Genomic DNA, 83,989 nt, shown 5'->3' on the forward strand with positions numbered 1-83,989 from the left:
ATAAACATTGCATAGTACTTATGCTGGATTCATCCCTCTATTATGCAACGCCTAAATTTAGAGGCTTTAAACCCGTTCCGCAGAGGTTAAAAATGTATTTTCTGCCTTCTATCTTTCTTCGCTCAATTCCAAATTATCAAAAATTACGAATTACGAATTACGAATTACAAATTAGTATGAAGCGGATTGTTTTTTGTGACTTTGATGGCACTATTACAGTTGATGAAACCTTTGTCGCGGTTCTCAAAAAGTTTGCACCAGTACTTTCTGCAAAACTACTGCCTGAAATGTATGCAAAAAGGCTGACACTGCGAGAAGGAGTCAAGGAAATTCTGCAATCAATTCCATCTGCAAGTTATCCAGAAATTCTGGAATTTACTAAACCTCAATTGATACGTCCTGGGTTTATAGAATTTTTGGATTTTCTGGAGTTTCAAGGAGTTTCATTAATAGTAATTTCTGGGGGACTACGGGGAATGGTAGAGGTTGTTTTGGATAGGATAGTGCATAGAATAGAGAAAGTTTATGCTGTAGATGTCGATATTAGCAGTGCTTATTTAAAAGTAAATTCTGAATACGAAGGAGATACGGAACTGATCGCTAAGGTGCAAGTTATGGATCGGTACCCAGCCGATGAAAAGATCGCGATTGGTGACTCCATTACCGACTTAAATATGGGATTGCAAGCTTCTGTTGTCTTTGCACGCTCTCCTTTAGCAGAATATTTAGATGAACACCAAAAACCCTATATTCCTTGGAATGATTTTTTCCAAATCCGCGATTATTTAGCAAAATCATGGAGTTAAACCCAACATTACCAGATCCTCGTTTGCAACTAATTGCCACTGCTCGGTATTTTTACCAACAAGGTTGGATGATAGGAACTGCCGGCAACCTCTCGGCTCGATTAGCTGATGGTAGTTTTTGGATTACAGCTAGTGGTAAATCTAAGGGTGAGTTATTACTCAACGATTTTGTTCTGATTGCTCCAGATGGCAAAATAGAAGCATCAGCCACCCAGGTGATACCTTCAGCTGAAACAGCTATTCATCAATTAGTTTACCGCCTGTTTCCAAAATCACTTGTTTGTTATCATATACATTCTATTGAGAGCAATTTGGTTTCTCGTTTGGTTGAAGGTGATAGTTTACTTTTACCACCCCTAGAAATGCTCAAAGGTTTGGGAGTTTGGCAAGAAAATTCCTGTTGTATAGTGCCAATTTTTGTTAATCATTTCCAAGTTGCCCAGATTGCTGATGATATTAAACAACGCTTTGTCGCCACTCCACCGCAAATATCCGCATTCATAATTCGGGATCATGGTTTGACAGTTTGGGCTTGTTCTCTTGAAGCTGCTCGTAATTATATTGAGTTGTTAGACTATATCTTTCGCTACATGGTTGCTGCCATTCGGTTAGGCATAAATATCTAAAATCCTACTTGATGGCAAAGTTAGACGGGTCTTGATCTCGTCGATGCTTAATGGGAATGGGGGCTGGCTGCCCATCACCCGCAAGGGCTGCGGTTTTTTCCAGGGATTCCCTCAATCGCTTGGCTGCGTAGATAGACATATCTCGTGGTACATTAATGCGATCGCGCAAATATCGCAGAGCAACATCAGATCCCGATGGAGGTACACAGTCTTCCCCTGTCATCATGTGTGTTAAAGCACAACGTAGCGCGCGATCGAACAATTTATCATCTAAGGGGTTGACTCGGATAATATTGATCCGGTGGTCGATTATTCGTTTAAGAGCTTCCATACGGGAGTTTTCCGGCTCTGGATAAGTAACATCTGGTAGTCCAAACCAGGGGCCGTTATCCACCCGCGCTTTATTGAGAAGCATCTGGGTTTCGCCGTTTTCCCAACAGCCTCCCATCTGGGGCGGTAAATCATGTGCATGGGTGTGAAAGTCGCTCTGGGTACCGCAGTAGGTCGGTCGGCTTTCCATTGCGGCAAACCATGCACTCAAACGAGGGTTTTCCTCCCGCAGTGAGTAGCCTTTGTAGTAGTAAAGGCTGGCATTCATCCGTTCGAGATATGGCGTAAAAATAACATCGACGATGCCGAAGCTATCTAGAAAGTAAGGGCTTGGGGTGCTACCCAGAGCCGACTCTACCCTAGCCACCACTCCGATAAATTGTTCTCGGTTGCGTTGTTCTTGTTGAGACGAACCTGCTTTAGAGCATAGCCAAACGCACCAGGCTCTAAATAAAAGTCGTTCTAATTGCCGTAGAGGAAGCACCCTATGGTCTTCCATCCCTTGGTTCAATGGAGCAAATACCTTTTCCAAAGCGATCAAAATGTCATCGCTTTCCTTAATAATCCGTCCATCTAGCTCGATCGCGGGGAGCATTCCTGATGGTACCTTACGTTTGTACCAACTTTCTTTCTCCCCATAGCAGAACATTGTCACTTTTTCGATGCGGTAGGGGATCTGTTTTTCCTCTAGCCATAACCAAACTTTTTGACAGTAAGGACACCAAGCGTGGTTATCGCGGTACAGCGTTACCCGCACATCAGATTCCGGCTGACCAAACAAGCGCAACCTGGCTCTAGCATTAGTGAGACCATTAACGGTATCTATTTGATAGTCCGTGAGGGTTTCTAGTTCTTCCCAGCTTAAGGGTGCGGTAGTCATAGGGGGAGTTGCGTAGGGCAATACTTAGGACAATTCTATACTCTACAATATTTTCAATTACACCAAGGCTGAATTTAACTGATAGGTTCGCCCATCAATTCTTTCCACTTCTTTAAGAAAAAGTTGAAGTGACGATACCACGCTCAAAGGTTTTGGCAATTTGGCATAACTTATCTCTGAATTGCCGTTTAAATGAGATATCAACAGAACACACGCAAATCGCCAGTTGTTGACCCAAGGCTGTAGACGAACTCAGCAGCCCCCCCACAGCGCTCGGTCATCGCTTCACTACAACTGGCTAGTAATGTACTAGAAAATACATAGTAAATGTGCAATGGCGATGCCTGCGATCGCAAACTACGCTCTTTTCCTAGTTAAATTTGGCTGAATTTTTGAGAATAAAGTCCATCAGACACTTTTTTGAGTTCTGGTTCAACTACTGTCAAATGTTGCTCCAAAATTGCCAAATTCCGAATGTTGGATTTATAGAAAGCATCGAACAAATCACCGACTAAAGGCACAGTACCAACGACTGTTTCCAAACCTACATTAAAAATCATTTTGGCTAAGTCTTGACGCGGGATGCCAAACCGAGTAGCTAAAAATATAATGTAAGCTGAAAACGCTGTACTGATTAAATCACCGGCACCTGGAACTAGACCAATGATTGGGTCTATGCCAATGCGAAAACCTGTTAAAGGGATACGTATTGATGTATCCATCAGACGGCTAAGTTTGCGGATGCGATTTAAAGTTGCAAGGCGTTTGGCAGCGTCCATAATTGACCATATTTACACTACTTTTAAATTGCACCATTTTTAGTTCTTTGTCTTGTACCGTTAGAAATAACAAGTATGAATAAAAATCCTGAATACTGCCTAAAAAAGCAGATAGATGGATGATATAGTTTGTTGCGATGCCTGCGGTGGGAAACTACGCTCTATTATTTCTTATGACCAAAACTCTTGTATCGTATAGTTGGGTGTGTCTTATTCCACTAGTTTTTTCTTTACTGCGCATGGATGCAAGTACGACAAAAGCGATCGCTCAAAAAATAAAGTTGAGCGATCGCACTGTCCGAAACTACTGGATTAGACTGCAAGATATTTTGGGTGTCTATATCGAACCTAATAATTCTTCAATTAATGATTGAATTTTCAAGGCACGTTGGGGATTGATTGCTAATCCATAATTCACCTCCATTATTGTTAAGCAGGAAATAAAAATATTACTGGGAGTAGTAGACTTTAATAGCTTGAGAGTATTTTCTTCTCCCTCTTTCCTTACTAGCTTTTGTTTCTTTGGTTTGAGAATTACTGAAAATGAGACAGACACTCTAGCCAGACTAATAAAATTGAGGATTGTGAATAATATGGCGCAAAATCGCAGATTCCGGTGCAGTATATTGTGTAACAGGACGAAGCTGCACCCGGTAGGGGTGGCAAAGTACCATACAAGGAGTAATTAATGAATACACTGTCGTCATGCGATGTGCGCTGGGATGTTCTTAAGGTTTTATACTCGCGCCTGCAAAGGCTCACCCCAGGAACTAAAGAGGCAGAGATTACTGAACACGCACTCTCCCTAGCTTTAAATTACAAACGCCAGTCAAAAAATGTTAAGTTCTTTCTCTACAAAGACGTTTTGAATAACGCAAAATATAGCATTCTGCGAACTCAGGCGCGACGTAGCGCTCTTTACCAGAAGCTAACTGCATACTCAGTGTATGGAGTAGGTAATTACGAAACACCAGAAGCCATCTGCATTGCATACGAGCTTGAATTCAGTATCCGGAAAGCTGTTAAGCAACTTGATCCAAAAATACTTCGCTGCCTAGATGGGATGCTTGTTGATGAAAGTATTGCCGAAACTGCCGTAGCATGTGGTATTTCGCGCCGGAGCGTAGAGCGGGCACGGCACAAGATACGCGAGATTTCGCAATCTATTCTTTTTGAACAGAAGGCAGGATGATGGCAGCGCATGTCACGTTTTTAACAACAAGCTTTGGGCGGTTTGCGTTCAGATTTGTTCCTGAAGTGGTGCATGCCATCATTCCTAGTGAGGTGATTGGAACCTATCTTCTCATCAGTAATGGAACACCTGTTTATATCGGGCGCTCAGATCATTGTGTCCAAAGTCGGCTCTCAAAACACCCTCTGCTGGGATGTGCGTCGCACTTTGTTTGGGAACCCTGTCGAAGTTCGCTTCGCGCGTTTTACCTTGAAGCTTTCTGGTTTCATCAGCTCAGAATTCATTTTATCTGCTGAATACCATTCACCCTGCTCGATTATTAGGTTTCGACCATCCCTGCCCCTTCTGCAATACCAAAGATATTGATACCTTGCGGTTTGCTCTGTATTAGGAAGGTCTTTTGGTGCTAACTAGATGAAGAATCAATTGATGACGTTCAATACTCTGGCGCATAGACAATGCACTACAGACTAGGAATATACAAAGAAAAAAGGAAAATCTCATGGTAATAAAAAAAACGAATACTCCTGACATCAAACAACGGATTCCAGTAGTTCTTACTGGTCATGCACTTAAGTCGCTTCGTGACTCTGGTTATAGCCTTGCAGCAGCATTAGGAGAGGTAATTGATAACAGTCTGGAAGCAAATGCAAACAATATCCTGCTACGCCTAGATGAAACAGAGAATAGGTATGGTAAAAAACATATCAACCGAATTGTTATAGTTGATGATGGATTCGGTATGGGTATAGACATTCTGCCCTACTACTTGCAAATCGGTTTCTCCACAAGGTATATGCAGAAGGACACCATTGGAAAGTATGGTGTCGGAGCGAAATTGGCGGCACTGAACTACGGATGTCGAATTGATGTGTGGAGTCGTACACAACAGGAAGAGCCTTGGCAGCATGTTTATTTCGATCTAGATGATGCTATTGAACAGGAAAAGAAAGGGGAAGTTGTAGGTATTGAGATGCCGGATCTAAAACCTCTTCCTGAAGATGTGGTCTCACTGCTGCCTCAAAGTTCTGGAACTGTGGTGATTTGGTCGAAGGTTGATCGTCTTGAAGAAGGGCGACGAGCACCAGATGCTCAAGCACTGCGAATCGAAGTTGAAAAAGAACTATCTCGGATGTTTCGTTATTTTCTTCACGGTGGGATTAAGATTTCTGTAAATGAAACAAAGCTCATTCCTTACGACCCCTTGTTTTTGATGGAAGGAAGTTGGGCAGATAAGGTACTAACAAAACATTACTCTCGTATCAGCAAGCCTAGTGAGCAAGACAATCAAGAAAATTTCCAATCGAGTCGCAAAACGCATTTCCCTGCCTTCATAGTTGTTAATCAAGAGCGGATTGAAATTGGAGGATCACTTGCAGAACTCACTGTAACGGTTTATCCCAAAGAGGTAGCGCGAGAACCCGGTAGTGGCGGAGACGAACTTGCTAAAAAGCTTAGGGTGCCAGAGAACGAAGGTTGTATCAGCTTTGTGCGCCTAGATCGTGAGATTAATTACACAAATGTAGCTAGAATATTTCCACGAGGTGTACAGCCAGAAGACCGCTTTCTCGGCATTGAGGTAGCCTTTAAGCCTGACCTTGATGATTACTTTGGTGTTCGGAATGTAAAGCGGGGTGTAGAACCGCATGATGAACTTCGAGCTAAAATTTTTACTCTTCTAAAAAAGTATGTTCGTGAGGCTCGAGCAATACTTGATGAAATACGGGGCGAGTTTGTCAGGGAGAATCAAACACACCAAGGTGAACATATTCCTATTGTTAAAGCTACAAAGAAAGCAAATCGTACTCTTCCCAAAAGCCGTGCTAAGGGGCCTGGAGATCAGATTGAGCAAGAGCGTATAAAACGTGATTTGGCAAAAGACGTAATTGGAGATGACAAGAAAGCCCAGGAAGAATACTTGGAGTCCATTAAGGATCTACCTTTTGTGATTGAGTCAGTAGACTTTCCTGGTAACACCTTCATCGATATCCAGCATCTAAACGGTCAAGTTGTTATCCGACTCAACACTCGACATCGCTTCTATCGAGAAATGTGGGAACCTATTCGCTCCATTGCTGAACGGTCACCAGGAGGTGTATCCAGTGATGAAGCTATTAGAACTGCAAAAAGGACGATTGAAGCTTTAACCCTTTTGATAATTGCATACGGTAAGGCTGAGTCGATGGATGAAAATCCGCGCGAACGCTATGGAGACCTGCGGATATACTGGGGTCAGTTCACAGAATCTTTGATGGGTAAGGTGAAAGACATCATTTAAACTTATTCACCTTACTCTTGAATCTCGAATGTTGCTGTTCTGGATTTAGAGTATCGAGTTTTGAAGGTAGGCGATCGCCTTTTACTCTCCATCATTCACCTTTGGATCTCGGACGTTGCTGTTCATAGCTTCAATTTTCGTGTTCCGATCTCAAACTTCCATGTTCTGAGGTTGAAACTTCGAGTTCGGAACTCGGAACGCCGAGCAATTTACTCCAACATCCGAGTTCTGAACCTCAACATTGCACCTCAGAAGTGCAATTGCCGAGCTATTTTCTACAATGCTGCGGCTTGAGGCTTGGATTTCCGAGATTTACGGGCGAACCTTTGCCCCATTTCCTCAACTACCCCATCTAAACCAGCGCCTTGTCCACTAGCTTTGGCATAGTTATATACCTGCAACGCGGCTGCATAAGCTTCACTACCCACTGCTATAGATGTATCGTCTAGCAACTCTTGTAATTGCGACAAAGACAGCAGTACTGGATACAAAGCTTCAAATAATTGTACGTCTTTCCGCATCTCATTAAGGTCAAACGATCGCGGTAAAAACTCTGGGTTCTGTGTCGCCACCTCCAATGCTTTACTGACAAAAGCGCGGCTTTTATCTCCCATTTTGGGTAAAGCTTTCCGCTCCTCGTTACTTAAATCAATCAAAAATGGTAATTTGTCTTTAATGGTGGCGTAGACGCGAAGCGGCTTGTCGTAGACATCGCTTGCAACACAGCATCTCTATCTGATTGCGCTAGTGTTGCACTAATTGGGGCTGTGGACATAGAAATTAGTCTCCAGTATGTTGCTTAATTTTAGAGTGCCCACATATACAAACTAAATTTCAATAACACCAATAAAAATTCCAAGGACAAAAGGTGAGCGTTGTCAAAGTGCGGGTTACGCCTAAGCTTTTCACTCACCATAATTTACCCTTGGATCTCGGCTGTTGCAGTTGTAAACATAAAGTTCCGAGTTTTGAGCATGAACTTCCAAATTCTAAAGGAGAAAACGGAAATTCTGAGCCTAAATGGAGAAAATAATAAGTCTCTTTTTCGTATTCTCCTTTCCTTACTTACTGCCTTGATAGCCGTTTGCAATTGACTTTAATACAGACCTTCTTAGAGGCACAGCAATACTGTCTTTTTACCCACTGACTTTACTCCAAACATATTTTTGGCAGGTTTCACAAGCAGCTTTTGCTTCCTCTGTTTGCGGATTGGTGAAGACGGGATGGTAACGTAACCTGTCACAACAGACTTGCAACCATGCACGCCAGTCACCGCGCCACAACCGCACAGTGCCATCTTCACCACCGCTAACAATCGTCTGCCCATCGGCGCTAATGGCGACAGAATAAATCCAACCCTCATGACCGCGTAAAGGTTCAGCCAAGGGAAGACCTTGCAAGTTCCACAACCGCACAGTGCCATCATCACCGCCACTAACAATCGTTTGCCCATCGGCGCTAATGGCAACAGAATAAACCCAACCTTTATGACCGCGCAAAGGTTCAGCCAAGGGAAGACCTTGCAGATTCCACAACCGCACAGCGCCATCAGTACCGCCACTAACAATCGTCTGTCCATCAGCGCTAATGGCAACAGAATTGACAAAACCCTGATGACCGTGCAAAGGTTCAGCTAAGGCAAGACCCTGACGATTCCACAACCGCACAGTGCCGTCATCACCGCCACTAACAATCGTCTGCCCATCGGCACTGATGGCGACAGAATTGACATAACCCTGATGACCATACAAAGGTTCAGCTAAGGCAAGACCTTGCAGGTTCCACAAACGCACTGTACCGTCACTACCACCGCTGACAATCGTCTGACCATCGGTACTGATAGCGACAGAATAGACCCAACCCTGATGACCGCGCAAAGGTTCAATTAAGGCAAGACCTTGGTGATTCCACAACTGCACCGTACCGTCAGTACCGCCACTGATAATTGTCTGACCATCGGTGCTAATGGCGACAGAATAAACCCAACCCTTATGACCGCGCAAAGGTTTCGCTGAGGGAAGACCTTGGTGGTTCCAAAACCGCACCGTGCCGTCAGTACTACCACTAACAATTATTTGACGATGAGTGCTGATAGCGACAGACCTAACATTGCCTTCATGGCCGCGCAAAGGTTCAGTAAAGGGAAGACCTTGGCGATTCCACAACCGCACAGTGCCGCCATCACTGCCACTGACAATCGTCTGCCCATCGGTGCTGATGGCCACAGACCTCACATTACCATCATGACCGTGCAAAGGTTCAGCTAAGGAAAGACCTTGGCGATTCCACAACCGCACCGTACCATCAGCACCGCCACTGACAATCGTCTGTCCATTGGCGCTAATGGCTACAGACCTGACATTACCCTCATGACCATACAAAGGTTCAGCCAAGAGAAGACCTTGGGAATTCCACAACCGCACCATACCGTCGGCACCACCACTAGCAATCGTCTGCCCATCGGCACTGATGGCGACAGAAGAGACATCATTTTTATCCCCACGCAATGGTTTAGCTAAGGGAAGACCTTGGCGGTTACACAACCGCACAGTACCGTCAGCACCGCCACTGACAATCGTCTGTCCATCGGCACTGATGGCAACAGAAGAGACATTACCCCGATGACCGCGCAAAGGTTCAGCTAAGAGAAGACCTTGGTAATTCCACAACCGCACAGTACCGTCAGCACCGCCACTGACAAGCGTCTGCCCATCGGCACTAATAGCCACAGAAGAGACATTACCCTGATGACCGCGCAAAGGTTCAGCTAAGGCAAGACCTTGGTAATTCCACAACCGCACAGTACCGTCAGCACCGCCACTGACAATCGTCTGCCCATCGGCACTAATAGCCACAGAAGAGACATTACCCTGATGACCGCGCAAAGGTTCAGCTAAGGCAAGACCTTGGTAATTCCACAACCGCACAGTACCGTCAGCACCGCCACTGACAATCGTCTGCCCATCGGCACTAATAGCCACAGAAGAGACATTACCCTGATGACCGCGCAAAGGTTCAGCTAAGGCAAGACCTTGGTAATTCCACAACCGCACCATACCGTCAGCACTGCCACTGACAATCGTCTGCCCATCGGCGCTAATAGCCACAGAAGAGACATTACCTTCATGACCACAGAAGGGAATCGAGACTCTTGCTTTATTCACTACCCGATTCAAACTGTTCTGAACTGATGCAAGAATCTGCTGGGGTAGTTTCTCTTGATTCTCCCCCATAGCTTGAATTGCCAAAACTAGACTATCCAGGGGTTGTAAGGGCAATAAATCGTCTACTCTAGCCGCTTTTTCTCGCAACTGGGATTCAGTAAGCGCCCTTTCCATCTCCGCAATCAGGTCTTTGTCATCGGCATTGCTACGCTGGTAAAAATCCTCATCTTGTTGGGGTGATTGCAAATCGGGCTGCAATTGTTGCCAGCTATCTCTCACTTGGGCCAGCAATCCCTTTTGGATAAAATATTTGTCATCCGGCGTTTCGTTCAACCATTCCCGTCGGGTATTTTCTAATGTCTCGTTCAACGGTCGCAAGTCTCGGTCTTGTTGTCGCCACTGGGCAAACTGCTGCCAACTTTCAATTAAAGCTTCATGGGCTAAATCAATCCAGACTTCTCCTTTTTCATCTTTTTCAGAAATTAATAAGCGTCCCTTAACCAATCCTGTTTCACCATCTAGCAACTCACTAAGTTGTTGCCATTGATTGGCATCATCACCTGCAATATTTAATAATGTGGCTTTTGGTTGGCGCTGTCGGGTATCCTTTTCTCCCTCTCCCGTTCCCACTAACCACAGAAAAATCTGCTTAATCCATTCCTTTTCTTGCTGACTGCGTTCTTGAGTTGGATATTCTTTCTGATAATCTTGGTAGTGATAAACATTTTCTGCATGGAGATTTAACACCGCAGTTAATCCTCCCAAGTTCTCATACTCTTCTTGGGTAAGTTGATATTTCTTTTGCTCGCGTTTCTCCCAGAGTTTAGTTAAGGCAAACTCTAACAATGGCAAACTCCCTGGTTCCTGTTGAGGATTTTGGAGAATTTTTAATGCTCCTGCTTCTTCAACACTATGAACCTGAAGCTGGGCAGGTTTGGCGATTGTCTCCTTGAAATCAACTCCAGTTAAAGGCGGTATCACAACTACTGGGGTTTGAATCAGGTGAGTTAGAGAAGGATTATCTAAACAGGATTGAAGAAAATCACCTCGCATAGTAATTACAACTGCTAACCGCGAATCATGAATTTCTACTACCCCAGTTAGTAGTTCAATAAATCTCTGCCGTTCTTCCTTATCTATACAAACTGTAAATACTTTCTCAAACTCATCTACCACCAGCAAAAATTTTTCTGTGTTAACCACAGCCTCTGCATCACCAATAGGTTTAGTCAGACTGCCGAAACTGTTGTCATTCTGAGCAATTTCAACCACAAGGGCGTATTGTGTCATCTTGTTTTGTTAAAACTATTGAGAAAATTACCTCTGTGCTTTAAAATACCCAAATTAACGAGCTATTTACCCACTAGAGTTAAAAACTCTAATTTAAAATTCAAGTAGCAGTTAAGTAACACGCTGTAAAAACACAATATTAAAGTCTTAGTGACTGGGATAAGCTCTATACCTTGTAGTTCAGTAGTAATTACGGGAGCGATGTCTAAGGGCGGGCTACGGCAGACCCTTGGATCTCAAACTTCCAAGTTCTGAGTATGAAGTTTTGAGTTCAAAGAGTAAGTGTTTGCTTTTTATTCACCATGATTCACACTTTAATCTTGGATATTGCTGTTCTGAGTTTGAAGTACCGAGTTCCCAAGGTAAGCGATCCTCCTTCACTTAACATAATTAAGGAAGTTATACCCTCGCCATTTGTAAAATTAAAACAATAATTGTTACAAAAATTGGAAATTTTCTAAGTAAAAACACTGTACTATTACAAACAGGATTTTTGAAAACAAGTATAATAAATAACTTAGAAGTCTGATGTAGTAATGCCACTTCTACTTTGCTAAGTATACTGATAACTAAAACTCTATCTGACAAACTTTCAATCAATTTGACTTTTCAAAAATCAAATAGGATTACTATAAAAAAATTAAGCACATCCTGAGATTTAGAAAGGTTACTTACATGGTAAAAGTGGAGTCGTTAAAGTTTAGCATTCAAGAAATTAGCCCAGATTCCGAGTATCTGGAAACTATAATGCGTTTAGGAGATGCCAATTCAAAAACTCTTGGAGCATTACCTTATGGAGCTTTCCGTAGACTTGCTGGCGAAGGTTTTGTTCTCGGCTGTATAGCTTCAGAAGTAGGTTGTGTTGGGTATCTCCTTTACGGAATTAGTCGTCGTTGTTCTAGAGTAAAACTCACACATCTTTGTGTAGCTCAAGAGTGGCGAGGTAAAGGAATTACAAAATTACTTATCCAAGATTTAAGGAAAAGAACTCAGCATCTATACGGTATTCTTGCATCCTGTCGTCGAGACTATCAGCTAGATAGAATGTGGGCGTATCTTGGCTTTGTTCCTCTCCATGAAAGGCCAGGAAAAAGTAAGTATGGCAGCATTCTCACTGAATGGTGGTTTGATTATGGTCATTCTGATTTATTAACTACTCTTGCTTATCAAAAAACTGAATCTAGAATTTGTGTGGCAATAGATGCAAATATTTTCTTTGATTTAGTAGATGATGAGAATTTTGATGAAGAAGGCAAAGAATCTAAAGTTTTAATTGCCGATTGGTTAAAATCAGAACTGGAATTATGCCTTACTAATGAAATTAATAATGAAATAAGTAGGAATGAAGATAGTAAAAAACGGAAAAAATTACGTGAATTAACCAGTAAATTTACTTTTCTTCCTTGTAGTCAAGAGGAATTTGATCAAGCCTGTAAGGCTATACGTAGATTTTTTCCAGAAAATATGAAAGATAGCGATCATTCAGACCTTCGGCAAATTGCAAGAGTTATAAGTTCCAGTATAAAAACTTCTTTTTTTGTAACACGTGATAAACGATTACTAGGAATTGAAACAGAGATATATAAAGAATTTAATTTATTAATTATTCATCCTATTGATTTAATTATTAGGCTCGATGAACTCCGTAGAGAAACCGAATATCAGCCTGAACGTTTAGTTGGAACTGATATAGAAGAAAAGCGTATACACAGTGGAGATATAGATTCTATAATTGACTTATTTTTAGACAATCCTCAAGGTGAGAAAAAATCTGATTTTAGAAAAAAGATTCGCCAATTACTTTCAAATACAGAACAATTTAAATGCTTTACAGTTGGTCGTAAATATGAAAAACCAATAGCTTTAATAGTTTACGATAGATCAGAAAATGGCGAGTTAAAAATTCCTGTTTTTCGCTTCAGAGATAGTAAGCTTACGCCTACTGTGTTACGTCGTTGTATCTTCAAGTGTTTTTCTACCGCTGCTAGTGAAGAAAGACAATTTACTAGAATAAATGAAACATACTTGGAAGATATAACTATTGCTGCACTTCAGGAAGATAGTTTTATAAAAACTGAAAAGGGATGGTTAAGGGCTAACTTAGCTATAATGCAGAATGCAGCAGATATTTCTTCATATATTTCTAATATATGTCAAGAATCAGGTAAAGGCTATGAAAAATATTTTCCATTTGTAAAAATTTTAGCAAATCAAGAATTACTTAGTAAAACAGAGCTTATGGCAGATATTGAGCGGATACTTTATCCTGCTAAAATTGCTGATGCTGAAATTCCCACCTTCATTATTCCCATTCAATCATGGTTCGCTAAAGATTTGTTTGATAAAGAATTGGCGAGTGAAGTTTTATGGGGATCTAAAGAAGAAATAGCTCTTAAACGCGAAGTAGTTTACTACTGTGCAAAACGTGCAATGCAAGCCCCAGGTAGAATTTTATGGTATGTAAGTAAATCTGGTACTGGAAAAAATAGTTCTTATACTCTAAAAGCTATTCGAGCTTGTTCACGACTTGACGAAATTGTAATTGGGAAACCTAAAGACTTATATAGACGCTTCAGAAGACTTGGAGTATTTAATTTCAAAGATATTTTACAAATAGCTGACAATGATCTAAATAAAGATATTATGGCTGTCAAGTTTAGTGATACGGAGTTATTTAAAAGCCCAATAATTTTGGAAGATATTAAAAAGATGTTAGGACGCAATATTTCAGTACAATCATCTTCCAAAATAACGGTAGAAAACTTTAAAATATTATATAATATAGGAACTTCAAATACTATAGAATAATGAGTTTAATGTCTCCAAATATACTTCTTTTATCTATCCACCACAAGTATGCAAGAATGATATTTGGTGGTGATAAGCAAGTTGAGTTTCGTCGTGTCAGACCTCGCTATTTAAATGAGGGTGATCTGATCCTCGTTTATGCGACATCTCCTGAACAGGCATTAGTTGGAGTGCTTGAAGTAGAAAAAGTTGTTGAAATGCCGCCGAAAAAACTTTGGGAAATTGTTAAAGATAAGGCTGGAATTAGCTATGAATGCTTTCAAAAATACTACGAAAACTCTCAAATAGGTTTTGCTATTTTCTTTAAAAAACCATTCAGTTTTGATTCACCGATTAAGCTTGAACAATTAAGAGAAGAATGGTCAGATTTTCGACCGCCACAATGTTATCATTACTTAAAAGACAAAGAAATAAATCTTGTTCAATCTATAGCAAAATGTGATATTTTGAGCCGTTCAGAAAAACTTAAAGTTTATCAAACTGAATTATTACCTCAAAGCTAAATACTTAAATATAATATTAATATTTTAATCACTAATTTGATTTGATGTTATGTATATTTTCTTCCTGGGCTGCTAGCTACAAACAACTTGAGAAAAATCTCACATCGCGCTAGTCTTCATTCACGTAACTGCACGCTGTAACATTAGGCGATGACAAATCAACTCTCTTTGAAAATTCCCTCTTGCACTTGGAGCCGTCCCATCGGCTTAGGCTGGGATAAACCTTATACAGTCCGCTATGCAAGTAATATTGATGATGGCCCTTGGCATGGTATGCCTTTAGGCGGCTTTGGTGCAGGTTGCATCGGTCGTTCTTCACGGGGAGATTTTAACTTGTGGCACATCGACGGCGGCGAGCATACCTTCAAAAACGTTCCCGCTTGTCAGTTCAGTGTGTTTGAATCCAATAGCACATCTTCCCAAGCCTACGCTTTATCTACCCAAGCGCCCGATGATGGTACTCTCAAAGGGTGGCAATGGTATCCGACAACTCCCAACACAGAGGGGACAGGCAATTATCACGCGCTATATCCACGTAGCTGGTTTGTATATGAAAATGTATTTCAAGCACAGTTGACTTGTGAGCAATTTTCCCCTGTCTGGGCAGGCAATTACCAAGAAACTAGCTACCCTGTGGCAACATTCCTCTGGAATGCCCACAACCCGACAGATACAGCGATTACTCTCAGCATTATGCTCACTTGGCAAAATGTGGTCGGCTGGTTTACAAATGCTCTAAAATCCCCCGAAGTGCGGGTGCGCGATGATGGTAGTCCGGTTTACGAATACCAGCCGCGCTGGGGCGAAAGTCAAGGAAATTACAACCAAATAGTTGAAAATACACAAAAGTTTGGCTGTGTTTTAGGTCGGGTTGGTAATAATGAACCTTTGCAAGAAGGTGACGGAACTTGGTGTATTGCGACGCTGAAACATCCCCAAGTGGAAGTATTTCATCATAGCCGCTGGAATCCTGAAGGTACGGGTGATGAGGTATGGCAAAGTTTTGCTAAAGATGGCTCTTTGCCCAATTATGTTGATACGACTCCAGCAACAGAGAATACACAATTAGGGTCTGCGATCGCAATCCGTTTCACTCTCCAACCAGGCGAAACTCTGGAAATTCCTTTTGTTGTCGCTTGGGATTTGCCAATCACAGAATTTGCGGCTGGAGTCAACTACTACCGCAGATATACAGATTTTTTTGGTAAAAATGGCAACAACGCTTGGGCGATCGCATCCACTGCATTACAAGAATACCAAACCTGGCGATCGCAAATTCAAAGTTGGCAAAAACCGATTCTCGATCGGGAAGATTTACCCAACTGGTTTAAAATGGCTCTATTTAATGAGCTTTACGACCTCACCAGCGGCGGTACTCTCTGGAGTGCTGCATCAGAACTTGACCCCATCGGTCAGTTTGCGGTGCTGGAGTGCTTAGATTACCGTTGGTATGAAAGTCTAGATGTACGGTTGTATGGCTCTTTTGCACTGCTGATGCTGTTTCCAGAATTAGAAAAGTCGGTAATTCGGGCATTTGCACGGGCGATTCCTCAAGGTGATGATACTCCCCGAATCATTGGCTATTACATGACAATTAAGGCCGAAAGCCCGATTGCAGTTCGCAAAGTTGCCGGTGCAACACCCCACGATTTAGGCGCACCGAACGAACACGTTTGGGAGAAAACCAACTACACCAGCTATCAAGACTGTAATTTATGGAAAGATTTAGGTAGTGATTTTGTTTTGCAAGTATACCGTGATTTTTTACTCACGGGTGCTGACGATGTAGAATTCTTAGCAGATTGCTGGAATGCGATCGTTCAAACCCTCGACTACCTGAAAACTTTTGACCTCGACGGCGATGGGATTCCGGAAAATTCTGGCGCACCCGACCAAACTTTTGATGATTGGCGATTACAAGGTGTTAGCGCCTATTGTGGTGGGTTGTGGTTGGCGGCGTTAGAAGCTGCGATCGCCATCAGCGATATTTTATTAACTTACCAGATAAGTAACACAACAGAGTTGGCAGCGCAAAAATCCACTTATGAAACTTGGTTACAACAATCTCTTCCTATTTACCAAGAAAAACTCTGGAATGGGGAATATTACCGACTAGATAGTAAAAGTGGTTCCGATGTGGTAATGGCAGATCAATTGTGCGGACAATTCTACGCCCGTCTGCTGGATTTACCTGATATTGTACCAAGCGATCGCGCCCTTTCTGCCCTGAAAACAGTTTATGACGCTTGCTTTTTGAAATTCTGTAATGGTGAATTTGGTGCTGCTAATGGTGTTCGTCGTGATGGTTCACCAGAAAATCCCCAAGCTACTCATCCCTTAGAAGTTTGGACGGGGATAAACTTTGGACTGGCGGCTTTTCTCGTGCAGATGAAAATGAAAGATGAAGCGTTGAGGTTGACGCAAGCTGTGGTGCAGCAAATTTATGAAAATGGTCTGCAATTTCGCACGCCAGAAGCTATCACCGCAACTGGTACTTTCCGCGCTAGCACTTACCTGCGGCCAATGGCGATTTGGGGGATTTACTTAGTGATTAATTGATTGACTATCAAAGCGGTTCTCGTTTTGATACAACACACGTAGATGTCATTGGTGTCAACTTAAGCTGAAATCTTCTGACTGTATAAGTTTTGTCCTAACCCTCAGCCCCTCGCTCATATTGGGAAAGCAAGGTGGTTTCATACAACGAGAGAAAAACTAAAAATGGGTTTCAAAGCCTCTCTCCGCTTGCCTAACGGCAGGCTGACGCCAACGGGGAGAGGTTTGGAGAGGGGTCAAAATCTATCGTTACACATGAAAAATCAAGACTTATATATTTTTCTTTTTTCGTATGAAACCACCCTGTTCGCTCATATTGGCAAAGAGAGGAGCGAATTCTCTACTTTCCCTTCTTCCAATATGGGAGAAGGGGTTTTTTTGCAAGAGGCGGGAAAAGGGACTGATGTTTTTTATTGTTCCTTTCCCCTTTTCCCCTTACCCTTTTCCCTACAAATGCCAAGAAGTCTAGGGGATGAGGGCATAAAACCCTTACTCTTATTAGATTTGCGATTTTATTTTCCGAGTGTTTCCGGAAGCGAAGGAAAATTTCAGTAATGGTAAGAGTTGAAGCATTGAGAATTATAAAACTAATGTTTCAAAAAATGCAAATATTACTAGCTTTAGCTATAAATGTTGCTGATAGTTCCTAGACTACGTTCACAATCAAAAGCTAGGTTATGACGTGCCTATTGCTTTACTCAACAGCAAAGTTCATCGGATTGTGGCACTTTGTGTTTGGCAATGATTAGCCAACACTGGTGCATACGCTTAAACCCCTACAGCTTGCGTAACTTAACGCCAGTAAATTTCACAGGTGCATTTCACCAGCCTTTAGTAGAAGCAGCCCAAACTTGGAGGATGTGAAGCGTTATCAGTGAGGACTAGTTTTAAGTAAGCTGGACTCATACTATAACCCCTAGATAGCTCATTGTCAAGTAATTCATTGTGTAGTTGTCTGGAGAGATAAAGGCGATCGCATATTGATTTTTGATCTTGTACGCCATTTAGCCCAATTTTTACTACATTTGTAATCTCAATTTTTTAAATCTGCTATAGGACTCGCATTTAATTTTTGCAAAAACTTCCCTGTTCCCTGTTCTCTGCCTACGCAAATAATTTCTCGGAATCAAAACGGATTTCTATAGATATTCAGACATTAGAGAAATCACTGCTAAATCAACTTCATAATATTCTTTCTTAATTAGCTTTATCTCTCTTATCCAATTCTCTAATATTGTACAAAATTAGACTACTGATATTTGAAAAAAAGTATTTGTTTGCGGATATTTTTATTAACTCCGCTAACGAACATTAGAACTATCTATATATATTATTAGTCAAAACTTATATTTGAAGTCTGGGCTATTTTAAGATGACTATCCAAGCACGATCAAATATCCAAGCTCAGTTTACGGCAATTTTCCTTATATCCGCTAAAGCTGTAGCTTTTACAAACCAATCAAGACCAGGTTAATAAGTATTATTGTCCAACTGAACTTATTGAAATAATAAGCTCAATTCTATGGCTGGCAATGGTTTTACAACCGATTTATTAATATTTTTATCGAGTTGTTTTACATTCTAGTTAATGGTACTATTTTCTAGTTACTCGATAATAATAAAGGTTTTAAAATGATATCGGGTGAGGGGTAACACCCCTCAAAAATTAGCCAAAGGGGACAAAACTAAAAGCTGCACAATCCACAAGTAAGTATCTGAATACATTCAGTAAATTTAACCTATAAATAGACTAAATTAGCAGATGACACGAACGACAAAAAATAGTATATATACGAATGGTGCTAGTACCGCTCAAAGATAAATATATTTTTTCTGTTAGTCTAAAAAAATATGCAAACTTCCCGGAAATTGCCTAATTCAACAGTAGTAAGAAATATAAGCGTGTGAACCAAGAAAATTCATTTACTGATGGATTTTTATCTTTTGTAAACATCTCACACCGCTCTATTGCTAATAATTTGCCACAAGCAATTCAACCTTTTCAAAAAGGCTAGTGCAGTCTGTACGCCTCAATTGAAACACCGACAATCGCAAAAAAAGAAAATAGTTTACTTCATCCAGGATAACTAGAACTATGATGAATCAAGACATTGCTGGTATTAGTAGTAACTTAGATAAGACAGTGAAAGCTCAACAATTTGACAAAGTAGTTGAAGCAATTCTTGCCGGAAAGTATTCCTGGGCATGTGTTTTAATGCTGCGATTTGGTGGTTATAATCCTCTCCATTACATTCCATATCGCACCTACAATCGATTGCTCAAAGAAAATTCTCAAGCCGATAGGACAAAACAACAGCAAACTGAAAATCTAAAAATGCTGAAACCCACTCATGATTCTCGGTTTGAGAATAATGTGTCATCAAGCTGCTTAAGCAAAATTAAAGACCTAGCTTATCTAGAAGTAGTTAGAAAGCAAAAAGCATGAATCAATTCAAAATTCACGCATTAAATACAGCCACCCACAATATGAGTGGGGTTTCCACCGACCGAGTGAGACAAGGATTTTTTCATCCACGAGGGCGAGCTTTTAAACCTAACTTTTTTTATAAATCCTTGGTGGGAGTTTAAGCCAGAGATTGACACAGCAAATTAACGAACATCAATCGAGCAAATCGCCATTAAAACCAGAAAATGTTCAAGACGTTTCCTTGAAATCCTGTGGATTCAATTAAAAAGTATTTGGAATCAATAGATTCTGCTCTAAAGTTGATTGATTATCTGAAAGCCTGCGATGCTAATTTAAATTTTATAGCATAGCAGGTTTTCTATCGCAGTCATTAATTTCATTAATTTAGCAAAAATCTGCCAAAATGGCAAATATATACTAATGATATTGGTAAACTAATAACAACTACAACTTCAACCAAAATAGAGGTGATTTGGCAAGCAAGTTAATTTAAAAAATAAAATCAACGATTAGTTCTAACTATGAAATAAATCAAACTGATTACAAAAGTAGTCAGCATTTCATGGAGTAAATAACTCCTAGACCAAGACCAATAATTCAACTGTTACTACTGGTGGTTCTTTTTCTGAGGAAGTCTGAGCAAAGAGAATTTGGGGAGGTGGATTCCCCCAAGCCAAATTTTACACAGCTTTCACTGACTGCAGACGGTGCGAGTAATGCCGATCAAACTTTCTATCCTGTGGTTGATGTTGCTTTAGTTAAATATTGCAAACGCTTAACATCAATTCCAGGAACGGAAATAGAAAAGTGACGGTGAAATTGTTGTCCTTGGCTGGTAGAACTAGTAGCTCATACGCTTCTCTTTCAACTATTGTAATCCTAGTCCTCCCAACCGGGATTATCTTTGGTTTCTAAACTTTCAATTTATATAACACTACTGGAAGCTCAAAACTTGAATAGCTTTCAGTTTTTTATCTGTATATAAAAAGAAATAAGGTAGGCAAATTGCCCACCTTATTTTTTGTGGATAATAGATATCTGGTGAAATTAATCTCAAACTCTTATAGAGACGTAGTACCGCTACGTCTCTACAATTCCTTTTCACTTCCATGTTTAATAATTGGTTAATTCAAAAAGGAATTAAACCTTAGCTAATTCGGGAGTAGGACTCTTGCTGTTGCGAATTGCTGTAATAGCCTCAGCATAATCTTTAGCATTAAACACAGCTGAACCGGCGACGATCGCATTGGCTCCCGCTTCTAAAACTTGCCAGGTATTATTTGCCTTCAGTCCTCCATCCACTTCAATCCAGGGGTCAAGACCGCGTTCATCACACATTTGGCGTAGCTTGCGGATTTTGGGTAACACACCAGGGATAAAGCTTTGACCACCAAAACCAGGGTTGACGCTCATAATTAGTACTAAATCGCACAAATCTAGAACGTATTCAATTAGCTCTAGAGGGCTACCAGGATTAAGTACAACTCCAGCTTTCTTACCAAGCTCTTTAATTTGCCCCAAGGTGCGGTGCAGATGTGGAGAAGCATTATGTTCGCAGTGTACGGAGATAATATCAGCACCCGCCTTAGCAAATCCTTCTACATACTTTTCTGGCTCCACAATCATCAAATGGACATCCAGGGGCTTGGTCGTAACCGGACGAATCGCCTCCACAATCAGAGGGCCTATCGTAATATTAGGTACAAAACGACCGTCCATTACATCAACATGAATCCAATCTGCTCCGGCTGCGTCTACGGCGCGAATTTCGTCGCCCAGACGGCTAAAATCGGCTGATAGGATAGATGGAGAAATTACAATGGGCTTTTGAGATAGGTTTTGGGTCATGGCTAGTGGGTTTTTAAGCGTCCTCGTCTGTAAGCATTGTAACAAAGCATTGAGCAAGACTCATAAGTTTGATCCCGGTCTTTTTGAGGAGTGGGGAGGTAGGGGAGCAGAGGGGCAGGTGGTCACTGAGCGTAGCCGAAGTAGGAGCAGGGGAAGAAGAATTATTGACAAATGACAAATGACCAATGACCAATGACAAATGACAAATGACAAATGACCAACGACAAATAACAAATGACTAAAAAACTAACCTGGATAATTTGGGGATTAACTGCTTCTTGTCTGAGTGCGCCGGTAATGGCTTCGGCTTTAGAGTCTGCTTTGGGAACTAACGGTATTGATGCTTTGAAGCTACACCAAGCTCCTTATAATTTAATCGGTCGCAAGATTGCTATTGGTCAAGTGGAAATTGGTCGACCGGGAATGTTTGGGTGGGATAAGGCAGTGTCTAAAAATCGTGCCATATCTTTAGCAGCGGTTTTCTTACGCAATGGCCCAGCTAAGTCTAATAGTGGTGTTGACCCCCACGCCTACAATGTCGCTGGTGTGATGGTGAGTCAAGACAAAGCTTTGCCAGGAGTTGCGCCGGGAGCGCGATTGTATTCATCAGCAGTGGGTTCGACTAAAAACATGGGTCAGCCAGAAGAGTGTTTATCGGCACAACACATAGCACTCCAAAATAGTGGCGATGTCCGTGCGATTAACTTTAGCTTTGGGGAACCTCTGAGCCGCGATCCTCGACCGGAAGCTACTTTAGACGGCAATGCTTTATTAACTTTATGTGTTGACTGGTCTAGTCGCGTTCATGATGTTTTGTATGCGATCGCAGGCAACCAGGGCAAAGGCGGCATTCCTATTCCTACAGATAATTTTAATGCAATCAACGTGGCTTTTTCATCCCGCCGAGGGGGAGTTTTTAACAAAGTAGATGTGGCTAATCTGGCGGGTGTTAACCAAGGGGTGAATCAAAGACTAGCTGGAAAGGAATTTGACCTTGATGGGCGTCGCGCTATCAGTTTAGTTGCTCCTGGTAATAATATTCCTTTGCTCAATCCAGATGGCAAATTGAACAAGGTTACAGGTACTAGTTTTGCCGCACCTCAAGTTACAGCTACCGTTGCTCTGTTGCAGGAACTTGCAGACCGACAAATGCGGACAAAACAACTCCACTGGAGCATTGATTCTCGGCGTCATCAAGTGATGAAAGCTGTGTTGCTGAATTCAGCAGACAAACTTCTAGATAGCGGCGATGGCTTAAAGTTGGGAATGACTCGGACGCTAATTGATAAGCAAAATCAAAACTGGCTAGATTCTGATGCTTATAAAGATCCAAAGATTCCCTTAGATGCCCAAATGGGAGCGGGTCATTTGAATGTATTTCGCGCTTATCAGCAATTTAATGCTGGTCAATGGCAAGCATCAGCTGCGGTACCGGCTATTGGTTGGGATTATCGCACAGTTGATGTTGGAGCATCTGTTGACTATATATTAGCAAAACCGTTAAAGCAGGGAAGTTTTGTTGCTGTCACCCTGAGTTGGGATCGATTGGTAGAACTCAATGATAAAAATAAAAACCAGCAATATGATGTAGGCGAAAATTTTCGCGATCGCGGTTTAAATAATCTCGATCTCTACTTAGTAAAAGCTGATGCTCAAAATTCGGAAGCTGGTGCTGTTTGCTCCTCAATCAGCCAAATTGATAGTGTAGAACATATTTTCTGCCCCGTTACTGCTACTGGCAATTACAAAATCCGCGTCCAATTTCGTCAAAAGCTCAATGAAGCGACTCAACCCTACAGTTTAGCTTGGTGGAGTGTACCTATTAATTGAAATAAGTTAGCACAAATATCTGTGTAAAATTACAGCGTTTTTCTCGTTCTCATACGCAGCATGAGAACGAGATTTCTAGCCTCTGATAAATTTGATTCGATCTATAAAAACCTCACAGAAGTGCTTATTTTTCGAGCGCGTAGCTTACAATACGTTTATACGTAAAGATAAAAATTCTTAGAAATCAAATTTTTTTATAAGTCGTCTGTATAGCCGTCTCAATCAAGAATTAGCAACTCCACAAGTTGTATTTAATTACTCTGAGCTACTAATTTGCTGTTACGAAAACTGTAACAGTCCCATTTTTCTATTGGAGTAAATGCAATAGTTAATCATTGACACAGTATCTGCGTCAACTCTGAGCACAAATCGGGAATCTTTGGCAAGTGAGGTAGCAGAATGAATCGCCATAAATTGAGTGATGCGAAAGAAAATTTCCTGCAAAGACGTTACGGTGTTAGTCTAGGCAGACGTTATGCTTTGGCCGCTGCAAGCGTTGTTCTATTCAGTGTATTAGGGTGTTCTCAAGTCGATAGTAATAAAAGTGCCATTGCCCAATCTAGTTTACCTCAGCCAGAAAATCCATTGCAAAAAAAAACAGTCAACACTGATACAAAAATTGTTGAGTCTAGCAACAAGTTTGGCTTCAAACTATTTTCAGAAGTTCTGAAAAACGATCGAGGTGAGAAGAATATTTTTATCTCACCTTCGAGTGTTGCGATCGCTCTTGCTATGACTTATAACGGCGCTAGCGGCTCGACTCAACAAGTAATGGCAAAAACCCTAGAATTACAGGGAATGAATCTACCAGAAATCAACTCTTCTTACGCGGCGGTATTAAAACAGCTTTTAGACAATTCGGATACGAAAGTGCAATTGAAAATTGCTAACTCACTTTGGGCAAATCAAAAGGTTAGCTTTGCACCAGACTTTCTCAAGAGAACCCAGGACTTCTATCAAGCCAAAGTCAGCAATTTAAACTTTCAAGATGCCGCCGCATCTAGCATTATCAATAATTGGGTCAAAGAAAATACTAACGGTAAAATCACTAAAATAGTTGAAAAAATTGAACAAAATCAGGTATTGTTTCTGATTAATGCCATATATTTTAAAGGTAATTGGAGTAACGAGTTTGACAAGAAAGAAACTGCTCCATACCCTTTTTACATCACATCTAACAGACCAAAACAACACCCAATGATGTCACAGAAGGGTGATTATAAATACTATGAAAGCGAAAAATTTCAGGCAGTTAGTTTACCTTATGGGAAAGATGGTAAGATAAGTTTTTATATATTCTTACCCAAAAAGAATTCCAACCTCAAAGCATTTTATCAAGACTTGAATGTTGAGAACTGGGAAAAATGGATGACTCAGTTCAACAATCAAAAAGGGTTTATTCGCCTACCCCGCTTCAAAACAGATTACGAGATTACACTCAATGATGCTTTAAAAACTTTAGGTATGGGAGAGGCTTTCAGCAACAAAGCCAATTTTTCTGACATGGGTAAAAATTTTGCTATTAGCCAAGTTAAGCATAAAACTTTTGTTGAAGTAAACGAAGAAGGCACTGAAGCGGCTGCGGCTACTTCAGTGGGAATAGTAGCAACATCTGCAAGACAAGAACCAGAACCATTCCGAATGATTGTCGATCGTCCCTTCTTCTGCGCCATCAGGGATAATCAGACGGGAAACATTTTGTTTATGGGTTCAATTATCGAACCACAATGAGCAGATAAGAGGGATTGAAGTGAAGACTTCATCTTGTTAAAAAAGAACTTCCAACAAATAAAATCCCCAGTGAATATACAGCATATTTCAAGTTGATGAGGTACACAAGCTCGCGTCTGTTACCCAGATATAAAACATGTTTTAATCCTGAATTCTGCTGTAAAAGATTAGTTTACATTCACTGTATGTGCGGATAATAATTTTTATAATTCATTATCCGTAAAGGTAACTATGGATGGTAAAAATCTTTTTAGGGATGGAAAAAATTCTAACCTCGTGGCATAATCATCTATTTGTGAGAGTTCCAGTTCAATTGTTTGCTGTTCTGTTCGATCAAAAAGCAACTGAATTTGATAACTTGTCCAGAATTGTTCGCCTAGTTCATCTTCTAAATCAAAAGGCTGTTCTTCATCACCCCATATATTCGACCAAAGGACTATTTGATTAGCCCGAAAATGGTTTTGACCTTTTGTATCTCCAACTACAAAATATACTTCGACATTTAAATCAAATCCCAAATCATCGACTTCTGCCTCTGCTATCTGACAGCTAACGACAATTAAAGTATCTGGGTTAATATCTACTACCTGCTGTTGGCGTTGTAATAATTCTTGAAATACGAAATTAGGTAATAACTTTGAACTCTCCTCAAGTAGGTTTTTTTGAGTTTCTGGAGAGTAACGATTTTTTAATTCTTGCGTAATTAAATTTAAAATATCTTCACTGGCTAAATTAACAACTATCTGTTTATTTGCGGGATTAAGGAAACATCCTTGATTAAGATTAATGTGTTTTTTATTTGGCATAATTCACAAATCAAGCTCAAACAAAGGTAAAGAATAAATATTACTTTAGCTTCTGTTCTCTATTTTTAGCAAGACAACAAAACCATGACTAAAGTCACAGATCAAACATACACAAGATAAACAATAATTGTTAAATTAGTAATGATTTGCAATAATCGTCCAGTTAAAAGGTTCGATTTCTATCGGGGCTTGTGACTGATTTTTCTTACTCTTTCAGCAACATCGTTTTTTTATGTGTAGATTAATTGGCTATCTTGGTAACGCCATCCTCTTAGATGAGTTGCTGTATAAACAAGAGCATTCGCTCTACAAACAAAGTTACAGTCCTTTGGAATTAAAATCAGGAGTAGTTTGTGGAGACGGAGTAGGTGTAGGCTGGTACGACGAAGTGGGTAAACCCTTCATTTACCGAAATACTATCCCGTTGTGGAACGAGCCGAATCTGGAAGAGTTGAGCAACTATGTACAATCCAGTTGTACTGTAGGCTATGTCCGATTAGCTGGGACAGGTGAATCGCTCGACATTAGCAATTGTCAGCCATTTCGTAGTGGCAAACTTTTGTTTGTGCATAATGGCGAGATATCAAACTTTCAACAAACTCTTTGTAGACCAATACGTGAGAGCCTCTCTGATTCCACTTACCGCCTGATTAAGGGCACGACTGACTCTGAACACATCTTCGCCCTACTAGTGGAAATATGGCAGTCCTCTCCAGACAGCACTCTGTTGTCAGCATTAAGTAAAACAGTTCAAAAATTGACTAAGTTGGCATCAGAACACGACACCAGCTTTAGTACCAATGTAATTGTCAGTGATGGTCAAGCAGTTGCAGCAATTCGCTATGCTTATCGCACACAAGCACCTACTCTTTATTGGTCTTATGATGAACTCAAGCAGCCAAACCAAGTTATTGTTGCTTCTGAGCCTTTATCTAATCACCAAAATTGGACTGCTTTTGATGAGCAAAGTGCGCTATTTGTTGAAGCGCAGTCATTACAGCCAACAATTAGCCTATTGGAGAGATTTGTTCCCATTGGGGTTTAAAAAAGCATTGCGATTTTGGGGAAATTGAGCTTTTCTCTTTAAAGTTGGTGCGATGGTAGACAAGCAACAGCAATGCTTGTGCCAAAAGACAACAGTTGGAGGCAAGTCAGAGAGACAACATACGTCTTTCAACTCCTTTGGAAGCTAGCGTCACCGATAGCGAACGCGAGTGCCTCTTGTAGAGTTGCGTTAGCGAGTCATCGGTGACGCAATCATCATTTCTTTATGGCTCCTTTGTACTTTGTCCACCACTATACTCATACAAGCTAGTAGTTCGCCAAGGAAACGCAAGCGGGGTAAAGGGTAAGGGGTAAAGGGACTCATGTTTTAATTTTTTCCCCTTTCCCCTTTCCCCTTTTCCCAGTCCAAACATAGGAATTTTGGGTTGGCAGACTACTAGAGCGATCGCATACTTACTTATAATTCGATAAGAAATGCCCTGTTGCCTGATTCAATCCAATTTCAGTTACCCTGAATGACCCAAATAGTTTTATGATTCTCTACGAAAGTATATTTGAAATTATTTTAGGTCTACCACCAAAATATTCTCAAGCTGATTCTGGAACATGATAAATCACCTTTAAGTGATTCGTGCAATACTGGTTTTGAACCTTCTTCCAGGGTCAAATAAAGTACAGGGAGATGCAAAAGTATGGCTGAACACTCATTTCACGACCAACTGAGTTTAGAGGAACAAACTGAAAAACTCGGCAAGCAAGCATTAAGCTTGGGTTTGATTCCCAGCTTTGTAGTGCATTACTTTCCTGATACTTGGGTATTTTATATACCCAATGAAACTAAATCGGAACCGCTGACACCAGAAGAGGCATACTTTCGTTTAAAGCAACTGGTTAAACAGTAGATATTTTGACGACAAATTTTTGAAGACAACGGCTAGACACTGCAATTGTTAAGTAACAGTAGTTATGGCGAAACCAGCAATTTTAACCGTCGATGACGATCCAGAAGTATTGCAAGCGGTGTCACGAGACTTGCGTCATCAGTATGGCGATCGCTTCCGCATTGTTCGGGCAGATTCCGGGATCGCGGCTCTGGATGTGGTGCAGCAACTAAAATTGCGGAATGAACCAGTTGCTCTATTTCTAGTGGATCAACGTATGCCCCAAATGGGAGGGGTGGAGTTCTTAGAACGAGCAAAAAGTATTTTTCCCGATGCGAAACGTGCCTTGTTAACGGCCTATGCAGATACGGATGCTGCGATTAAATCAATTAATAGTGCCAGACTTGATTATTACTTACTCAAGCCTTGGAATCCACCAGAAGAGAGATTATATCCGGTTTTAGATGATTTGCTAGATGACTGGCTAGCAGGATTTCGCCCACCCTTTGAAGGCATTCGAGTCATTGGTAATCGCTGGTCGCCTTTTTCACATCAGGTGAAAGACTTCCTAGCACGTAACCAGATTCCATTTAAGTGGTTAGATATTGAACTGGAGCCGGATGCCGAAAAATTGGTGGAATTCGCCCAAGCTGATTGTAGACAACAATTACCCTTAGTGATGTTTCCCGATGGTTCCCGGTTAATTCAACCATCTAATTTAGAGATTGCCGCCAAAATTGGACTGCAAACTCAGGCAGAGCGTCCCTTTTATGACTTAGCGATCGTCGGTGCTGGGCCTGCCGGACTGGCAGCCGCCGTCTATGGCGCTTCTGAGGGATTGAGTACTGTCTTAATTGAGCGGGAAGCGCCAGGAGGACAAGCAGGTACGAGTTCGCGGATTGAGAACTATTTGGGGTTTCCGATTGGCTTGAGTGGCAACGATTTGGCAAGGCGGGGAGTCACCCAAGCGCGGCGATTTGGAGTAGAAATTCTCACTCCTCAAGTAGTAACTGGGATTCGACTAGAAGATCCTTATCGGATTCTGCAATTAGCAGATGGTAGCGAGATTAGTTGCCATGCACTTTTAGTTGCAACAGGCGTTTCCTATCGTTTGCTAAAGGTTCCAGGAGCCGAGAAGCTTACAGGAGCAGGAATTTATTACGGTGCTGCCATGACTGAGGCGATCGCCTGCACCAACGAAGAGGTTTACTTGGTAGGCGGGGCAAACTCTGCTGGACAGGCAGCAATGCATTTTTCTAAGTATGCCAGCAAAGTGATTATGTTAGTACGGGGTCAGTCACTAGCATCAAGTATGTCTCAATATTTGATTGACCAAATTGCTGCAACTGAAAATATCAAAGTTTGCACGGGTTGCACCGTCGTGGAAGTGAAGGGAGAAGAACATTTAGAAGCAATTACGATCGCTCATACTAACAGTGGACTAACCGAAACCGTGTCTGCGCGATCGCTGTTTATTTTCATCGGTGCTAGCCCCAAAACCGATTGGCTCGATGGCGTTATTCAACGTGATGCTCAAGGATTTATCATCACAGGGCCGGACTTAGCGCATAATGGCAAATCTCCTCGTGGTTGGTCTGTAGAACGCTCTCCTTTCTTATTAGAAACCAACATTCCCGGAATTTTCGCAGCCGGGGATGTCCGCTATGGCTCAATTAAACGGGTAGCATCCGGTGTGGGAGAAGGTTCGATCGCCATTCAATTCGTTCACCGCTACCTAAGTAATGTTTAGCTAAAGCAGCCAATACTAAGCTGTATAAAATCTGCAAACCCTCTCCCCTGCTCCCCTCCCCTCCCCGGTCACTGAGCGTAGCCGAAGTGCTGCCCCCTGCTCCCTGCCCCCTGCTCCCTGCCCCCTGCCCCCTGCCTCCTACCTCCTTCATTGACTTGCATTGATCCCAATTACCCCGATGATGATTAAGGAGATCGACACAAGTTTGATGAATGTGGCAGATTCCCGAAACCAAATAATCCCAATAAGAGCTACTAGAATAGTTCCTAATCCAGCCCAGACAGAATAGGCGATACTTACTTCAAGTTTCTTGAGAGCAAAGGTCAAAAAAGTAAAACAAAGTCCATAGAAGACAAATATTAATACTGAAGGAACTATTTTAGTAAATCCCTGTGATAATTTCATGCAAGTTGTGCCTGAAACCTCAAAGAGGATTGCTAATATAAGGTAAATCCAACTTGTTGACATATTTTTTGTAAGTGGTTAGTTAAGAGCAACTCGCCCTAAAAATAGAATAAACACTCCTGAAGTAACTCATTAAAAATTTTTACAAGTGTAATATCAATTCTCAATGAAGATGCTTTGGAGGAAGAGCGTTGCGAAAGCAAATACCCCTCTTATGTCACTCTCCGGAAAGTCAATCTCTGAAAGCTTTATCAGTCGGTCAATACAGGCTTTCCTATTAGAAAAAAATAGGTCTTGTATTTGTTATTAGGAAATAATCGAGCGTAGGCGTAGCCCGTCGTAGACATCGCTGGCTATACATAAGCTATCTTATTTCAGAAATGGCAAAAGTTTTCGGAGACTGACAGAAGAGGGGTATTTACTAAATTTATTATCTTTTATCATATATTTAAATAACCTGAGTTCGGGTTAAGCTGTTTGGGAAAAAAGCCACTTCATCTGAAGACTAGGCTTTTTAGGTTGATGACAATAAGCAATTAATCCACACAGAACATTAACGCAGAAATTAACTCTCTCTTCGGTGTCTAGAATGCTCAATCTGAGAAATGTTCTTGAGTTGGTCGTTAATTGTCTCAATAATTGAGCGTTTACGTGACAAAAGCTTGTCGTGAAGACGCATCAACTTGTTTTTCATGTTACGACGGGGTTTGGCAAAAAATTGGATTCCGAACTCTTTCAAAAGTTGAGAAGCAAGTTTTTCAGAAACATAGCCGCGATACCTTCGGTAAGCTTCGCTAACGCCAAAGACTTTGCCAAAAAGACCACTCAGTAAATCAGGAACTAGTTTACGGTCATCAATATTACCAGGAGTCAAAGTTACATTTAAGAGTTGACCAAGCTCATTGACGACTTTTATGTTGCTTAAAACCAAAGAACCAATCCACAGAAGTTTTTCCACGAGCGGCTAAACCATCAAATACTTTATGTTGAGAAATCCGACGGTTATGACAGACCTTAAGACTAGTCGAATCGATAAAACCGATACCCGTACAACTTCCAAAACAATGCTTCAGGTAAACGCACAAAGGTATCAAGGTTGATGGTATCCATTCAATGAATCGTTGATAACTTGGCAGGGCTGGAAATGCACAACTAAGAAAGCTGTTTGACATGATTCAAATAAAAATGCTTAAAATTCCGGTAGTGATTTTGATGAAATGCAATCAGTATCGTCATTATTTCACTCAAATACAGACTTTTAGCCCGAATCCGTCTGCTGACTGCATTTACCAACAGCTTTTTATGCCATTGGCTTTCAAATGCCTTACAGAAATCATCTACATGGCAAAATAAAGCATCTAAACTAAACATAGGACAGGTGCTGGATTTGACGTTATTTTCAGCTTACTACCTGTCCCTTTCTTTATCCCGAACTCAGGTTTAAATAGTTTATCAGTCCTATTGTATAAGTTGAATAGACTCCCTTTTACCCCCCTCTTATAAAGGGGAGAAACTTAAAATATTGCCCCTCCACGTATGTATTGGGAAGGGGTGATTCAAGGATTTTTGCAAGAGGCCTATTGATTAAAATCAGCTAAAAACAAAAAAAATAAATATTAAACAAATTCTCATCTTAAATTAATTTAAGTAATGGTACGATGCTTTAAATTATCCTTTGTGATGAATTCAATGATTCATTGAAAGGTGTTCTATGCAAATAACAGATTTTCTTGGTCTTTTACATCCAGCGATCGCAATTATATTCGTGTTTCCACTCATTGGTACAATAGTTAATTTTGCTTGGCAAACACGCCAACGCAGATTGCAAATTTTAGCAGGTAGTAAGAGTAAAATTCCTCCAGTGGTAGGTGCAGAACATAAGCAGTTAGGTGAAAGGCTCACGAGTGCAGTTGTTGGATTAACTTTAATCGGATTAAGCTACTCTATTGGTAAAAATATTATCAAAAATCAACTATGGAATCAAACACCTTTTCAAGTGATTTTTATACTGCTAATATTTGCTGCCACCATCGCCTCATTAGTATTTCTTTATCGGGCAAAACAGCGGGTGTGGCGGGCAGTTTTTGCAACTTTAACTGGTGCAGGTTTAGTAATTATAGGCTGTCAAGATGGAGTCTATCGCCGCACCAATGAGTGGTATTGGTCACATTACTATATTGGCATTACCGCAGCATTGCTAATGATTTTTTCATTAGCAATTGTTCAAGATATTTATCAAGATAAGTCCAATCGCTGGCGTCTTGTCCATACGATTTTAAATTGCATTGCTTTGTTGCTATTTATTGGACAAGGTATGACAGGAACGCGAGACTTATTAGAAATTCCCCTGAGTTGGCAAGAACCCTATATTTATCAGTGTGATTTTGTTAATAAAACTTGTCCAACACCAAATTCCCAAGCACCGAAATAAGCAGGGGAGCAGGGGAGCAGCACTTCTCTACGAGAGGCTGTGCCCCAAGCGTAGCTATGCCGCAGACTGTACGGCTACGCTCAGTGACCAGAGAGCAGGGGAGACAAGGAAACAAGGAGATAAACAAAACTCCTAACTCTTAACTTTTAACTCAGCACTCACACGGGCTAAACGCCCCGCTATCCATGTACAGCATTCAGCACTCCTAATGCCCAATGCCCAACTATGATAATTTACTTGCCTAATTCATTGTAGTGGCAGAGTGACAATTACTGTTGTACCTACACCCTGCTTACTTTCTAATTGAATATGACCACCATGTAACTCCACACATTTTTTAACTATAGTGAGTCCTAGTCCTGTTCCTTGAATTACACCCACATTGCTGGCGCGATAGAAGGTTTGAAATAGATGAGTTTGATCTTTGAGAGGAATCCCCATTCCCCGATCTTTTATTTGGAAAATTGCGAGGCGATCTTTGCAAATTAAATCAAACCAAATAGTGTCACTTTCAGGAGAATATTTAATGGCATTGGAAATCAAATTAGTTAAGATACAATTTAGTAAGTCTTCATCAATTTGGGCTTGGGTCGATTCACCTTGACAAGTAAAGATAATGCTGTGCTTACTACCTGCATTGAGTTGAAGAATATCTGTAAGTTCGCTACACAAATTTTCTAAATTTAAAAGTGTAGGTTTGTATTCGAGTTTAGTTGCTTCCGTTTTACTCAAGAATAATATCTCATCTAAGAGATTAAGCATCTGGTTGATAGCATTTTGTATTCGATCGAAATATTTAGTTCTTCGGAGATCAGTTAGTCTATAACTGTTGTATTGAAGGATATCTACAGCCGTCTGAATCGTAGTCATAGGGGTGCGGAACTCGTGAGAAACCATTGCTACAAAGTTTGACTTTAACTCGTTGAGTTCCTGTTCTTTTGCCAGCGCTTGACGGGTGCGTTCTTCACTCTCGCGTAGTTGGTTGAGAATTTCGCTTCTTTCAATGGCATAGCGAATGGCACGCACTAACCATTGTATAGTGATTTTATCTTTAACTAGATAGTCTTGCGCTCCTTCTGCTAATGCTTGCAGTGCTAAATCTTCATCATCAACACCTGTTAATACCACAACTGGGATATCAGGTACTGCTGCCATAAATTCTTTCAACGTGTCCAGTCCAATAGAGTCTGGAAGGCTGAGGTCTAACAAAACTAGGTCGAATCTGCGTTGCTTTCGACTCTCTATCTGAGAATTATCTATATTAGACGTAGAATTTACTCTGCTAGCTTCTATCGCCTCAGATAACTGTTCAACATGTAACATCTGCCATTGTTCTTGATCTGAATTTAAAAATATCCGGCGTAGGAGATAAGCATCACTTGCACTATCTTCTACTAATAGAATGTGAATTGTGAGCTTTTCCATAATACAGGGTTATATCAATTTGTTAGATAATCACCTGATTTCCTATTTTTTAGATAGGGCTAGAATTCATGTGCTTATTAGAAGGTTAATAAGCGCTTATTAGATATATATTTAAAGATACCTTAATTTGCGTTGAAGGTAAAATAAAATACTGTTCCTACGTCTGGCCCAGTTTCGACTCAGCCCAGATGCGATCGCCATATCGCTCAACGATTTTTTTGTAGATAGCTAGACTAATGCCAGTACCAAAAAATTCTCGACGAGTATGAAGACGGCAAAAAACCTCAAAAATTCGCTCAAGATATTGAGACCATTATCCTGAGCGATCGCTAGATGTAAATTACTAAGAGCTAGCTAGGGGCAGTATTCCAGTCAACGAAAACAAATTCATGATTGCAAGTACCCACACGAGAATAAACATAGCTGCGGTAAGCTACGCTAACGCCCCAACGTAGAGACAATCCAATTTTTGACACAAAAACAAGTGGAGATGTAGTGTAACACCACATTTCCACTCTAAATTTAGTGTATTAGGGTTACAACAAAAGACCCCACGAGCTGATTAAAACTTGGGAAAGTTCAAATTAATTAACGTGACTCAGTTCCTTGATTGGGGCTACCTGCTACACCGTCGTTTTCTGGAGCTTCTGGAGTAGCAGTTGATTTAGCATCACTGCCTTGCGCATCACCAGTTTTACGGGTACTTTCGTCAGTAGGGGTTTCGCCGTCAGCAGAAGCAGTAGACGCAGGTTGTTCATTATTAGATTTTTGTTGTTCAGCCATGATTACATCCCTAATTATTTATCGTTGGCATTATCTTAAAAAATTAGGAGTATGAATGCATCTATCCAGATATAGTTATGACTGATTTCTACCTCTATCGGAAGTATTGTTTAGTATTACTCATGTATGCTGAAAAAATCCAGAAATGTAGAGTTATTTAACCTTACAACCCTTTCTATGGCTAAGGTAGAACCTGGAACGGCTTTTATCTCCAAGATGCTTTTAAAATTGCTTTATTGATAGTTGCCAGGAAATAGCAAGCGATCTGAGTCTGGCTAGGCGAATAATATGGTGTGATGATGGTGATACAAACTATCAAAGTCTAATTAATGAACCAGAACAATCTATCGTTACCATCTGGATGTATCCTTCGCAAGGCAACCTCTGGGGATCAGTGGTCGATTCGATTGCTGGTATTTTCAGCGAAACTCGATCCAACCCAATTAAATTGGCAGCAATTTTGGGTAATTGAATACAATCAGAATCTGATAGCTTGCGGACAGCTACGTAATTTCTCAGGGGCACAAGAACTTGGTAGCTTGGTCGTTGCATCAGCTTGGAGAGGTCGCGGTTTGGGTAGTTTGCTAACGCAGCATTTGATTAATACAGCAGTGCAACCACTTTATCTGGAATGCTTAGGTCAACGACTGGTGCAGTTTTACAGTCGCTTTGACTTTGTGCCAATATCTTTTGAAGACTTGCCACAATTTCCCAAGACAATAGGCTTATCTACACTGAAGGAGAAATTTAGATTCTCGCAGTTAGCTAAAAAGCTGCTCAAAGTTCCTGTGGTATTTATGGAATATCGAGGTCAGACCAATTCGTAATTCGGAATTTAAGATATGCAGAACAGGGCTTGATAGAAGATGTTTCCAACTTTTTATTGCCTCCATTTTCAAATCGGAGGTTTAGCAAAAATCGTTAGTAAGACAGGCCCTAGTAAATAATGGTGATTCAGACACAATAGCCCAGCCGAGGAGCCAAGAAGTTGACGTTGATTAGGGCTGTAGAGTCTAATTCCACGGGGAGAGATAGGCAATAATTGAGGTTCTGTCTCTTTTTTGGAAGTAATGTCAACCAAATAAAAGCGTCCACCGGGAGAAAGTACCCGTGCTATCTCACTAACCACCTGTTTTGGTTCCAAATAGTGCAAGAAGCTGATAGTACTGAAAATGGCATCAAATTGACCATCAGCAAAGGGAAGAAACTCAGCTTTGCCCTCAATATAAATTAAGCGTGGACGGTGGCGGTTGTTCAGTCTTGCTACCCGCAACATATTAGCAGATAAATCCAATCCGGTAGCTTGGAGATTGGGAAACTGAGTAGCAAGGCGCTCCAGCAAGCGTCCGGTACCACAGCCGATATCAAGTGCATTTGCTAGCTCTGGTAAATCGACGTACTCCAGTAACCGTTGGTGAATGGCTCGATAAAACACTGAAGGAAAGAACCAATCGTAACTTGATGCCCATAGGTCAAAAAGTAGTTTTTTGTTATTGAAAAAGTTATCAGTCATTAGTTTTCGCAGCTTTCTTAAAGCTTGATGCTTTTTGAGAGTAAGTTTAGCTGCGCCTCCAAGAATTTGGTTAATAATACAAATTAACTATAGCGGTTCTGAATTAGTTGTAATATCGGACTTTTGTTGGCTTTGGCTTAGTTACACGAAGCTAAAGACAAGCTAATATCTAGGTTCAATGCCAGATAAAATTAATGTTTCTGCCAACTTGTTATTGAGGGGTTGGGAGAAAAAATATCCCTGTGCATATTTGCATTTCATCACTTGAAGTTGTGCCAGTTGCTCTAATGTTTCTACGCCCTCTGCGATGACATCTATATTTAGACTTCGTGCTAGAGCGACGATCGCTTGAACAATCTCTAAGTTTTCTCCATTAGCACCAATCTTAGCAATAAAGGAACGATCGATCTTCAAGGCATTACTGGGAAAGCGATGCAGATAACTCAAGGATGAATAGCCGATGCCAAAATCATCTAAGTGTAATTGGATATTCATCTGTTGCAGTTGCAAGAGCATAAAAGTTGCTAATTGCATATTCTCCATAAGTACGCTTTCGGTAATCTCCAGCTTTAAACTGCCAACTTCTAAACCAGTCTCTTGGATAATTTGGTTAATTTTCTCAATCAGCCCAGGTTGGGAAAACTGCTTAGTGGAAAGATTTACACTGATTGTTAAAGGTGGGTCAGTAGGAAATTGTAGTTGCCAAGCACGCATCTGCCGACAAGCCTCGCCTAGTATCCAATAACCAATAGGGATAATCAACCCAGTTTCTTCTGCTAGGGGAATAAAGCTGTCTGGAGATATTAATCCGTGTTGCGGGTGCTGCCAGCGAACCAGAGCCTCGAAGCCAATAATTTTGTAAGTTTCTAATAAAATAATTGGTTGGTAGTAAACCTGAAACTCTTGGCGTTCAACTGCCCGTCGTAGATCCATCTCTAACTCTAATAGCTGGGTTACTTGGGTGTACATAGTTGAGTCAAATATCTCATGGCGTGCCTTACCCAATGCTTTAGCGCGATACATTGCAATGTCAGCATCGCGCAAGAGTTCTTCCGGTCGGTTGTAACTACCCTTGCTCAGGGCGATGCCAATGCTGACGGTGGTAAATACCTCGTACCCACTGAGTTGGAACGCAGATGTTAGAGCTTCTTGTATCCGCTCGACTACGCTGATTATGTCATTAGCATTTTGGAGATCGTCGAGCAAAATTGTAAACTCGTCTCCCCCTAGACGGGCAACTGTGTCTCCAGTACGCAGGCAATTTTCCAATCTGCGAGCAAGGGCAGTTAGTAGTTGATCGCCAATTGTATGGCCGAGACTGTCGTTGATAACTTTGAAGCGATCTAAGTCTAGAAAGAGAACAGCGAATGTATAGTTCGCGCGTCGTTTTGTCAGCATGAGCGCTCGTTCTAGCCGTTCCATAAATAAGGCGCGGTTTGGCAGACCGGTTAGTATATCGTGAAAGGCATCATGAATTAATTGCGCTTCTGCCAGTTTGAGAGCAGTAATGTTGCGAGAAATACTTAAAACAAAAGATACTGAACCGTCATTAGCTAATTCAGGCACAAGGCGGGTATGGTAATGTCTTGTTTGCTGGCCGATCGCTAAACTGCATTCAAACTCCGTTTCTTTTTTCGTTTGGAAAACTTGCCTAAGTTTGCGATCGCATATCCAGCAAAATTCTTCCGGCAGATTTAACTCTGCGTTTGTTTTGCCGATAAATGTTTCGGCTGATATTCCTGTAACTTTTTCAATAACTGGATTAACGTAAACATAGCGCAATTGAGGGTTAAATCTGGAAATAATATCGGGCGCATTTTCAACTAGTGCTTTGAATTCTTGCTGGCGACGCGCTAGTGCCTCTAGAATTTGGTTGCGTTCGGTGATATCCTGAAAGACCAAAACTGCACCTGTAATGTTACCGTTGTCATCTTTAATCGCTGCAATCTTATCATCAATTGGTAATTCTGTACCGTTTTTAGCAATAAGTATCGTCTGTTCTGGTAGACCGACACTAACGCCCGACTGAAGGACTTGCTCTACAGGACTTTCAATTATTAGACGACTTTTTTCATGAGCAATATTAAATACTTCTGTTGCTTCTTTACCAAATGCATCAGAATAATTCCAACCCGTCAATTCTTCCGCAATTGGATTCATAAAAGTCACAGTTCCAGCTTCGTCGCTTGTAATTACAGCATCTCCAATACTTTTAAGTACAGTAGTCAGCCATTGTTCATTCTGTTTTAATTTTTTTTCTGTCCGATGTTTGGAAAGGGTAATTTCAATCGTGAACTTTAATTCTTTTTCTTTAAAAGGCTTGAGAATGTAGCCAAACGGCTCTGTAACCTTGGCTCGATTTAATGTTGAATCATCTGCATTAGCAGTAAGATATATGATTGGAATATTAAAAATATTATGAATTATCTGAGCAGCCTCTACACCGTCCATCTTTCCTTTCAGGTGAATATCCATCAGAACTAAATCTAGAGAATCATCTGCTGCTTTCTTAATTGCTTCTTCTCCAGAATCGGCAAGCCCCAGAACAGTATAGCCAAATTTTCTGAGCCGATTTTGTATATCCATTGCCACGATGAATTCATCTTCAACAACTAAGATATTTACTGAGTTCATAATTTTATTAAATTTATAATTTTAGAAATTTTAAGTTGGAAATTTAATTTGATACTTTACTCCATTATTACTGATAAAATCGATATTACCTTGTAACTGATGTGTTAGACCTTTAACTAATCGTAAACCTAATGATTCTGTAGCTTGAAAGTCAAAATTTTGGGCAAAACCGACACCATTATCACCGATAGTAAGTGTAAACAAATTTCCTTCTGTGGAGCAAAAGTCAATATAAATTTCTCCCGGTTCTCTTTGGGGAAAGGCATATTTTAGGGAATTTGAAATAAGTTCATTGATAATTAAGCCGCAAGGAATAGCTGCATCAATGGCTAGAAAAACCTCCTCAACATTCATTTTCAAAGTAATATCGCTGGAATTAACGTTGTATGAATAAAATAAATTAGTTACTAAATCTTGGATATAGTCGGCAAAATTAATCCTTGCCAAGTCTTGAGATTGATACAGTTTCTCGTGGATCAGAGCCATTGATTCAATCCGGTTCTGGCTATCTTTGAATACCTCAAGAGCTTGATTGTCCTTGAGATACTCTGCTTGCAGGTTGAGCAGACTAGAAATAATCTGCAAATTATTTTTTACCCGGTGATGAATTTCTTTCAATAGCACCTCTTTTTCTTGAAGCGATGCTTTAATCTGCTCCGATGCTTGTTTACGCTCCCGCCTCACCAGTGCCTCACGCAACTCGCGGGCAACAGCAGGGATAAGCCGCGCTAGATTGCCTTTGATAATGTAGTCATGGGCACCAGCTTTCATAGCGGCGACTGCGGTATCTTCACCAATAGTGCCTGAGACGATAATGAATGGCAAGTCAAGTCCACTTTCCTTAACCTGCTTCAATGCCGCTGGGGCGCTAAAGGTGGGCATGGAATAATCACAGATAACGATATCCCATATTTGCTCTGCGATCGCAGCTTTCATGGCTGTGGGTGTATCAATCCGTTCAAAGGTTACTTCGTAGCCACCACGTTGCAGTTCGCGCAGCAGCAACAAAGCGTCATCTTCTGAATCCTCGACAAGTAATACACGCAGTGGTATCCCCATGTAATTCGTAATTCGTAATTGAGAAAGTCAGCTTTGCGTCTATAACGTGATTTTGGAGGATTGGGAGAAGCTATATTCTTGGTGGTGATTCGTTTAAGACAAACCAGTACAATCCTAGTTGTCGCACTGCTTCACTGAATTGGGAAAAGTCTACTGGTTTGCGAACATAGCTGTTGGCTCCCAAGCTATAACCATTGATTAAGTCTTGCTCCTCCTTGGAGGAGGTGAGAATAACGACGGGAAGGATTTTTGTCCTGTCATCGGTTCGTAGGTGTCGCAAAACTTCTAGACCATCCATTTTAGGCAACTTCAAATCTAGAAGGATGAGATTCGGCATAACGTTCATGTCGCGATCGGCGTATACACCTTTACCAAAGAGATAATCTAGGGCTTCTACCCCATCGCGTGCCACTACTACCTCGTTCAGAATATTGTTTTTCTTAAGTGCGCGTAGAGTGAGCGCTTCATCGTCAGGATTATCTTCTACAAGTAAAATCATGTTGTATTCCTCTAGTTAAAGGGTGAAGTAAAATGTTGCACCTTGCTCCACTACGCTTTCTGCCCAGACACGGCCACCATGACGGTGAACAATGCGCTGTACAGTAGCTAGTCCGATGCCAGTACCTTCAAACTCAGTCATGGCATGTAGGCGCTGAAAAGCACCGAAGAGTTTGTCAATATAGGCCATATCGAAGCCTGTGCCATCATCACGGACAAAATACACGTGGCTGTCATCTTGCTGCAAAAGCCCAAATTCTATCCGTGCTTTTTCATGTTTACCTGTAAACTTCCAGGCATTACCCAGTAGGTTTTCTAACACGATCCGTAACAGATGAGCATCACCATTAACAACCAATCCCGGCGTAATGATAAACTCTACTTGGCGTTCTGGTTGGGTTTTGTGCAACTCTGTAGCGATCGCCTCCACCAATGCGCTCAGATCGACCTTTTCGTAACGCATCTCACTACGCGTTAATCGTGACAGATTTAGTAAATCGTCGATCAGTTGTGCCATTCGCTGGGTGGCTGCACGCACTCGCTGGAGGTAGTTTTGACCTAGTGCGTCCAGCTTGTCAGCATAATCTTCTAGGAGTGCTTGACTAAAGCCGTCGATGCTCCGCAAGGGGGCGCGCAGGTCGTGAGACACAGAATAACTAAATGCTTCCATCTCTTTGTTAGTGGCTTCGAGTTGTGCTGTGCGTTCTGCAACTCGCCCCTCAAGCTGAACGTTCAGACGCAGAATCTCTGACTCCGCCTTTTTACGCTCATTAATTTCAGTTTGCAATTCTTCGTTAGTGTTTCTCAGTTCGGCAGTCTGTTTGTTAACCTCTATTTCTAACCGATCGCGAGCCTTTTGCAGAGAATTTTCTATCCGCTTGCGTTTGACAAGTTCCTGATTGACGATCGTGGCTGCGAAACCGACGATCGCAGAAGCGATAATGCTACCAAAAATAGTCAACAAAGTTGTTTGATGAGCGCTGGCGTTCGCCTTCATCGTTCGCTGTTTCAACAACTTATTCTCTTCGTTCTCCATAGCTGTGGTCAGCATGCGGATGTCCTCCATAATCTGCTGACCGCGATCTGTCTGAACTATTTGCAGCGCGGACTCTAAGTTTTTGCTCCTAGCGTTAATCGTCTGTTCAATCAAAACCAGTTTTTTAGTTATCAGAGGTTCAAGGCGATCGAGCCGTTGCTGTTGATTCGGGTTATCCGCAGTCAATTGGCGCAGTGTCTTAAGTTTCTGAGCAATCTCGCCAGTTGCACTGCGATAGGGTTCCAAATACCGTTCTTTGCCTGTGAGAAGATAGCCTCGTTGTCCAGTCTCTGCATCTTTGATCTGTGACATGACTTCTTTTGTCTTTTCAAGCACCTCGCGTGTATGTGTTACCCATTGAGCGTTTTCTTTATACTGAAGCAAACTAAGGTATGAGATGATGCCAACACCAGTCATAATTGCGACTGCTATTACAAAACTACCTGTATTCTTTTTGTAAATAGCCCATTCCATTTTTTACCTTCCTAGTTGAAAAAGTAGCTGCTGGCTAAATTGGTAAAAAAGGTGAGCCAGTGCTGTAGAACGGTAACAATCGGTCTCTACTGGCTATCTTCTTTTCTTTACGTTCGCGAACAGCGTGTCGGAGACAGAGACTGTGCCAATGAGACGAACCGCGATCGCTGCGTTAGCGCTGTTACAATCGTCACGCGTGCCCGTCTTTAAAAGAGAAGGGTGACTAGCAGCCCAACTACTCGTCATAGTTTTAGTAACTGATACCAAGTTTCTTAACTTTGAGAGCGAATTAGCTCTAATAAAGGATATCTATATTAGTTAATGATTGTGAGCGTATATTTTCTGAGACGTGAGAAAGCAAATAATAAATTTTGTTAAATAATTCAGTATATTTCCATAGCCATCTTCACGATATTTTCGCTTGCATAAATTATGTTAATGTGCTAAGTAACATCAGTGATTGCACTTAACAATCTTTACTTATATTAGCTTGATATTAAATTGATTGACAAATGCGTAGACTAAATAAAAACATAAAGTACTATCAGTAACCTGAAAAATTCTGCATCCTCAGGGATTGAGCCAAAATTTTTGTCAAATAGTGCCAATTTGCCCAAAAGCGTTATCCTGTCACCTTTTTGCCCTGAAAATCGAGCTTCTTTACGAGAGAAAGGTTAGGAGGTTCAGTTTTGGATGGGTTTTTTAATATGAAGTGAAAAGTCAGGACAAATTATCGGGAACTGTAGTACTTGAATGTGTAGTTAACACTACAATTTCTACCTCTGTAGAGAACCAAAGAAAAAGTAATAAGTGCATAAAACTATAAAACCGATCTGTATCTATTTATAGAGGTTCAAATACAAAAAACTCAACCTAGTTTGAAATTATCAAGGTAAAAAATTATGACAAGCTTTATTCAAGTTCGCTCACACAACGACCTACTGCACCCAGTCCGTGAGTGGTTGGAAACGATAGAAATTCATAACTCCAAATTGGCTCATTTCCTATGCAAAGCTATTCCTGCTCAATGTCCCTTTGAGCGAGACATCATGCTGCTTGGCCGGAAGCTATTGCATATTCCACCCATGTGTAAATTAAATCCTCTATACGAGGAAGTGGTTGGTTTGCGTTTTAGAGCGCTCTGTTATCTCGCCGATGAATGTGGTGAAGATATCACAGCTTATTGCTGATAACCAGTTGGATTGTTCTTCGATCGAGCAGCGATCGGTAATTGCAGATTTACGGTTGTTACTTACTCAGGTTTATACTAAGCTAACGTACACCTAATTAGATGTTTGGCTATTAAATAGCTGGCACTATTGTTGCTTACCGTATCCTGCTGAAATTATTAAGATCATCATGACGCACATCTTACTGATTGAAGATGAAGTCAAACTGGCACGATTTATCGAATTGGAATTGAATTATGAAGGCTATCAAGTCAGTATTGCCTACGATGGATTAACTGCACTCACCGCAGCCAGGGAGTTGCATCTGGATTTAGTAATCTTAGACTGGATGTTACCTGGTTTGTCGGGGTGGGAAATTTGCAGCCGCCTGCGGAGTATCGCCCAGAAAGTGCCGATAATTTTATTAACCGTCAAAGATGAAGTAAGCGATCGCATTGCAGGTTTAGACGCTGGTGCTGATGATTACCTCGTTAAACCCTTCAGCGTTGATGAATTATTAGCCAGAGTCAGCGTTCGCCTACGAAGAAGCAATCAAGTAGAGTAGGCAGATGTTTTAGAATTTGAAGACCTAAGTTTAAATCGTCGCACGCTACAAGTGTACTGAGATCGGCGGTTAATTGAGTTAACTGCTAAGGAATTTGATTTACTAGAATATTTGTTAGCCCATCCGCGGCAGATAATTAGCTGCGATCGCATTTTAGAGGAAGTCTGGGGTTATGACTTCATGGGCGATGCCAACATCATTAGACTTCTTGGTATTTGTCGGGAAAAGGGGCGGGGGAAAGGTTTGTTATTTTCCCTTTCCCCTTTAACCTTTACCCTTTTCCCGACTTTTGCAAAAAGTCTATTGAATTGGAGAGAGACAAGCGAAAGACTTTTCAATAATTCTTCCTTATTCCCTCAGTGCCTATTGCCTAAAAACAAAGTTTTTAATCATAGCAAACTTTGGCGTTTTTGGCAATCTCTACAAAAACTCATCCAACTTAGAGTTAATTATATTAGGATGCACAAAGCTATCATCATCCAAAATCCAAAACTCAAAGTGGCATGACCTATCTAGAAACAGCAGCGCAGTTCTATGGCGAAGTTGCCCAAACCCCGCAAGTTGGACTTTGTTGTGTACAAAGTACGCCTCTGCAACTACCAGGATTGAAAATTTCTTTGCCAATGCAGGAAATGAATTATGGTTGTGGCACCACTGTTCACCCCACTGAACTAGGAAACCAACCGACTGTGCTGTACGTCGGTGTTGGTGGCGGCTTAGAAGCGTTGCAATTCGCTTATTTTTCCCGTTATGCAAGTGCTGTAATTGCCGTTGAACCGGTTGGGGCTATGCGGGAAGCAGCTGCACGTAATTTGGAAATTGCTGCTCAAGAAAACCCCTGGTTTAACACCAGCTTTGTCGAAATCCGCGAAGGTGATGCTTTTAACTTACCTGTTGCTGATACTAGCGTCGATATCGTGGCCCAAAATTGTCTTTTCAATATCTTTGAACCAGAAGATTTAACTCGTGCTTTAAAAGAAGCATATCGGGTGTTAAAACCAGGTGGACGCTTGCAGATGAGCGATCCAATTGCGACTCGTCCCATTCCAGCACATCTTCAAAAAGATGAGCGGCTGAGAGCCATGTGTTTATCAGGCGCACTCACATATCAAGAGTATACTGAAAAGATTATAAATGCTGGTTTTGGTCAAGTTGAAATTCGTGCCCGTCGGCCTTATCGCCTACTAGATTCTCAGACTTATAATTTAGAAGAAAACCTACTTTTAGAAAGTCTGGATTCAGTCTCATTTAAAGTTGTCATTCCAGAAGATGGTGCTTGCATTTTCACTGGAAAAACAGCAATTTATGCTGGTTCTGAACCCTTCTTTGACGATTTGGCAGGTCATATACTTCAGCTAGGTATTCCGGCTGCGGTGTGTGATAAAACGGCTGCTAAACTTGCTGTTAGTAACCCAACAGAAATAATTGTTACCAATTCAACCTGGCACTATAGCGGTGGTGGCTGCTGTTAATTTATTTAAGAAAGAATTCAGATGTCAAAGAAGAGGAAAAGGGGCAGGGGGCAGGGAGCAAGAGGGGAAACCCCATAAATAAATTTAGGGGCTTGAAACCCTTTTCGCAGATGGATTTCAGTATCTTTCTCCCCTGCCCCCTGCTCCCCTGCCTCTTCGGTCAGGAGCCAGAATGGGCTAAACCTTAGCTATCCGCTAACAGAATGGTTCTGTGCAACTGGGTGATGAATGCACAATTTCAATATTTTCACTAATTACATTCTGAATTCTCGATTCTGAATTCTGACTTCTTTTTTATAAACTCCAAAATGTTGTTAATAAGTCTGTTTTTAGCTACGCTTTTTTTAGCATATTCAAATGGAGCAAATGATAATTGTAAAGGTGTAGCGACGCTGTTTGGTAGCCGAACTAGCAGCTATCAAACAGCCATTTTGTGGGCAACTTTCACAACTTTTGCTGGTGCAATAACTGCGACTTTTTTGGCAGGAGCGTTAATTAAAAACTTCTCTGGAAAAGGACTATTACCTGATGCGATCGCTAATTCTCCAGAGTTTCATCTTGCAGTCGCGATCGCTACTGGATTGACTGTAATCATTGCTAGCCTCATGGGGTTTCCCATTTCCACAACTCACAGTTTAACAGGTGCGCTGGCTGGCGCTGGATTAGTTGCGATCGGACTACAAGTTAATTTTGCAATTTTAGGAACATCCTTTATTTTGCCTTTATTACTCAGTCCAATCATGGCTATTCCTTTGGGAGCAGGAATTTACAGCTTATCTGGCTATATTAATTCAAAATGGCATCTACCAGTCAACCAAAAAATGATTAATGCTTGTCATTTTTTCAGCGCTGGAATTGTCAGTTTTGCTAGAGGATTCAATGATACTCATAAGATTGTTTCACTGCTTCTAATTATTGAGTATTTCTCGATTCAGGGAGGAGCAATCTTGATAGCGATCGCAATGGCACTTGGCGGTTTACTCAACTCACAAAAAGTTGCAATAACCATGAGTGAAAAGATTACTTCACTGAATCATACTCAAGGCTTATCAGCAAATATAGTAACTGGTATTCTTGTCATTGCAGCTACTCGGTTTGGGCTTCCAGTTTCTACCACTCACGTTTCAGTTAGTTCTATTTTTGGTGTTGGATTAATTAACAAAAAATCTAAATCTAATAATCGTGTTTTTTATCAGATTTTCCTATCGTGGATTTTAACTTTACCAACTGCTGCAATTATTAGTGCAATAACCTACAGATTATTGCAAGGTTAGAAAATTGAAAATTGTTGTGCAATTTTTTAGGAGTAGTAACTAATGCAAACTCAAGCAAAAATTATCCGAGATCCAGCAGTCACAGCCTTTAAAAATAAACTCAGTTCACCTTTGACCAAAAAAGGTATCACTGTTTTACAAATTAATCTAGGTAAGCGTTGTAATCTTGCCTGTACACACTGTCATGTCGAAGCCGGGCCGAAACGTACAGAAGAACTTTCTCCTGAAATTTGCGAACAATTGACTTCACTAATCCATAAATTTTCCGAAATTAAAATTGTGGATTTGACTGGTGGCGCACCTGAAATGAATTATGGATTTAAGCCACTAGTAGAAGCAGCAAAAACAACTGGGAAACAAGTCATTGTCCGGTCTAATTTGGCGATTTATTTTGAAGATGGATTTGGTGATTTACCAGAATACTTTGCTAAACATCAAGTAAGAATTGTGGCTTCTCTACCCTGTTACCTAGCAGATAATGTTGATAAAATGCGCGGTACTGGTGTTTTTGATAGTTCAGTCAAAGCTTTGCAGTGGCTTAATCAACTCGGCTATGGTAAAGACCAAAATTTAATTTTGGACTTGGTTTTTAATCCCCAGCTACCCACCGAGGAAAAATTTTCTTTAGCTCCCGAACAGAGCAACCTAGAACGAGATTACAAAATGTTCTTACAAGAACATTTTAATATTGTGTTTAACAACCTCTTTACCTTTACTAATCTACCAGTTGGTAGAACTAAAATGCATTTAGAACGGAGAAAACTGTACGCTAGCTATTTGCAGTTTTTAGAGTCGCATTTTAATCTCAGCACAGTTGAACATTTAATGTGCCGCGATGAACTTTCAATTGACTATCTGGGCAATGTATACGATTGTGACTTTAACCAAATGATGAATTTGCCTGCAAAAACTCGTAATGGTGAAACTTTGACAGTTGGCAAATTGTTAGAAGCTGGCAATTTAGACCTGATTAATGAGGTACAAACTGCTGCTTATTGCTATGGTTGTACTGCTGGGTGTGGTTCTAGTTGTGGTGGCGCTTTGCTCTAATGTCTTTTATCAATGAAATTAATCCTGTCAATGCTTTGATTGTGGGAGCCAGCCAAGGTATTGGTTTAGGTTTTGTGAAAAAATTGCTATACGATGATCGCAGAATAGCTAAAATTTATGCAACTTCTCGTCAACTGAAATCGGCCTCAGACTTAATGGCTCTTGCAAAGGAATATCCTGAGCGATTAATTTGTTTGGAGATGGATATTACTGACGAGTTACAGATTATTGAAGCTGTTCAAAAAATACATACTCAAGTTGATAAACTGCATTTGGTAGTCAACTGTGTAGGACTATTACATGAAGATACTTTGCAACCTGAAAAAAGCTTAAGACAGATCAATTCAGAAAATTTGCTGCGCTACTTTCAGATAAATAGTATTGGTGCTGTCTTACTGGCTAAACATTTATTGCCTCTGTTTCGTCATGGAGAACGCAGCGTGTTCGCCACTATTTCTGCTAAATTGGGCAGTATTGGCGATAATCAACTTGGTGGATGGTATGGCTATCGGGCTTCTAAAGCAGCACTCAATATGTTGATGCGAACTGCGGCAATTGAGTATAAAAGAAGTTGTCCGAAAGCATTAATAGTAACATTGCATCCTGGTACAACTGATACCCGCCTTTCTCGTCCTTTTCAGAGAAATGTACCTGCGGAAAAATTATTTTCAGTAGAACGCACTGTTACCCAATTATTGGCTGTCATCGAACAGCTTCAAGAAGGCGATAGTGGACACTTTTTCTCATGGAATGGGAGCAGATTGCCTTGGTAACTGCGTTAGGCTGGTGCTAGTGAAACTCATGTTATTTGTAACCAAAGCCTATGAAGTTTTTTGTGCCAGCAACCAAGGATAATATCAAAACAGAGAAGGTATGACTAACATTCATATTTCCTTACCTGAGTCGATGAAAGTCTTTGTCGAAGAACAAGTAGCTAAAGGCGGTTATAGTTCAGCCAGTGAATATCTTCAAGAGCTAATCTTTCAAGATCAACAGTGCAAAAGCCAAGAAGGAAAATGCGCTCAGTTGATGGCAAAGCTTCAGACACAGGGTCAACTGAATGATGAGGAGTTTGAAGTCGTTGCAGATAAGTTAGCTGACGAATTTGTGCTATGTGTTGGGTCAAATTTAGCAGTGCTGTCAGATTATGCTGTGACTCGTGAGAGTATTTATGAGGATTATCCTTAGCAGTGGTATACCTCATAGACACTAACATCCTACTGCGTTTTGTAGATCGCACTCACCCATTACACCCAATAATACGAACTGCGATCCGAAAATTGCGACGCGATGGACATATACTGCAAATCACCGTGCAAAACTGCGTTGAGTTTTGGAATGTTGCTACAAGACCAGCCACAAAAAACGGATTTGGCTTGACACCAACAGATGCAGATCGGCTGCTACGACTGATTGAGCGCCTTTTTCCATTGTTGCCTGATATACCTACTATTTACCCTGAGTGGCGTAAGCTTGTCGTCGCATTCAGTGTGTCAGGTGTGCAAGTGCATGATGCTCGTCTCGTTGCTAATATGAAGGCAAATAGTGTGACGCATATTTTGACATTCAATAGTAAAGATTTTATTCGCTATGCGTCTGAAGGAATTGTAGCGGTTGATCCAACAACACTGTAGTTGTTATTTTTCAATGTGCGATCGCTAGGATACTATAGCCATGATAACTCCAGAAATACTCATAAAACTCATAGGTGATGGCGAAACTCTGACTGTAGAGTTTAAGAGCGATCGCAAACCACTACCTGAGAACGAATTGGTAGAAGCTGTAGTATGCCTTGCTAACAAGCATGGTGGCAAACTAGTTATTGGTGTGGAGGATGATGGCTGTATAACAGGCTTAAATCAAAAGCTTGCAGAATGTTCTCCAGGTTTGTTGTCTGCTTTGATAGCAAGTAAAACAACACCATCTCTGTCTGTAGAAACGGCAATGATTGATTTGCCTGAAGGACGCGTGGCTGTGATAAACGTACCCACTGCACCGCAATTGGTATCAACAAGTAATGGTCGAACGCTGATACGTCGATTAGATACGCGCGGAAAACCTCAATGCCAACCACTTTATCCCAGTGAAATAGATAGTTGGTATGCTGACCGAGGTCAGCGTGATGTGACAGCACGGCTGATAACTGGAACTACCTGGGATGACCTTGATCCACTTGAATTTGTTCGTCTCCGGCGATTGCTAAGTGAATATCGTGGCGATATATCGCTTCAAGATTTATCCGATCGGGAATTAGCACAAGCTTTGGGCTTTGTACGGGGAGATGATTTAGTACCAACACTTGCAGGTTTACTTGTTATCGGACGAGAAAGTGTCTTGAGTGAGCAAGTTCCGACGCACGAAGTAGCTTTTCAAGTGTTAAGGGGTCAAGATGTTGCAATCAATGAATTTTACCGTTGGCCTTTATTACGCGTTTTTGAGCGCATTATGGAGGCATTTAGCTTGCGAAATGAAGAAAATGAATTAACAGTTGACCTCTTTCGTGTAGGTGTTCCGGCTTACGATCCACGTGCATTTCGAGAAGCTGTTAATAATGCACTTACCCACCGCGATTACAATCGTATAGGAGCAGTTCATATTCAGACACACGATGATGCGTTAGTTATCAGAAATCCAGGAGGTTTTGTTGAAGGCATTCAATTGGATTCTTTATTAGTTAGCGGCCCTTTACCAAGAAATCCATTACTCGCTGATATCTTCAAGCGAATAGGTTTGGTAGAACGTACTGGTCGTGGAATTGGACTTATATATTCTGGTCAATTACGCACTGGACATCCACTGCCAGATTATTCCGCTACTACCAATTCAAATGTCATCGTTCGGCTACCTGGTGGAAAAGCTGATTTAGATTTTGTGAAAATTATTTTAGCTGAGGAGAGGCGACTAAAACGGCTGCTTACCTTGGACGAACTAATACTCCTCAATTATCTTAGGCAAGAAGGAGAAATAAATATCGTTGAAGCAGGGCGTCTGACTCAAAAAGGAGAAGCTCATGCTCGCCATCTCCTTGAGGAATTAATGGAGAATGGTCTGGTAGAACGTATCAAAACCGCAAAACAGCGCGAGTACCATCTGAGTGCATCTGTTTATCGTCAAATGGGTCGTCCAGAAGCATATATTCGCCGTCGTGGGTTTGATCAACTACAGAGAGAACAGATGATTGTGCAGTACATCAAGACCAATGGACGTATTACACGAGGACAAACAGCAGAATTATGTCGCATCAATCGTAATCAGGCAAGATACTTACTAGGTAAACTTGCTGGTCGAGATATTTTAAAGCATATGGGTATCGGAGGGCGTAGTGGCTACTACATCTTGAGCGAAGACGCAAAGGCATCTATAAGCCTGACTGAAGAAGCAAAGATACCTGCAATTGATGACTCAAAAGTAAGTAATTTAAAACCCTCGGATACAAAATCGCAGCCTGAGCAAAAAGCGCCAATACAGCTTAAGCTTGATTTGTAAATACCAACTCTAATTTTACCGTATTTGCGATAAAAATATCTTGAACTTTGAAAATTTTTAGACTTTTGTTGAATTCTAATTCATCATCTTGGGTCAATAATCCTACAACAATATTCGTATCAACTGCGACAATGCAATAAATTCTTTACACTTTGGTATATTGCATTATTCATATCCTTAAGCTTGGGGCTACGACGCGCTACGTCTATGCATTGCTTGACGATAGAGTAATCAAGCCTCTGTACTGAAAGTTAAGAACTGGGAAACTCTAACTCAGCGCTTCCTCGTGCCAACTGCGCTGTTTCAGATGGTAGGTGTCGCTCCAACCAATCTTCTAAATCAGCTAGTACCTCGCGATAATTGAGGTCACTTTGAATCTCATGATAGGCTTCCGGATACTCAATTCTCAGCTTATCTTTGCAGTTTACCCGTTGGCAAAAGATGTCGCTTCCTGCTGGCAAAGCAACTCGGTCTGCGCCACCGTGGAGAATCAGTAATGGTAATTGCCAATCACCTGCATGAGCATTAATCCAATCAACTGTTGCAAAGAATTCTGTAGCTAGACGGGCAGTAGCAAGGGTATGTCGCATTGTATCCTGAGCGATCGCAGCTAAAATCTGCGGATCTCGTGAAGCAGTACTGATGTCAATGCCTGTATTCAGTGTAAAACGCGGCCACACCCGTGAGAGCATTTTTCCTAAAAGTACCCGAATCGGTGAAACCCCAACTTTTCCCAAGGTTGGCGCAAGAGCGATCGCACCCTGCAATAATGATGCTTGTTGGGGATAGCGCAGAATGTAATCTAAGACAATCACCCCACCCAAGCTGTGACCCAAGAGAAAAACTGGACATCCAGGATTTTGAGTCTGAATTAACTGTAAAAAGGCTCTCAGGTCTTCACGAAACTCACTCCAAGCGTTGATATGCCCTTGCTGACCCGGTGAGCGTCCATGACCGCGCAAATCTAAGGCGTAGATAGCGTATTGCTTGGGTATCAAATGAATTATATTACTATAGCGATCGCTGTGCCCTCCAAGTCCATGCACAATGGCTAATATCGCCCGGACTTTACCTTCTGGATGCCAGCTTTGGTAATACAGTTCAAGTCCTCCAACACCTGTAAATCTGCCTTCTTTACGAGAAGCTAGGCGATCGCTATGGTCAATCATCTGGTTAATTTTTTACGTATTCTCCCAACAAGCTACTAAAAAGTCAACCAAGGGTATTCCGAACCTAGAGCCAACTCTGGGCTGCATCGCTTTGTAATGCAATTCGGGTAGGCGAACCGTTACACTTTCCCCAAATAACTAGACCAAAGCGCCAGGAAGTAAACATTGCTTTGGAAAAGTTGCAAAATGCGATGCTGGCTTTGTTGCCAACCGATTACCCTGAACCAACCGGATTAAAGCTGTTACGTTATTTACTCAATCATATATTGTGGTAGAGATTATTTTTCTAAAAAGTTTGTAACTTTGAAATTTGATGTTCCCTCCCAACAGTGGTTCAGAAATGCACTTACCTGGGCATCTACTGAATCAGCCGATTCCCTAGATGCATTAAATTGTACTGCTGTCACAATGTATTCAAAGATAATTACAAACTGCTTTTGCGGTGAAATTCTTTCGACTACAATTGTTTCACCTATCTTAGGGATTTGAGGCAGATTTACCACAAACGTCTCAATTTTCGGTTTATCTAATGGATTTTTGAAATTGAAGTATTTACAGTAAACAATAATTTTCACTTAGACAACCACCAATAATAATTCAAAATTCAAAATTCAAAATTCAAAATTTAAGAGTAGATGTAGGGTGTGTTACGTTTTACTAATGCATCCTACGTTTATTCCAAAAATCTGAATTGGAAAATTGTGAATATTATAGTAAATTTTGAAAAAATATCTCTTAACTTATTTCCCTTGCCAAAGCTGGCGCAACGACTGAAAAACCTTTACAAATCTTTCTTCTAGCCAGACCATAATATAATCAAGCCATTCCAAAAGTTGCTCTAAGGGGTGCTTTTCATAACCAGTTGAAGTTGCTGTGGTTTCTATCCAGTCTGGCTGTGCCTCAACATGACTACTTTGATGAAATTGCTGTTGCAAAATTTCCCCTTTACGACTCTCGCTTTTAGTTTGGGAAATACGGGTTTGAGTTTGTTTTACAGAGGCGACTTTTCCAGATGTTTTTTGACTTGAGGCGAGGTTACTATTTGGTTGTTTTCTTTGTACTAAACCAGATCCGAATTTAGGTTGTTTTACACTCAAATTATTTTGTGGAAAATGCCTTATTGATAAACTTGGGGCTAAAGCAGGATTTTTTTCTTCAGAAAGTGTAACTGACTTGTCGGCAATGGTTTCGGTGTCACCAAATAAATCATTCCACGTTAGCCAAGGATCGTTTGTGAAATCCTGGTTCTCTCCTAGAGGGCTTTTGGATAAGGCTTTTCTAAGGCGTGACGAAAAGAGTTTACCTGGCATCTCATTACTAATCGTTGTCTCAAGTGTTTTTCTATTACCAACACCAAAAAAGTAATTAAGCGCTGCCTCAATCAAAGCCTGAAAATTCTGCGAATGAGTTTCTAAACCATCAGCGTTGGGGGCAATCTCTCCTTTAGCAGCTAATTGATCTTTGCCATAAAGAAATATGTTTAACTGGGTTTGGGCAACTTGGATAACTTCCTGGCTACGTTTTTGCGCTGGGACTAAAGCATTCGATTCCAACTTAGCAACAGCTATATCTAGAAATGCTAATAATTTATCTGTATTAAGTAAATCTTTTGGTACACCCTCGGCTAAAACTGGAATTTTCGCTGGATTTACGTCAGTGAGTTTTGCTAATAATCGGTCAATTTGTGGTAATAACTGCGTTTCTTTTTTAGCTATAATCAAACGCCAACACTGCCAGTAATTAGCAACTTCGTTAATAATTCGGTCTTCTAATTTTGCCTGTTGTTTGGGTGTTAAGATATCTAGAATTTCATTGTCGGCAGTAACAAGTACTAAATTTCGATTCATCAAATTTGTGGCAATTCCTTGCACTATTGGAAGACGCTGTTGAAGGGCATTGTCTAATTGTGAAGGGTTGAGACTGAGAGCTTGATTAGCCGTAATATTTGATGATTGAGTAAGATTAGAGTTCTTTTCAAGGAATTTGAGCCGAAAAACTCCCAATAAAGCCAAGGGATTGAAATGTTCAGATGCTTTCGTAGGAGTGGAGGCGGGTTCATCTGGTGACAGGTAATTGACTGCCTCTAGTACATTTTGAATGGGACTATCAGCATTGGGTAGAGTTTCAGGCTGGAAATCGGTATCATTTGGTTGTAACTTTAATCTAGTTTGTGGTTCTCTAGTATGTAGCGTTTTCCCAGATGATTCAGATGACTGAAACAGTAGATACACTGGGTAAAGTAGTGCCTCGACACCCCACTTAGTGGCGACTTGCAAATGCCGAAAGGTATGTTCCCACTGTTGTGTCACCCGCCGAGATTGCTGGTGGACAAAGTTAAATAGTCTGCTTTGATAACGACCAGAGGAACCAGAAGACATAGTAGTAATTTTTTAGTTCAAGTCTTGTTAAGTTGTGAGACTCGCGCCAAACAATAAAAACGACCAACACCTCATCTTAGCGAATATATGACCCCGACTGTCTCTCAATCCCAGACCAAATTTATCTCACAAACAATTGAGCAACTGCGCTCTTTTTGTCAAGTTAATATCCAGTCTACGTGGCTGTATCAGGAATCTGACTTAGTTATTACTGATGTTGTAGCTGCTGATTTGTCTGATTGGCAACCTGTCCAGTTGAATGCTAAAGAACATATTGCTTGGACGGGCGGTAAAAAAGTGCTATGGCTAGTGCAAAGATTGGTGGTTCCCCAAGATTTACAGGGTTATCCCTTAGCTGGGTTATCTTTGCGGCTGGCGCTGGTTTGGTGGGCGGATTCTGCTGAGATTTATGTAAATGGCGAGTTAGTGCTGGAGGGAGATTTATTTGATTGTTCGCCGAGAGTGCTTCTGTGTCAGGGGGTGACGCCTGGGGAAGAATTCACTGTGGCTTTGCGGTTAGTGAGTCCGGGACATTGTGATGGTGCTTTAGTGCGATCGCTCCTAGTTTATGAGTCTTATGTTGATAATAATCCCGATCCGGGTTTTGTGGCTGATGAGTTAGCTGTGGTGCAACTTTATTTGGAAAAATTTGCGCCGGAGAGGTTGGATGTTTTGGCGGCGATGGTGAGGGAGGTTACGAACCACAGAGGCGCAGAGAACACGGAGGAGGAGAAGGGAGAGTTGGTAAAGTCGTTTTTATCTCTACGCCAAAATTTAATTCAATCCGATATCTTAGCCCCCCAATTGATTGGGGGTTGGGGGGATCAAAAATCTAAAATTTTCCTGTTGGGTCATGCTCACTTAGATTTAGCATGGTTATGGCCTGTGAGTGAAACTTGGAATGCGGCGCAAAATACTTTTGAGTCGGTTTTGAAGTTGCAAGCAGATTTTCCTGAGTTAATTTTCTGTCATTCAAGCCCCGCACTTTATGCTTGGATTGAAGAATATCGCCCGGATTTGTTTAGGGCAATTCAAGCACAGGTAGCCGCCGGACGTTGGGAAGTTGTCGGCGGAATGTGGGTGGAACCAGAACTCAACCTAATTGCTGGTGAATCAATAGTCCGTCAGCTATTGTATGGTCAACGGTACATCCAAGAGAAATTTGGCAAGTTCTCAACTGTGGAATGGGTTCCAGATTCTTTTGGTTTTTGTGCCACTTTACCGCAGTTTTTCGCTAATGCTGGAATTGAGTATTTTGTGACGCAGAAGTTGCGGTGGAATGATACTACTAAATTTGATTATGGGGCTTTTTGGTGGCGATCGCCTGACGGTAGCGAAGTCTTTAGTTTGATGTCTGCACCCATCGGTGAAGCTATAGACCCAGTTAAAATGGCAACTTATGCTCTTGAGTGGCAAACCCAAACTAGTTTACCAGAATCCCTCTGGCTTCCCGGTGTCGGCGACCACGGCGGCGGCCCCACCAGTGATATGTTAGAAACCGCCCAACGCTGGCAAAAGTCTCCTTTGTTCCCAGACTTAGAGTTTACGACGGCTGAAAAGTATTTACAGCAAATCAGTAAAGGAGGCAGGAGGCAGGGGGCAGGGGGCAGGGGGCAGGGGGCAGGGGGCAGGGGGCAGGGGGCAGGAGGCAGGAGGCAGGAGGCGGAATTCAGGAGGCAGAATTCAGGAGTCAGAATTCAGGAGTCAAGAGTTATTATTCTCCCCCTGCCTCCCCTGCTTCCCCTGCTTCCCCTGCTTCCCCATCTCCCTCATTCCCTACTTGGAATGACGAACTATACTTAGAATTTCATCGCGGTTGCTACACTACCCACGGAGATCAAAAACGCTGGAATCGTCGTTGTGAAAATTTATTATATCAAGCTGAATTATTTGCTACCTTGGCGACTGTAAGCTGTGGTGTGACATATCCGAAAGCAGAAATTGAAGCAGCTTGGAAACAAGTGTTATTTCAACAGTTTCACGATATTTTACCTGGTTCTTCAATTACCCAAGTTTACACAGATGCGTTGCCTCAATGGCAGCAAGTGGAACAAATGGGAACGAAAATATTACAGGAATCACTATTAGCGATCGCATCTCACATTACCCTATCAGAACCACCAAAACCCGATAGTCTGCCTATTTTTGTTTTCAATTCTCTCAATTGGCAACGTTCTGAGGTAATCTCTGTAGCCTTACCCACGCCACCAACAACTAACCAGGAATGGCAAATTTACGATGCTTCTGGAAACCAGCTTGTCTCCCAATTATCTGAACCATCAACCCTACTATTTCTTGCCACCGAAATTCCATCCGTAGGCTACCGCATATTTTGGCTTTCTCCTTCACTCTCCAGTCCAGACGAGATGAATCGCGTTTTTCCTTCATCTCCCCCACTTTTCCCAGACTGGATTTTAGAAAATGAATTCTTGCGAGTTGTTATAGACCCCGACACCGGAGATTTATCAAGTGTTTTTGACAAAACTTATCAGCGAGAAGTTTTAAGTGGGGCGGGGAATCAACTGCAAGCTTTTAAAGACAGTGGGCAATATTGGGATGCTTGGAATATAGACCCCAATTATACTCAACATCCTTTACCCTCAACAAATCTTCAATTTATTCAGTGGTTAGAACAAGGCCCAGTGCAAAGTCGTGTGCGCGTAGTGCGTCAGTTGGGTGAATCGGAATTTTGCCAAGACTATATTCTGCAAGCTGGTTCACCTCTGCTGAACATTGCTACAACTGTCAATTGGCAAGAAAATCATGTATTAGTGAAAGCTGCTTTTCCTCTAAATATTGAAGCTGACTTTGCTACTTATGAAATTCCCTGTGGCGCGATTCGCCGCCCAACTAAACCGCAAACTCCCGCAGAACAAGCAAAATGGGAAGTTCCTGCTTTGCGTTGGGCTGATTTAACAGCAGAAAACACACAGACAGAAGATACCGCAATCCCAAATCGTTATGGTGTCAGTTTGCTCAATGATTGTAAATACGGTTATGACAGCAAACCAAATCAACTCCGTCTAACACTGCTACGCAGTTCTAATTGGCCAGACTCAAAAGCTGACCGAGGTTTTCACGAGTTCAAATATACCTTGTATCCTCATGCTGATAGTTGGGAATCAGCCCATACAGTACGGCGTGGCTATGAATTGAATATACCGTTGCAAGTGATATTCAATTGGCCACTGGCTCAACCCTCCGCTGTCGGCACTATTGAAGGAGTAAGTTTCCTAGATTTATCAGCTGAAAATTTAATCTTAATGGCCTTGAAGCCATCTGAAGACGATCCACAGCAATTAATTCTGCGATGTTATGAATCTCACGGAGAAACAGCCGAGTTATCTTTGCAAAGTGATTTAGGGTTAAATCTTGGAAATACAGTAGATTTATTAGAGCGTTCCACCTGTACTGAATTTTCATCTTTGCAACAAAAACAAATATTGATTATACAACCTTGGAAAATCGCCAATTTCAAGGTGATATCAGCGATTAATCCCAGGCTGGAGTGAGCCACCATAGTTAATGTTTAGTGATTAATAGAACAACTACTAACCATTAGACATCTGGTGAACTAAATATGTTCTATCCAAAACCTTTGTAGAGATTTAACAGTGTTGTATCTCTACATTCTTTTTCACCAGATTCCTATTAACAATTGGCTTATTTGGCCTAAAGCTAGAGAAACTGTCACCTTGTGCCAAGTAACTGAAAGTATTGATATTCGTAGCTTTCAGCGGTTATCTTTTTGACTAGCAAATCACAGATACGGCTACTCAATGCACTGGATCTGTAGCAATCGATCACGACCAAGGCGAGCTGAGATAAACTGCGTACGATTTGATGAACACCGAGAACGCTCTGGAGTCCAGCCTTCCACGGCAGACGATCCCAAATCTATCGATCCAGTAGGCTTGCATGAATTTACGCTTCCCTGATCCCAGTCGCCCTTACAGTCCGTGCCGATATAACCGCCATTTAAACGCCACGTACCTGGGTCAGCCCAGTTACCTGTCGTCGAATGACACCACCAACGAATGTAAGTATGCCCGCTAACGGGCATCTGACCAGACCACTGTGTGTTCCCTGAAGCATCTCGCTTCAAGTACAACCCGTCAATGCTCTGTGGATTGAAGCTGTTAGAGTAAGTGCGCGAAATCACCACGTCCCCGCTGCACCCATCAGTCATGGTCTCGGAAACTTGGAACACGGGTACTATAGGTCCCTGGCTTTGTGTTGGGTTTGGCTTTGGTGGCTTTTCTCCGCCGCAAATAGGTGGTGGGTCTTCGACGTCGCAATTAGGCCTAGCATATAATGTTCCTGGAGTTAAGCGATTTATTGCATTACTCGACGTATTAACGCTAAAAGCATTGCCCAGATTTGTACTACTGGTGGTGGAACCAACATTTTCAGCACTTACTTGTAGTGGTACTATTGTCAACCCACATAGTAGTGTTACTAAAGTCAAAGTACTGTTTCTAGCTAGACTTTGAAACCTATTACTCTTCATTGTATTTTTAGAGATAGAGATAAAGCTTTTGATTTAAAAACAGTTGGGACTGTAATTTTTGCGGAATTATTGAGAAAAAAGTTGTAAAAATATACAGTATGGACAGAGGAATTTTTATTCCCAAACTCATGCTTGGGAATTTTGGGTGATTTTGGCATAGTGCTAGAGAATTTATCATGAAGTGCCACGCAAAGATGCAAAGTTCTGATTTTCTTTGGTTTTGGAACTTGTGCTCATTTCTTCTGAATTTTGATGTCAAAAATTCATCAATTTCTCTTGGTCAAACGAGAAATGTTCCGCCACTGTTGAAAAGAGGAACTACGTAACCTTTTATGTTTCTGGGAAGATAACCGCTGAAAGCTACGAATATCGATACTTTCAGTTACTTGGCACAAGGTGACAGTTTCTCTAGCTTTAGGCCTATTTGTATCACCAGTCATCAATAGACATCTCTAGAAACTAATTATCTGCCTTATCCAAAATCCTTAGTAGGCAAAATTCATCTAGCTGAAGGCTTCCTATACCACTTCGTGGAAGCAAGCTACGCGTAGCGTCTCTGTTATGAGAAGGGTATTATGCCTACGTCATTTTCACTCCTATCCTTAATAGCGTCGGCGGATAATCTGATATCGTCCGTAGGGCTGCCGTCGTTCAATAATCTGGCGTTGTCTAAAACGCTGCCGTTGTTGGATTCTCTGATATCGTTCGTAAGGCTGCCGTCGTTGGATTCTCTGATATCGTCCGTAGGGCTGCCGTCCTCGGATTCTCTGGTATCGTCCATAGGGCTGCCGTTCTCGGATTATCTGCCGTCGTCGGATTCTCTGGTATCGTGTTGACCGCCGTTGAGCAATCAAAAGCTCTCCGGTTTTATTTCCAACCAGGTTAGCATCTGGCGCAACGCTCTGTTCATTCAGAGTATTACTTAGAGAAATATCTTTCGCTTCAACTAATGAGGGCGGAGACACAAAGGCAAATAGCAATACTGCTATTGAAGATAACTTCCTGAAACCTTTCATGTTTTTGCTTCTCTAAACTTTCGGTAATAACTTTATTAAAACACTTTAAAGTCTGAAAGTTATCGTTCGCGCATTTTTTGAAACTTAATTTAGTATGAAATTTAATATTGCAATTTCATCCTTTTGTATAATTGCAATTTTTATAAAATTGTGTATATAAATAGTTAGTATCTAACAGGATGTAATTTTTTCACCACATAGATACAGTATACAGTTATTAATTAAACAAGCTAAATTTTTTATTACAATTTGAGTTCAAAAGCCTTACTGGGTAAGGGAAATATCCTCCCAAATTTTAATTTATAAAAATTTTAGATCGGACTTATCTCCATTCCACAAGATGTATCAAAACTGTATCAAATGCAAAGGATAACTGCTAAATATTCTTAGCGAAAGCTGTAAATAATAATCTGTTACTGGGTTTTTAGCTTCAGGCAACTATCTTGTTAAGTGCTGCGTTTTTCTCATCTTCTGCCTGACTTCTTTACAAGAGGCTGCGGCAACGACTACGCTCTGTTACCACTTGCTTTCTGCCTCTTGTCTGATTGTTGAGCGTAGTCGAAACACTGTCTTACACCTCTTTTAAGGATATCTTCTGCTACCTCCACCCACTACACCAATTTTGTGGCGATAGGAGAGTTCAGCGCCGAACCAACCAGAAGCACTGGTTAGCGTACCGACAACAAGCGAGATTAACAGTCCCCAAGGTACGATTCGGGATTCAGCATCACCTAAACGTAAGAGAAAGTTAACGAGTGATAAAACTAGTATAGAAACGTTAAGTATCAAATGCGTCCAACCGGCGGTGCGCTTGCGGACTCGTTCAATTTTCACAAAGTCGCTCAGACCGATCGCAGATGCAAGAATGCCTCCAGCTAATCCAAGTCCGATTAACCATAGCGAAGCCCTAGCCCAAAAGAAATCGCCAGTTAACCAGTAACCAATGTCACTACCCAAGGCGGCGGCTAAAAAGGCTATGGGAAAGATCACACTCAAGGGGTGTAGGGGATGTCCGGCGATCGCAACTGTACTAGGTACACCTGTATCACGATACTCACTATCGTTACTTTCAATAACTGGTGGAATATTTGGGAAAGGTGTTGAACCTGTTTGTGTTGTTTCTGTAGTTTCCATTATTAGTATCCTGAATTTATGAACGTTACATTTTTAAGCTGAAGGAATTTTTTCCACATAAGCTTCAGCTTGTAAGATTAGTTTACCGACTTCTACTTTTAGTTGGTTGACTTGCAAACTCATACCATCTAAATCAAAGTTACTTAGATTCAAAATTTCGCTAGTTTGATCGATCAAAGCTTTTGTCAAATCTGGCGATATTTCCTCACTTTCGCCATACTCGACATTTTCCAAAGCAACACTTTTTCCATTACTGCTAATTCTGGGGACTGCGGAAAAAGCAACTTGCTGATTTTCACCAGTTTCTACTAATTTTATGCTGGCATTTAGTGCTACTTTCTCATCACCCGGTAATCGAAAATCTACATTTTGAGGTTCAATTGTCTTCAATTGTCCGTTAATATGTATTTTCTGACTTTGCAGTTGCGATCGCACATATTCGGAGTTGAAAGCACGATTGATATCAGCTTCGGTTAACACAACCTGTGCATTAGCTTCTGTCGGTTTAGTTAGTTCAATTTTACCAAAAGCCACACTTAGAGGATTAATGGCAACATTAGTCATTTGCATTTCCAATTCCTCCATACGGAGGTCTTTCTGCATAACTAAACCATCACCTTCAATCGTGACTTCATCCACCTCTCCCTGAACCAGTTTCAGCGGGTCTGTTTTGATGTCTACATCTAAATTTTCTACTTCATCTAATTGACTAGATAATCCTATTTCTGCCGCTTTATTGAGAGCTTGCTCTCCTAATCCAGGATTGTCTGGCATTATGTAAATTAACTCCTAGTTAAAAGCACATCCTTGAGTAAATTTAATAAACTAACAGCAGAGTTTTATCTATCTGTCGATGGAATATAAATTTAAATATTATCTATCTAATTTGAAATTTAAATTTTACTTATATACTACTTTTATCCTTTACTGCCTCTGCACTTGGAGCGATTTGTTATAAAATTGACACAAACCCAATATTTCAGTTGAGTTATTCTGACTGCTAAAACTTTTTTATTTATACAATGCTCTCAGAACGTTTTACCGCAGCCCTGATCTACGCCACCCAACTACACGCCAACCAAGTTCGTAAAGGTTCAGGTGTCCCTTATGTTGCCCATTTATTAGGTGTCACCAGTATTGCTTTAGAATACGGGGCAAATGAAGATGAAGCGATCGCAGCTCTATTACACGATGCGATCGAAGATCAAGGCGGCGCTGCAACACGAGAAGAAATTCGCCGTCGCTTTGGTGACAATGTAACGGCAATTGTAGATGGTTGTACTGACGCTGATACAACTCCAAAACCCCCTTGGCGACAGCGTAAGGAGGCATACATTGCTCATATTCCTACAGCTTCCCCATCAGTACTGCTGGTGTCATCCGCTGACAAACTTTACAATGCCCAATCTATTCTCAAAGATTATCGCATTTTGGGCGAATCACTTTGGGAACGTTTTCATGGACGTAAAGAAGGTACTCTTTGGTATTATCGGGCGCTTGTAGAGGCTTTTAAAAAGACTGAAAGCACTGTAATAATTGAGGAATTAGAACGGGTGATTTCGGAAATTGAAGTCTTAGCATCTACATAAAAAATTTATTTACCCAGAAGTAGATAAAAGATTTATTAGAACTAGATAAACGGATTTTTTACAAACACGATATAGTCATGTTTCTTACGAATAAATTTTGGCTTTTAGGTTCTCTCTCTAGATAAAAAACCTTTCTCTCGGTAGATAGGTGTACTGATATGATTGTGACTGGTATGTTACCAATATGACGATAGTAAGACAAAACACCCTAAATCCAACTGTAAATCCTCCAGAAAACTTGCCAGAAAAGTATGCAGAAGCAGAGCGGATGCGTGATGTTCTGCTCTTACTGCAAAACTTGATTAACAGTGAAGAAGCCACTGTAAAACTAATTCTGGATTGTCTTTATGATGTTGGTTCAGTCAATTTGATTAATCAAAAGCTTCGCCTGAAACCCTTAAACAGGGTGATGAAATTAATTGCCCGAATGTCTAAACCAGTTTTTAGAATCATAGCTTTAAATTGGTTTAAAAAGAACTGTCCGCAACTGATTACTAATTGGCTACACACACAAGTCTCGTTTGAAAATCCCCAAAAGACACCCGAACAAGTAGCTATTGAAGTTGTACAACTAGAACCATATTCCATCCCACAAAGAGAAAGCCTGAGCCAAGAGATAAAAAATCTGCGCTATCAGGTTAGATGGCTAGCTGGAATTTCAATAATTGCGATTGCTGCTTTAGTCATAAAAGCCACTTGGTTAAACTAAAACCAATGAATTATGAATATTATGCCTCTGCCCAAACCAATTTTGGAGGACATAGAAATACACCTGCTCTTGGAAGGTGTGTATCAGTACTACGGTTATGACTTTCGCAATTATGCTCTTTCATCACTCAAACGCCGTATTCAAGGCTTCATGCAATTAGAAGGGGTAGCAAATATTTCTGCATTGCAAGAGCGGTTACTGCATAATCGCGCTTATTTAGAAAGATTTTTGCTGGCTCTGACGGTGAATGTCACATCAATGTTTCGCGATCCCAGCTTTTATAATACCTTCAGGAATCAGGTTATTCCCTTCTTACAAACCTATCCGTTTATTCGGATCTGGCACGCTGGATGTTCAACTGGTGAAGAGGTCTATTCAATGGCAATTTTACTGCAAGAAGAAGGACTTTATCACCGTTGCCGCATATATGCCACTGATACGAATGAGAAGGTATTACAAAATGCCAAAAGTGGGATTTTCTCGCTGAAAATGATGCAGGAATATACTCACCTGTATTTAAAAGCAGGCGGCAAGAAATCTTTCTCAGAGTATTATACAGCAGCTTATGACAATGCTATTTTTCGAGCCTCCCTAAGAGAAAATGTTGTTTTTGCCCAGCACAATTTAGCCACTGATAGTTCTTTTAATGAGTTTAATGTGATTCTTTGTCGTAATGTCCTCATATATTTTAATCAGGTACTTCAGAAACGCGTACACGAACTGTTTTATAATAGCCTTTGTACCTTTGGCATATTGGGTTTAGGAAGACAAGAATCTATCAGGTTCACCTCTTATGAGCCTTACTATGAAGAGTTAGTCAAGGGAGAAAAAATATATAGGAAAATAGCAGGTAAGTGAAAAGAATACTTGAAATTAGTAATTGAATTATAAATTATGAATTATCTTAAAATAACTAATAACCAATACCCCGAAAATTAGGAATAAAATTCGCTCGTTGTCAAAAGACAGTCTGTCAAACATTTTTTATTGTGTTCAGAAGATAGATTTAACGCTCACTTAAGGTAAATTACACATTAAAGTCTTAAAGGAGATTGTCGATGCAACTTCTCGAATATCCTCCTGTTGCAGTCATTGCTGGAGAAAATGCGGTTCATGTTTCTCAACTACCTTCTATATGGCAAGACATTGCTAGAGGAACCACAAGTGTCGGACTTTCCCAGCCCCAAAGCTATGTTGAGATGGCACAGCTATTTTTGTATAAATTAGAACGTGGTGATGTTGATTTATTTAGCGATCGCCCCCAACTAGCTCACCTAATACCATCATTTTCTCAGCTATTTGCACAACTAGCATGGGAAACCTTAGAGTTTTTTGGACAAGACTTTCTCAAACACAGCTATCCGAACTTTGCAGAAATTCTTTGCGATCTGGAGTCAAAAGGAATCGATTACGCTGATGAAGTAAAAGTGGCTCGCATCGGCATAGATTTATTTAATGAATTTGGTTATGAACTACCTGCTAGCTTTTATCACGTGCATTTAGCCCCAATTTACCGCGATCATGTTTTTGAAGAACGTGCTTTGCGATTCGATCGACGCGATATTGAGCATAAACGTGCTTGGGATGCCATACTCCATGCAGGTAAGGTATTTGCTATTCAAATGAAGGTGCAAAGTATTGCTTCCAAATACGGTTTTACTTATCAGCATGGCTGCGGTTGCAACTCTCATCTATCTTCTATTGATGTATCTTGTGGGGCGTTTGAATATGAATTAAGTTTCGACAAGCGTCAGCGATGGATTCGCAGTTTCATCTGGACTGCTTGGTATGAGTATGCCTTCTTTGCGATCGTACCAAATACGAGTTATTTGGTTTAATGCCTCGTCTTAAAAAGAAAAAGTAAGTAAATAAGTAAGTGGACTAGAATAAATCAAACTATGTTAGTTATGTAATTTAATTATTCACAGCCACTTACTTAGAACAACAGTTTTAAGAAATCGGTTCAAAAACCATTTGCGGAATTAACACTTTATCTTGTAATTGTCCAACACCTAAAAAGCGAGTCTCTTCTTGATAAACTCTTACTATCCCAGTAACATCAGAGTTCAGAGAAACTCGCTGACCTTGACACCATTTTTGAGCAGATGTTGCTGGTAAAATCACAGACGACAAATGTTGTAACGCTGCATCAGGGGCAAGAAGTTGAAATGTCCCGCCTTGCAATTTAGCTTCTAAGTCGGTGAAAGTGAGACTATCGGTTAAATCGAAACCACTGCTTTGGGTACGGATCAAAGCCGCCAGAGTGCCACCAGTTTCTAAGATTGCACCTAAGTCACGAGCGATCGCTCTAATATATGTACCAGAACCACAGGCGATCGCCACATCCAATTCGGGAAAATCTCCTTCTCTCCAGTCCAAAATATCTATCTGGAAAATTTCCACTGTTCGCACTGGAACTTCCACTATTTCACCTTTACGTGCTAAGTCATAGAGACGTTTCCCATCCACTTGAATTGCACTATAATTCGGTGGTATTTGCTCAATCTTGCCTTCAAATTTTGCCAGTGCAGTTTTCACCTCTGCTAAACTCAATCCAGCACAAGCTTGAGAACTAATGATTTCACCTTCTAAATCATCGGTTGTAGTCCGCACACCCAAACGAATGGTAGCCTTGTAAGCTTTGTTTTCTGGCAGATATTGCAATAATCTTGTGGCTTTACCAAGTGCGATCGGTAAAACCCCTGTTGCTGCTGGATCTAAGGTTCCCGCGTGTCCTACACGTTTGAGGCGCAACAATTTTCGCACCCGCGCTACGCAGTCGTGGGAAGTCCAGCCAAATGGTTTGTTTAAGTTGAGAAAACCTTGAAATAACACAAAATCAATACTTACAGCTTCTAAACTCTATTAAATACTTATTTAATGCTCAAAGCATTAATATTTAGCAATTAAAGTTTATCAAAACAGGAGTCAGGAGTCAGAATTCAGAAGTCAGAAGTCAGAAGTCAGAATTCATTTTGATCGAAAAAACGGATAGCAAGTCGTAGAGAGCGTCTTGATTGCTGAATTCTGAATTCTCTATTCTAGATTCTTCTTCAATTCAGTATCAAGACATTTTCTAAGCACTTTACCGAATAATATCCAAAAAGTGCAGATAACGCCGAGTATTTTCAGCAAATATCACGATGTCATTTATAACTTCCAATACATAAAACTGTAATAATCAAGAAAATTCAAAGAAAACTTAATAAATTATTTGATGGACAATCAAATAATTTATTTATAGCTTTTTGAGCAAAAACAAATATCAATAGTTTTTACGAACATAAATCACATGAAAAAATCAATCTTCACTACTACATTGCTTTTTTGCTCTATGTTGATTATGAGTTGTAGTAACTCAGACAATAGTGCTTCTCAACAGAATAAAGTTAATCCAGCAAATGCTACAACAGCTACGCAAGTTAATTCTGAATCTATTTCTGTAAGTCAAGAAAAACTAGATAACAGTAAAAAAACTATTAAGTCAGCATCAACTGAAAAAACATCTCCGAAAAACAATCAATCCAAGGAAATTAAAAACGATAATCCAAGTTTTGGTACTATCAAAGATATGCAAAACGGAGACTTGAAATGCTACGTTACTGTTGTCGATAAAAATGGCAAAGTACATGAAGGTGTCGGTGCAACCTTTGAAGTTTGCGAACCAGAGAAATACGTCAACAAAAAAGTAAAAATGTCTTATTCTCTAGAGAACGTCAGTGATTGCCAAAGTTCTGAGCCTTGCGGAAAAACAATCAAAGAATGGTTAATTAGCAAGATAGAAATTCAAAAGTAATAATTATATCATGTCCGCCTGATTGTTTATTAAACCCGAAGAACCCCACCCCGCCAAAGCTGTGCTTTGTCTCTCTGCCCCGCAAGCGGGGAGGGGTTGGGGGTGGGGTTCTTTTATTATGGGTAATTTGGCGGACATTATATTACAATATGCTTTTTAAAATTATCTAAATTAAGTGGATGATGGGGATAATTGACCAGTTGGGCATATTTTCGGTAAGCTAACTGTAACTTTAGTTCCTTGCCCCACTTCACTTGACAAAGTAATATTGCCCCTATGTAACTCGACACAAGCTTTAGCGATCGCTAGTCCTAAGCCTGTACCAGGAATTGTGTCAACGTTACTTCCACGGCTAAAGGATTGAAACAAATTTTCTCGATCTACCATCGGGATACCAATTCCACAGTCTTTGATGTAAAAAATGGCTTCTGATTCTTTGCCGATCAGGTGGAATTCTACACTACCTCCATCTGGAGAGTACTTAATTGCATTGGACATTAAGTTAATAAAAATTTGTTGCAAAAGTCCGCGATCGCCCCAAAATCCATGATGATTACCAGTAATTTTAAAAATCAATTCGTGGCGATCGCTTACTGTTTCTCGCTCTTGTTCTAAAAGGTCAGAAAAAAATTGTAGTAAATCGACTGATATCGGTTGAAACTTGGGTTTTTCCAGTTCAAGTTGGTTAACCAGAAGCATATTATCCACGAGTTTGGACATATACCTCGCTTTCTGTTCAATGATTCCCAAGAACCTCTGTTGTTTGGACTCATCTAGTTGCTGGCTATGTTTTACCAAAGTTGATGCCGCAGCCAGAATTGAAGTTAGCGGCGTTCGATACTCATGGGAAACCGTTGTAATTATTTGAGATTTAAATACATTGAGTTGCTTTTCTTTGGCCAGGGCTGCTTGAGTTTGGGCTAACAATTCCGCCTGTTGAATTGCGATCGCTAACTGTACTGATACTTCATTAAGCATTTCTGCATCATCAGTTTGCCACTGTCGCTCCCCGGAATTATGGTGAGCAATCAATAAACCCCAAAGCTTGGGTGTTGGGTTCCCATTGTTGCTCAGATTAATCGGAACTACCAGATTTGCCTTACTATTAAATTGCTCTTTTAGGCTGACACAATTACACAAGCCAAGCTCATAGATATAAGGCATTGGCGATTGGGAATTAGGCACAAAAGGCAGAGGGACGGAGGGGCACAGAGGCAGAGGGGAAAGACCTACTGCAACTTCTCCCTTGCTCCCTGCTCCCTGCTCCCTGCTCCCTGCTCCCTGCTCCCTGCTCCCCTGCTCCCCAGTCCCAGCGCCAACGCGATCGCACAATGCTACAGTGCTGTATGACTCAACTGATGAGGCGACTATTTTACCACCTGTATCTGGGGCAAACTGATAAACCATCACGCGATCGCACTTCAGAAGTTGCTGTACTTCGGCTACAGCCGTATTCAAAATTTGCTCTAGGTTAAGAGACTGGCGAATTCGTAAAGCAGTTGTGGCAATTAGGCGTTGTCTCTCCTGAGTTTTGAGCAGTTGGGCTTGCAAGCACGACTGCTTAATGGCGTTGCGGACTGCTAGTTGCAGCACATCCTGTGTCAGATTTTGCTTGACTAAGTAATCCAAAGCACCGCGTTTCATTACCTGCACAGCGATTTCTTCATCACCGCGCCCTGTCAACATAATCACGGGGACAGAAGTCTTAAATATCTCCTGCTGGATGCGATCGAAAAATTCTAACCCACTCATATCAGGTAGGCAAAAATCCAGCAAAATGACATCGCAGCGTACTTTTTGGCACAAAGCAAGTCCTTCTTCTGCACAGTCTGCCTCTAAAATCTGGTAGGACTGGTGCGGATCTTTCAAAAGATATCGACGATAGATTTTCCGATCTGCGGCACAATCATCGATGATAAGTAGCGTCCATGTGTCCAACATAAGGTTATGAGGATCAGGGAGCTATATAGATCCCTTTTATCCAGATTGTGTTTTCTTGCATAATTCTAAAAATAATATAAAATAAGTGTAAATAAAATCTAAATTCTTTAGTAATCTCTAAAGAAACACCAAATAGTCAAAAACAGGAGAATGGGGAAAAGGAATCTACACACAGACAAACAGACACAGTGACTTAAAGAGGAAAATGTCTCTGTGTTCTCTGAGCCGTCTCCTTTATTATCCTTTTTTCCCTGCTGCTAGATCGACAAAAAATAAATAAATTAATCCAACACAGGCGGCGTATTAGCTTCAAGCCAGTAGTCTACAAATGCCTGGATCGTCTTTTTTAGTTCTTGAGCATCCATCGGTTTTACCAGATATCCATTTGCGCCCTTTTGGTAGCACAATTCAATATCCTTGGGGTTAGATGATGTGGTAAAAACAACGATGGGGATTCCCTTGAAACTCTTATCCTGCTTGAGCCGATCTAAAATGTCACGCCCATCAATACCTGGCAAGTTGAGATCGAGCAAGATTACAGAGGGTCGTAATGCTACTTTTGAGTTGGGTAGGTCTTCGTCCTTAGCGTAGGCATCGTTTCCCTGTTGATAAAGGAACTCTAAAACCTCATCCCCATTCGTACAACGGTGTATGGGATTCTGGACAGACATACGCCGCATCAGACGTTGCAGCATCCGAAAATCTTCATTGCTGTCCTCAACAACGAGCAGCGGTTCATGAAGTTTTTTTGTCATTCGTGGTCTTAAAAGAGCTTAACAAAAATATATATTTAGTCATTATCTTAAACTATTCCAGCGTAAAATAAAAAATCGAGCCAACGCCTACGGTAGATTCAACCCAAATTTGACCGTTATGAAGCTCAACAATCTTCTTAACAATAGCTAATCCTGCACCTGCTCCTCCACCGTACTTTTGCTGGGAATGGAGCCGCTTAAATAATCTAAAGATAGTTTCTAGGTGATGCTGGGGAATTCCAATGCCGTTATCTCGGACATAAAATATTGGGCATTGGGCATGGGGCATGGGACATTGGGTATGAGTTATTCCCCTTGTCTCCCCCTGCTCCTCTGCTCCCCTGCCCCTCTGCCCCTCTGCCTCTTGTTGAGAAAAGTAGCCAATCTCAACCCATTGCTCTGTCTTATCGTTATATTTGAACGCATTACCAAGCAGATTACTGAAGACTTCATTAACCAGGACTCGATCGCACAAAACTGTTGGTAAAGGTCGAGGAATGCGGATATCTACAAGCCCAGAGTCTTGGCGACTAGCACGAAAAATGTCGATTACTTGGTTGAGTAATTCGTTGAGGTCAGTTGCTTGCAAACGCAGTTGTGCTTGTCCTAACTGCGATAACCGCAGCAAAGCATTAATCAGAGTTTCCATGCGTACAGACAAGGATACTACTGTTTGCAAGCACTCAATTCCATCATCATCTAATACTTGGGCATAGTCTTCTAGCAGCACTGTTGAAAAGTTATAAATGCCTCGCAAAGGTTCTTTGAGGTCGTGGGAAGCGGCGTAGGCAAAGGATGCTAGTTCTTGATTGCTGCGTTCTAACTCCAGGTTGATTTTAGCTAATTCATCTGCTTTCGAGAGTACAATACCAACGATCGCATTATTCAAAGCGATCGCACTGTCAAGTTCGCAAGGTTTCCAAGATAGAGAAGTTAATCTAACCGTTTCTTGCCATTGTTCAAAGGATTTTCGGGGAGACAGGGTATAGCTACCGTCTGCCTGTGCTTGCATGGATTCTTGTGGATTTCCTGCCCAGTGTACCGTTTGAAGAACTTCAGGGCGAAACCAAAGGATATAATAGCGCCGAATTTTAGAAATCCGCAGTAGCAACAAGCCACTAGCAGTATCTTTAAATACTAGTGCCTCTTGGTAAAGCTTCGGCAGAGAATCAGTAGCAAACAGATTGTCACTAACTTGGGTATTCGCCCATTCAATCAGTGCTTGAACTTCATCAATATTCGGTGTTGTCCCCACAAGGGTAATTTCATTATCCAGACAAACCGCCGCTCCTGAAGCACTAACAAGATCGAGCAAGCGGAGTTCCGGTTTGATTAAGGCATCGATAAAATTGTCTGCTTGGGAAATAGACTCAAGGAACTCAGACTGTAGCGATTTGAGTTTTACTTCATAATCCCATTCCGAGTTACTAATTTTGTGTGCTAATTCTGAAGATGCAATCTGTCCCAAAAATTCGCACATTTTACGGACTTCGTAAGAAATATACTTTGGTGTTTGATGGTGGCAGGATATTAATCCCCAAAGCTTCTGCTCTTGAATAATTGAAATCACCAAAAGAGCCTTCACCCCCATATTTTGATGATATTCAGTACAACACCAATCAAAACTCCGTAGCAGACAGTAGCTTAAGTCAAGATGCTGATGTGTTGTCGGATTTTCCGTTGGAACTAGTTTGACAGGTTCGGCAGTCAAATCGGGGAGAAATCTCAGAAAGCAGCGCGTGTATAACTCCCTAGCCTGCGCTGGAATATCTGTAGCGGGATAGTGGAGTCCTAAATAAGGTGATAAATCTTCCCGTTTAACTTCTGCAACCACAGAACCCGCTTCTGATTCGTCAAATTGATAAACCATCACCCGATCGAAACCGATGATTTTTTGAACTTCTTCGGCTACTAAATGCAAAAATTCTCCCAAATTCGATGTCCTTTGCATTTTAGCGATCGCTTCACTCGCAAAACTATGAAAGTTTAAGAAACTCATCTCAAATTCCGAGTCAGTTGGTTCTAGCTCCAGAATCACAGCTTCTTCTGTACGATGAGCAATAGCATCAAAGTATATTTCTCCATACAAAGTATTTATTAGTACTTTAAAAACATTAGCGCTGCCAATCTTTTTTACTAAGCACTGCTTGACAATTTCCACTGGCTGAGGCTCAAGTAAATAGCTCAAAGGTTGACCGAGCAACTCTTCTGGAGCTTTGCACAAATACACTTGAGTATTGTTGCTAACTTGCAGTATCTGTAACTGATTACTGAGTGCCAGAAGAATGCCATGAGGTTGAATAGAGCCAGGTATGTGAATAGGTTTGCGATCGTGGTTAGTCAGGGCATTAGCTTGGGCTGTAGTATATTCCGGCTGGCTCATAACTTAACTTATGTAAAGCTAGTTTTAAAATAGCGTAATTAAATGTCATATTTCTTTAAAGTATATGCTGATAAGTATGAATGCGATCACATATATCTATACTGCTTATGGTTTTTACACTAATTAAGAGCTAATTTGTAAACTAAAGTAAAGTCTTTGTCTCGTAAGGGTTTCAGGAATTTGAGTCAATCAAGCGTTAATTGTCTGAAAGTCATGCCCAGCAATGAGTTGGGTATCCTTAAGATTTTCTTTACGAATCAGCTCTGACGGAATGATAACCAGTGGCGTGGTGCTAGCCGATCAGATCAAATCACTAAACTGGAAAGTTAGAAAAGTTTTGTTTGTAGAGAAAGTTGAACAAAAGTTAATTGAAGAAGTGCAAGCAAGAATTGAACCTCTGATTTTATAAAGGTGCAAATAAATTTTCCATACGTAATTAATTACGTCTGTACAAATCAAATAAAAATCATCACATGCAGCAATGCAACACCAATATCCAACATCCAAAATCCGAAGCTGACTATGGTGTTGGGAACTTTTTTTTGAACGAGTTTGGCTGCTTTGATATCCAATAATTGTGCTAATTCAGTTGTATTCAATGACTTAACGAGACTCAAACCAAGAGGCTTACTAGAAATGCTGTGAGTGTAAGCAGCGTTCAGATATGGTGTGTATTGCGGCTTGCCTGCAATGTATGTTTGGAAGAAAGGTAAACTCAAAACATTCATGTAACGACGCGCTTGAGAAGCATCGCCAATCATATCAGCAGGTAATGCTACTTGTTGATTTGCAGGGTTTGCATTGCCAATGATGGAAAAGTGTGTGCCACCTTCAAGCGTGACGAGATACTTTTGGGGATTCGTTAACCAGGAAAAAGGTAAAATTTGCTCGGATAAAGCTGGTGCAACAGTATCATCACTACTGCTGACAATCATCACTGGAGTTTTGATTTGACTTAAACCAGCTTTGCCAAAAATCGAACTAGTAATAGGATTAACTGCGATCGCAGCTTTTACTCTCTCATCCCGCAGGTTATAATCTTTGCCAGACTTGCTGATGCTCAATTCTAAAGCGCGACACTGGAGCAGTAAAGACATATTCCAGGTATTTTGGAGTGCTGCTGGTTGACAGTCTTGTTTTAGCTGCTCAAAGTTGATTTTAGCGCCTGCTAGGGCTAAGGCTGTGTAGCCTCCCAAAGATTGACCAAATACTCCGACTTGTTGCAGATTTAGGCGACCTTTAAACCGTGAATCAGATTGATTATCTTTTTGCAATTGATTCAGTATATATGTTATGTCCAAAGGTCGGTCTTGAAATTCGCTTGGTTCTGCTACTTCAATAGCGCGTCCTTTTAACAGAGAACGTAATTGTTTCGCATCACTACCAGGGTGATTGGGAACAACGACAGCAAATCCGTAAGAAGCTAAGTGAGTGGCTAAATATTGAAAGTTACTGCTGTCTAAACCCAAGCCGTGAGAAATGACAATTATCGGTGCAGTCTTCTGGACATTGGGAATGTAAACATCAGTCAATAAAAGTCGATTGCGGGTTGAGTCGAAAAACTTCAGGATGTATTTTTGCGACTTAAATTTTCCCGGAACCTGTAAATCAGGCAATTGCGAGAAATTTGGTTGAGAAATGCTCTCAGCTTCTATTTTAGACTTTTGAGAAACAACTGCGATCGCTTGATGAGTTTGGTTAACAAGTTTCTCCAATTCCGTAGCTATTTCAAAAGTCTCGGCGACATCAAGGCGAATACTGCTGGTGGGATATTTACGCAACACATTTAAAAGTGTCAAGCCTCCCGATTCTCCAGAGGCTAAAATGAGCGCCGAACGCAAAGTAGTTAATCCTAATTCTGGCTGATTGGTTTTAATCACTTGCGCCAATCGATGCAGTAAAAATTCTCCTTGGGGTGTGTAGAGAAGTTGCGAAACTACTACTGGACTAACTTTCACACGATTAAGCAAAATCCGCCGCAATTCTTGAAGCTGTTCTAAAGGTAGATATCGCTGATAAGCTGCTAAGTCTTCGTTAATTACACCTGTTTTGGCGTAGTTCTCTAAAGTCCTGACTGAAATGGAAAGCTCTAAAGCTGAATAAGATGCATAAATCCGCTCTGCTGCCAAGACAGAATTACTAATTCCAAACATTGGCAGCACCATTGAAAGAACCAGCAATAAAGAATTTTTTCTGAGGCTGCTGGCCCAATTACCAAACAAACTATTCATCGCTCAACTGTTTCGGTGGTCTGGTTGTATCGCGTGTTGGCTTTGGTAGTTATTCGGGCGCCCTGCTTGGTTTACTTAAAGTTATTAGCCTCAATTTTATCAAAACAGAATTTAGGAGTCAGTAGTTATAATTCAGGATGAATTATGTATGACTTGCAAATGTAGGTGGCTTCAAATAATAGGTATAAATGGGTTTAAAATCTCAACTAAATCTGAGATTTAGTAGTCAAAAAAAGTAGCGATACCCAATGCCCTAGTAATTTATTCTGACTCCTGAATTCTGATTTATGAATTCTTTTTCAAGGATATTTCGGCTATAAAGTCAACAATTAAATCCTACCAAGTCACGCAGATGGGTAAAGTATCCGACTGACTTCAGTAGTTTGCCTTCACTATTAAATCATAACAAATAAAAAATAGTCTGCCTCAGTATTTATGTTGTAGCTTTGAATATTGCACAAATTCACAAGATGAAAAATCTAGTATAAATCCTGAAAAGCATGGCATTTAATCAGCTTTTCCCAAGGCGATCGCTACTGAACCTGTAACTACTAAACCCGCTCCAAATATTGCTATGAGGGTGAAGTGTTCTGGTGGTATCCAATCAGGTGCAATAACTGATACAATTGCGACTGCTATTAATGTCACAATGGGAGCTAAAGCTATTACTGCACTTACTCGTGATGCTTCCCAATGTTGTAATGATTCAGAAAAAGCACTGTAGGCGATTAAGGTATTCAAGGCACAAAAAATCAACATTCCTAAATGGAAAGTATCAAGTATAAAAAGTGATTTAACTTTAGCTAGAGGAGTGAATAATAAAGCACATCCTCCATAAATAATCAACATGATGCTGCCAGAAGATAAAGATTGTAATAACTGCTTTTGTGCCAAAGCATAAATAGCCCAAGCTGTCGCTCCTAGAGCAATTAAAATACTACCTAGTATATATGTGCCATGTGCTGTAATTAAATTCGTTAGTTGTTCGCGAAAAAATAAAAGATAACCACAAATCATGACACTAACGCCAATCCATTGAGACAGACGATAACGTTCTTTAAAAATTACTAACCCTCCAAAACCTAATAAAAGGCTAGATAATTGAATCAGAACTTCAGCGTTAGCAGGCGATGTTAGTGCTAAACCTTGGATAAACAAAAAGTAATTAATCCCTAAAAATATTGTAGCGATCGCTAATAATTTTCCAGAAGCAGAGCGCAATTGTTCTAATTTTGGTAATTTGCCGCGTATCCCTAAATACACGGCAAGCAATATAAATGATACCAAAAAGCGAAACCAAATTACGGTATAGACATCAAGTACTTGTAAAATTACTGCAAGAGCAATAGGTAAAATTCCCCACAATAAGACCGTCAATAGCGATAACGTTAGTCCTAAGCGCCACCGACCAGAACTTTGATGTATTAACATTAAAATATCCAAAAAATAAGACTGATAAGTAAGTTATATCTAATTTAAATATCTAAACATTTTATCAAACTCTTATCGATAAAATATATTAATAGTTTAGTTAATGCAAATTCAATATAAAATAACCAAATTTATCTAACTCAATTTATGATTCGTAGCCTCAAGAGGTTTTTTTGTATTCACCTAAAATTCGTAATTTGCGTGTTCATTTTACATGAATATTAAATTTCAAACTTCCTCGGAAATGTATACTTTATCTTGGTGTTACTTTAGAAAAAAACTATGGGGATTATACCCATAATCAGCTTAGTAATCTTCACCACCGCTTTATCAAGTTACTTATTGCTGACCTCAAGAGGTCGATTTTTGCTCAAATCTTTGATGACAAAAATAAAGCGGCAAGAGTGGAAATTCAAATATGGCAAAGCTAATTACTTAAGATCGAGATTTTCAAGGACTGTAACAATTGCTGCCATTATTCTAGCAGCGATAATAGCCGGAAATACTGTATCAGCAGTTACAAGTCCGTCTCCAGTTTCGCTCAAAAGCGTATCGGTTCCAGAACCTGATAATCTTGGAGACTTCGTAAAAGACAAAACGGCTGCAATCAAATTAGGAAAGGCTCTTTTCTGGGATATGCAGGTTGGGAGCGACGGAAAAACCTCCTGTGCTAGTTGTCACTTCCATGCTGGAGCCGACAATAGATCCAAAAATCAGATTTCTCCTGGACTTTTGCGGATTAACGCTGATGGTACAGAGAATCCGGATACGGTTTTTGATGTAGGTGGTTCGCCAAACTACCAGCTTAAACCAGGAGATTTTCCCTTCCACAAGCTGTCAAACCCGGACGATCCCAAGACCGTTGTATCTGACCGTAACGATGTCAGTTCATCTCAGGGGGTCTTCAATGCGAAGTTTGTTAGTGTTAAGCCCGGTAGCGCGGAAGACGAAGTAAAAAGCGAGCTAGATCCGGTGTTTAACGTGGCAGGTACAAATGTACGCCGTGTCCAGCCGCGTAACACGCCAACCGTAATTAATGCAGCATTCAACTTCCGCAACTTCTGGGATGGAAGAGCGCAGAACATCTTTAATGGCGTGAATCCCTTCGGTTTAAAAGACCCTAACGCCTCTGTAGTGAAAGCAGATAATCCAAATCAACTCAAATTTGTCAAAATCAGACTGAATAATTCGTCTTTGGCTTCTCAAGCGCTCGGGCCGCCACTCAGTTCATTCGAGTTGTCCGGTGATGGTCGCACTTTTAAAGAAATTGGTGATAAGTTCGGGCGAATTGACAACAAAAAATCTCTCAGCAAACTGTCGCTACTTAATCTAGATAATAGTGATAGTCTGGTTGCGCCGCTACTCAGTTCCGTAGTACTTATTGAGAATTCAGGGCAAATTAACGACATTAAATCTCTCAGCACACAGCTGCAAAATATTCTGTCAATTAGGGGTACAAAGCTCCCCCGAGTACTGGCGAAAAAGTTAACTCGCCTCAGACCACTAGGCAAACAGATTGTACATCCACAAGATAGCGTATTAGGTGCATACAGTAGATCGCCTCAACCCGGACTGAAGGATAAAACCTACGATCAGCTGATTAAAGATGCCTTTAAACCGGAGTGGTGGAAGTCTAATCGACTCATCCAAGTTGATGCTGAAGGTAAAAGGACTTTTGTCAACAGCCCTGATAACTCTTCCCAAACCAATGAGTACACACTGTTGGAGTACAATTTCTCGCTATTCTTTGGGTTGGCAGTTCAGTTGTATGAGTCTACGCTCATTGCTGCTGATACACCCTACGATCGCTTTTTGGAAGGAAATACCAGCGCCCTAACCGCGCAGCAGCAACGAGGGAAAGGACTATTTGAGGGCAAAGCTCTGTGTATTGGTTGCCACAGTGGATTAGAATTAACTGCTGCTTCAGTGAGCAGCGTGAAGAAAGACGGACGAATCAAACGTGCGCCGTTCGGTGCAAAATCCCCTGAGGACAATGGCTTCTTCAATATCGGCGTTAGACCTGTTACGGACGATCCTGGTTTGGGTAGTAATGACAGTTTGCAGAATAGTAATCCGCTTTCAGAGGCACGATTGGCTCAGTTGGGTAAATTTAAGGATCTCCTTGGCGAAAACCCCCCAACTCTCGATCCACCGTTGAATTCCAGCGAAACTGTGTTTGCAAACGGAGCCTTCAAAGCACCTGGACTTCGCAATGTGGAACTAACTGCTCCCTACTTCCACAATGGAGGTCAGGCGACTCTAGAGCAAGTGATTGATTTTTACAATCGTGGTGGTGATTTTGGAGTACTCCCGCCGCTAAATCTTTCACCAGCAGAAAAACAGGATTTGGTCGCCTTTTTAAAAGGACTGACTGATGACCGAGTTCGGTTTGATAAAGCGCCCTTTGACCATCCACAATTGTTTATCCCTAATGGACATGTGGGTAACACTAATTACGTTGTCAATGACGGCACTGGTAAAGCTACAGATGACACAGTGGAAATTCCTGCTGTTGGTAGGAGTGGTAATGGTGGTACACCAAATTTCCTGAGTTAATCTCATTTCATGACGAAATAGCTGAATACAGATAGATATGTAGGGACGTACATCTGTACGTCCCTATTTTTACGATTTAGTGCAATTGCAAAGTTCGTAGTGAGGGCTTTAGCCCTCAAGCCAAGGACTAAAGTCCTTACTACAAACTTATTTACCCTACTCAGCACGGGCTAAACCTTAGCTTTCCGCTAACAGCACTCAATACTCAGCACTTTTCATTGATGTGGTGGACTAGTAGTTACGATCGCTTGACTAACGAATGCGTAGGGGTAGCCCGCCAGAGGCATCGCCAAATTTGGGTTGTATATTGCTAACTTTGGTATTGTCTAGGTAATTATAGACTCTTCTGGAAACTTCACGGACAAAATCGCCTGCTCTGCGATCGTAGTTTGGTCTTTGCACCAAAACACCTGCTAAATAGCTTTTGCCGTTGGGCATTTGAATAATACCCGCATCACCAATGATAAATCTCAATGTACCAGTTTTATGGGCGATAGTCGCTCCTTGACCGATACCTGCTGGTAGTAAACTATTGGTTTTGACACGGCGCATAATGCCTAAAACTTGATTGCGGCTAGTTGGGGATAACAAACGATTATTAGAAACTAAGGCCGCCAATCTGACCAAGTCTTTGGAACTAGTTGTATTTGTGCCACCGATATCTGGAAGTAGATTCCGCATTGCTGTATTTTGCAATCCCCAGCTACGAAAACGTTGACTAACTTTTGCTGCACCACCCAAGCGATCGAGAACTAAATTTGTGGCGGTATTATCGCTGATTGTCATCATCAAGGTAGCAGTTTCCAAGACACTAAATTTAGTGCCGATGGGTTTATATTGCATAATTCCAGATTCGCCCACCTTTAAATCGCGCCGCATCACTAATTTATCGGTAAGTTTAATTCTACCAGCGTCTATTTCTTGGAAAAGAGCCACTAATAAGGGGAATTTGATTGTACTGGCGGCAGCAAATCTTTTTTCGCCATTAATATCTATATAGTTTCCTGTATTTAAATCCAAGAAAAATATTCCCGGATTTAATGTTTTATAACTTGCTAACAAACTACGAATCTGAGAAGTAATACCAACCATCTCTTGACCAAGATTTACAACTCCAGCAAATGTCGATGCATCTGTGGTTCTGATGGCAATATCTTCTCGATTTTCTCCAACAATGGGATTACTTTGGCGGTTAAATGAATTGAATTTGAAACTCCAATGAGAACGGGAATCTCCTTTAACTGATATATTTTGAGAAGTAACATCATAACCAGGAGCTAACTCGACGACAAAACGAGTGGTTTGAGAGTCTGGTTTGCCGAGGCGAATTTCTTTCACCGCCTTACCAAAACTTCGTTTGACAGTATCGGAATTAAAATTAGTTCCAGGTAAGTCAATTACTAATCGATTTGGATTATCTAATAAAAAAGCTTTTGGTTCTATTCCCGAAGTGGTAGTTAAGTCTAATTGGTTTTGGCTAGAATCATAGTACCAAGACTGTAATTGTGAGGCTTTAGCTTGTCCTGCAATTAGAACCAAACTACTTAAACCAATCGCCAGTAGATGTGATTTCATGTTGTGAATGTGGGTGTGCAAGTTAGGAGAGACTAATCAGGTTTACTTAGATTGTTTTCTGATGACTGTGCTGAACTTCCGGAGAAAAAGTCATAAATCCCGTTGGTTATTTTTACCAGATGATACTGGGGATTAGATAAGCACGATAAATCATCATTACTTATAAAAAGTAAATCGCTGACAGTTTTATTTGTGGTGTGAGTTGATAACAACAGAAATTGTTAATCTAGCGGAAGGACGAGCGAAGGATTAATTATGTTTCCGACTTATGTTTTGTAGAGAGAGAAAGTAAAATCCATTCACTAAAACCCTAATACATATAGATTTTGCGTAGGAGCCACATAACTTTCGCTCTCCGACTCTGAGGAACAGACTTGAACTAACACACAAAAAGGTTCGTTGACATCTCACGTTAAAAGAAATCAGCCAACCAAGGAGAACTACCTGCAAAGATTTGTGTAGCTGCTGAAATAGCGGTTTCTGTCCCATGTAGTTTTCCGGCTATTTGCAAATGGTAGGGAGCGAACAAACTTGTATATAGTGGTGCTAGTTCTCGGATATCTAACTGCAACTCACCTTTTCCACCTTTTGTAACTTCACCGCGTCCATTAGCAACAGAAAGAATGAATTTACCATTGTTTGCATCTAACAAATTATCTTGAATATCTAAGTGCAATTCAGTTTCAATTCCCGAAGGATAACCCCGCATCTCCAGCGCCTTGACTACATCTACTACTCGGAGCATCCAACGCATTGTATTCTTAAGCTTGGCAGTTTGCTCTGGTAGCAGCAATGTCAAGGAATCAATTGCAGAACTCCTCCATCGCACGTGTTCAATTTGGGAGCGATGACTGGCAAGAAAAGACCAGAATGTTTGTGCAGCCGCAACTGTGAGAATTACCCAATCTTTGATTCGCAGGATTGCGCCATCTTCTTTTGAATGTTGACTGAAGAGGATGTAACCTTCGGGTTTATCTTTTGTACCGATAAAATATGCGTAAAATGTTTCCTTTTCATCTGGTTGAATTAAGCGCTCCCAGATTGCTCGATGTCGGTCTAAATATCCATGCGTTAGTTTCGCCTGCTGCTGATATAGTTCGTGAAATACTTGATGATTGATACTCACTATGGGTTGCAAAGGTAGAGGTTGCTCCCGCAGTTGAATACTCTTAGTTGCAATTTCCCAATTACACCAGCTACCCCCTTGCTCATACCCGACTTTTCGATACAAACTTTGCACTGCTGGATAAAGAGCAGAGAGCGGTATACCTCTAGCATAAAGTTCCTTAAGCGTCTGCTGCATGAGAGCGATCGCAGCTCCCGAACCGCGATACTCTGGAGCAATACCCACTACGGCAATTCCTGTCATTGGTACGCGCACACCACCCCACCACTGACCCATATCCAGAGTTGCCAATCCACCAACTAATTGCCCAAATCCCCGAATAATACGGAAATTTTCTACGCCAATGAGATTGATATAAGCTTCTTCACCACCAACTCCGCTGATGAAACACTGCTCAAGGATATATATTAGCTGCTGAATATCCTGTGGATCGGCAAGAGTGCTGTATTCAAATTGAGCCGTCATCTCTTGTACCATTAGTTGGACAAAAACACAATCACACTACAGCAGATGTTGCTTGAATGCTTGAGCAATTTCATCGCCATAAAACCCCGGAATCAGCCTCAATTATACTACTGCACGTTTGGTTTTAAATGTTGGACTACTTGTCAATATGCTGGATTCAGGGTTATTGGTCTAGATAATTAGTCTTTCAAAACGCGAACAATCGTGTCTCTATATAAGGATTTTGTTGCTCTCAGGACTTACGCAACTGGCATAAGCAATGGCGTGCTGAGTGCGCCGAGCGCCTAAAAACTAATCCCTCTTTTGTTACTACGGAGAGAGTATAATCAGAAAGAAAAACAGAAACAGTAAGTAACTCTGATGGTTACACAGCGCAGAGAAGCAGTAAATACAGTCGCCTTCATAGATAACTATTGTCAACACTATTATTCAATATATGAGGATGTGAGACATTTTGAGGCATTCAAGTATTTACACTTGGGAATGCTATCAGAAATCAGAACCAAATCGCTACCAGAGATAGCAAAAATAGTAGGGTTAAAAGATGGTCAATTGCCGTCATCATTTTTTAAGAGACGCACTATGGGATATCAAAAAATTAAGAGAAATAAGGCTGTGGTTAACAAAAATGTTGATTGGAGAAAGAGAAATAATTTTATGCATTGACGAAACAGGAGACAAGAAAAAGGGAAAATCTACAGATTATGTGACTCGTCAATATATCGGGAACTTAGGAAAGACAGAGAATGGAATAGTATCAGTAAATGCTTATGGAGTAGTCGATGGGATTACTTATCCGCTAATATTTCAGATATTTAAACCTAAAAACTGTTTGAAAGCAGGAGATAAATATCAAACAAAACCCCAAATAGCAATAGACTTTTAGTCAGTATCCAAAGCACCTACTTTCAATTACATCACCAATCAAGCATTACATCTACCCCAGAATCTTCATTCAGTAACTCTAATATTGCTCAATATAGTCAACATCCCGATTGGGAGTCCGGCACAACATGGAAGAGTGCCTTAAATAACTTGAGATTGATTATTCAACCACTAATTTTTTACCATTTGATTCAACCTTGGTTAACAGTATTTAATATTCATGGTATGAAACGTTGCTTTTTGAAATTAATTGACTTCATGAATCATTTTCGGGCAAGTCCAGTCAGTTTCCCTATTGCCAGTTAAATCCTATGTTGATTTTTCTTCCCCCAAAGTGACAAAAGAGGGCTAATACCAATTCTGTATGAAGATGCGCCAAACTATGCCAAACTTCTAAACTGGTGCATTTAGTGATTTTGTTATGAGTTGTCCATTCCAAATTGAGATTTCAGAAAGCCTTAAAGAATTGGAAAAAGCTATCAGACATACCACAGTGGCAAGCAGTAAAGAAAGATTGCAAATGCTTTATTGGCTTAAGAGTGGTCAAGTCAGTAGCAGGCGATCGCTGGCAGAACGTTTAGGACGCGATGAAGCAACCATAACTCGTTGGGTGAGAAAGTACAAAAATGAAGGACGAAGGGGCTTGCTTGAAGTCAAACATGCACCCGGGAAAGTTCCGCTGATCAGTGGTTTAGACTTAGAACGCTTGAAACAACAGTTGCAAGAATCATCTGGGTTTCAAAGCTATGGTGAAATTCAACAATGGCTCAAGAGTGAATTAGGGCTTTCACTAGCTTACAAAACGGTCTATGAAGTTGTTCGCAACCGTTTAGGCGCGAAGTTGAAAGTGCCTCGTCCTCAAAGCACTAAACAACACCCAGAAAGTCTATCTCACTTTAAAAAAAACTTCCTCTAGCATTCAAATTCTTGCAGGAGGAATTTGGAGAGGGCAAGAGATTAAGGTACTTGTGTCAAGACGAAACACGTTTAGGATTAAAGACAATTGCAGGACGTTTGATTACGGCGCTTAGGGGTTAAACCTGTAGGCTTAAGCCAGTGGCAACGGCAAAATTTTTATTTATATGGTGTTGTTGAACCTCTGAGTGGATACAGCTTTTTCTATGAGTTTCCCTACCTCAATGGGGATTGTTTCCAACATTTTTTGGAATTACTGTCTGCTGACAAGAGGTGATGATATTGCAGTCATACAGTTCGACCAAGGGTCATTTCACAAAGCGAAAGCTCTCGATTATCCAGATAATATTATCCCTATTTTTCAGCCTCCTCACTCTCCCGAACTCAATCCGATTGAACGTTTTTGGGAATTTCTCAAATCGAAACTGCAATGGCAAAGTTGTAAAACCCTCGTGCAACTACAGCAGAAGTTAACTGATGTACTAAAAACAATTACGCCTGAGATGATTACTTCTCTCACTTCTTACGATTTTATTCTTGAAGCTTTATTTAGCGCAGCTTCATAAAGAAATGGTAACTTAGATCGTTTCTTTGTGAAGCTGCATATACCCCTCTTCTGTCACTTTCCGGGTATTCTAACCCTCTTCTGTCACTTTCCGG

At 40.9% G+C, this 83,989-nt stretch carries 63 protein-coding genes and 5 pseudogenes; 38 read left to right on the forward strand and 30 right to left on the reverse strand.

Translation table 11 applies throughout. From position 1 onward, the window contains the following. Positions 1–176: 176 nt before the first annotated feature. The gene (locus RM368_RS16490; RefSeq protein ID WP_322695107.1) at positions 177–806 is read left to right on the forward strand and encodes an HAD-IB family phosphatase; all 630 of its coding nucleotides are present in this window, start codon (positions 177–179) and stop codon (positions 804–806) included. Beyond that, positions 797–1,432 carry a methylthioribulose 1-phosphate dehydratase gene (gene mtnB, locus RM368_RS16495; RefSeq protein WP_322695052.1) on the forward strand — a complete coding sequence of 212 codons (636 nt, stop codon included), beginning with the start codon at positions 797–799 and terminating at the stop codon, positions 1,430–1,432. Before RM368_RS16490 ends, mtnB begins: the two co-directional genes overlap by 10 nt. 4 nt (positions 1,433–1,436) lie before the next feature. On the opposite strand, the gene RM368_RS16500 is transcribed toward mtnB, so the two are convergent. Together RM368_RS16500 and RM368_RS16505 are read right to left on the reverse strand one after the other, a co-directional pair. Beyond that, a complete protein-coding gene (locus tag RM368_RS16500) occupies positions 1,437–2,642 on the reverse strand; it encodes a glutathione S-transferase family protein (RefSeq protein ID WP_322695053.1) in 1,206 nt (401 codons plus the stop codon). Between the two features lie 374 nt (positions 2,643–3,016). Further along, positions 3,017–3,421 carry a DUF4112 domain-containing protein gene (locus tag RM368_RS16505; RefSeq protein ID WP_322695054.1) on the reverse strand — a complete coding sequence of 135 codons (405 nt, stop codon included), beginning with the start codon at positions 3,419–3,421 and terminating at the stop codon, positions 3,017–3,019. A gap of 239 nt (positions 3,422–3,660) precedes the next feature. On the opposite strand from RM368_RS16505, the gene RM368_RS16510 reads away from it, so the two are divergent. The 3 genes from RM368_RS16510 (at position 3,661) to RM368_RS16520 (ending at position 6,891) form a co-directional block, all read left to right on the forward strand. Further along, on the forward strand, positions 3,661–3,795 hold the full coding sequence (locus RM368_RS16510) for a hypothetical protein (protein ID WP_322695055.1): 135 nt from the start codon (positions 3,661–3,663) through the stop codon (positions 3,793–3,795). Positions 3,796–4,109: 314 nt separating this feature from the next. Continuing rightward, positions 4,110–4,613: a hypothetical protein gene (locus tag RM368_RS16515; protein WP_322695056.1), complete on the forward strand. Its 504-nt coding sequence runs from the start codon at positions 4,110–4,112 to the stop codon at positions 4,611–4,613. 502 nt (positions 4,614–5,115) lie between these two features. Next, positions 5,116–6,891, forward strand: a complete 1,776-nt coding sequence (locus RM368_RS16520) for an ATP-binding protein (protein ID WP_322695057.1) — start codon at positions 5,116–5,118, stop codon at positions 6,889–6,891. 275 nt (positions 6,892–7,166) lie between these two features. Here RM368_RS16520 and RM368_RS16525 read toward each other — a convergent pair. Together RM368_RS16525 and RM368_RS16530 are read right to left on the reverse strand one after the other, a co-directional pair. Next, positions 7,167–7,666: pseudogene (locus tag RM368_RS16525) on the reverse strand (hypothetical protein). 361 nt (positions 7,667–8,027) lie between these two features. Next, positions 8,028–11,345, reverse strand: coding sequence for a WD40 repeat domain-containing protein (locus RM368_RS16530; protein ID WP_322695058.1), 3,318 nt, complete (start codon positions 11,343–11,345; stop codon positions 8,028–8,030). 675 nt (positions 11,346–12,020) lie between these two features. Here RM368_RS16530 and RM368_RS16535 point away from each other — a divergent pair. The 5 genes from RM368_RS16535 to RM368_RS16555 all read left to right on the forward strand — a co-directional run bounded on the left by RM368_RS16535 (position 12,021) and on the right by RM368_RS16555 (position 19,658). After that, complete coding sequence (locus RM368_RS16535) at positions 12,021–14,153, forward strand: N-acetyltransferase (protein ID WP_322695059.1); 2,133 nt, start codon at positions 12,021–12,023, stop codon at positions 14,151–14,153. A gap of 8 nt (positions 14,154–14,161) precedes the next feature. Then, positions 14,162–14,656, forward strand: a complete 495-nt coding sequence (locus RM368_RS16540; protein WP_322695060.1) for an ASCH domain-containing protein — start codon at positions 14,162–14,164, stop codon at positions 14,654–14,656. Positions 14,657–14,806: 150 nt separating this feature from the next. Further along, the gene (locus tag RM368_RS16545) at positions 14,807–17,215 is read left to right on the forward strand and encodes a GH116 family glycosyl hydrolase (RefSeq protein WP_322695061.1); all 2,409 of its coding nucleotides are present in this window, start codon (positions 14,807–14,809) and stop codon (positions 17,213–17,215) included. A gap of 738 nt (positions 17,216–17,953) precedes the next feature. Further along, positions 17,954–18,076 (forward strand): hypothetical protein, encoded by a 123-nt coding sequence (locus RM368_RS16550; RefSeq protein WP_322695062.1) that lies wholly within the window; start codon positions 17,954–17,956, stop codon positions 18,074–18,076. Between the two features lie 1,234 nt (positions 18,077–19,310). Further along, positions 19,311–19,658, forward strand: coding sequence for a HetP family heterocyst commitment protein (locus RM368_RS16555; protein ID WP_322695108.1), 348 nt, complete (start codon positions 19,311–19,313; stop codon positions 19,656–19,658). 1,122 nt (positions 19,659–20,780) lie between these two features. Here the strand turns inward: RM368_RS16555 and rpe are convergent. Further along, complete coding sequence (rpe, locus tag RM368_RS16560; protein ID WP_322684187.1) at positions 20,781–21,488, reverse strand: ribulose-phosphate 3-epimerase; 708 nt, start codon at positions 21,486–21,488, stop codon at positions 20,781–20,783. Positions 21,489–21,722: 234 nt separating this feature from the next. On the opposite strand from rpe, the gene RM368_RS16565 reads away from it, so the two are divergent. Both RM368_RS16565 and RM368_RS16570 read left to right on the forward strand, forming a co-directional pair. Further along, a complete protein-coding gene (locus tag RM368_RS16565; protein WP_322695063.1) occupies positions 21,723–23,318 on the forward strand; it encodes a S8 family serine peptidase in 1,596 nt (531 codons plus the stop codon). A 399-nt stretch (positions 23,319–23,717) separates the two neighbouring features. Further along, on the forward strand, positions 23,718–25,049 hold the full coding sequence (locus RM368_RS16570; RefSeq protein WP_322695064.1) for a serpin family protein: 1,332 nt from the start codon (positions 23,718–23,720) through the stop codon (positions 25,047–25,049). 203 nt (positions 25,050–25,252) lie between these two features. Here RM368_RS16570 and RM368_RS16575 read toward each other — a convergent pair whose 3' ends face one another. Beyond that, complete coding sequence (locus RM368_RS16575; protein WP_322695065.1) at positions 25,253–25,855, reverse strand: hypothetical protein; 603 nt, start codon at positions 25,853–25,855, stop codon at positions 25,253–25,255. A 232-nt stretch (positions 25,856–26,087) separates the two neighbouring features. On the opposite strand from RM368_RS16575, the gene egtC reads away from it, so the two are divergent. The 3 genes from egtC (at position 26,088) to RM368_RS16590 (ending at position 29,491) form a co-directional block, all read left to right on the forward strand. Then, on the forward strand, positions 26,088–26,900 hold the full coding sequence (gene egtC / locus RM368_RS16580) for an ergothioneine biosynthesis protein EgtC (RefSeq protein ID WP_322695066.1): 813 nt from the start codon (positions 26,088–26,090) through the stop codon (positions 26,898–26,900). Between the two features lie 652 nt (positions 26,901–27,552). Next, a complete protein-coding gene (locus tag RM368_RS16585) occupies positions 27,553–27,762 on the forward strand; it encodes a hypothetical protein (protein ID WP_322695067.1) in 210 nt (69 codons plus the stop codon). Positions 27,763–27,826: 64 nt separating this feature from the next. Continuing rightward, positions 27,827–29,491, forward strand: a complete 1,665-nt coding sequence (locus tag RM368_RS16590) for an FAD-dependent oxidoreductase (RefSeq protein WP_322695068.1) — start codon at positions 27,827–27,829, stop codon at positions 29,489–29,491. A 147-nt stretch (positions 29,492–29,638) separates the two neighbouring features. Here RM368_RS16590 and RM368_RS16595 read toward each other — a convergent pair whose 3' ends face one another. Together RM368_RS16595 and RM368_RS16600 are read right to left on the reverse strand one after the other, a co-directional pair. After that, on the reverse strand, positions 29,639–29,959 hold the full coding sequence (locus RM368_RS16595; RefSeq protein ID WP_322695069.1) for a multidrug efflux SMR transporter: 321 nt from the start codon (positions 29,957–29,959) through the stop codon (positions 29,639–29,641). A gap of 405 nt (positions 29,960–30,364) precedes the next feature. Beyond that, a pseudogene (locus RM368_RS16600) lies at positions 30,365–31,267 on the reverse strand (IS982 family transposase). A 340-nt stretch (positions 31,268–31,607) separates the two neighbouring features. Between RM368_RS16600 and RM368_RS16605 the strand changes: the two are divergent. Further along, positions 31,608–32,327 (forward strand): DUF4079 domain-containing protein, encoded by a 720-nt coding sequence (locus RM368_RS16605; RefSeq protein ID WP_322695070.1) that lies wholly within the window; start codon positions 31,608–31,610, stop codon positions 32,325–32,327. Between the two features lie 246 nt (positions 32,328–32,573). Here the strand turns inward: RM368_RS16605 and RM368_RS16610 are convergent, their stop codons facing one another. From RM368_RS16610 to RM368_RS16615, 3 genes are all read right to left on the reverse strand, one after another. Then, entirely contained in the window at positions 32,574–33,752 is a 1,179-nt protein-coding gene (locus RM368_RS16610; RefSeq protein WP_322695071.1) for an ATP-binding protein, read from the reverse strand. A 157-nt stretch (positions 33,753–33,909) separates the two neighbouring features. Beyond that, positions 33,910–34,044: an ATP-binding protein gene (locus RM368_RS38775; protein ID WP_416212238.1), complete on the reverse strand. Its 135-nt coding sequence runs from the start codon at positions 34,042–34,044 to the stop codon at positions 33,910–33,912. 296 nt (positions 34,045–34,340) lie between these two features. Next, positions 34,341–34,535 carry a hypothetical protein gene (locus RM368_RS16615; protein ID WP_322695072.1) on the reverse strand — a complete coding sequence of 65 codons (195 nt, stop codon included), beginning with the start codon at positions 34,533–34,535 and terminating at the stop codon, positions 34,341–34,343. Between the two features lie 329 nt (positions 34,536–34,864). Between RM368_RS16615 and RM368_RS16620 the strand changes: the two genes are divergently transcribed. After that, a complete protein-coding gene (locus RM368_RS16620; protein ID WP_322695073.1) occupies positions 34,865–35,362 on the forward strand; it encodes a GNAT family N-acetyltransferase in 498 nt (165 codons plus the stop codon). A 68-nt stretch (positions 35,363–35,430) separates the two neighbouring features. Here RM368_RS16620 and RM368_RS16625 read toward each other — a convergent pair whose 3' ends face one another. The 5 genes from RM368_RS16625 to RM368_RS16645 form a co-directional block, all read right to left on the reverse strand. Beyond that, positions 35,431–36,048 (reverse strand): class I SAM-dependent methyltransferase, encoded by a 618-nt coding sequence (locus tag RM368_RS16625; RefSeq protein ID WP_322695074.1) that lies wholly within the window; start codon positions 36,046–36,048, stop codon positions 35,431–35,433. Between the two features lie 162 nt (positions 36,049–36,210). Further along, the gene (locus RM368_RS16630) at positions 36,211–38,682 is read right to left on the reverse strand and encodes an EAL domain-containing protein (protein ID WP_322695075.1); all 2,472 of its coding nucleotides are present in this window, start codon (positions 38,680–38,682) and stop codon (positions 36,211–36,213) included. Positions 38,683–38,712: 30 nt separating this feature from the next. Next, the gene (locus tag RM368_RS16635) at positions 38,713–39,741 is read right to left on the reverse strand and encodes a sensor histidine kinase (RefSeq protein ID WP_322695076.1); all 1,029 of its coding nucleotides are present in this window, start codon (positions 39,739–39,741) and stop codon (positions 38,713–38,715) included. A gap of 70 nt (positions 39,742–39,811) precedes the next feature. Continuing rightward, positions 39,812–40,240 carry a response regulator gene (locus RM368_RS16640; protein WP_322695077.1) on the reverse strand — a complete coding sequence of 143 codons (429 nt, stop codon included), beginning with the start codon at positions 40,238–40,240 and terminating at the stop codon, positions 39,812–39,814. A 15-nt stretch (positions 40,241–40,255) separates the two neighbouring features. Then, positions 40,256–41,749 carry a sensor histidine kinase gene (locus RM368_RS16645; protein ID WP_322695078.1) on the reverse strand — a complete coding sequence of 498 codons (1,494 nt, stop codon included), beginning with the start codon at positions 41,747–41,749 and terminating at the stop codon, positions 40,256–40,258. Positions 41,750–42,651: 902 nt separating this feature from the next. Between RM368_RS16645 and RM368_RS16650 the strand changes: the two genes are divergently transcribed. The 10 genes and pseudogenes from RM368_RS16650 (at position 42,652) to RM368_RS16695 (ending at position 50,765) form a co-directional block, all read left to right on the forward strand. Next, complete coding sequence (locus tag RM368_RS16650; protein ID WP_322695079.1) at positions 42,652–42,939, forward strand: Mo-dependent nitrogenase C-terminal domain-containing protein; 288 nt, start codon at positions 42,652–42,654, stop codon at positions 42,937–42,939. Positions 42,940–43,108: 169 nt separating this feature from the next. Then, positions 43,109–43,684, forward strand: a pseudogene (locus tag RM368_RS16655) (response regulator transcription factor); the annotation flags it as partial. Continuing rightward, complete coding sequence (locus RM368_RS16660) at positions 43,664–43,990, forward strand: hypothetical protein (protein WP_322695110.1); 327 nt, start codon at positions 43,664–43,666, stop codon at positions 43,988–43,990. The pseudogene RM368_RS16655 and the gene RM368_RS16660, both read left to right, overlap by 21 nt. Next, on the forward strand, positions 43,987–44,955 hold the full coding sequence (gene arsM, locus RM368_RS16665) for an arsenosugar biosynthesis arsenite methyltransferase ArsM (RefSeq protein ID WP_322695080.1): 969 nt from the start codon (positions 43,987–43,989) through the stop codon (positions 44,953–44,955). The genes RM368_RS16660 and arsM overlap by 4 nt, the downstream gene beginning before the upstream one ends. A 308-nt stretch (positions 44,956–45,263) precedes the next feature. Next, entirely contained in the window at positions 45,264–46,229 is a 966-nt protein-coding gene (locus tag RM368_RS16670) for an inorganic phosphate transporter (protein WP_322695081.1), read from the forward strand. 42 nt (positions 46,230–46,271) lie between these two features. After that, a complete protein-coding gene (gene arsS / locus RM368_RS16675; protein WP_322695082.1) occupies positions 46,272–47,279 on the forward strand; it encodes an arsenosugar biosynthesis radical SAM (seleno)protein ArsS in 1,008 nt (335 codons plus the stop codon). Further along, positions 47,279–48,052, forward strand: coding sequence for an SDR family NAD(P)-dependent oxidoreductase (locus RM368_RS16680; RefSeq protein ID WP_322695083.1), 774 nt, complete (start codon positions 47,279–47,281; stop codon positions 48,050–48,052). The genes arsS and RM368_RS16680 overlap by 1 nt, the downstream gene beginning before the upstream one ends. Positions 48,053–48,152: 100 nt before the next feature. Next, on the forward strand, positions 48,153–48,467 hold the full coding sequence (locus RM368_RS16685; protein ID WP_322695084.1) for a hypothetical protein: 315 nt from the start codon (positions 48,153–48,155) through the stop codon (positions 48,465–48,467). A gap of 2 nt (positions 48,468–48,469) precedes the next feature. Next, positions 48,470–48,913 carry a type II toxin-antitoxin system VapC family toxin gene (locus RM368_RS16690; RefSeq protein WP_322695085.1) on the forward strand — a complete coding sequence of 148 codons (444 nt, stop codon included), beginning with the start codon at positions 48,470–48,472 and terminating at the stop codon, positions 48,911–48,913. A gap of 40 nt (positions 48,914–48,953) precedes the next feature. Beyond that, the gene (locus RM368_RS16695; protein WP_322695086.1) at positions 48,954–50,765 is read left to right on the forward strand and encodes an RNA-binding domain-containing protein; all 1,812 of its coding nucleotides are present in this window, start codon (positions 48,954–48,956) and stop codon (positions 50,763–50,765) included. 251 nt (positions 50,766–51,016) lie between these two features. On the opposite strand, the gene RM368_RS16700 is transcribed toward RM368_RS16695, so the two are convergent. The 3 genes from RM368_RS16700 to RM368_RS16710 form a co-directional block, all read right to left on the reverse strand. Next, positions 51,017–51,934, reverse strand: a complete 918-nt coding sequence (locus RM368_RS16700) for an alpha/beta hydrolase (RefSeq protein WP_322695087.1) — start codon at positions 51,932–51,934, stop codon at positions 51,017–51,019. Between the two features lie 278 nt (positions 51,935–52,212). Continuing rightward, complete coding sequence (locus tag RM368_RS16705) at positions 52,213–52,509, reverse strand: hypothetical protein (protein ID WP_322671179.1); 297 nt, start codon at positions 52,507–52,509, stop codon at positions 52,213–52,215. 165 nt (positions 52,510–52,674) lie between these two features. Continuing rightward, the gene (locus RM368_RS16710; RefSeq protein WP_322695088.1) at positions 52,675–54,312 is read right to left on the reverse strand and encodes a hypothetical protein; all 1,638 of its coding nucleotides are present in this window, start codon (positions 54,310–54,312) and stop codon (positions 52,675–52,677) included. 87 nt (positions 54,313–54,399) lie between these two features. On the opposite strand from RM368_RS16710, the pseudogene RM368_RS16715 reads away from it, so the two are divergent. Beyond that, positions 54,400–57,824 (forward strand): annotated as a pseudogene (locus tag RM368_RS16715) (alpha-mannosidase). A gap of 1,600 nt (positions 57,825–59,424) precedes the next feature. On the opposite strand, the gene RM368_RS16720 reads toward RM368_RS16715, so the two are convergent. The 3 genes from RM368_RS16720 to RM368_RS16730 form a co-directional block, all read right to left on the reverse strand. Continuing rightward, on the reverse strand, positions 59,425–59,838 hold the full coding sequence (locus RM368_RS16720) for a hypothetical protein (protein ID WP_322695089.1): 414 nt from the start codon (positions 59,836–59,838) through the stop codon (positions 59,425–59,427). A 582-nt stretch (positions 59,839–60,420) separates the two neighbouring features. Next, on the reverse strand, positions 60,421–60,972 hold the full coding sequence (locus RM368_RS16725) for a DUF2231 domain-containing protein (protein WP_322695090.1): 552 nt from the start codon (positions 60,970–60,972) through the stop codon (positions 60,421–60,423). Between the two features lie 33 nt (positions 60,973–61,005). After that, entirely contained in the window at positions 61,006–61,746 is a 741-nt protein-coding gene (locus RM368_RS16730) for a DUF2993 domain-containing protein (RefSeq protein ID WP_322695091.1), read from the reverse strand. Positions 61,747–61,994: 248 nt separating this feature from the next. Here RM368_RS16730 and RM368_RS16735 point away from each other — a divergent pair, with 248 nt between their 5' ends. From RM368_RS16735 to RM368_RS16750, 4 genes are all read left to right on the forward strand, one after another. Next, on the forward strand, positions 61,995–62,561 hold the full coding sequence (locus RM368_RS16735) for an HD domain-containing protein (protein ID WP_322695092.1): 567 nt from the start codon (positions 61,995–61,997) through the stop codon (positions 62,559–62,561). A gap of 184 nt (positions 62,562–62,745) precedes the next feature. Continuing rightward, positions 62,746–63,270, forward strand: a complete 525-nt coding sequence (locus tag RM368_RS16740; protein ID WP_322695093.1) for a hypothetical protein — start codon at positions 62,746–62,748, stop codon at positions 63,268–63,270. 21 nt (positions 63,271–63,291) lie between these two features. Continuing rightward, positions 63,292–64,128: a protein-glutamate O-methyltransferase CheR gene (locus RM368_RS16745; RefSeq protein WP_322695109.1), complete on the forward strand. Its 837-nt coding sequence runs from the start codon at positions 63,292–63,294 to the stop codon at positions 64,126–64,128. A gap of 200 nt (positions 64,129–64,328) precedes the next feature. Further along, entirely contained in the window at positions 64,329–65,108 is a 780-nt protein-coding gene (locus RM368_RS16750; protein ID WP_322695094.1) for a hypothetical protein, read from the forward strand. 112 nt (positions 65,109–65,220) lie between these two features. Here RM368_RS16750 and truB read toward each other — a convergent pair whose 3' ends face one another. Further along, a complete protein-coding gene (gene truB / locus RM368_RS16755; protein ID WP_322695095.1) occupies positions 65,221–66,105 on the reverse strand; it encodes a tRNA pseudouridine(55) synthase TruB in 885 nt (294 codons plus the stop codon). Between the two features lie 457 nt (positions 66,106–66,562). On the opposite strand from truB, the gene RM368_RS16760 reads away from it, so the two are divergent. Beyond that, on the forward strand, positions 66,563–67,066 hold the full coding sequence (locus tag RM368_RS16760) for a hypothetical protein (protein ID WP_322695096.1): 504 nt from the start codon (positions 66,563–66,565) through the stop codon (positions 67,064–67,066). Between the two features lie 171 nt (positions 67,067–67,237). Here RM368_RS16760 and RM368_RS16765 read toward each other — a convergent pair whose 3' ends face one another. The 3 genes from RM368_RS16765 to RM368_RS16775 form a co-directional block, all read right to left on the reverse strand. Next, positions 67,238–69,007 (reverse strand): ATP-binding protein, encoded by a 1,770-nt coding sequence (locus RM368_RS16765; RefSeq protein ID WP_322695097.1) that lies wholly within the window; start codon positions 69,005–69,007, stop codon positions 67,238–67,240. Between the two features lie 281 nt (positions 69,008–69,288). Continuing rightward, on the reverse strand, positions 69,289–69,762 hold the full coding sequence (locus RM368_RS16770) for a response regulator (protein WP_322671192.1): 474 nt from the start codon (positions 69,760–69,762) through the stop codon (positions 69,289–69,291). Between the two features lie 52 nt (positions 69,763–69,814). Next, positions 69,815–72,145 carry an ATP-binding protein gene (locus tag RM368_RS16775; protein WP_322695098.1) on the reverse strand — a complete coding sequence of 777 codons (2,331 nt, stop codon included), beginning with the start codon at positions 72,143–72,145 and terminating at the stop codon, positions 69,815–69,817. A gap of 271 nt (positions 72,146–72,416) precedes the next feature. Between RM368_RS16775 and RM368_RS16780 the strand changes: the two genes are divergently transcribed. Further along, positions 72,417–72,554 (forward strand): hypothetical protein, encoded by a 138-nt coding sequence (locus RM368_RS16780; RefSeq protein WP_322695099.1) that lies wholly within the window; start codon positions 72,417–72,419, stop codon positions 72,552–72,554. 46 nt (positions 72,555–72,600) lie between these two features. Here RM368_RS16780 and RM368_RS16785 read toward each other — a convergent pair whose 3' ends face one another. Together RM368_RS16785 and RM368_RS16790 are read right to left on the reverse strand one after the other, a co-directional pair. Continuing rightward, positions 72,601–74,376 (reverse strand): alpha/beta hydrolase, encoded by a 1,776-nt coding sequence (locus RM368_RS16785; protein ID WP_322695100.1) that lies wholly within the window; start codon positions 74,374–74,376, stop codon positions 72,601–72,603. A 507-nt stretch (positions 74,377–74,883) separates the two neighbouring features. Then, the gene (locus RM368_RS16790; protein WP_322695101.1) at positions 74,884–75,807 is read right to left on the reverse strand and encodes a DMT family transporter; all 924 of its coding nucleotides are present in this window, start codon (positions 75,805–75,807) and stop codon (positions 74,884–74,886) included. A 381-nt stretch (positions 75,808–76,188) separates the two neighbouring features. Between RM368_RS16790 and RM368_RS16795 the strand changes: the two genes are divergently transcribed. Then, a complete protein-coding gene (locus RM368_RS16795; RefSeq protein ID WP_322695102.1) occupies positions 76,189–78,363 on the forward strand; it encodes a cytochrome-c peroxidase in 2,175 nt (724 codons plus the stop codon). A gap of 252 nt (positions 78,364–78,615) precedes the next feature. Here RM368_RS16795 and RM368_RS16800 read toward each other — a convergent pair whose 3' ends face one another. Together RM368_RS16800 and eis are read right to left on the reverse strand one after the other, a co-directional pair. Then, positions 78,616–79,938 carry a serine hydrolase gene (locus RM368_RS16800; protein ID WP_322695103.1) on the reverse strand — a complete coding sequence of 441 codons (1,323 nt, stop codon included), beginning with the start codon at positions 79,936–79,938 and terminating at the stop codon, positions 78,616–78,618. Positions 79,939–80,350: 412 nt separating this feature from the next. Beyond that, positions 80,351–81,529, reverse strand: a complete 1,179-nt coding sequence (gene eis / locus RM368_RS16805) for a GNAT family N-acetyltransferase (protein WP_322695104.1) — start codon at positions 81,527–81,529, stop codon at positions 80,351–80,353. 360 nt (positions 81,530–81,889) lie between these two features. Here eis and RM368_RS16810 point away from each other — a divergent pair. The 3 genes and pseudogenes from RM368_RS16810 to RM368_RS16820 all read left to right on the forward strand — a co-directional run. After that, positions 81,890–82,403 (forward strand): annotated as a pseudogene (locus RM368_RS16810) (transposase); the annotation flags it as partial. 432 nt (positions 82,404–82,835) lie between these two features. After that, positions 82,836–83,330, forward strand: a complete 495-nt coding sequence (locus RM368_RS16815) for a helix-turn-helix domain-containing protein (RefSeq protein WP_322695105.1) — start codon at positions 82,836–82,838, stop codon at positions 83,328–83,330. Between the two features lie 205 nt (positions 83,331–83,535). Continuing rightward, positions 83,536–83,895, forward strand: a complete 360-nt coding sequence (locus RM368_RS16820; RefSeq protein WP_322695106.1) for a transposase — start codon at positions 83,536–83,538, stop codon at positions 83,893–83,895. The last annotated feature ends 94 nt before the right edge of the window (positions 83,896–83,989 follow it).

Origin of the sequence: Nostoc sp. DedSLP03 (genome assembly GCF_034530815.1) — a bacterium.
GTDB lineage: Bacteria > Cyanobacteriota > Cyanobacteriia > Cyanobacteriales > Nostocaceae > Nostoc.

What these genes read in the sequence shown, in the direction of transcription:
- RM368_RS16490 (WP_322695107.1), top strand. Translation starts at nt 177, where the DNA reads ATGAAGCGGATTGTTTTTTGTGACTTTGATGGCACTATTACAGTTGAT.
- mtnB (WP_322695052.1), top strand. Translation starts at nt 797, where the DNA reads ATGGAGTTAAACCCAACATTACCAGATCCTCGTTTGCAACTAATTGCC.
- RM368_RS16500 (WP_322695053.1), bottom strand. Translation starts at nt 2,642, where the DNA reads ATGACTACCGCACCCTTAAGCTGGGAAGAACTAGAAACCCTCACGGAC.
- RM368_RS16505 (WP_322695054.1), bottom strand. Translation starts at nt 3,421, where the DNA reads ATGGACGCTGCCAAACGCCTTGCAACTTTAAATCGCATCCGCAAACTT.
- RM368_RS16510 (WP_322695055.1), top strand. Translation starts at nt 3,661, where the DNA reads ATGGATGCAAGTACGACAAAAGCGATCGCTCAAAAAATAAAGTTGAGC.
- RM368_RS16515 (WP_322695056.1), top strand. Translation starts at nt 4,110, where the DNA reads ATGAATACACTGTCGTCATGCGATGTGCGCTGGGATGTTCTTAAGGTT.
- RM368_RS16520 (WP_322695057.1), top strand. Translation starts at nt 5,116, where the DNA reads ATGGTAATAAAAAAAACGAATACTCCTGACATCAAACAACGGATTCCA.
- RM368_RS16530 (WP_322695058.1), bottom strand. Translation starts at nt 11,345, where the DNA reads ATGACACAATACGCCCTTGTGGTTGAAATTGCTCAGAATGACAACAGT.
- RM368_RS16535 (WP_322695059.1), top strand. Translation starts at nt 12,021, where the DNA reads ATGGTAAAAGTGGAGTCGTTAAAGTTTAGCATTCAAGAAATTAGCCCA.
- RM368_RS16540 (WP_322695060.1), top strand. Translation starts at nt 14,162, where the DNA reads ATGTCTCCAAATATACTTCTTTTATCTATCCACCACAAGTATGCAAGA.
- RM368_RS16545 (WP_322695061.1), top strand. Translation starts at nt 14,807, where the DNA reads ATGACAAATCAACTCTCTTTGAAAATTCCCTCTTGCACTTGGAGCCGT.
- RM368_RS16550 (WP_322695062.1), top strand. Translation starts at nt 17,954, where the DNA reads ATGATTAGCCAACACTGGTGCATACGCTTAAACCCCTACAGCTTGCGT.
- RM368_RS16555 (WP_322695108.1), top strand. Translation starts at nt 19,311, where the DNA reads ATGAATCAAGACATTGCTGGTATTAGTAGTAACTTAGATAAGACAGTG.
- rpe (WP_322684187.1), bottom strand. Translation starts at nt 21,488, where the DNA reads ATGACCCAAAACCTATCTCAAAAGCCCATTGTAATTTCTCCATCTATC.
- RM368_RS16565 (WP_322695063.1), top strand. Translation starts at nt 21,723, where the DNA reads ATGACTAAAAAACTAACCTGGATAATTTGGGGATTAACTGCTTCTTGT.
- RM368_RS16570 (WP_322695064.1), top strand. Translation starts at nt 23,718, where the DNA reads ATGAATCGCCATAAATTGAGTGATGCGAAAGAAAATTTCCTGCAAAGA.
- RM368_RS16575 (WP_322695065.1), bottom strand. Translation starts at nt 25,855, where the DNA reads ATGCCAAATAAAAAACACATTAATCTTAATCAAGGATGTTTCCTTAAT.
- egtC (WP_322695066.1), top strand. Translation starts at nt 26,088, where the DNA reads ATGTGTAGATTAATTGGCTATCTTGGTAACGCCATCCTCTTAGATGAG.
- RM368_RS16585 (WP_322695067.1), top strand. Translation starts at nt 27,553, where the DNA reads ATGGCTGAACACTCATTTCACGACCAACTGAGTTTAGAGGAACAAACT.
- RM368_RS16590 (WP_322695068.1), top strand. Translation starts at nt 27,827, where the DNA reads ATGGCGAAACCAGCAATTTTAACCGTCGATGACGATCCAGAAGTATTG.
- RM368_RS16595 (WP_322695069.1), bottom strand. Translation starts at nt 29,959, where the DNA reads ATGTCAACAAGTTGGATTTACCTTATATTAGCAATCCTCTTTGAGGTT.
- RM368_RS16605 (WP_322695070.1), top strand. Translation starts at nt 31,608, where the DNA reads ATGCAAATAACAGATTTTCTTGGTCTTTTACATCCAGCGATCGCAATT.
- RM368_RS16610 (WP_322695071.1), bottom strand. Translation starts at nt 33,752, where the DNA reads ATGGAAAAGCTCACAATTCACATTCTATTAGTAGAAGATAGTGCAAGT.
- RM368_RS16615 (WP_322695072.1), bottom strand. Translation starts at nt 34,535, where the DNA reads ATGGCTGAACAACAAAAATCTAATAATGAACAACCTGCGTCTACTGCT.
- RM368_RS16620 (WP_322695073.1), top strand. Translation starts at nt 34,865, where the DNA reads ATGAACCAGAACAATCTATCGTTACCATCTGGATGTATCCTTCGCAAG.
- RM368_RS16625 (WP_322695074.1), bottom strand. Translation starts at nt 36,048, where the DNA reads ATGACTGATAACTTTTTCAATAACAAAAAACTACTTTTTGACCTATGG.
- RM368_RS16630 (WP_322695075.1), bottom strand. Translation starts at nt 38,682, where the DNA reads ATGAACTCAGTAAATATCTTAGTTGTTGAAGATGAATTCATCGTGGCA.
- RM368_RS16635 (WP_322695076.1), bottom strand. Translation starts at nt 39,741, where the DNA reads ATGGGGATACCACTGCGTGTATTACTTGTCGAGGATTCAGAAGATGAC.
- RM368_RS16640 (WP_322695077.1), bottom strand. Translation starts at nt 40,240, where the DNA reads ATGATTTTACTTGTAGAAGATAATCCTGACGATGAAGCGCTCACTCTA.
- RM368_RS16645 (WP_322695078.1), bottom strand. Translation starts at nt 41,749, where the DNA reads ATGGAATGGGCTATTTACAAAAAGAATACAGGTAGTTTTGTAATAGCA.
- RM368_RS16650 (WP_322695079.1), top strand. Translation starts at nt 42,652, where the DNA reads ATGACAAGCTTTATTCAAGTTCGCTCACACAACGACCTACTGCACCCA.
- RM368_RS16660 (WP_322695110.1), top strand. Translation starts at nt 43,664, where the DNA reads ATGGGCGATGCCAACATCATTAGACTTCTTGGTATTTGTCGGGAAAAG.
- arsM (WP_322695080.1), top strand. Translation starts at nt 43,987, where the DNA reads ATGACCTATCTAGAAACAGCAGCGCAGTTCTATGGCGAAGTTGCCCAA.
- RM368_RS16670 (WP_322695081.1), top strand. Translation starts at nt 45,264, where the DNA reads ATGTTGTTAATAAGTCTGTTTTTAGCTACGCTTTTTTTAGCATATTCA.
- arsS (WP_322695082.1), top strand. Translation starts at nt 46,272, where the DNA reads ATGCAAACTCAAGCAAAAATTATCCGAGATCCAGCAGTCACAGCCTTT.
- RM368_RS16680 (WP_322695083.1), top strand. Translation starts at nt 47,279, where the DNA reads ATGTCTTTTATCAATGAAATTAATCCTGTCAATGCTTTGATTGTGGGA.
- RM368_RS16685 (WP_322695084.1), top strand. Translation starts at nt 48,153, where the DNA reads ATGACTAACATTCATATTTCCTTACCTGAGTCGATGAAAGTCTTTGTC.
- RM368_RS16695 (WP_322695086.1), top strand. Translation starts at nt 48,954, where the DNA reads ATGATAACTCCAGAAATACTCATAAAACTCATAGGTGATGGCGAAACT.
- RM368_RS16700 (WP_322695087.1), bottom strand. Translation starts at nt 51,934, where the DNA reads ATGATTGACCATAGCGATCGCCTAGCTTCTCGTAAAGAAGGCAGATTT.
- RM368_RS16710 (WP_322695088.1), bottom strand. Translation starts at nt 54,312, where the DNA reads ATGTCTTCTGGTTCCTCTGGTCGTTATCAAAGCAGACTATTTAACTTT.
- RM368_RS16720 (WP_322695089.1), bottom strand. Translation starts at nt 59,838, where the DNA reads ATGAAAGGTTTCAGGAAGTTATCTTCAATAGCAGTATTGCTATTTGCC.
- RM368_RS16725 (WP_322695090.1), bottom strand. Translation starts at nt 60,972, where the DNA reads ATGGAAACTACAGAAACAACACAAACAGGTTCAACACCTTTCCCAAAT.
- RM368_RS16730 (WP_322695091.1), bottom strand. Translation starts at nt 61,746, where the DNA reads ATGCCAGACAATCCTGGATTAGGAGAGCAAGCTCTCAATAAAGCGGCA.
- RM368_RS16735 (WP_322695092.1), top strand. Translation starts at nt 61,995, where the DNA reads ATGCTCTCAGAACGTTTTACCGCAGCCCTGATCTACGCCACCCAACTA.
- RM368_RS16740 (WP_322695093.1), top strand. Translation starts at nt 62,746, where the DNA reads ATGACGATAGTAAGACAAAACACCCTAAATCCAACTGTAAATCCTCCA.
- RM368_RS16745 (WP_322695109.1), top strand. Translation starts at nt 63,292, where the DNA reads ATGCCTCTGCCCAAACCAATTTTGGAGGACATAGAAATACACCTGCTC.
- RM368_RS16750 (WP_322695094.1), top strand. Translation starts at nt 64,329, where the DNA reads ATGCAACTTCTCGAATATCCTCCTGTTGCAGTCATTGCTGGAGAAAAT.
- RM368_RS16760 (WP_322695096.1), top strand. Translation starts at nt 66,563, where the DNA reads ATGAAAAAATCAATCTTCACTACTACATTGCTTTTTTGCTCTATGTTG.
- RM368_RS16765 (WP_322695097.1), bottom strand. Translation starts at nt 69,007, where the DNA reads ATGTTGGACACATGGACGCTACTTATCATCGATGATTGTGCCGCAGAT.
- RM368_RS16770 (WP_322671192.1), bottom strand. Translation starts at nt 69,762, where the DNA reads ATGACAAAAAAACTTCATGAACCGCTGCTCGTTGTTGAGGACAGCAAT.
- RM368_RS16775 (WP_322695098.1), bottom strand. Translation starts at nt 72,145, where the DNA reads ATGAGCCAGCCGGAATATACTACAGCCCAAGCTAATGCCCTGACTAAC.
- RM368_RS16780 (WP_322695099.1), top strand. Translation starts at nt 72,417, where the DNA reads ATGATAACCAGTGGCGTGGTGCTAGCCGATCAGATCAAATCACTAAAC.
- RM368_RS16785 (WP_322695100.1), bottom strand. Translation starts at nt 74,376, where the DNA reads ATGAATAGTTTGTTTGGTAATTGGGCCAGCAGCCTCAGAAAAAATTCT.
- RM368_RS16790 (WP_322695101.1), bottom strand. Translation starts at nt 75,807, where the DNA reads ATGTTAATACATCAAAGTTCTGGTCGGTGGCGCTTAGGACTAACGTTA.
- RM368_RS16795 (WP_322695102.1), top strand. Translation starts at nt 76,189, where the DNA reads ATGACAAAAATAAAGCGGCAAGAGTGGAAATTCAAATATGGCAAAGCT.
- RM368_RS16800 (WP_322695103.1), bottom strand. Translation starts at nt 79,938, where the DNA reads ATGAAATCACATCTACTGGCGATTGGTTTAAGTAGTTTGGTTCTAATT.
- eis (WP_322695104.1), bottom strand. Translation starts at nt 81,529, where the DNA reads ATGACGGCTCAATTTGAATACAGCACTCTTGCCGATCCACAGGATATT.
- RM368_RS16815 (WP_322695105.1), top strand. Translation starts at nt 82,836, where the DNA reads ATGAGTTGTCCATTCCAAATTGAGATTTCAGAAAGCCTTAAAGAATTG.
- RM368_RS16820 (WP_322695106.1), top strand. Translation starts at nt 83,536, where the DNA reads ATGAGTTTCCCTACCTCAATGGGGATTGTTTCCAACATTTTTTGGAAT.